Here is an 85,721-nt window from a genome sequence, read left to right as displayed (position 1 = left end):
CCCGCGGAGCGGGTCCCATCGCGCTGCGCGCGATGCAAGCGAACACCCGCGCTGCGCGCGGGTGTTGCGCTTCCGCTCCGCGGAAGCGTGAGCGGCTCGCTGCGCTCCCCGCACCAACTCCCGCTCTTCGCGTGGGAGTTGGTGCTCCTTGCGCTGCGCTTCAGGAGCGGGCCACTACGTGGCCGGCCCCGCGCTCCGCGCGGGGCTTGGGGCGGTTCTCCGCTGCGCTGCGAACCGCGTGCCTCGCACTGCGTGCGAGGCATCGGGCCACGCTCCGCGCGGCCCGGGCTGGCAGCGGTAAGGGGTGGGCCCTGCCGTGGAGCCGGGTGCCGTGCTGGCAGCCTCCCCCTTGGTCGCGCATCAGGGGGGAGTGCGGTGCGCGGGCCGGCCGAGTTGCCGCGCGGCCTGTTGGGGTTGCTATGCCGGCCCACGGTCGTTCCGAGGTCAGTTCTGCTGCTGTTCGGTGCGGCCTTCGAAGTCGCGCCGGACCGCGGCTCCCTGATCCTCGATCAGTCCGGCCTGGTCGGGGAGGTCGAGGACCGCACCGCAGTGGTTGCACAGCTTCCCGTCTTCGGCGGGCGTGCCGCAGGCCTTGCAGAACCGGTTGCCTCGAGTGTTGTCAGTGTTGTGGGTCATGGCTCTCCTGGTCGGGTGGGCGGCGATGAATGCGGAGTACCCGTAGCTTGGGTGCTGATTCTTCGGCTCGTCTGCTTCATTTTGTGATTAGGATAGAGTCTGGAATCGAGTGGCCGTGCCTCTGTGAGTGTCTGGCCTGCTGGAGGGAAGTCATTTTTGGCTCCAGGTCCGAGGACGCGGACCTGTGCTTTACGGATGGGCTGCTGACCAAGTCCCTTGGCAGCCAAGGCTAGTTGCCCGTATTGCGGGGTGAGGACTGTCGTCCGGCTTGCAGGAGGATTGGACCGTAGTGGCTGCGAAGGAACTCCGTCCGCATCAGCGGGAAGCCGTGGATGCAGTACTCCGGGTGCTTGAATTGCCTGCAAGATCGTCTGTGCCCGAGCGGGGCATGCGGACCCAGGTGATCATGGCCACCGGATCGGGCAAGACCCTCGTCGCCGTGCGCAGCGCGGAGGAGCTCCGGGCCGGCCGTGTGCTCGTACTCGTGCCCTCCCTGGACCTCCTCGCCCAGACCGAAGCCGCCTGGCGCGAGGCAGGGCGCACCGGGCCGATGATCGGGGTCTCCTCCCTGCGCGGGGAGGAGGCGTCCTTCCCGAACACCACGGACGTGGGCGAGCTGGTCGCCTGGGTGCGGCCGTTCGACAAGGTCACCGTGTTCGCCACATACGCCTCCCTCGGGCTCGGCACGCTGGAGCGCGCACACCAGGCCGGCCTTCCGGGCTGGGACCTGATCGTCGTGGACGAGGCGCACCGGGTTTCGGGCAGGATCGGCAGGCCGTGGGCGGTCGTCCACGACAACACCCGCATCCCCGCGCTGCGCCGGCTCTACATGACCGCCACCCCACGGTTGTGGCAACTCGACGAGGACACCGAGACCGCACCGGGCGCACCCGGTGAGCTGGTCGCGAGCATGGAGGACTCCCCCGACTCGCCCTTCGGCAGCCGGTGTTACACGCTGACGCTGTCCGAGGCGATCGACCGCGGGATCTGCGCGCCGTACCAGGTGGTGTGCCTGGACATCACCGACAGCCAGCTCCAGGCGGCGCAGCTGCTGGGTGTGGAGGCCCGCTCGGACGAGGTGCGGGGGGCACGGCTCGCTGCTCTGCAGACGGCGCTGGTGAAGGCCTCGGCCGAGGAAGGCTTTGGGCGAACGCTGGTCTTTCACCACCAGGTGAAGGAGGCCGAAGCGTTCGCGGCCGGTCTCCCCCGCGTGGCCGGCCGGCTGCACGCCGCGGATCCCGGGCTGTACCCGCGCGAGGTGTGGGCCGACTGGCTGTGCGGCGAGCACCGGGCTGGCCATCGGCGGCGGGTCCTGGACGAGTTCTCCCAAGGGATCGCCGCTGACGGCACGGTCGTGGAGAAGACGTTCCTCGGCTCCGTGAGGGTGCTCGGCGAAGGCATCGACACCTCCCGCTGCGACTCCGTGTACTTCGCGGACGTCCGCGGCTCCATGCCCGACCTCGTCCAGGCCGTCGGCCGCGCCCTGCGAGTGCGGCCGGGCGAGGGCAAGATCGCCTCACTCGTCGTACCCGTCCTGCTCGGGCCCGGCGAGACGGTGGACAGCATGCTCACCTCCCGGGCGTACGGAGGGCTCGCGAAGCTGCTCGAGGCGCTCCGGGCGCACGACGCCCGCGTTGTCGAGGCACTCGCCGAACCTCAGGCGCGAAGCCGCGTCAGAGGTGTCCATACTCGCTCCGGAGAAGGGAACGACGAGGCCGGAGAGGGCCCGGATGCCGACGAGCAGGCCCGGCTGTCGATGCCGGCCCGGGACCTGCTGAAGTTCTCCACCCCACGCGATCCCGCCCAGTTGGCCGCCTTCATCAACCTCCGCGTCCTCAACCCCGAACACGCTCACTGGCGGCGCGGCATCGAGGCCGCCACCCTCTACCACCGCCACCACGGCGACCTCCGCGTCCCCTTCACCTACCGCATCCCCGCCGGCAGCGACCAGGCGGCGGAGGACGAGGGGCGGCCAGCCACACCGGCCAAGGCGCCAGGCGAGGGCCAGCAGGCCCCTAGGCCCAAAGCGGAAAGTGAGACTTGGCCAGCCTCACTCGCCGACTTCCCCCTCGGGCAATGGATCGCCGACGCCAGAAGGTTCTACACCCGCGGCGACATGGACGAAGACCGCGCCGAGCAGCTAGAGAAGCTGGGCATGATCTGGAGCCACTTCGACGTCGCCTGGGAAGACGGACTCGCCGCCGCCCGCGGATGGGCACAGGAACACGGGCACCTCGCGGCACCGACCGATGCCACACACGCCGGCTACCGCGTAGGGCTATATCTGAAGAACGCGCGCGCCGCCGCCCGGCGAGCGGTGGTGGAGGAGCAGCGGCGGGCCACAGGGCTGCCCGGGGCGTCGGCGGCCGGTGTGCTGTCGCAGGAGCGGCGCGAGCAGCTCGAGGACATCGACCCCGCATGGTGTCCGGCCTGGTCGGTGGACTGGCAGCGCTGCTTCCACCTCGTCCGGCAGCACCTCGACACCGGCGGCACACTCCCCACCGAACCCGACACGGTCGTGCGCCAGGGCGAAGACCTCGGCCGATGGGTACGCACGCAGCGACTCGGCTTCGACAAGCTCACCGGCGCCCAACAGTGGCTGTGCGAGCACGTCCTCGGGATCACACCCGCAGCCGAGGACGAGAAACCCACGCCGCGACGCAGCCAAGCCGACAAATGGGCCCTCAACCACGCCGCCGCCACCCAGTACTACCAACGCGAAGGCCACCTCCGCGTACCCAGACACCACACCGAACGGATCGTCGTCGACGGCGCGGACGGCGGCCACGACGGCGAGAAGGCGGAGATGCAGGAACACCACCTGCGGCTAGGGGCATGGGTCAGCAATCAGCGCTCCAGAGCCGCGACCCTGTCACCGGAGCGCATCGAGCAACTGGCCGCCATCGGCATGCGATGGGCGTGACCGCCACCAAGCGCGACCGCCCAGGCGCAGCGGCCGCACCGCCTACCCGACTGTGAAGCGTACATATGGCGTACGGAGTGCGTACAGAGCGGGCGCTCTGGGGCGCTCAGCCTGTGTTCCACGGGGCTGGCGGATGCGGGGCAGGGAGGTACGGGGCGAGCTGGGCTTCGAGGTCCGCGGTGCGTTTGTCGAGGAAGCGGTTGTTCTGGCGTGCGCTGGCCAAGCACTCTTCTGCGTGCTGTTTGGCCTGGGTGAGCTCGCTGCTAGCAAGGCGGCGGCGCGCGGGCTGACGCCGAGGTGCTGCTGAACGCGGCCGGACGGCAGCTCCTGGTCGGCATGTGCGGCGGGGAGGAGGCCGTGGGGCTGTGGCGTGTCTCTTTACGCGCTAGGACTACCTACAACCCACCCGGGCCGCACCCCACACAGAGCAGCGGTTCTGCAGGGCCAGCCTGTCCTCGAAGCCTTTGGCATGCGCTGGTAGCTGCCGGGCCGGGTCGTCCGCAGGCCCGGTTCCCGCAGCATGAACCTCGGTGTGCGTCCGGTGCATTGCTGCTGCTCAGTGCGGCATTGCACCGACCGGCAGAAGCATTTGAGCCCGCACCAATTCACGTGCGGGATCAAATTTTTCGCCTCGTCCGAAAGTTTTTTGCTCGCTCGTGTGACGTTCGCACTTTCAGCCCGCATAGAAGCTAACGAGCGCGTACAACCAGATCTCTGTTTCTCGCGCGCGCGAGTTGAAACTGATGGCTCGGAGGGGCAGTTCAAGACGGGGAGGGCTGCATGACAAACGAGATATCAGCCGCTGAGGTCCTGGACGACATCCTTCCGGAACCGCGTACGGCGCGCATCGCGCGTGACGTCGCGGTGGTGGAAGGGCTGGCCGCACACGGCTTCGAGGGCCCGGTCTACAAGACGTTCGAGGACCGGCTGTGTCGTGAGGCCTGGCCAGCGCTGCGGGGCATGCTGCGCACGGGCCTGCTCATCCAGCTGTCCGTGAAGTGGTTCACCGACCGCCAGATCGTCTTCTTCGTGCCCCCTGACCACAGGGACCTGCTGCGCACCAGCGGCCTGGAGCGGGACGAGCTGCTCGTCGACATCGTGCTGCCGGCGCTGCGGAAGTTCCGCCTCAAGGCGCTGATGGGTGGCGGCTGGAACCCCGAGTATCGGGGGCCGAAGGGTCCCGGATGCCTGACGTCGTACTTCATCGGGCTGTGCATCTTGGAGTTCCGTCGCGCCTACCTGAAGTGGGCCAAGCAGCGGGCGCGGCTGGCGGAGCGGGAGGCCGCCCTGCTGGACCCGGAGGCGTTCTTCCGTCTGCGTCCCGCGCTGCCGCACCTCGCGGAGCCCGAGGTCGTGCTGTTCACGGGGCCGTTCATGGAGCTGCTCGACGCTCAGCCGGCCGAGACGCAGGCCGTGGTGCGCCTGACGTTCGAGGGCTACGCGGACAGCGAGATCGCCGAGAAGCTCAGGTCGACGGTCGGCGCCGTGCGCAACCGCCGGTCACGCTTCCGCACGGTCCTCTATGAGGCGGCCCGTGAGCGCCGGATATGGATCCCGACGCCGCTGCACGTCGACGGCGATCGCACGAGCCAGCGGAGTGCCGCGTGACCACGCATGACGTGTTGTTCCTGATGCTCACCGTGCTGGTCCTGGTACTGGCCTCGGTTCTCGTAAGCATCATCGGCTTCGGCCTGGCCCGGTGGACCGGCGCTGCGGTGCCCGACGCCGTCAGCCGTGCTGCCCTCGCCTTCGCGGGCACGCTGACGATCGGCGTGGCCCTCCTCGGCGTGCTGATCACTGCGGTCAAGTAGCGCAACAAGCTCCACGGCCGAGCGTCACAGACGCCCGGCATTACGACATACCCCATACGTCGGCGGAGGCCCAGGCTCTGGCCCGGGCCTCCGCGGGTTGCGCGGCTTGGGCGGTGGCGGTGTAACACACGGCCCATCTGCTGCTGTCGGGCATTCGACTCGCTCGACTCAGGGTGCGACGGCGGTCCGCTCCCCGTTTACAGCGGGCCTGCGCCACTAGCGACCGTGCTCGGCACAGTCCCGTCAATCACGCCGCACCGCCACGCCTCCTGCTGCCCGCCCCTGCTTGCCCACGCTCACCGCCTCGCCTCTTGGAGCCAGCCCATGACGACACCCCGCGTCCACGACGTTCTCACCATCGCCGCTGCCAGCCTGACAGCGCTGAGCAAGGCCCCTCTCTGGCTCGCGCTCACCATCGCGCTCCCCCCGGTGCTGTTCGCCCTGGCACGGATCTTCAACGAGGTACTTGCCGGGATCTCCCGCTACCGCACGGCTTCGATGAGATGCAGGCAGGAAGACAGACTCCTGAGCGGAGCCACCGACATCGGCACCGCGCTTGCCTACCTCGAGCGAGTACAGGCTTCGCCCCTTGCTCCGTCTGCAGTGGGCGAACCGACATCGACGCCCACGAACGTGGCCGACCCCCCACCCGCTACACCGCCATGACCCCCACAGCCGAATCCGGGGCGAGTGAGAGTGCCGCGGACGGACGACCATCGTCCTCGACGACCGTCCCCCAACCGCCGACCGCCGGCTCCTCGTCTTTCTCCGCGCCCCTCACTGGCGGTCGTTCCTATGCTGAGGCGCCCAGGCGGCTGAAGGCCCAGCGCAGCATCTCCTGGTCGACGCGGGTGCGGCCGGTGCGGGCAAGTGCGGTGCGGGTGTGGGCGGTCAGTCTCGCCCATGCGCGGAAGTTGCCGTGCGCGGCATGTTGGTCGGCGAAGGCGATGTCCTCGGGGTCGGCGTCGGCCCAGACCGGATGGAACAGCGGGATCACCTCGAGGACCTCATCACGGGTGAGGCGGGTGAACTGCTGCCAGATGAAGATGCGGGAGGACAGCATCGCCTCGCGGCGCAGCACGGTGTGGCAGCCCGCGCCGCCGACGAAGATGATCGCAAGCTGGGTGGAGGGCTCGTCCCAGAGGTAGCGGAAGTATTCGAACGCCTCCCCGTTGAGCCACTGGGCCTCATCGACGAGGAAGGTGCGGGGGCGTTCGGCCAGGGCCGTTTTCAGCAGGCGGTCGAACTCGCTGGGGTGGCGCGGTGGTTCGCCGGCCAGATCGAGGGCGGTGAACAGTTCGTAGCGCACCGCGCGGGCGGTGGGCCTGGCCCGGAAGGTGATCTTGCGGACGTCCTCGCCGGGTTCGAGTGCGCGCAGGCAGGTGTTGACGGCGAGGGTCTTGCCGAAGCCGGCGCCGCCGTGGATGCACATCATGGCGCGGGCGGCGACGGTGTCGGTGATGTTCTCCCGGGCAGTGAGCAGGGCGCGGGTGGTGACCACGTAGGCATCGGGCAGGTCGACGTACTGGTAGGTGGCCGCGGTCACGAGGCATCTCCTGCGGGCCGGGAGCCGGGCTTCGGCACAACGGCCGCCGACGGGTGGGCTGGAGTGGAGGCGGGCGGAGGCGGCGCTGCGCCGGCCGCGAGGGCGGGTGGGGTGCGCCAGTCGGCCGGGGGCGGGGCGGGCGGGATCAGGTCGGGCAGGGCCAGCCGTGCGGCGTCGGTGTAGTCGGCGGCGGCGAGTTCATGGTCGGCCTGGGCGGCCGTGATGGCTCCCAGCCGCTGGGCGGGCTCCGCGCTGGTGGTGGGGGCGAATCGCTGGCGGCGCAGGCGTTCGGCGGCCTTCGCGTCGGAGCGCAGGCGCCGGGCGCGCTCCGAGCGTGCCTCGCGTAGCGCCTGCAGCTGCTCGGGGGTGGCCGCGTCCGCGAGGTGCGCCGGGCCGAGGTGGCGGCCGCGGGCGTCGCAGACCTCGATCTCGTGGTCGTGGTGCGGCATGTAGCGCACGCGGACTTCGCGGCCGGCCTGACCGGTCATCCACGCGGCGACGTAGGTACGGCCGCGCCAGCTCACGCCGTGGCTGGTCAGCTTCCGGGGCCGGCCGTCGTCCTCGAGGGTGAAGGCCCACAGGTCAGCGGCAGAGATGTCGGTGACAGGCGTCGGATCGGCCTGCCACGCCTGAAGCGGTGTACGGCCTGACAGGGATTTCGGGCGGTGCGCGGTGTTCCACCAGTTCGTCCACTCCAGGACCTCCGCGGTGAAGTCCTGGAACGACAGGGCGGACACTGCTCCCGCGCTACGCCCGCGCCGGCGAGGCCCGGTGGGCCCGGCGCTGTAGCCGGGCAGGGCGGCGAACAGCATCCGGTCCGCGGCCCGGTTGAGGCTCTCCACCGTGCCCTTCAGATGCGGGCTGTAGGCGGGCAGGTCTTTGACCGTCACGCCCATCGCGCCGAGTGCGGTGGTGACGGTGGCCGACAGGAAGTCCCTGCCCCGGTCCATCCTCACCAGCTCCGGCACTCCCCCGGCCGGGCCGTAGGGCTCGTCCCGCACCACTGCGGCGCGCAAGGCGGCCAGTACCGACGCGCGGGAGGGATGGCCCGGGGTAACAGCGGTACCGGTGATGACCTTGGTGGCGGTGTCGATGAACCAGGTGATCCACGGGCGCACCAGGTCACCGTCGGTGTCGACCAGCAGCGGGGCCTGGACGTGGTCGGTCTCCCAGGCGTAGTTGCGCCAGGACGGTGGCCGCTTGCCGAACACGTCATGGGCGCGTGCTGCCTCCGGTCCGGTGGCGAGACCGGCGCGCTCCCCCGCTGTCAGGTCGCGGCGCAGCGCGCGCAGGAACGTCGACAGGGACGGGACCGGATCCAGCAGCGGCACCTGCGACAGAGCGGCCCCACCCGGAACAGCTAGCAGGTCCGGCGGGACGGACATGGAAGCGCCGGTCGTTTGCGCTGGTGGGCCCCCAACCTCGGCTGCGGCGCGTTCCATGAGCTGGCGGTGCACTGCGGAGGCGTTGCCGTGCCAGTACGCCAGCAGCACCCGGATCTCCGCGGTGATCTCAAATCTGCCGGTGTGGCGGGCTCCGGGGTGCGCAGCGGCCGCCGGGCTCTGGGATGCCTCGGCCAGCCACCGCCACACCGTGCGCTCCGATACCCCCAGACACTCCCCCGCCAGCCGCACGTGCTGCCGCGAAAGACCGCCCCGGGCCCGCAGCGCCAGCAGACGACGCACCGCAGGCGCCCGCAGCGCAACCAGCGACTGCTTTTCGAGCACACCGGCCGGATCCCCCGGTGGTGGCAGCCGCTGCCCTCCCCCGTCAAGGCCACGGCCGTCGTTGATGCCCTGCGCTCTGCTGTCCGTCATCGCGCCGTTTCTTCTCCTCGCCGAACGGGGTGAGGTTCTCTGCCGTCGGAACCGGTGTGCGCCGGGCACGTGAGAGGGGCCGGGGCCGTCATGAGTACGGGCCGAGCCGGGCGCATGCCCGGTCGATCGCGTCTCGCTCCACTCCCGCACCGGGGTCGCGGCCCCGGGCGGCGCAGACATGCGAGGTGATCTTCGCCCAGGTACGGAAGTTGCCGCGGGCGGTCTGCTCATCCGCCCGCCCAAGGTCGGCCGGATCCGCGTCCTCCCACACCGGGTGGAACAGACCCAACGTCCGCGGCACGTCCTCCGTGTCGAGGCGGCTGACCTGGTGCCAGGTCAGGACGCGGGAACGCATCGCCGCTGCCCGGGCCAGTGCCCGCTCGCTGCCCGCCCCGCACAGCACCAGGGCAGCCGTGCAACCCGGCGAGTCCCACAGCTGCCGCAGGTAGTCAAGCACCGGTGGCGACAAGCGCTGCGCGTCGTCGAGGAACAAAACACCCGGCTCGGTCAGCGCCTCCGCCAGCGCCTGGTCGGCCGGTCCGGCACGGTGGGTCAGGGACCCCGAGGGCAGCCCCAGTGCCTCGCACAACGCGGCCCGCATCTGCGGCAGCCCGGGTCTGACCCCCACCACGGCCCGCCACACCGGCACCCGGCCGGGCAGCAGATGCAGAGCCTGCTCGACCGCGACCGTCTTCCCCAGCCCCGTGTCCCCGTACACGCAGCCGATCCCCCGCGCGGCGACCGTGTGCCCCACCGCCTCCACCACGGCGGCCACCTGCCGCGTGGATACCAGCCGCGCCCCCGGCGCGTACAGGCGCACCCCACCGGACACCCGGGCACGCGCAGCAGTCTTCAACGCGCCGGCCCGTTCCTCACCACCCGTACCGGACGGCTCGGCATCCGGGCCGTCCACCACCGGCGGACCGTCCGCACCTTCTGCGAAACCGAGTTCGGCCAGTGCCCGGTCATACCGGCTCGGCTCCACCCGGCCCGACGCCGGGCGGGCGATCTGAAGCGCCCGGCCCGCCCTCAGTTCGTCCTTGATCGCGCGGTGCAGCGTCGCCGACGACGGCACGAACTCCGTCCCCCAGTGGTCCAGCACGCCCTCGTCCTGCGCCCGGAGCATCCTGCGGCGCAGCTCGGCGACGTTCCCGCCCACCTGGGTGAGTACCTCCCACAAGGCGTCGCCCACCGTGAACCCGCCCTGCCGCGGCCGGGCCTGCACCCGCCCCTCGCGTCCCTCGGCCAGCCACCGCCATACCGTCCGCTCCGTCACCCCCGCCAGCCCGGCCGCGATCCGCACGTGCAACGACGACAGGCCACCCTCACCCCGGTCCACTGCCAGCAGCCGCCGTACCACCACGGCCCGCTCCACCCGCCCAGCCACCGCCACAGCAGCCGGACCCGGCGCCGTCTTCCCCACTGGGGTTCCCGAACCCGTCACAAGGCCAACCCCACCGCCCCGGCCGCCCCTCCACAGGAAGACCGGCAAACCCAACACAGCCGGACCGCGATCTGCTAGCCACACCGTGACAGCCACCTAGTCACCCCATGACAGCAGCCGATCTGCACGTCGCTGCCGATCCCAGACCGGAGCAGCTGCGCTGTCGGGCAGGATGGGCCGATGCCCGGTGAGCGCTTCTTCAACGATGACCCCATCGACGGGAGCGCCGGCGCTCCTGACCTGCTGGGGCGCCGGCAGTACGCCCGGCATGCCGTCGGACTTCTCCACCAGGTGCGCGAGCAGAGCGAGTCCGGAGTCCTCGCGCTCATCGGTCCCTGGGGTTCCGGCAAGTCATCCGTACTGCAGATGGCGATCCAGCACCTCAAAAACACGGTCGCCAGCGCCGATACCAGCGTGTGGTCGGTCGCCGAGCTGAACCCGTGGATGTACTCGGACCTCGAATCACTCACGCTGGCGCTGTTCAGCGAGATCCGCGCCGCCCTCCCCGACGATGGCCAGTGGTCCGAACTACGCAGGAAGGTCGGAGCGTTCGGGCAGGCGGTCAGTCCGCTGGGAAAGCTCACGGGACTGCTCGGCCTGGACTCCTCGGAGCTGATCAAGCTCGTCGCCGAACGCGTAGCGGGGGACACCAGCGCCTCGGCCGCCAAACGCACCGCCGAGACGGCCCTGCGACAGGCGGGCCTGCCGGTTCTGGTGGTCATGGACGACCTTGACCGACTCGCCCCCGAGGAACTGCTGGTCGTCTTCAAGCTCATCCGCCTGGTTGGCCACCTGCCGAACGTGTACTACCTGATCAGCTTCGACGAGCAGACTCTTCTGGACGTCCTGCGGCGAACCGACCTCGTCGGCTCGAACGACCAGCGCGCCCAGGAATTCCTGGAAAAGCTCATCCAGGTCCGGCTCGACCTACCGGCTTTCCGTGACCGCGACATCGCCGCCATGACCACGCGTCTCCTCAACGCACTGCTGGACTCCCACGGGATGTCCATGACTCCGGACCAGGAGCGGCGCTTCTCCGAGGCGTATTTCCGCCACCTCCTAGACCGGCTGAGGACCCCGCGGGCCATCAAACGCTACTTCGGACAGGCCGGCGCGACGCTCGGCTCACTGGCCGGGGAGGTCGACATCGTCGACTTCCTGGTCGTCACCTTTCTGCGGACCAGCGAGCCAGGCGTCTACCGGATGCTGGGAAGGCACCGCGCCGAACTGACCGGCACCAGCATCGACCCGGCGCTGCACCGCGACTCCAGACCCGGTGAACACGCCGAGCGATGGAAGGAACGCCTGCGCCAGGCCGGCGTTGCCCAGGACAACCTCGACGGGGTGCTCGGGCTGCTTGGCCTGCTGTTCCCCGCAGTCCGGCAGGCCGTCGGCAACGGCGGCGACCCCCGCGCCGCGGCGCGCCGACGCGGGATCGGCAGCCAGGACTACTTTGACCGGTACGTCGTCTTCACCGTCCCCGCCGACGACCTCCCAGAAACGGTCTTCGAGCAGGCTCTGGCCCAGCTCGCAGCAGGAACTGACGGCGATGAGGCCGCACAGTTGCTGCTCCGGCTCAGAGACGACACCCACCGCATCGTCCGGCGCATCGACCAACTACGCGCCGACAACATCCCCGTACCCTCGGCCGCACTGCTCCGGGCCATGGCCGACAACTACGGCCAGCTGACCGCCGACCCGGAAGCCATGGGCCTGCTGGGCGCCGACAGCAGAGTACGCACCTTGGCCCCGAGCCTCCTCCTCGACCTGCCTCCCGACCAGCGTCCCGCCGTTGTGGCCGCCATGGCAGCCACACCCGATGGAGCAGTTCTGGCCGCCCGAACCCTCCACAGCGCCACCAACCCCGAGGGCACCGCCTCCGAACACGTCACGACCACTGAACCGTGGGCCGCCCAGGCCCGCGACGCCCTCACCGGCCGCCTGGCCGAACACCTCACACCAGCCGCCGCGGGACCCTCCACAGACCTCACCGACCAGGACGACACCCTGATCTGGATGTGGCGCCACACCGACCCCGCCAGCCTCCGCACCTGGCTACGCGCCCGCCTCGACCAAGGATGGGAACTCCTGCCGCTCCTGGCCGCACTCATCACGCCCCAGCAGTTCCCGTTTCCCCTCATCGACAACGACACCTGGGCCGGCCTCGACGCCATGTTCACCCACGACGACCTCTACAACCGCCTCACGCCCCACCTCAACCACTCCCCCGACACCCCACCCCCCATCGACCCACACCAGACCAACATCCTCCAAGCACTCCGCGACCGCCGACCCGACCCACACCAAACAACCCCCGACACCCCATAGGAACAGCCACCCCCACAACAGCCGACCCACCCCACACAGATCAGAAAACAGCAGCCGCTTGGTCACTCCATGACAGCGAACCCATCCCCACACAAAACCCCGGACCAGGCACCCAGCACCCAACCCCGCTGACACCCACCCAATGCCACCAACACGCCCACTCACAGCTTCAGGCGTCCCCGGCCCCCGCCGCCTCGGGCAGGACGAGGGTGCCCAGCAGGGCGCAGCAGGCCTTCCAACGCGGACTTGAGGCCCTGACGCAGTGGATCGACCACGAAGGCCCGGGTCGGCCGGTACCCCGCAAGGCGGTAGTGACCTTGCCCGACGGCACCGAAACGAAACTCGGCGTATGGATCTCCAACACCAAGGCCCGGCGGGACAAACTCGACGCCGAACAACTCGACGCCCTACACAAGCTGGGCATCGAATGGGCCTAGACCTGGACCATGAACCGGCGGCCCGAAGGCCTGCAGCGTGAAAAACCGGCGACCCGACACAGTCACGTGCATGCCCCGTACGGCATGCATACGTGAAGCGTATGCATGCCGTACCCGGACGCGTGCTCGGTCCGTGGGCGGGGCCCGCGCCGGCTCGGGGATCAGTGCGTTCGCGGGCCGCGCGTCCTGCCGGTGGTCTGGTAGGGCGGGGGAATGGTCAGGGCAGGATCGCGTCGACGTACCCGCCGTCGACGCGCAGCGCTCCCCCGGTGGTGGCCGAGGCCTGCTCGGAGCTGAGGTAGACGACCATGTTGGCGATCTCCTCCGGCTCGATCAGGCGTTGCAGCAGGGACTGCGGGCGGTGCTCGCGCATGAAGGCGCGCTGGGCCTCGTCCCAGGGCAGGGACCGGTCGACGAGTTCGTACACGAAGTCCTCGACCCCGCCGGTGTGGGTGGGCCCGGCGATGACGGAGTTCACCGTCACGCCGGTGCCCGCCGCCTTCTTGGCGAATCCGCGGCTCACCGCGAGCAGCGCGGTCTTGGACATCCCGTAGTGGATCATCTCGGCGGGGATGACGACGGCGGAGTCGCTGGCGATGTACTGGATCCGCCCCCAGCCGCGCTCGGTCATCCCGGGCAGGTAGGTCCGGGTCAGCCGTACGGCGGCCAGGACGTTGACCTCGAAGTACCGCCGCCACTCGGCGTCGGTGATCTTCAGCGGGTCGGCGGAGCCGAAGACGCCGAGGTTGTTGACGAGGATGTCGACCCGCGGCAGCACCTGGGCCACCCGGCCGGCCCCGTCCTCGCCCGCCACGTCCGCGGCCACCGGCACCAGGTCGGCGCCGGGGACCTCCCGGGCCAGCGCAGCGATCGCGGCCGACACGCTCTCCTCGCTGCGTCCGTTCACCGCCACCCGGGCGCCGGCACGGGCGAGACCGGCGGCGATGGCGGCACCGATGCCCTGCGTCGAACCGGTGACGAGGGCTGTACGTCCAGTCAGATCGATGTGCATGCGAGGACAGGTTCCCCGCACGCGGGCCGCCCTACCGGGTTGCGGCCCAGCACGCTCACGCGTCGCCCAGGGCGTACGTCCCCCGCGTCCCTGTGCGCGTGCCGCGCGCGGTTCGACCCACGTCCCCCGCGTCCCCCGCGCGCGTCTCGCACGGTTCGCGCGTGCCGCGCGCGGTTCGACCCACGTCCCCCGCGTCCCCCGCGCACGTCTCGCACGGTTCGCGCGTGTCGACGTACGGCTCCGCGTCCCGGCGGGTTCCCGCCGGCGACCGCCCGCCGGTGTGCGGTCTCCGCGTCGGCAGCAGGACGAGCGGGACGGCGGGAGCGACAGGGATGCGCAGGACCGTGTCACCGGCCGGGCGGCCGCGGGCGCTGCCCGCCGACGGAATGTTCTGCCGCAGGCTCGGCGAGCAGGTCGGCCGGCCATGGCTGGGGCCGCTGGCCGCGACGGGCCACGGCGGGCCGCTCATCACGTGGATGGGCAGCGTCATCCGCCTTCGCCGCGGCGCCGGCGGGCCGCCCGGCTACGACAACGACCCCTGGTGGCTGCGCAAGGAGCACCACGCCGCGACCATGGCCGGCCAGCTGCGGGTGCTCGGCAAGGAGAAGAAGGCCCCCGGTTCGGGGACGATGTGGCGGGCTGCGGTACCCGCAGAGCAGCGCATGCTGATCACCAGCACTGTCGACAGCGCCGAGGAGCAGCTGCTGCAGCTGCGCGGGGCGCACAGCGTGCCGACCGCCGAGGTCGCCCGGCGGCTGCTGCGCGGCCTCGGCCACAGCGCCGGCCTGATCAAGAACGCCTGGAAACGCACCGCGGCGGCGGTGAACGGCGGGGTGCCCCTGGAAGAGGTGGCCCGGTGGGTGGACATGCCCGTCGAGGTGCTCCGGAAGATGCTGACCACGGGCGGCCGGGAAGACAGCGGCTGAGCCCGCTGCGCCGGTGCCGAGTCGGCTGTTGGCTGATACGGCACTCGTTCGTGGCGGCGGCCTGGCTGGCGCGGGTGAGCAGCACAGGAGCAGCCCGGGGCAGAGGAGCAGCCCGGGGCAGGGCGAGCGGGCGTGGACCAGGCGGGCGGGACGACGTCCGGCAGCGCGAGCTGCGACAATCCGGCGTCGGCACTCTGAGCACGTTCGGCCTCCGCCTGCGCGGCGGTCAGCGCGCCGAGCTGCCGAGGGGGCTCGGCCTGGGTGACGGCGGCGTAGCGCTGTCGCTGGGATGCTTCGAGGTCCTTCTTCAGGCGGCGGCTGCGGGCGGCCCGCGCCCTTGGCCGCGGCCGGGCCGGGGGCACATCATGCTTGCGCGCCGCCCGCTCCCCACCCGTAAGTCCGGCCCGCTCTCCCGGGCTCAGATCACGGCGGATCGCCCGGTGCGGCGTCGTCAGCGACGGAGGCGGCTCCCCCTCGCCCCTGGCCGCACGAGCGTCAGCTCACGATGCACCGCCGCGGCGTTCCCCTCCCACAAGGCCAGCAGGCGGCGCACTTCCGGGGTGACAGAGAAGCGGTCTTTGCTCTGGCCCCGCGCCCCGCGCCCCGCGCCCCGGGCTCCGCGGCCGCGGACTCGTCACGCTCGGCGGCCGCCAGCCACCGCCAATACCGTGCGCTGCGGCACTCCTGGCGCGTCCGCGGCCACCCGTACATGGCCACCCTCCTCCAGCCCGACGGCCCGTTCCCGAAGCACCGGATCGACCCGGCTCCTCCCCCGGTACACCCCCGCTTCGAGGAATCACCGCGACCGCTGCCTTCCCCACCCCGACAGCATGCTCTCGTGAGGGCGGGGGCGTGGCGCTGGCGTGGGGGGACCGTTCGGTCCTGTCAGCGGGCCGGCGGGGTCAGGGCGGTGCGGTCGAACGGGCCGCCGTGCAAGGCGGCGTACGTGACGGCGTCGTTGACGGCGTCGAGGCCGAACGACCGGACCCGTTCGGGGGCGAGGTCCAGCGTGCCCGAGGCGAGGAGCCGGATGATGCCGGCGTTCGCTGTGCGCGGGTACATCCACTGGCCGCGCACGGTGATCGAGTTGCGCATGATCCATGGGTAGGGGAGAGCGAGGTCGTCGCCGCCGAGCATGCCGACGCCGCCCATGAGCACGACGCGGCCGTATTCGCGCACGGTCATGGCCGCCGTGCGCGCTGCCGAGCTGGGTGCGCTCGGCGGTAGCAGGTCGATCACCATGTCGATCGGGCCGCCGGCCGCCGCGGACACCGCCGCGCGGTCACGGGCCTCGTCCCCGGTGAGCGGGACCGGGCGCAGACGCGGACCGAACCGGTCGGCGAGGAGACCGAGCGCGGCCTGGTTGCGGCCCGGGGCGACCACGCGGCCCGCCCCCATGGCGAGCGCGACCGCGACCGCACTGCTGCCGAGGTTGCCGGTGGCCCCGTTGACGAGCAGCGTCTCACCGGCTGCGAGGCCGCCGGCCAGCAGCCCGCCGTAAGGGATGACGTGCACGCCGAGCGCGGCCCAGCGGGCCGGGTCGTCCCCCGCCGCTGCGGGGAGCGGGAAGACGTTCTCCGTCGGGACCCGCATGAACTCGGCGAACGATCCGTCGTGCAGGTACCGGGCCAGACGCGCGCCGCCCTCGCCGCGGGAACTCCAGCCCTGGAGCGTGATGTCGGGCGTCAGGGCGTCATCTCGTGAGCGCACCGTCGAGTCGCACCACACCAGGTCGCCGGGGCGCAGCCGGGTGGCGTCCGGGCCCACGTGGACGACCCGTCCCACGCCGCCGGTCCCGGGCACGACGGGAGGGACCAGGGGGTAGTTCCGCTCGCCGCTGAAGACCTCAGCCGCGTAGGGCGCCACGCTGGCGGCGAGGACCTCGACCACCACCTCGCCGCCGCCGGCCTGGGGGTCGGGAACCTCCCGCACCGTGAGCGGGGCACCGAACTGCGTCAGAACTGCTGCTCGCACGTGATGACCTCCGTGTTCGTCCGTGTTCGTCGGGACCGACACTAGGAATCCGGCGGGCATGCGGGAAGCGACGATCAAGCATGTGTGGTATGCGTATCCCGCATGGACATCTCCAGCACAGGCCTACGGGTCCTGCGGCAGATCGCCGAGTCCGGCAGCTTCACCGCGGCAGCCATCCGGCTCGGCTACACACAGTCGGCGGTCTCACGCCAGGCCGCCGCCCTCGAACGAAGCGCGGGCGCCGCCCTGTTCGAACGCCGCCCCGACGGAGTGCGGCTCACCCCCGCGGGGCTGACTCTGCTGCGCCACGCTCGCACGATCCTGGACTGTCTGACGGCGGCCGAGCGCGACCTCACCGGCACCCTCCCGCGTGGCGAACTGGTGCGGCTCGGACTGTTCCTGAGCGCGGGCACGGCCGTCCTGCCTCTCACACTCACCCGCCTGGCGGCGACCGACCCGCAGATCACGGTCACGACCACCGAGGGCACCACGCCCTCCCTGATCCGGGCACTGCGCGCGGGCTCGATCGACCTTGCCGTGCTGACGTCCCGCCCGCCCCACCGGCCTTTGGACGGCGAGTCGCCGCGCCTGCACGTCGAGACCGTCACGGACACCGAACTGGCCGTGGCGGTGTCTTCGACGGGAGAGTTCGCCGGCCGCAGCGCGGTGCACGTCGACGAACTGATCGACGCCCCGTGGATCGCCGCCCCGGCGACGAACACCGAGCCCCTGCTCGGCGTCTGGCCCGGCCTGCCCGGACGGCCGAACATCGTCCACCGCGCGCGTGACTGGCTCACCAAGCTCCAGCTGGTCGCCGGCGGCTTCGGAGTGACAACGGCGCCCTCACGGCTCTCACCGGTGCTGCCGCCCGGGGTGAGCCTGCTCCACGTCGAAGGCGCACCACGCGAGATCCGCCGGGTTCTCGTCGCACGGCTTGCCGGCCGCACCACCCCGGCGATCACGGCCGTCACCCGGGCAATCGCCTCGACCGCCTGACACATGCCGCCGGCCGCCGGCCGTGACGGCCGGCGGACCGGGCGCCGCAGCCCACCGAGGACACACACCATCACCTCCACCTCCACCTCCACCTCCACCTCCGCACCAGCCAAAACCCTCCCAGGCAGGAACACCCCGCTGCCGCCCGCGCCAACACCCCAGTGACACCGGACGAACGCCGGCACATCCTCCAGCGCTGCCTCACCGACGACACCCCGCCCCGGACGTCCGAACCGCGGCGCGATCACCCTGCTCCTCGGTCCGTCCACAACACGGCTTGGCAACCTGCCCCCCGACCCCCTCTGCGGCCCGGCAACAGACACACCCGCCTGAGACCCGACCCTCACCCCCACGACCGGCCCGGCTGCCACACCACCGGCGAAAGAGCCCCCGCCCGGCCCACGAGCCCTGCCCGCCCAGGCCACCCCGGCCCCCCGGACTGCCGTTCCCCGCACCCGCCCCCCGGCCCTCTCCGGTTCCCGGGCGGGCCTGGCCCCCCGGCCCTCTCCGGTTCCCGGGCGGGCCTGGCCCCCCGGTCCTCTCCGGAGGGAACAACCCCAACAGCCCCAGGACACCGGCCTACGCGACCGGCCGACGCGACGGCACCCCGCTCTGCTTCCACCTCTAAAACAGCTTCGCCCCGGGCCCGAGCCCGCCGTCAGCCTCCGCCCACGCCGATCCCGTCCGCCGTCAGCCTCCGTCCACGCCGATCCCGTCCTCCGGGCCCTTTCGGGACGGCGGCACCCTGTTCACGCACGGTTCCAACCCCAAAAGGATCCGCCCCGTCGGCGTGCGGGATGAAGTGCGGGCACCGGGGGGGCCGGGTCGCAAGGCAGCCAAAGCCGCGGTGGAATCCGGCGGGCCGCGCACCTGTCCGGGCGGGCAGAGATCGGTTCATGGACGAGACGACAGCGCTGGACAGCGTGCTGCAGCAGCCTCGCGCAGCCCAGGCGAGCGCGGTGAGCCAGTGCAAGGCGTTACAGGCGGAGCCGGCCCTGGAGCCTGCCGTTGGCCGATCGCGATCTGGCGGTGGCCGTGTACTACCGCGCGAACCTGACCATGCGGCAGCTCGGGCCACTGTTCGGCATCTCCTCCCCGACCGTGTGCCGGGTGATCCAGCGGCTTGGTCCCCTGTCGGCCCTGGAACCCGTCACCCGTCCAGCGGAGACGACCGACCGGGGGGATCCGGACAACATCCTGATCCCGGTCCGTGACCACAAGATCGGTGCGTCCAGCCGCAACTACCACTTCTCCGCGAACGTTCAGCTCGTCATCGACACGAACACGCGCCTCACGACCGCAGCGGCCCGGCCGGCACCGGGCACCATCGCCGACGCCCACGCCTGGCCCGCTGCTGGCCTGGACAGACACCGTCAGGGCGTGACCGTCCCCGCAGACGGCACCCACCTCGACTGCGGCATGGCCATCCCGCACCGGAACGCCCCCGACGCGAGCTGCTGCCGGGCGAGGAGGCGGACAACGCCGCGCACCGCAAAGCCCGCGCACACAGATGGAGCATGCGATCAGCCGTATGAAGAACCACAAGACCCTCCCCGACTGCCGACAGCACAGCGACGGCCTCCACCACGCCGTCCAAGCCGTCGACTGTCAGCAGTCACACACGATCTTCCAGTCCTTCAACCGCGACAGGGCGTGTTCCACGCGCACTCGCGCCCGGCAGCGGACGGCATCCACAGCCGCAGCAGAACACGCACCTCCTCAAAAGTGAACACGGCCGGCCACCGCACGGTGGCCGTGACCGACGCGAAGTCGAACTCCTGAAACGCGACAAGGGCCGCCCTCTCCCATAACCGGGCAACGAACCCGGACCACTCACAGTCACACACGCATAAGCCCCACGATCACCGGAAGGCCGATCACCCGGGCCACAAGCATGCAGACTGCCCCCCCCCCCCGGCTACCGGCATCGCGGTCGCCCCGGCGCTGTGCGCGGTCACCATCCCGACCGTCAACGACCTCATCTCCGACGCCGTCAACGCGATCGGCATCATCGTCGCGCTGTACTACGCGCTCACCGCCGTCGCCGCCGCCGTCCGCTTTCGTCACCTGCTGCGCACCAGCCTGCTGGAGGGCCTGCGCGCGGTGGTCGGTCCGCTGTTCGGCGCCGCGGCGCTGCTCGCCGTCGGCGGCTACCTCGCCTGGACCTTCTACGACTCCGCCGGCCGTTTCGAACTCGCCGCCGACAACAGCTGGCTCGAACTTGCCGTGGTGATCCTGATGATCGTCAGCGGCCTGCCGGCGGCAGCCCGGGCCCGCTGGCGGCGCCACTCACCGTACTTCCTCGACGAGATCCGCTAGTCGCCGGCGCCTCGCGCCACCCCGTTACCACCCGAGAACGGAGCACCACCCATGAGCAAGGCCGATCCGGTCTTCACCCGCGGCCCTGTGCACACCGGCGACGCCGCACGCACCCGTGCGAGCGCCTTGGCCGTGACCAGCGGCCGGATCACCGCCGTCGGCCACGACGAGGTCCGCGAACTGATCGAGCCGGGAACCGAGGTCGTCGACCTCGCCGGGAAGCTGCTGCTTCCCGCTTTCCAGGACGCGCACATCCACCCCGTGGGCGGCGGCATCGAGCCGGCCGCCTGCGACCTCACCGGCACCGCCGGCGCCGCCGACTGCCCGGCACGGATCCGCGCCTACACCGAGACCCACCCCGACCAGGAATGGATCACCCGCAACGGCTGGCCGATGGAAACCTCCGACGGCGGCCTGCCGACCCGGCAACTGCTCGACACCGCCGCCCTTCGACCCGGACAGCCACCACCGCCCCGGCCGACCGGCCGGGGGCTGCGTGGGTCCTGGAGGTTCACCGTGCCCACCTACGAGAGCCCGCCGCGCTTCACCACCGACCCTCGTCGCCTCACCCCCGCCCAGAGCCGCCGCTTCCGCCAAGCCGTCAACGCCTTCGTCGACTGCCTGCGCGCCGACCGCGAGTTCCGCCCGGGGCCACGGGACGCGCGAGGGTTCGGAGATTGCCGAACGTCAAACAGCGCGGACCCGTTCGTGCGACAGCCTCTGCGCACGTCGCACGAGCGGGTTCAGGGTGGCGCGTGCGGGTGCTACTCGTCGTGGAGTTCAGCACGTACGCGACGTGAGGGCTGGAAGGTGTACAGGTCGAGGATCCCGGGTGGTTCGGCGATGCCGGGGCCGCCGTCGCGGACCCAGGCGGTGATGTCGGCGGCGGCGCCCGGGTCGTTGACCTGACCGAGCCAGACCGGCCGGCCGCCGGCCTTGCGGCCTTCGGCAGAGGGCTGGATCACGATGACGTTCGCCCGCTCGCACGCATCGAGGCAGTCGGTGCGCCGGATGGCCGCGATGCCGGACAGGGAGGCGCGCAGGTCGGTGAGCTGGGCTTCGTGGTCGAGGCGGGGGACCTTGGCCGTGGTGCCGCAGCAGCATCCCCGGCAGACGGTGACGGTGCAGCGGGCGACACCATCTGCCCCGGGCGGGGCGGCCGTCCGTTCGCGCCGGGTGCGCCGACTCACCTGGTGCCCCTGGTGGCAGGGCTCGTCCAGGCGCGTTCGCGCAGGAGGCGTAGGCCGTTGAGGCCGACGATGACGGTGGATCCTTCGTGGCCGGCGACGCCGAGTGGCAGGGGGAGGGTGCCGATCAGGTCCCAGGCGACGAGGACGGTGATGAAGATGGCGGCGATGACCAGGTTCTGGACGACGAGGCGGCGGGCTCTGCGGGAGAGGTCTACGACGGCGGGGACGGTGGCAAGTTCGTCGCGGACGACGACGGCGTCGGCGGTCTCCAGTGCGAGGTCGGAGCCGGCCCTGCCCATGGCAAAGCCGGTGTGGGCGGCGGCCAGGGCGGGGGCGTCGTTGACGCCGTCGCCGACGACAAGCACCCGGCGCCCCTCGGCTTCCCAGCCCTGGACGGCGGTGACCTTGTCCTGCGGGAGGAGCCCGGCGCGGACGTCGGTGATGCCGACCTCGGCCGCCAGGCGGCGGGCCGCACGCTCGTTGTCGCCGGTCAGTAGGACCGGCGCGCGGCCGGTCAGGGCGGTGAGTGCGGCGACGGTGGCCTTTGCGTCCGGGCGGAGCCGGTCGGAGATGCCCAGCGCCCCGACCGGTGCACCGTCGCGCAGAACGAGGACGGCGGTACGGCCCTGTTCCTCGAGGGTCTGCACCAGGTTGCCGGTCGCCGCATCGCCGGTGGTGGCGAGCCGGGCAGGCGAGCCGACCTGGACGGTGCGGCCGCTCACGACGGCGGTGACGCTGGCGCCGGGCTCGGAGGTGAAGTCGGTGGCTTCGGCGAGGGTGAGGCCGCGTTCGCGGGCCGCAGCGACGACGGCGCGGGCCAGGGGGTGCTCGCTGGAGTGCTCGGCCGCCGCGGCCAGCGCCATAAGCGCGTCCTCGTCCAGGCCGCAAGCGGGCACGGGGCGGACGTCGGTGAGGCGGGGGGTGCCCTCGGTCAGGGTGCCGGTCTTGTCCAGGGCCACGGCGTCGACCTGGCCGAGGCGCTCCATGACGACGGCGGACTTGGCCAGGACGCCGTGACGGCCGGCGTTGGCGATCGCGGACAACAGCGGCGGCATCGTGGACAGCACGACGGCACACGGGGAGGCAACGATCATGAACGTCATCGCCCGCAGAAGAGCGGAGGCGAGCTCGTCGCCGAAAGCGAGCGGGATCGCGAAGACGGCGAGAGTGGCTATGACCATGCCGATCGCATACCGCTGCTCGATCTTCTCGATGAACAGCTGCGTGGGGGCCTTGGTCCCGGAGGCCTCCTCGACCATCCTCACGATCCGGGCGATCACCGAGTCGGACGGATTCCGCTCCACCCGCACGCGCAGAGCTCCGGTGGTGTTGACGGTGCCGGCGAACACCTCGTCCCCCGCCTGCTTGGCCACCGGAAGCGGCTCGCCCGTGACGGTGGCCTGATCGACATCCGAGGCCCCGTCGATCACCTGGCCGTCAGCGCCGATCCGCTCGCCAGGCCGGACCAGGACCGTGTCGCCCACGACGAGGGTGTCTGCGGGCACGCTCTCCTCGGCACCGCCGGGCAGGAGCCGGGTCGCGGTGGTGGGTGCGAGGTCGAGCAGGCCGCGCACCGAGTCGGCTGTGCGGGCGGTCGCGACGGCTTCCAGGGCTCCGGAGGTGGCGAAGATGACGATCAGCAGGGCGCCGTCGAGGACCTGGCCGACAGCCGCGGCGCCGAGCGCGGCGACCACCATCAGCAGATCCACGTCCAAAGTCTTGTCCTTCAGGGCCTTGAGACCCTCCCACCCCGGCTCCCAGCCGCCTGTGATGTACGTGGCGGCGAACAGCACACCCCACAACCAGGACGGGCCGCCCGCCAGGTGGACGGGCAGGGCGAGGAGGAACAGGACCAGCGAGGCGAGCGCCCACCGGGCCTCCGGCAGCGTCAGCACCCGCGTACGCCGCCGCGGTGCCGCTGGCCGTGGACAGGCGGCGGGCGGTGCGGGCCGCTGGTCGAGGACGGAAGACATGACAAAACAACCCTTCACGGGCGGACTGGGCAGCACCTCCACCATACAGGAACGATTGAATAGGTCTTCAGGTGTTATTGGTATGATGGCCTCATGGGCCATGGAATGGGCAGTGACCGGAACGCCACGACGCGCGAGCGCCTCGACGCGGTCGGGACCGCCGACGTCGCCGCCACCCTCCAGGCCCTCGCGACCCCCTCGCGGCTGCACATCCTGGCCCGGCTCCAGGAAGGCCCCTGTTCGGTGAGCGACCTCGCCAAGGCCGTCGGGATGGAAGCCTCCGCCTGCTCACACCAGCTGCGCCTGCTGCGCAACCTCGGCCTGGTCACCGGCGAACGCCACGGCCGCTCCATCGTCTACGCCCTCTACGACAACCACGTCGCCGAACTCCTCGACCAGGCCCTCTACCACGTCGAGCACCTGCGGATGGGCGTGCATGACCTTCCCGCCTCCGTGCCGGAGCCGGCTGTCGCCGACTGACCGGGCCAGGGTGCCGGGGAGACGGATCCCGACCTGACCTTCGAGTCGGGTCGAAGGTTCACCGTCGGCTGCGTGACGACCTACCGCATCTCACAGCCGGCCGACCGCTCCGGCGTTCCGGCGACGACGCTGCGCTTCTGCGAGGACGCCGGTCTCCGAGGAGTTCAAGCGGGACGCGATCGCGCTCATAGCTGTCGAGCAGCCCCTCGGGCGCCCGGCCGGCGAGCTCGGCGGCCAGTTTCCAGCCGAGGTTGAGTCCCTGTCCGCCCATCGGCGGGTGGGCGTGGGTGGCGTCGCCGGCCAGCAGGACGCGGCCGGCCCGGTAGCGCTCGGCCTCCGGGGCGCCGTGGCCGAAGCGGGAGAGCCAGCGCGGCGCGTGGATGCCGAAGTCGGTGCCGACGACGACCCGCAGCCGCTGTCGCACCTCGTCCAGGGTCGGCGGGGCCACGCGGTCCTCGGCCACGCCGTCGGCCGGTACGACGAAGCGGTACGCACCGTCCTCGAGCGGTCCGAGGCCGAACCGCAGCTGGGTCTTGCGGATCTCGGACACCACGGCCTCCACCTCCTGCGGCGAGGCGGTCACCCGTGCCTCGCCGAGCAGCGTGTCGACGCGGGAGGGCTCGCCGGGGAAGGCGATGCCGAGGAGCTTGCGCACCGTACTGCGGTCGCCGTCGCAGCCGACGAGGTAGCGCGAGCGGCAGCAGGGTGCCGTCCGCCAGTTCGGCGGTCACCGCGTCCTCGTCCCGGCTCAGGGCGACCAGTTCGCAGCCCCGGCGGAACTCGACGCCCAGTTCCGTGGCGCGCTCGGCCGGCAGGCGCTGGGTGATGGGCTGCGGGATGCCGAGAACGTACGGGTGCGCAGTGTCCAGTCCCGTCGGCGCCGGCTTGCGGATGCCCGCGAAGAAGCCGCCGAGCGGATGCTGCTTGCCCTGGGCGAGGAAGCGTTCCAGTAGACCGCGCTGGTCCATCACCTCGATGCTTCGCGCGTGCAGCCCGAGCGCCCGGACGATCCGGGTGGGCTCCACCTCCTTCTCCAGCACGCCGGTGCGGATGCCGTGCAGCCGCAGCTCGGCGGCCAGCATCAGACCGGTCGGTCCGCCGCCCGCGATTGATCACGTCGATCATGAAATTCCCTCACCCACGGCAGGCGTCCCACCTGCCATTCACTGTCCGGAGCGGAGATTGTGCGGCGTGGGAGGGGCCTTGCCGCAAGGCCCCCCACCCGCTATGAGTTGAGAGTGGCAAGGAGTACGCACTCCTTGCCTCTTCCGTTTCGCTACGCCGTACGGGGGACTGGCCCTTCGGGTGAATTCCGGGCGGTCGACGGGCCGACGGCACCACGCCCGATGTACTTCCCTCCCGAGTTCCGGCCTCGGTGGCATCGACGGATTGGATTGTCAAGGTCGCGGATCGTGACGAGGCGGGGGCGCGACGGGTGCGCGATAAACGGGGGCATGAGACCGTTCCGCATCCAGTCCTGGGCCGCCGTCGTGCTCCTCGCGGGCGCCTGCACCCTGGCCGGTCCAGCCAGCGCCCCCGCGGCACCGAACCGGGCGGCCTTGGACTACGTGGCACTCGGGGACTCCTACTCGGCCGGTGTCGGCGCCGGGAACTACCTGCCCGAGGGCGCGCGCTGTCTGCGCAGCAGCCGGGCCTACCCCGCCCTGTGGGCCGCGGCGCACGCCTCGTCCTTCGCCTTCGCCGCCTGCAACGGCGCCAGGACCGGGGATGTGCTGACGAAGCAGCTCGGGGCGCTGAGCGACCGTACCGATCTGGTCAGCGTCACCGTCGGCGGCAGTGACGCGAGCTGGGCCAAGGTGATGGGGATCTGCGCGCTGCCCGGCACCACCGCGTGCCTCAACGCCATCGACACCGCACGCGCCTACGTCGACAAGACGCTGTCCGGGAACCTGGACCGGCTCTACTCGGCGATCAGCGCCAAGGCGCCGTCCGCCCGTGTCGTGGTGCTCGGCTACCCGCACTTCTACCAGCTCCACGGCGCCTGCGCGCGGGGGCTGGAGGACAAGGAGCGAGCGGCGCTCAACGCAGCCATCGACCACCTCGACGGCGTGATCGCCCGGCATGCCACCGGCCACGGATTCTCGTTCGCGGACGCCCGGAGCGCCTTCGAGGGGCACGAGATCTGTTCCGCGGGGCCGTGGCTGCGCAGCATCGAGGTGCTGGATCTCACCGAGTCATACCACCCCAACGCCTCCGGGCAATCCCTCGGCTACCTGCCCCTCTTCAGCCGCGCGGCCTGATCCCTGCCGCCCCCGGCACAGATGTCAGCGGTCCTTTGCCGCCCGGTTCGGGCGGCCCCGGCTCGCGCCGAAGCCCGTCTCGTGATCCCAGACGTGGGTGCAGCTCGGACACTGGAGGTGGAGCGTGCTGCCGGTGTTCGACAGCAGATAGCGCCAGTGCCGCGTGCACCTGCGGCGTTCGGGCCAGGTAGTCGGCCTGTCCGGCAGCAGGTCCTGGCCACGCCACCCTGTGGTGCCACGGCCGGCCGCGCTGCACGTCACCGCCCGGGCGCCGCACCAACGCCACCAGCCTGGCGAACTGCGACTCGGCCAGCCCCGAGAACGGCTCGATCCACTTCGGATCATCCGCTGAGATCACCCCGCCCATGCCCAGCCAACGCACCAACCGCCCCACCGGTTACGGGACAACCTCTAGAGACCGCATACGGTGAGATCCGCGAGATCCGCAGGCTGCGCAGCGAACGCGGCGTCGTCGAGGCCGGCCAGCTGCCTCCCAGTAGCCGCGGAAAGGGCTGTTCTGTCGACCGCGGAGACGCAAGCCAGTAGCCTGATCGAGCGGAGTCTGTGAGACATGGGGGAGGTGGCGAGTGCAGGCGCCTGCGACCGTCGTGCAGCTCGCTCTACTCGTCCTTCTGGTGCTGCCCGGGGTCACCTATCAGTTCGTCCGGGAACGCCGCCGTGGGCCGGTGCCCGGTGAGCGTGATCTGGGTGAGCGGGTGCTGCGGGCGATCGTCGCGTCGATCGCGCTGGACGCCCTGTACGCAGTGGTGGCGGGGCCGGCGCTGGTTCGCCTGGCTCGAGGCGCCGACGGCGGCTGGGACGGCTTCGTGGAGCGGCCGCGAGTGGTCGGCTTCGTCGCCGTGGTGCTGTTCCTCGTCGTGCCGGCAATGGCGGCGGTCACCGTTTCCCTGGTGGATCGGCAGCGGCGCAAGGCTCGGTTCCTGCGCACGCCCAGCGCCTGGGACCACGCGTTCCGCGACCGCGAACCGTGCTTCGTGCGCGTGCGGCTCAAGGACGGCAACTGGGCGGGCGGCTGGTACGGCAACCGGTCGTACGCCTCCTCGTACCCCCATCCGCCCGAGCTGTACCTCGAATCGGCGCGCGTGATGGGTGCCGACGGGGCGTTCGGCGCGCGCGTGCGCGGGACGGCGGGCCTGCGGCTGCGGGCGGAAGACTTCGACGTGCTGGAGTTCGTCGAAGCCGGAGAACCGGCGGCCGTGCCGGAGGAGGAGCGATAATGGCGCACGAACCCGAACTCTCGCACGAACCCGAACTCTCGCACGAACTCGAGCTCACGCCCGAAGAGGCGGCGCTGCTGCAGGAGGCCGCGGAACGCGGCTACACCCCGAAACGCACGGTCGCCGAGCCGGACGACGCGCCCGACGGCCCAGCCGGCACCTCGAACGGCAACGAGGACTGACGCGTGGACGGCGGACCCGCGAACGCTCTGGCCGAGCGGTTCTGGGAGGCGTTCCGGGTGGCCCGACACAGCGCGGACCCCGCGTCGGTCGAGAAGGCGATCGACCTCGGCCATGCCGTGCTGGCCGCCGAGGACGTGGCCGAGCGCTGCTTGGTCCTGTCCAATCTCGGGGGCCTGCTGCAGACCCGCTACCACCAGACCGGAAACTTCGAGTTCCTGCGGGAAGCCGTCAGCAAAGTCATGGAGGCCTACGTCCGTGCGTACGAAAGCCCCGAGGACTCGGCCAACTATGCCAACAACATCGGCATGCTGCTGCACACCGCGTTCCAGCAGAACCAAGACCGTGGCACTCTGACCGACGCGCTGTACTGGAGCCGGACGGCCGTCGACGAGGCACCGTCCCCGAAGAAGGCGTACTACCTGGGCAACCTCGTTGTCGCGCTGCGGACGGCGTTCACCGTGACGAAGGACCTCGCCCCCCTGGCGGAGGCCGCCGAGCACGCGCGGGCCGCCGCCGAGTGCTCCCCCGATGACGTGACCACCGCCAGGAGTCTGCACTTCCTCGCCGTCGTCCTGCGCGACTGGTTCCGTGAGACCGGGGAGACCGGTGTCGTGGAGGAAGCCGTCAATGCCGCGCGGCGAGCGGTGGAGCTCACGCCGGCCGGGTCGTCCGACGTGCTCGAACGATTGAGAATCCTCGCGTACCTTCTCTACGACCGCTACCGGGCTCGTGGAGCGCGGGACGATCTGGCCGAAGTGCTTCGGGTCCGGCAGACGCTGGTGGCCCATACTCCGGTCACCAATCCGCGGCACTCGCAGAACCTCGTCGAGCTGACGACCACGGAACGAGAATGGGCCGCGCTCACCGGCGAGCGTCCGACATCGAGCAGTGGCTGGGAACGTGCCGACACCGAGGCCGAAGTGTGCGGCCGGTACGCCGCCGAGTTCGAGCAGACCCGGGACTCGGACCTGCTGGAGCGGGCCATCGAGCTCGGGCGTTCAGCGGCGGCGGCCACCCCCGCCGGGCACCCCCGTCGCGGCGTGCGGCTGGACCACTTCGCCACGGCGCTGGCCACCCGGGGGGAAGCCTTCGGGGACCACGCCGCGCTCGCGGAGGCCGTCACCATCGAGCGGGAGGCGGTCGCGTGCACGCCGGCGGACCATCCGCAGCGGGCACAGTTCATGGGCAACCTTGCCGCCAACCTGAAAGCATTGTTCCACGCGACCGGAGACCTGGCCCACGTCACGGACGCGATCGACGTCGCTCGCCGTGCCGCTGAGGCCACGGCCGGGCAGGGTGACCACCCGCGTTCACTCGGGATCCTCGCCGTCATGCTGCACGACCGGTACGAGGTGACCGGTGAACTGCAGGTGTTGTCGGAGGCGGTCGACCGTGCCCGGGAGTCCGTCCGCCTCGGCGCGAGCCTGGTCGCCGGGCAGGCCCAGCGGCTCTCCAACCTTGGCGCCATACTGTCCGACTGGTTCACCAGGACGGGCGAGGCGCGCGTGCTCGATGAAGCGATCGACGCACACCGCGCGGCCGCGGATGTCACTGCGGACGACGACCCGCACCGAGCAGTGCGGCTGGCCAATCTCGGCGGTGTGCTGGAGATGGCGTACACGAATTCCGGCGACAGGAACGCGTTGCGGGACGCAATCGCCGCGCGTCGCGCGTCCGTGGCCGCGACTCCGCAGGACAGCCCGGACTGGCCCAGGTACACCGCGAACCTGGCCGCCGCGCTCGGCGACTGGTGCACGAACCCCGCCGCACCCGCCCTCGCGCGACGGGAGGCGCCGGATCCGCAGGTCCTCGCCGAGGCGGTCGGCCTGGCCCGGAGTGCGGTGCGAAGGCCCGCGCAGGACGCCTATTTCCGGGCGGGTTTCCTGACCCACGTCGCCAACGTCCTGGCGCTCGGCTTCCGGCATCTCGGCGACGGCGAGGCGCTCACCGAAGCACTCGGCTGCTACCGGGAGGCCGCGGCGTCTGCCGGATCGCCGACGGAGAGCCGGGCGAAAGCGGCGGACCGGTGGGGAGATCTGGCCGCTGAGGCGGGGCAGTTCGACGTGGCTGCCGAAGGGTACGCCGCCGCGGTCCGGCTGCTGCCCCGGCTCGCCGGGCGCCGCCTCGGCCGCGATGACGCCCAGTACTGGCTCGGCCGGTTCGCCGGGGTCGCCGCCGACGCGGCAGCGTGCGCGCTGGCCGTCGGCGACGAGGTGAGCGCGGTGACCCTGCTCGAATCCGGACGCTGCGTGCTCGCCGCCCAGGCACTCGACAGCCGCGGTGACCTTTCCGACCTGCGCGAGCGGGCACCCGAGCTGGCCGACCGCTTCCGGACACTCACCGCGGAATTCGAGACCGACACCACGAGCGACCGAGTGGCGCTCGCCGACGAACTCGACGCGGTGACCGACCAAATCCGCGCGCTGCCCGGGATGGAGCGGTTCCTGCGACCCCCGCTGCTCACCGACCTCACCGCGCAGGCACACGAGGGCCCGATCGTGTATGTCAACGTCAGCCGGCACCGGTGTGACGCGCTGATCATCACTCCGGACGGGGTCCGGTCACGCGCGCTGGATCGGCTGAGCGAAGAGACCGTGAGCCAGCGCGTACGCGCTCTGCACACCGCGTTCACGCAGGAGCGGCTGGCCGCCGAGCAGGCGATCCATGACACGCTCGAGTGGCTGTGGGACACCGTCGTGGGCCCTGTGCTCGGCGAACTGGGGCTGACGGCGGAACCGGCGGCGGATGGTCCGTGGCCAAGGATCTGGTGGGCCCCGGTCGGGCCGCTCAGCCTGCTCCCCCTGCACGCGGCGGGCCACCACCGCGACGGCGGACCTGTGCTCCTCGACCGCGTCGTCTCCTCGACGACGCCGACGATCCGCGCCCTGGGCCACGCCCGCGCGGGCCGCCGCGACGACCGGAACGAACCGCGGCTGCTGGTGGTCGCGATGCCGCACACTCCCGGTGCCCCGGACCTGCCCGGCGCACAGGCCGAAGCCGACCACCTGGCCGCTCTCATACCCGGCGCCACGGTCCTGGTCGGTGCGGACGCGACTCGAGACGCCGTTCTCGACGCCTTGCCGGCCAGTGGCTGGGCGCACTTCGCCTGCCACGGGTACAGCGACCCGGACAACCCTTCGGACAGCCACCTCGCGCTGCACGACCACGACCGCGCGCCGCTTCGGGTGCTGGACCTTTCCCGGCTGCGTCTGCGCAACGCGGAGTTCGCGTTCCTGTCGGCCTGCGACACGGCCCGCACCCCTGCGCGCCTGTCCGACGAGGCGATCCACCCGTTGGCGGCTTTTCAGATAGCCGGTTTTTCCCAGGTGGTCGGCACTCTTTGGCGCGTCGACGACGTGGTAGCGCCAGCCTTCAGCCGGCAGCTCTACGGCGAGTTGATCGCGGACCGATCCGGTGCGCTGTGCGCGTCGGCGGCGGTCCATCACACGGTCAGGCAGCTCAGGGCGAAGTATCCGAACCTGCCGTCGGTATGGGCCGCACACGTCCACGCAGGCGCCTGATGACGCGCAAAGGCGAAGACTAGGGGCAAGGCGGAGGGGCGCCCGACACACCAGCACTGCCGGGCGACTTCGACGCGAGCGGCATGGACATCAGCCGCTCCCTCGTCGAGATGACCGGCTGCTGGAAGAAGGTCCACCGCATCGGCCTGGACGAGGGGCTGATCACCCGGTACGGGCTGCCGGTGCTGCGGGGCAAGTCCACCGACTCCAGGGCCGCTGACTTCATCGCCGCCCAACCGGAGATCCACGCCCGACACGGCTTCGGGGCGGACGAGAAGGACCGGCCGTACCCGGTGCAGGGGGAGCTGGACGCCGTGGACCCGAGTGAGCTGCGCGGCCTGTACCAGCGGGTGATCGACCGGTATTGGGACGCCGCCACCTTCCGGGCGGCGCTGGCGTCGGAGAAGCAGCACCGGACGGTTCTGCGGCGCCCCGCCGACTAGTGACCAGCGGTGCTGTTACTTACTGATGTTTCGGGTTGTCGTCGGTGGTGACGGTTCATGATCTCTGCGGTATGCCGGTGGGGTGAGGTATCCAGAGGGTGGGGGCCTGACCGCTGAGTGGCGGGCGTTTCGTGAGGGGATCCGGCTTCAGGCCGGCGAGCGGTTCGCGGCGGGTGAGAAGACCGCGGTGATCGCGAAGGATCTGCGGGTGAGCGTGCGGTCGGTGGAACGCTGGCGTGTGCCTGGCGCGAGGGCGGCCTGGAAGCCCTGCGCTCCACGGGTCCGGCGAACTCCCCGACCATCACCGATGCCCAGTTCGCGGAACTCGAAGAGGAACTCGGCAAGGGGCCGACAGCGCACGGGTTCGACGATCAGCGCTGGACCCTGGTCCGGGTCCAGACGGTGATCCGCCGGCGGCTGAGGGTGAGCCTGTCGGTGGTGACGGTGTGGCGGCTGCTGACACGGCACGGCTGGTCCTGGCAGGCACCCGCCCGCCGTGCCCTCGAACGCGACGACCACGCGGTGGAGCTGTGGAAGAGGAAGTGTGGCCGCGGGTAAAGGACTCGCGGCGGCGTCCGGCGCCTGGATCGTCTTCGAGGACGAGGCCGGGTTCTCGATGACTCCTCCCCGCGCCCACACCTGGGGCCGGCGTGGGCAGACCCCCGTCATTCGCGTCCGCGGCAGGTCGCATGCAAATCGTGCCGGATCAGCTTCAAACGCCATCCCGGCAACGCCGGACACACCTGCCCGCGCTGCGCCGGGCCGCTGCTGTGTGCCGGCCACGACTTCGCGGCACCCCGCCGCAGCGATCGGAAGGCATGGTCGGTCGTCGCCGTGGTCCTGGGCGCCGGGCTGCGCTACGAGGGCTTCGAGCCGTGCGGTTGCGGGCGGGATCCGAAGTTTCGCCCCCGTACCCGCGCCCAGCTGCGCGCCCGCCGCATCGTCGCCACTCGGACCGGCACGCCGCTCGCCGAGCTACTCGGGCAGGCGGACCCCTTGGAGAAACGCTGATCACGGCAGAGCTCGGCGCAGCTCACCGCCGCTACCGAGACGTGCAGCCGCTCCGCCGTGCGGCCGAAGCGCAGTTCCTCGGTCAGAGTCAGGAAGATTCTCGATGTCACGCGGCTCCACATGAGCCCCCTCTCCGTAGACGCTGGTGTCCTCCGTGGAGGGGCCGGCCACTGGGTCAGCCCGGCCGCCGTATCGAGGTACCGACCGACCCGGCCCGGTCGATGGGTCGGCCCAGGCTCGTACGTCGCCACGGCGGGCACGAGTCTGGGCGGCACCAGGTCGCGCTGGGTGAGGCCGCGACCGGTGGTCACGGTCACTGCGCCCGGGACGGGGAACGAAGGCCGACGGTCTCGAGGGCCACGGGGCGAATATTGTGCCGGTGATCGCCGTCGGACGCTGGGGGCGGAGGGTGTAGATCCAGTCGCCGAGGAAGCGATGGCGAGTGATGGGCAGGGCGGTGATCGCGCCGTCGCTCACGCGGATGCCGGTGGGGTGCCGGCCGCTGTCGACTTCGGCGTGGACGGCGATGCCGCTGCGGCTGGTGGTCGCTGCGATGGTTCGAAGCACCCGTTCGGCAGCGGCCTCCGCTCGGCGGCGAGCTCTGCCCGGACGACGTCGTCGGTGCCCGACGCAGCGGCGGCGAGCGACTGCCGCGGCGCTCCCACTCCGCGCGTTCCGCCCGGCCGCGGGTGTCGTCGGCCAGGTCCGTGTGTCAGGAATCCTGCCGGGAGTCCGGCCGGGCGGAAACCGGTGCGGTCAGCTCCAGATGGACAGGCGGCTGGCGTACGGCGTGACGTCACAGAAGTAACTGACCGCCAGGCCGCGGGCCACGTAGTCCTTGCCGGCCGCGTCGCAGGCGGCGGCGGTCGGGTACATGCCGACGTAGACGAGCCCAGCGGCCTGGGCGGACGGGGCGAGCAACAGGGCGGCCGCGGCCAGCAGTCCGGTCAAGCTCAGGGTCGAGATCGCTTTGCGCATGGGTGTGTTGCTGCCTTCCTGGTCCGGGGGCGAGCGGGCGGGCATTCCGGTCGTGATGATCCGGCGCTCGGTGAGCAGCTTCCCCCACACCGGCCCGGAGAGCAATGGTCCAGACCAAACCAATCCTCGAGGGCCGCCGCGATGGCACCGGCGTCCCTGCCCTGGCCCGGCGACGTACGGCGCGGCGGCCGACGCCAGCCCGAACGGCCGACTCGCGAGGCGCGACAACGCGCGCGGCGAGCGGCCGGCGGACGGTGCGCCGAGACGGCCAGAACCTGGCCATCGGCGGCCTCTTTCCCTTGCTGTGAATCGGGGAGCGGGTCCGCCGCCAGAACGCTGTGCGACGGACCGCCGGATCGAGCCGAAGCACGATAGGTGTCACCTGCCGCCTCGGTGACAACCTTCGTGCTTCGACCGGGCGAAGCACGAAGGTTGTCACCGAGGCGGAGCGCTGCCTGTCACCAGCAGCGCGCAACGCGAGATCGGTGTCACCGGCTCCTGAGCTCCGCCCATCGCCTGAGCTGCCCAGCAGCCCCGGCGGACGGAGGCTGTGTCAGAACCGTGCGCCAGGCCATGACGGACGCTTCAACCGGTCACAGACCTGCGACGTCCCCGGCCCTCCTTCGCACGGAGTCAAGCGCGTCCACCAGTGCGTTGCGCTGCCTCGCGCGCGCCGCCCGGTCTGCCGGCACCAGCCGCGCGGCGGCCTGCACGGCGTAGGCGTCCGGGTCGCCGAAGGCGGTCCGTGGGTGCTCTCCCGTATCCGCGCAGTGGGCCGTGACCTCCTTGACCGCCTGGAGCACGACCGCCCGGTCCACGCCCGGCTGCATGGCCAGCCGCACCTGGAAACGCGCCATCCACTTCTCGCGGTCCTTCTCCCCCGCCGTGTCCGTCCTCTGGTCCTTCTTCGCCACGTGCTCTCCCGGGTGATATCGGCAGCCGTCCTTCATGGAGCTGGACGCCGGGTCGTCGAAGCGGGTTGCGGAAGCGAGAATCTGATCTCCATCCACACCGGCACCCTCATCCGCGCCGCCGTCGACGCCCTCCCCGCCCACGTGACCCATCTTGCTGTGAGGGTGATCGCCTGCGTGCGCCGCCGACCGGACAGCGCGTTGGGGTTCATCGACAGCGACGCACCGTCGTGAGCGGCCATCCGGTCTTGAGTGTCATGCGGTGATCTGTGCGCGGGTCAGTGCTCCCCGGATGTGCGCAGGGCGCTGACGGCATCGTGGACGGTGGGCTGGAAGGTGAAGATCTGGTCGAGGCCGACGATCGGGGGCGGGTGTCGAGGACGTTGACGGTGGGCGGGCGTTGCTCGTCGGCGGTGGTGATGGAAGCGGCGGCGTAGAAGCGTGCGCCCAGGTCGCGTACGAGGGGTGGACGGCGATGGACGGGTCGGTGCGGGTGCCGGTGACGACGTGGGGGCCGTCGTGCGCGATGGCGGAGGCGCACGGGCCCGGCTCACGACCCGTCTGGACTGCTCGAAAGCCGTGAGCGGCTCTGAAGCACACGCGGTCGTCGTCGACGATCGTCACGGAGGCCATCGGGACATCGAAGGTCCGGGCTGCCGGCGAGGCGATCTCGTCGAAGGCGCCGTCGGAGGAACTGTCCTCCAGGCGGTAGCGGCGGACCGCGGCCAGCCGAAGCTGCTCGCCTGCCTCTTGAGAGCTCACGGTGCGCGAGGCGGAGTTCCGGATCGCCGTCATGGTGCCTTCCGCCCGGTGCCGACTTGTGCAAGTGCCACCGTCTGCGGCTGGCTTATCCTACGGATGCGTCAACGGTCACCCTGGGCGGGCGTACAGGCGGTCCCACAGTGCTCGGTTCACGGCGCACAACCGCTCGGCGGCACAATGGAGCGGCCCGCGGGCGGCTCGTCGCGCAAGGGCTGGGGCGAACGAAGGGGTGTTCAGTGACGCATGCGAACGACGGTGAGCTCACCATGCCGTCGGGGACCGGTGCCGGCGTGTTCACCGTGGAGGCGAGGGTCGGCGAGGACCTGGCCCGCGTGGACTGGGCGGCGACCACGCTGGGGGAGCCGGAGAGCTGGCCGCAGAGTCTGCAGACGGCCGTGAGCATTCTGCTGTCGTCGAAGTTCGCGATGTGGATGGCCTGGGGCCCTGAGCTGACCTTCTTCTGCAACGACGCCTACCGCCGTGACACCCTGGGCCAGAAGTACCCGTGGGCCTTGGGCCGGCCTTCCAGCGAGGTGTGGGCGGAGATCTGGGGCGACATCGGCCCCCGCATCGACCGGGTGCTGGCCACCGGGGAGGCGACCTGGGACGAAGGACTGCTGCTGTTCCTGGAGCGCTCCGGCTACACGGAGGAGAGCTACCACACCTTCTCCTACAGCCCGCTGCGCGACGACGACGGAGCAGTGGTCGGCATGCTGTGCGTGGTCAGTGAGGACACCGAACGCGTCGTCGGCGAACGGCGCATGGCCACGCTGAGGGATCTGGGTTCCGATCCGAGCGTGGTGCGCACCGAGCAGGAGATGCTCGACTTCGCCGGCGTGCAGTTCGCCCGCAACCTACGCGACCTGCCGTTCACGATGATGTATCTGTTCCAGGACGACGGCAGCGCCCGTCTCACCGCGTCCAGCGGCATGCCGGCCGGCCATCCGGCCGCCCTCGAAACCCTCCCGGCGGGCTCCGAGGCACTGTGGCCGACTGCCGCTGCGACACGGGGCGAGAGCGCTGAAGTGGACCTCGACCCAGCACTGTTCGGGCAGCTGCCGTCCGGAGCATGGGGGGATCCCCCCGTCCAGGCGCTCGTGGCGCCACTGTTGCAGCAGGGCGGGGCGCCGTACGGGTTCATGGTGGCCGGCCTGAACCGTTACCGGGCACTGGACGAGGACTACCGTGCCTTTGTGGAACTGGTCGCCGGGCATGTGGCCAACGGAGTGGCCAGTGCCCGCAGCTACCAGGCTCAGCAGCGCCGGGCCGAAGAGCTCGCGGAGTTGGACCGGGCGAAGACGGCGTTCTTCTCCAACATCAGCCACGAGTTCCGCACCCCGCTCACGCTGATCATGGGGCCGCTGCAAGAGCTTCAGGGCGAGCTCGCCGACGCGGCCCCACGCGTGCGTGAGGAACTGGAGGTCATCCACCGCAACGCGCTGCGGCTGGGCAAACTGGTCAACACCCTTCTGGACTTCTCCCGCATCGAGGCGGGCCGGATGCAGGCCACCTACGAGCCGGTCGACCTGACCACGGTCACCGGTGAGCTGGCCAGCGTGTTCCGTTCCGCTGTCGACAAGGCCGGCCTGCGTTTCCACGTGGAGTGCGCCCCGCTGCCCGAACCGGTCTACATCGACCGGGGCATGTGGGAGAAGGTCGTCCTCAACCTCCTCAGCAACGCGCTGAAATTCACCTTCGACGGCTCGATCCGCGTGGCCGTGCGCGCCGACGGCCCCGAGGCCGTGGTGGAGATCGCCGACACCGGGATCGGCGTGGCGGCCGAGGAGATGCCGCGGCTGTTCGAGCGGTTCCACCGCATCGAGAACGCCCGTTCGCGTTCCAACGAGGGCAGCGGCATCGGCCTGGCCCTGGTGAAGGAACTGGTCGGTCTGCACGGCGGCACCATCACCGCCGAAAGCGCCCAAGGCCAGGGCACGTGCTTCACCATCCGTCTGCCGTTCGGCTCCGCACACCTGCCCGACGACGCCCTCCGCCCGGCCGCGGGCGCGGATGCGGCGCACCTGGCTGTCGATCCGTTCGTACAGGAAGCCCTGCGCTGGCTCCCGGACGAGCAGGCCGGCGGGTCACCGTCAGAAGGCCCGGCTGATCACGGCGCACCCCAGGCGGCCACCGGCGGGCGGGTCGCCGCCCCCGCGAGGGTTCTGGTCGCCGACGACAACGCCGACATGCGCGAGTACCTCAGCCGGCTGCTGAGCGGCGCGGGCTACCGGGTCGACACCGTCATCGATGGCCGCCAGGCACTGGAGGCGATCCGGACGGATGCCCCCGACCTGGTGGTCAGCGATGTCATGATGCCCCACCTGGACGGTCTGGCCCTGGTCGGCGTACTGCGCAAAGATCCGCGCACCGCGTCGGTGCCGGTGCTGCTGCTGTCCGCCCGGGCCGGACAGGAGGCGTCCATCGAGGGCCTGCACGCCGGTGCCGACGACTACCTCGTCAAACCGTTCGCAGCCGCTGAGTTCCTCGCCCGCGTGCGCGCCAATGTGGAGCTGGCGCGGCTGCGCAACCACCACGCCCGCTGGCGTACCGCGCTGGTCGACTCCCTCCAGGAGGCCTTCTTCGTCTGCGACGAGGACGGCGCGGTCATCGAGATCAACACCGCGTTCACCACCACCCTCGGCTACGGCACCGAGGATCTGCCCTACCAGCCGATCCACCCCTGGTGGCCGGACGCCGCCACCGACCCCGAAGCCCACCAGCAGGTCGCCGACGCCTTCGGCACGCTGCTCGGCCAGAGCCAGGGCAGCTACACCATTCCCGTCACCCATCGCGACGGCCACCGTCTGTGGGTCACCGCCACGTTCAACCAGGTCCAGGACCCCGACACCGGACGCACCGTCGTTGTCGGCACCTTCCGGGACGTGACCGCTGAGCACTACGCCATCCAGCGCGAGAGCGCCTTGGCCGCCCTGGGCACATGTCTGTCCCGGGCCACCAGCCTGCCCGAGGCGGTAGCCGGCGCCCTCGAGGAACTGAAGAAGCTGTGGCGGGCCCGGCGTGTCGTCGCCGCGGTCTTCGACCACGGAGACGAGCCGTCCCTCACCGCCACCGTCCCCTCTCTCATCTGGCAGCAGCTGCCCGCAGACCGCCGACGCACGCTCGCCGACCTGCGCGAGCAGCCGCCCCTCACCCTCACCGCCGGCCAGGGCGGCGCGGGCATTGTGCTGGACTACCCCGACGGGCCCCTCGTGCTGTGGATCGACCTCGGCGAGCAGCGCCCCTTCACCGGCGAGGACCAGCTCCTGCTGTCCCTGCTGGCCGGCCACCTGGCCCAGGGTTTGACCCGTGCCCACCAGATCGACCAGCAGCGCGAGACGGCCATCGCCCTGCAGCGCGCCATTCTCGGCCCTTCCCACCTGCCCGACGGATTCGCCGTCCGCTACGAACCCGCCACCCAGCCCCTCGAGGTCGGCGGCGACTGGTACGACACCGTCCCCCTCCCCGACAGGCGGATCGGCATCGTCGTCGGCGACTGCGTCGGCCGCGGCTTGGAAGCCGCCAGCGTCATGGGGCAGCTGCGCAGCGCCTGCCGCGCCTTGCTGCTGCAGGACGCCAGTCCCGCCCAGACGCTGATGTCCCTGGACCAGTTCGCCGCCGGTGTGCCCGGCGCGATGTGCACCACCGTCTTCTGCGCCGTCCTCAATTCCGAAACCGGACAGCTCACTTACTCCAGCGCCGGCCACCCCCCGGGCATCCTCGTCCACCCCGAGGGCACCAAACAGCTCCTCGAGGACGGACGCTCCCTGCCCCTGGCCGTCCGGCCCGGCAACCCGCGCCCCGAAGGCACCTGCACCATCCCGGCCCGCTCCACCCTGCTCCTCTACACCGACGGACTCGTCGAACGCCGCCGCCGCCCGCTCAGCGCCGGCATCGACCAGGCAGGCGAAGCACTCCAGGACGGCCGCAACACCGCGGTCGACGACCTCGCCACCGACGTCATGTCCCGCCTGGCACCCGCCGACGGCTACGACGACGACGTGGCCCTCCTGCTGTACCGGCACCCCGCACCGCTGGAGATGTCCTTCCCCGCGGAGTCGTCCCAGCTCGCCCCCGTCCGCAAGGCGCTGCGCAGCTGGCTCGACCAGTGCGAACTTCCCCCGGGAACCGTCCAGAACATCCTGGTCGCGGCAGGCGAGGCATGTGCCAACGCCATCGAACACGGACACCGTGACACCCCCGGTGACACCGTCTACTTCCGCGCCGAGGCATACGTCGACAACCTGCACCTGACCATCGCCGACACCGGCCGCTGGAAGACCCCCCAGCCCGAACGCAACGCCCATCGGGGCCGGGGCATGGGATTGATGCATGCTCTGATGCATCAGGTCACCGTCACCCCCGGACCGGCCGGAACCACTGTCGACATGCACGCGAGGATCGCCTGATGACCACGCCCCTGACCCTCACCCCCGGCCGACGGCCCGACGGGACCGCCGTGCTGACCGCCGTCGGCGAGATCGACATGAGCAACACCGCCGACTTGGCCGCCGCGCTGGAGCGCACACCCGGCCCCCTCGTCCTCGACCTCAGCGGCGTCGAATACCTCGACAGCGCCGGCCTGAGCGTCCTCTTCGCCCACGCCGAGCGCCTCGAACTCGTCGCCGGCCCACTCCTGGCCCCGGTCCTGACGATCTCCGGCCTGGCCGACCTCACCACAACCGGCCGTTCGTGAGCCGAGCCGCTGGCTCCATCAAGCGCACCGGCCGTCTCGGCACGATCGAGCCGGGCCAGCCGCCATGGGAGCGCGGTGCCGGAATTCGGCAGTGCTGGGGAAGGCCACGGCGCGGCGAGCCGACGATAGACTATTGCGGGTTCCCCCGGGCCGGTCGGCCGAAGGGAACCCCCGGAGGGACGGTGCAGGCCGTGTGGCCGAGGTGATGGAACAAGCCGTCGGGGAACGCCAGGTCCACGACATGGACCACGGCGATCATCTGTGTCTGGCGTTCGCCGATGACGAGGAGCAGCGCCGTGTGGTGACTGCTTACCTTCGCGACGGGCTGCAGCGCGGAGAACGGGTGGTCTACTTCGCCGATCAGTGTGCTCCGGAGCAGGTGCTGGACTGGCTGCGCGTGGCGGGGACCGACCCCGGCACCGCGCTCGACAGCGGGCAGCTCCAGGTCACCACGGCCGATGACAGCTACCTGGCGGCCGGTTCCTTCGACGCCGATGCGATGGTCGCCACGCTGCGCCAGGAGGTCGCCGACTCCCTCGCCGCGGGCTACTCCGGCTTCCGAGTGAGCGGCGAGATGGGCTGGGCCCTGCGTGACGTGCCGGGGGCCGAACGGCTCGGCGAGTACGAGCGCAAGGTCAACGCGGTGTTCGCCGAGAACCGTGCGTCCGCGATCTGCCAGTACGACGCCCGCCGATTCGACGCAGCCGCCTTGCACGCCTTCGGCCAAAAGCACCCCGGCACGGTGGAAGCCGTCCCGTTGTACAGCGGCGCGACATTGCGGCTGGTGCCGTCGTTCCACGACGGCCGACGGTCGCTACGAGTGGTGGGCGACGTGGACTACCACACCGCCGAGGCTCTCGCCTCCGCGCTTCGGACCGCCGAGGGCTGGCCGGGAGACATCACGGTGGACGCCGGCGCTCTGCAGTTCCTCGACCTGGCCGGGATACGCGCGCTGGTCCGCACCGCCGAACGGCTGCCGGAAGGGCGACGGCTGCGCGTGATCGACCTCCACCCGATGCTGCGTCATGTCATCAGCGTGGTCGGATGGGACAGAGAGCCCGCGCTGGTCGTCACCGCGCGGGAGACGGCAGAATGACCACCCCCACGGTGCGGCACCGTCCGCTCCCCGACACCGCGCCCCACCTGACACACCAGGCGCTGATCTGTCGCAGCGACGAGGAGTTCCCGGCCGCCTCCGCGTTGATCTTCCGCGACGGAATCGATCAGGAAGACGCCGTTCTGGCAGTGACCACGAAGACCGACATCGGCCTGCTGCGCCAGGCACTGGACATCGGTGCCGTGGCCGGCCCTTCCGGCACGGTACTGGTAGGCAGCCGTACGTTGGGCTGATGGGCGGCACCCGGCGAGCGCAGTGCGCCGGTTTCCGTGACACGGCCGCGGGCAGCCGGTGAACGCGCACTCACCGTGTGTCCGTCACGGAAGTTGTGCCAGAACCACTTCTCGAAGGTTCCCCGACAGGCGGGCGGTCAGCTGCTGCTGACACACATCGACCACGGATGCGAGGCCACGCCGTCCGGACGCTGGAAGTCATCCAGCGGGGCTGAGCGAACGAAGGTCAGCGTCCAGCATGCGGAGCAACTCGCCGACCCGTCCGCCTCCACTCGGTGCCACCGGGAAGCGTTTGAGCACGTCGACGACGCCGGGTGTCACACGCTGCACCGCCTGCTCAATGTTCTCAGTACCCACGCTCCGATCGTCGTCGGCGACGAGTTCGGCCGCTCTGGCCGCGTAGGCGCCGGCTCCGAGAATGTGCTTGACCTGGGTGGCCTTGGCCAGCGGATGCAGGTAGGCAGCGCCTGCCGCAGACATCGCCGCCCACGCGGCTTCGCGCGCAGCTGCAGTGTCGGCGCTCTTGGCCGCTTTCAGGGCTGCCGACGCCGTGTCGCGCAGAGATTTCCCGCGTTCACCGCCTCGAGCGAACTCCCACGCGGCACTGACAGCCTCTCGAGGCCGCGAGTCGTCCGGCTGATCGGCCTCGAATATCTCGAGCACCGCCTCCGCACACGCCGCGGCGAACGCGGCGACCTCACGCAGGTCCTGCTTGCTCAGAACGATCTCGCTCGCGTCCCCCGTCATGGCTCCATCCTGCACGATGGCGCTGGACGACTGGGCGGTAGGGGCGGCTCCGAGCCGCCGCTTCGTCCACGGCGAGAACCTCGGCGCCCGGACCGCGGCACAGCGCGCCGGACAAGACCGGCTGACACCAGCGCAGCAGTACCTGCTGGAGACACTCAAGCCGGAGCCCGCCCCGGCCCCGGAGGCGGGGCCGGGGCCGGGGCCGGGGCCGGTGGAAGCAGGACCAGGCCCGCCCGCACGGTCAACCTCGCCGCCGCACGGCAGTGCCACATCGACGGCTCTCGATCGAACTTCCCCCGCCCCGCAGCGCGCGATGGGGGAAGTTGGCGCATGGCCGCAAGTCAGTTACCTGGAAGGTCAGAGTGTGAGCCTCCTCGCGTTCCCGCGGCCGGCCAAGGCAGCGGACACGGCCGGCCGGGCCTCAGTCGAACGCCGTCCGGTGATCGGCGGCCCAGATCGCATAGGTTCGGGCCCGGCGACCGAGAACGGCCGTCACGTCGTCGGTCAGCCGGGCGTTTCCTCCCTCTGCGATGAACCGCTGGCCGCGTATCGCGCCCTCGGCGAATTCCGGGTCCCGGCCGGCGGCGATCATCTGCTCCTTCGCCGCCTCCAGCGGCACGTCGACGATTCCGACCGGGCGGCCGAGCACCTTCCGCAAGATCTCCACCTGGTCGGGTGTGCTCAGCAACTCGGGACCGGTCAACGTGTAGGTCCTGCCCGCATGACCAGGCGTGGTCAGCGCTGCGACCGCCACCTCGGCGACGTCCCGGGGGTCGATCACGCCCTGAGCGCCGTCCCCGGTCAGGTTGGCGACGGGCCGCCCTGCTCGGATGTCGGAGGCCCAGTGCAGGGTGTTGGTGGCGAAGCTGCTCGGCCGAAGGATCGTCCAGGCCGTGCTTCCCTCTCGCAGTGCGCGTTCACCGGGGAGGTGCCAGGCGCTGGTCCTGAGTCCGGTGTTCTCGCCGGTTCCGATGGCCGACACCTTGACCACCCTTCCGATGCCGTGGGACCGCACGGCGTCGAGCATCGCCAGGTCGTGCCGCTCGATCCAGGACCCCGGCGCGTCCAGCAGGAATACAGCGTCAGCCCCGGCCAACGCGTCGTCGAGAGAATCACGGTCGTCGAAGTCGCCCCGTACGACCTCAGCCGGCAGACTCACGCCTTCCGGATTGCGTGTCATGGCCCGGACCCGCTCGCCCCGTTCGGCCAGGATCCGAACCACTTGCGTGCCTATGGTGCCCGTCGCACCCGCAACAAGAATCATGCCGAGCACCCTGCCGCTCCGCCGCCCAGCCGATATAGGAGAAATCGGCAGACCGTAGAGTGGCCGGCGTGGAGGCCATGATGCCGAGGTCCGCGCTCCGGCCCTTGATCGCAGATGTGACGCTGATGCGGCCCGACGGGCTCCTGCCGCTGGTGCACCTGCCCGACGTCGCCACCGCGTTGGTCTATCGCAGGACCGGCCCGCGGGACGGGGAGCTGCGTGTGGTGGGCCCGCGCAGCCGCGCCTCCTACCATCCGGGGAAGACACTGCCGATGTGCATCAGGGTTCGGCTGCGCCCCGGTGTGGCCAGGTCGATGTTCGGTGTTCCGGTCAGCGAACTGCGGGACCGGGCCGTACCGCTCACTGAACTGTGGGGTGACCGCGCCGCCCGCCTCGAACACCGACTCAACCGACTGTCCGGCACCGACTCGGTCCTGCGGCGGATCGAGGATGCCCTGCTCGCAGGCCCGCACCACGATGCAGACCTGCGCGACCCACTGCTCCGCGAGGCCGTCGAGTCGCTGTCGTCCACCGGTGACCGGGTCGCCGCACTGGCCCGGCGGCTGTCGGTCAGCGAACGCCACCTGCGCGACCTGTTCACCGACCGGGTCGGCCTGGCACCCAAGCGCTTCACCCGCATCCAGCGGGTCCGCACCGTCCTGGCCGGGGCGGGCTCGGCGAAGTGGGCGGGCCTTGCCGTCGACAGCGGCTACTACGACCAGTCCCACATGGCGGCTGATTTCCACGAGCTCATGGGGTGTCGCCAACTGCCTTTCGCGCAGGCCACCTTCCCACTACGACGCCGTGCGCCAGGTGACGTATGAGGGCGGACACCGACACGGTGAGCGGGTGACGGCCTCCAGCTTCAGCACCAGCCGGGCACAGGCTCGGCCGGTGGCGCCGCACGGTCGGGCCACGCGGGCCCGGGGGCTCGCGATCGCCGCCGCGCCCTTGGCCTCGGCCGGGCGCCGGCGTCGTCCCCAGGCGCCGACGGCCAAAGACGGGCGGATGTGCAGGCGCGGACCGCGGCTTCTTGAGCGGCCGCTCAGCTCCCAGTGACCGATCGGGCCTCGGGCCGGGCCGCCCAACCGCGCTCTTGGCCCTCAACTCCGGCTCATCACCTATAACGTTGGCCACAGCCCTGTTCCTTGACCACGATCGTGACTTATGGGGATAGTGTGAATCGTCGGAGATGCGTTCGATCGCATCTCCCCGAGACCGGGGGGTCATATGAAGGCAGTCATCGGCTCGCGGGGCGTCATGGTTGCACTGACGGCCACCCTGCTGCTCGGCGGAGCGACCGCCACGGCACAAGCCGAGCCCACTGACCCGCCGACGCCCGCGGCCTCCTGCCCGTATCCCTCCGTCTGCTTCGTCAAGGACGGCAAGGTGGTCTACGAGTACGACGAGGTGACCCCCTGGCAGTACCTGCCGGACCTCCTGCCCGCACCGCTCCAGGTCATCAACACCCGCCACGAGACCATATGGATCGGCGACACCAAGGGCGGGGCGCAGTGCATTCTGCCCGAGTCGGTCTTCGACAAGTGGCTGGGCGCCCCTCTCGAGTCCGTGCGGATCGACGACTCGACGGAGTGCGGACTCCTCTGACGTCGGCCGGGGCGCGAGCCCAACCGACACAGCGAACGTCCATCGTGCGTTGTCCGCGGCACGGGCGCCAGTCGAACGCGGCGTGGCACGGCTGGAGTCCTGGCGCATCCTCCGTGGGTCCCGGTGCAGCCCGACTCGAATGACGTCATTGGCCGCGGCCGTTCTCATCCCGGAGCGGCAACGCTGAAAGAGGTCACCGGTTCGAGTTCAGCCGGGTCCGGGGCTCTTCGTGCGCGCCCCTTTCCGCTGCACAGGACCAGGCGGCGGTGCCCCGCAGCATGTGGATCAGCATGAAGGGTCCGAAATCCGGCTCGGGCGCGCGGACGGGCCGCCGAGGCATCAAGGGCGTACCGGGCATGGAAGCCGGTGTCGGACCGGCCCAGGAACTCGACCCCCGCCTTCGGATGGGAGACGGCCTTCTTAGCGGCGTCGATCCCTGGAAGTGGACACATGACCATGGGCACGAACGTCACGAGCAGTGCGTCACCGGGGCCCGCGTCGCGCGCTGTGGGCGAGAAGCGGAACGGCCAGGAGGAACAGAGCGCCTTCGACGGCGAGGCTGGCCAGTCCGAGCGGCTCGGTCCAATTGCCGACGTCGTCCCGGTAATCGGGCAGGCCCGGCCCCCTGGAGAGGATGTAGCCCAGTACGGGACCGGCGGCGACCCCTGCTGCCAGCAGCCATCCGGCTCGGACACGACCGGCCAGGAGCAGTACCGCGGCGACGACGGCCGCGATCTCGAGGACGTGGTAGGCGATGCCGATGTAGTAGGGGTCCCTGGTGGCGGTGATGCCGCCCTGGTCCACGACATGGACCCCGGCCACCACGAGGCACAGCAGCGCTCCGGCCCACCTGGCCGCCCAACCGGCCCCGGGCTCTTCCACAGTGTGATCCGACATGCGGTAGTGTCCCCTTTTTTTCTGTCCACGCCGATGCGACATGTCGCGGTCAGGAGCCCTTGCCGAAGCGGCCCCTGAGGCGGCTCAAGTGATGCGACCGCGTCCATTCGGGGCGAGGTGACAGCTCTTTCCCGGGCGCACCAGGTGGGTCGAGGGCAGCGGAACCGCACTCTCGCTCATGCACCCACCTCTACACCTCGAGCCGTCACGCCGCTCGTCGAGCTGCTGCAGACGGACGGTCTGGTGCCGAGCCGACCGAGACGGACGACAGCGGTGGAACGGGTCGGGATGTGACGTGGATGCCGCTCGTCGCCGGCGCGCCGGGAGCGGCAGCGGCCTCGACGTCGTGGCTCCACAATGGGAAGGAGGCTTCGACGCGGGAGCGGGTGAGCTCTGGTAGGCCATTCGCGCACGGCCAGGGGCCGGCCGGTCCGCATGCGGTCAGTGAGGCGGTGGGCCATGAGGTCGGTCACGGCGAGGTGGATCATGGCGTCGGCGGAGCGGACGGGCGGAGTCTCACAGTCGCGGGCGAGGCGGCGGTGGAGCTTGAGCCAGCCGAAGGTCCCCTCGACCGCCCGCTGCTTCGGGATCGGGATGAATCCCCTGGTCCCGGGTGCGCTGAGCACCATGTCGATGCCGAGAACAGGAACGGCACGCCCGGCGCCGCCGGGACTCGGCAGTGGGGCCGCCCGTCTCGCAGACGCCGTCGGCTCGCCGTCACGCTCGCGGTGATCGTCCTCGGTACCGCCATTGCCGCGCTGCGTGAGCCGATCGAGGCCGGGTGGCTCCCCTCCCCCACTCTCTGGCGGGCCGGGTGAGAAAGGCGGCCGGGAAGGCACTTGCCCTGGCCAGGCCGTTGCGCCAGGGTGGCGGGGTATGCGCTCCTCGACGGGCCCCAGGAATGGGGCCGCTTTCCGTGGCTTCACCGGTCGCGCTGCTCACCCGGGTCGCGGCTCCACCGCGGTGGAAGGGGTCGAAGCGGGTTCCGGTCTGCCCTTCGACCGGCGGGTCCTCGTCCTGGTCGAGATCGCCGACGATCCCAACGAGACAGCCTTGGCCGAGGAGTTGTTCGCCGGTCGGGGCTGGCCGGTGCGTGCGGCCGCGGAGCACGAGCGGGCCGGCTGCCCGCCTGGCCGTGTGGCCCGGCTGGTCGAGGTACGGCTGGCCGGTGCGCGGGACGGCGTGGTCGAGCGCGCGTTGAGCGGGATCGACCGCCTTGCGGTGGCGGCGTCGCTGCGGATGTGGGCGCGCGATGCGGTGCTCCTGGAGCACCAGCCCGAGCAGTACACCGCCTGGCGGGTGCGGGCCGCACCGGGAGCCCCCCGGTCTCATCGGGTGACGCGGGTTGCCGAGCCGCGCGGCCACGCCGGGGCACTGGCGGACCTGCGGGCCAGGGCCCTGGCCGGACCCGCCCTCGGCGCCGACGCGGACGTGGACGTGTTGGAGACGTCCCTCGACGTCAAGGCCAACCTGTTCCTGGTGAACACCGGGAACGCGGTGGTCCTGGCGGCAGCCGTGCTCGCCCAGGCTGCCCACGGCGCCTGGCAGTTCACCGGCCGGTTCGTCACCGTGATGTTCGGCCTGGCCTTCCTCGCCTGGGGCGTGCGCCACGCCCTGCGCGACTCACCCACCCGCAAGGCCGCGGCCTGGGCCGTGCCGCTGGCCGCCCCTTTCCTGCTGCCGCTGGTCACCTGGCTGGGCACTCTGGTCCAGGAGCGCTACATCCGCGCCTTCGGCATCCCCGCGGACTCGGTGCACACCGGCGCGACGGAACGCCTGTGGGCGGGCATGCTGCCCGTCCTGGGCGTCTTGTACTGCACCGCGTTCGGGGTCGCCGCCTACGGCTGGAACCGCTGGGCGCACGCGGACACCGCGGGCATCGAGACCGCCAACGCGGCGTTCGGCGCGGGCCTGGGGCTTCTCCTCGGCATGGTCACGGTGCTCCTGCCCTTCGTCACCGACGCCTATACCCAGGACGCGGCGCACGCCCAGGTGGCGGCAGCGCAAGGCTGGCAGCCCGCCGCCTTCCACGGCCTGCACCCGGCCGTGGTGTGCGTGCACCCCCTCACGCGCGTACCCCACCCCGAGCGCGGCCTCCCCGGCGCCGCGTACGGGGGCGCCGTGCCCCTGACGCACCCGCTGCTGACCTTCGGCCCCGACGGGGACCGCATCTGGCTGTGGGATCCCGCGACACGGCGAGCGCTCGACATGGACCTCGCCGCCGCCACCATCACTCCCGCCGCCCCTGACGCTGCCTGCGGGTGACCGCCCCGGCCGCGGCGGCACTCGTCCGGGCAGGCCGCGACGCAGCGCTGAGCCGAGCCGGACACGGGGTGCTGACGTCGGCGGTAGCAGGGGGAGCCCACGGTGCGGTAGGACAGAAAGCCGCGTCTGCGCCACGCTTCGGCGCACTGATCGGCGACCACACCAGACCGGCACGAACATCACCATCGGGCCCGGCACAGCGATCGGCGTGATCACCTGGATGCGTGCGCTGTCGAGGGGACGAGCCTGAGCTCTTAGGTGCCGTCTCAGGCACGTATCGGATCGCGACCGGCCAGGACCTACGGAGGTACGCTCGGCCGGCTGTTGGCCGGAGGAGGACACGTCGACGAACCGACCTCGAACGGGCGGGCATCGACAACCTCGCCCGCCGCGACACTCGCATATCCCGCCTACCGCAGGCGCCGATGCCCACCCGGGTGCCCGACACGCCCGGAATCCTGGCCGCCCGCCTGGAAGTCCGGGCAGCGCAGAGCGCGCTCCAGAACTTCGCCCTGAAAGCCGAAATGTCGCGGGCCGCGAACAACATGACCCTCAGCATCATGGACGGCTGGGACTACGGTCAGGCCAGACGCGACGCCTGGAGCGCCGACGGCATGGAGGCGCAACTCCGCGACGCGAGCGCGGCCCGCGCCTATGTCGAGCCGCCCGGCCTGAGCCACGCCGTCGTGCACTGCCCGCCACTCGGAACGTGAGTTGTCGGTCCGGCCGGCAGCTGCAACGGCGAGCGTGACAGATCAGGCAGGTGTACCGGACGGGTCAGGAGGACCAACTCGGCACGCTCGGACTGGTCCTCCGTGCCGGCGCGCTCTGGACGACCCGCTGCCTCGCCGTCTCCGTCGCGCACTTGCGGGCGCTCCCCGCGGAGGAGCGGGAGCACGAGGTCCTGGACGAGGACGTCGCCCGCGGCGATCGTCCGCCTCGAGGACGACGGCACAGAGCGGTGAGCGACTGTGTGTCAGGCGGAGTCGAGTGGCAATGCGCCGAGGACGGCCGCGAGGCTGTGCGGGTCGCGGCGGGCGATGTTGTGGCCGACGGGGATCTCGTGAACCCGCCAGCCCGAGTCGTTGCGCAACCGTTCGGTCAGGGTCACGAACGGGCTGCCCGGCCATGCGCCGCCACTGATGAACGTCCGGCCGAGCGCGCGGCTTGGGGCGCCGCCGAGCCTGATCGACTGGACGAAGCTCGCCAGTGGGTGCGGTCGCGCGCGAGGGTCGAGTCCTTCGGGGACTGCGACCCATCGCCCGTCGCCGCGCGCGCCGGCCATGAACAGCTCCCGGAAGCTGTCGCTGGTCAAAGACCAACATGAATCCCCGTCGTCCGGGACGTAGGCGTCGATGAAGACGAGCTGATCGAGGCAGTCGCCGAGCCGATCCGCGACACCGGCGATCACCATCCCGCCGTAGCTGTGCCCGCACAGCGCGACGGGCGTTCCGTCGCCACGTTCGATGACCTCGGCCACCTGGTCGATATGGGTGTCGAGGTTCGGCGGACGGTCCACATCGACCGGGCCGTCCGACTCCAACCCCGACAAGGTCACCGCCTCGACGTGGTGACCGTCTCGGCGCAGCTCAGCAGCCACCGAGTCAAACACCCATCCACCTTGCCAGCCACCCGGCACCATCACGAACTTCACCGCGTCATCGTAGGTCGAGCGGCGGAACCGGACGAGTACAGCTGGTGATCGCGCGTCTCGGCAACGCTCGGACCGGCAGCGACGAACCGAAGGGCGAATCCGTACACACCGGCCGGATCCGGCGACGAAGCTCAACAGGCTCTCACCGCCACGCGGTGGCGGAGACCGCTTCCCGCCGGTCGTCTCCCGCAGAGGCGCCCCAGACATCGAGGGCCTGCCAAGCTCCGCCACGTCGTCGAGCAGGCCTCTGCGCTGCTCCGCTGCGCTGCTTCGCCACTTCACACGACTCGCCGTCCGAAGGGAACGCCCCACCGAACTTCACGATGCATGCGTCGCCCTCGCCCGCAGCCTCATCTGTCACCGACGGCTCAGGAGGGATGCCGCTCCGTGATCGAAAAGCTCTCATGGCGGCAATGTCCCTCGGAGAGGGTGGTGGGCGCCCCGGGGGACCCACCACTCGCCCGCTCGCTACTCACCCGTCTCGTGCTCCGAACCGTCCTTGGCGAGAGGCTCGTTGTAGGTGATCCGGACCGGCGCGTCCGCCTCCGCCCGTGCGCGGTCGGAAGCCGCCGCGATCTCCTCGTAGGTCCATTCCTTGTACAGACGCTCGCCATTGGCATCGGTGATGTCGATGACCAGACCGGTCCACTCCTCGGCAGGCCGTTCGGGGACGAGCCCCAGTTCGTACGTGGCGTCCTGAAGGAGGGATGCGGTGACGCGTATGCCGGTGAGTCTCTCGGCCAGGGCGAGGACCGCCGCCGTGTCCTCCCTCGGGAGTCAGCGGGAAGCCGACTTCCCGCAACACGGGAACCAGTTCATCGGGGCTGCTGCCCTGGCGCGCCGAGGGGCCCTCGAACGTCGAACGGAGCTCACCGTCCTCGAACCAGTGGAAGAGATGGATGGGCTTGCCCCCGTTGCTCGAGTGCGCCACTACCCGGCCGCCCTGCGACAGCGTCTCCGCACACTGCATCCCAAGGCCACCTTCGAAGCCGAGGACAACTGTCCAGTCGCCGTTCTCGCCCGGGACCTCGAAGGCGCCCGCGACGTAGGACTCATCCCAGTAGTCGTGATCCACCTCGGCGCGGTGAGCGTCATCCGCCTCGATCAGCCCGGCCGCGCCCTCCCCGGTGCCGCGCGGTCCCGCCTCCATCGCACGCAGCACCTCCTGCGGGCTCCGCCCTCGTACCAGTGTCAAGGTGTATCCGCTCTCCATCATGTGGCGGAACAGCGGCGAGGTGCGGATCCAGGCATAGTCGTGTGCGGTCACCGAGTTCATACGGCGCAGTGTGCCTGATCCCTCTGACAATGCCCGGTAAGCCGATTCTTACAGCAGCCAGACGATCCGCAAGCGGCCCTCGGCTCCCAGTGAAGGCAGGGACGGCCGGGGCAGCACCCCAGGTCACTCACCTACGTCCCGCACGCATCGCCGCCGTCAGCGTGCCGACGGTGACGTCGGGCCGCCACGGGTGTTCAGGACGACGGGCCCGGAAAGGAGGGTGTGCCAGGGTGTGCCCCGCACGATCGGGAGGCCCGCCGGCCTGTGAGACGCTACGCCGCCTGGTCCAAGAGGTCAGTGGCTGCCGTGGTGCTGGAGGTTCGTGTGGCAGACGCCGCCGCGGACCATGTTCAGGTGCATGGCCACCACGGGCCGCGCGGAGCGGGCTGCGGCCACTACGCTGCTGTTCTTCCCTTGAGCGATCTCCTTGTCGATGAGGGTCAGCGTCTTGCGGTGGGCCGTGTCCTGAACCTTCAGCCACGCCGTGTCGTAGGCGGATCCGCCCGCCTTGGCCTGGACGGCCTTCAGCTGCTGTCGCTGCGCCGCGGTCGGCGTGCTGGGCAGGGTGGTGTTCGTCTCGGCGGCCAGCTTGCGCACCGAGGCGTCCAGCTTGGTGTGGTCGCGCACCAGGGTCTTGCCGACGTTGATGACGCAGGTGGTGGTGGCGTGCCTCCCGGCGTCCTTGCCCGCGGCGATCTCGGCAAGGTTGCCCTGGTGGGCTTGCACCAAGAACGTCTGGTCCTGGGTCGCGCCGGAGGCGGCCGCGAAGACTTGGGGTGCGCACAGGCCGGTCAGGGACGCGGCCGCCGCCACGACGGCCACAGTGTATGAGCGCATGGAAATCGTGCTCCTTCGATTCCCGGGCGGCCCGCACGCGCGGGCGGTCCGGGAAGGGGGACGGACGCTGGTCCGCATGCGGACCGGGTGCCACATCCGACGCCACCCATCACAGCGATACGGAACCTTGTCATGTGCGACGGGTACGGGAAGCGCCCTCGTCGTTCGAGCGGGTGAGCGGAGATCACCGAGCGGTGGGTCTGGAGCACGGTGGGAAGTGGGCCGAGCAGGCCGGCATCGTCACGTTCCAGACCGCCGGTGACAAGCTCGGTTTCGTCAGGCGGCAGGCCAGTGGAGACCTGGAACGGTTGAAGGCGAATCCGTGCCGGACGCTCGCTGCCCGGGGCAGGTCAGGCGGGACGAATGGGCGGGGGTCGTTGCCGCGGGCGTGGTCGGCGACCAGCTGTACGGCCTTGCCGTCCGGGCGGCGCTGGACGGCGGCGGTGGGGACGGCGGCGAGCACGCCGACCGCGTGGGTGCCGTAGTCGTCCGGGGCTCCGGCCTGGCGCGGGCCGGTCCTGTGCGGGGCTCCACCGGCAGCGGGGCGAGCCACGCTCGACCTGGCCGGGGTCGATGGCGAGGGCCCGGAGCCAGGGCCGCCGACGGCGGCGCGGCGCGGGTCACCGAGGCGGGGCGAACGGCACGCGACGCCCGTCCGCGGCGACAGTCCGCCCCCACGACGGGGGCCCTGCCGCCGTCCCAGAGGGGCGCGACCTCAGTCGGTCACGGCGTCGCGCCGCCCGCCCCACTCAGCCAGGGCCTCGGCGGCCCGCCCCCGGTGGGTGCGGAACCGGCGCAGATACGACCGTGCCATGGGGCCCGGCGGGACGCCGCGGGCAAAAGCCCTCATGTTGCGTTCGCCCGTGTTGTAGCCCAGCGCGAGCAGCTCGTCGCGGGTGTAGCGGGGCACGTGCCGCCGCGGCAGGCTCCGGTCCAGATCCTTCAGGTGCAGGGCGGCCGCGTGGATGGCGGTGGCCGGGTCGTCGCGCAGATCCTGCCACCGACACGACAGACCGTGCGTTCGCCGTACCCGCTCGAACGTCGCGCGGTGCATGTTGACGACTCCGAAGGAGGCCCCGGGCTTCCACCACTGCCACAGCCGTTCCAGCAGCGGGTGGTGCGGCTTGTACGCCTCGTTGTGCAGCACGGTCATCACGAGCGTGGGCGACACCCCGGTCGCGTCGGCGCTGCGCACCACGTACGCCGCGTAGTCGGCCGGATCGTACTCGCCGGGCCGCAGCGGTGGCGTCCCGGCATCATGGCCGGCCGCCGACCGGACCCCCTGTCCCGACGCCTCCGTGGTCCACCCTGTCATACCCGTCCGCCTCTCTCCTGCCGGCCGCCTCACCGGACCGGCAGGCCGTCCACCGTCCTGAAGCCCCGCATGCCCCCAGGCCCCGGACTCAGTCACGGCTGGGAGGGCGTTCACTCCGGTGATCGTTCCTGAGGCGTTCGGTGGGGTCACCGAGACGGCAGCGCGGTCTTCGCGGTCGGCAGCGGCAGGTTCGACAGTCCGGCGTCGCTGATCGGGATGGCGTGGCCCTGCGACCACTGGCAGCACTTGCCGATCCTCGACTGCGCGCAACCCGGCAGTCTTCCACCTCGCAGGCCTTGCGGCCCGGACCGATCCATGTCCGACAGGTGATACAGCGTTCACCCAGTTGTCCGCCCCTGGACGTGCCGGCGGCGGGGAACACCGACGCCGTCAGGCTGAATTGCCTCCGAGGCGATAATGACACCGGCAGCCTTTTGCGGGACGGAACGATTCAGCGTTCCCGTTCGGGGGACAAAGCGCCTATCTCCTCTTCATCGGGGCATCGCTGCTACTGACCGCACCGATACCCCGGAAGAGAGAGCACCGTGACCGTTCGCTCCATGACGGCGGCCGCCGGCGCTGCCTGCAGCGCCTTCCTCCTGCTTCTTGCCGCACCCGGCACAGCCTCCGCGGCAACCGGGCAGTTCCGCTACACCTACACCACCGCCGAGGGTTACGAAGCCGTCGGCTTCCTCAACGACCCCGCCAGCGGCACGTGCATCGACCTCCCCGCACCGGGCTCCGCCCCCGGAGCAGCCTCCAGGGCGCCCCAGAACCGCACCGACGCCACCGCCACCGTCTTCCTCGACGCCGGCTGTGAAGGCGACACCTACTACACCCTGCGCCCCGGCTCGGGCGCGTCCAGCCGCCTGCTCCTGCGCTCCGTCGTGTTCTCCTGACCGACACGCGCCCCGCACCTCAGCTCTGATCCCGTCGGGAGCAGGCGCGAAGAGACGGCCCACGACACTCGGTCCGGCCCAGCGCTGCGCGGGAGCACCGGGCCGGCCCGCGGGACAAGGCGAGCGTCTCCCGGCCGAGGAACGCTCGCGGGGCCAGCCGTCTCCCCGTGCCAGGCCGCCTGCCCGGTGTGGCCCCGCGTGGCCCGGCCCCGGTCGAGGGGGCCCCGTCTGCGTCCGGCCCCAGAGGGTAGGCGGGCGTGGTGACATCTTCCACTCCTTCCACCCCCGCCACTCCTGCGACGAACGGCGCGCCGCAGAGCGGGGCACCCCTCAAGAGGGCGCTGACGACCCCCCTGTTGTACTTCTTCATCCTCGGCGACGTCCTGGGCGCCGGTGTGTACGTCCTGGTCGGCCAGATCGCCTCGGAGTCGGGCGGCGCCGTGTGGCTGCCCCTCCTCCTGGCCCTGCTGCTGTCGCTCCTGACGGCCGCCTCGTACGCCGAACTCGCCACGAAGTACCCGAGGGCGGGCGGCGCCTCCCACTACGCGGCCCTCGCCTACGGGCCGTTCACCGGCTTCCTCGCCGGATTCTGCATGCTCGCCGCGGGCATCGTCTCCGTCGCCGCCCTGGCGCGGGGCTTCGCCGGCGACTACCTGGCCGTGTTCGTCAGCCTTCCGGTCGTGCTGGTGGCGGCCGTCTTCCTGTGCGCCCTGGCCCTGCTGAACGCCCGTGGCATCAGCGAGTCCACCCGCGCCAACGTGGCGGCGACCGTCGTCGAGGTCGGCGGCCTCCTGCTCGTCGTCGGGCTCGGGATCTGGCTGTTCCTGCGCGGCGACGGCGACCCCGGCAGGCTCGTCCACCTCGGCACCACCCACACGGGAGCCGCCGCCGGTGTGCTGGGGGGAACGGTGCTCGCGTACTACTCCTTCGTCGGCTTCGAGACCTCCGTCAACGTCGCGGAGGAGACCCGCGACCCGCGTCGCTCCTACCCGCGCGCCCTCTTCGGCGCCCTGGTGACGGCGGGAGCCGTGTACGTGTCGGTCGGTGTCGTCGCCTCGGCCGCCGTGCCCACCGCGACGCTGGCCCGCTCCAGCGGTCCGCTGCTGGAGGTGGTGAAAGAGGCGGGCGGGGTACCGCCGAAGGTGTTCGGCGCCATCGCCCTCGTCGCCGTGGCCAACGGCGCGCTGCTCACCGGCATCATGAGTTCCCGCCTGGCCTACGGCATGGCGCGGGACGGCCTCCTCCCCCGCTTCCTGACCCGGGTGCTCCCGGGCCGCCGTACTCCGTGGGCCTCGATCGCGGTCACGACCGTACTGTCCTTCCTGCTGGCTCTCACCGGTGACGTGGCGAGCCTCGCCTCCACCCTCGTGCTGCTCCTCCTCGTGGTGTTCTTCATCGTCAACACCGCGGTGCTCGTCCAGCGGCGCGACCGCTGCGACCGGTCGCACTTCCGGGCGTACACCCCTGTCCCCGTGCTGGGGGCGGCCTCCTGCGTGGCGCTCGCCACGCAGATCGAGGCAGACGTCTGGGCGCGCGGGTCGATCGTCATCGCGGTCGGCGTGGTCCTGGGGGCCGTCGCCGCCCTGCACCGCCGCCAGGCCTCGTCCTGAGCGGTGCCGGGGCCCTCCGGCCGGGGCACTCGCCCCGGCCCGCCGCTGCCGCGCGGTAGCGGGCACGGGACCTCGCACCGCGGTCACGGACGGACGGACCGGCTCGACGGGGCACAGGGCGTGGAGCGCCGCCCGGAGGCCGCGCAGCGAGGGTCTCGCCCACGGGGGCGCCCTCCGCTCCGGAATCCGGCACCGAGACCCTCAGCCGGTCGGACGGCGACACTTGTGATGTCTTCGTACGCGGAGACGGCCGTGTACCCGTGCCCACCGACCGCCAGCGCGAGCACGGGGACACGTCGGTCAGGCCCAGGACGCACCGATGGCCGCGGTCGGGGTCGAGGGCGGCCCACCGAGGCTGGCGCCTGCGGCGCGGTCACGTGGAAGAGCCGGGCGGCGGGGGCACGGGGGAAGCCCGTCGTTCGTCACATGGGGAGACCGTCCTCGCCGTACCCGGCAGGGCGGCACACCTTGTCACCTCCGCCTCCCGCTCCGACGACGTCCGCGGTAAGCGGAACAGTCGATATCCCTTGTGTTGATCGGAACGGGCGGGGAGTACGCGAACGAACCGGGGGTATTCCGAGGCGGCCATGGACCGTGACACGGGCCGGCGCGTTGACCAGGGATGCCGCCCGTCGCCGAAAGGACACCGATGCGCAGACGATTTTTCCGTGCCCGCCTGATGCTGACGCTCTCGACCCTGCTGGGCCTGTCGCTCGGCGCCGCGCCCGCGACACAGGCGGCGCCGGCGAACGAGGGCACCGCACTGCCGATCGCCTACCACTGCGATCTCGCCGTGGACCCGCTGCACAAGCAGGTGTTCATCTCCGACTACACCACGGGCAGCGTCCTGGTGGCCGACTACCAGGGCCGTCTGGTCCGCACGATCGAGAATCTGCCGGGCGTGTGCGACCTGGAACTGTCCGCCGACTCCCGCACGCTGTACGCGCCGCTGGTGCTCGGCGACGCCATCAGCGTCATCGACACCGGTACTGCCAAGGAGCGAGCACGCTACGCCACCGGTGCCGGCACCGCGCCGCGCCACGCGGCGCTGATCGGCCGGACGCTGTTCTTCGGTTACGGAGAGCAGTGGGAGGCGAGCATCGGCTCGCTCGCACTCGGCGCCTCCGCCCCGCAGGTGCGTCTGGGGCTCATCCCCGAGGGCGCCTTCAGCGGGGCGCCGCTCCTGGTCAGCTCGCCGGCTGCACCGGGGACGCTCGTCGCCGGAGACGAGAACACCTCCCCGACCCAGCTCTCGGTGTACGACGTCTCCGCAGGCAGCCCGGTGCTGCGGACGACCGTGAACGATCCCGGCGGCGCCTCCAACCTCAGCGACCTGGCCATCACCCCGGACGGCAAGACGCTGCTGACCGCGTCCGGGGCGCCGTACCACCACCCGTCGTTCCGGCTGCCGGCCCTGACCGAGGGCCACACGTATCCCAGCACGTCGTACCCCGACGCCGTCGCGGTCTCCTCGCGCGGCGACGTCGCGGCCGGGGTGCAGAGCATCGAGCCCGACCCGGACGTGTACCTGTACCGGGCCGGCGCCGACTCCCCCTACCGCACGGTGTCCCTCGCCCCCGCGACCGGTTCTGACGCCGGGTACCTGCGGCCCCATGGCCTCGCATGGACTCCGGACGGAACCCGCCTGTTCGCGATCAGCGGGCACAACGACGAGGAGAACCTGCGTCTCGTGGTCATACCGGCCGCGAACGAGGCGACGGTCGGCCAGTAGTGGTGCGCCGGGTTCTGGGCCGGCCATTGCCGTAACGAGGTCTGGGCAGGGGGTGTCCGCAGGCGGTGCGCGTACCGGTCCAGCACCTCAGCAGGTCCTGGAGAGCGTCGGAGACCTGGTGGAGGGTCGGGCCGGTGTGCGGACTCCCGGGTCGTGTCGCCCGAGGCCGAGGAATGCCCGGACGAGGCCGAGCTGGAACGGGAGGTCACCGTCCGGCGGCCGCTCGGCCATCGGCCGGATCGACTCGCGTCGGCCGTCCAGTACGAGGCCCCGCCAGGTGACACGCGCCGCACCGCCGCTGATCCCGCAGCGGCGGTGCGGCGGACACATCGGCTACGAACTCCGCTGACTCACCCCGGAGCCGTTGCACCTCCCCCAGCCCCCTACCGGAGAAGACGCCCACCACCAGGCAAGGTCACCCGACATGACGAAGCACGCCGGCTGATGCGGGCCCTCGTCGTCGAGCCGTGGCTGGAACGGTTCAGCCTGACGATGGAGGCGTTCAGCGCTGTCGCGAAGGCGCACCACGCGGCATAGGGGGCCAGGGCCCATGCCGCGGTCTTGTCGGTACGGGCGATCTGGCTGATGAGCCGGGCGTTGCTGAGATCGAGCAGGACGGTGTCCGCCAGCGCCGCTGTGGGGCTTCTCCGGGCGAAGAACAGCCGGTTCCACCCCGCGTTGAGCGTCAGGTTCACGACGAGGCCGCTGATGAGCCGGGTGCGCTGCGAAGGGGTCGTGGTCGTCCCGAGCGCATGCCCGGCGGCGTAGGCGACCGTCGCGTACAGCGGAGTCCACACAGTCCCGAACGTCCATGACGGCGGTTGCCACGATGGTTTCCGCAAGGCCCTGTACCAGGCGCTCTCCGGTTCGACAGCCGTGGCACCCGCGACGGCCGCGGTCGCCGTGGCGATCGCGGCCGCCCCATAGCGCACCCAGGGCGCGGTCCGTCGGATGGTGCCGTCGCGTTCGCCGATCAGCCTCATACCCTCACTTGTGCCCCGGCCGCGCGCCGAGTCACACCACGGCGAACCGTCTGCCGGACACCACGCCTCTTCCGGAGCGCCCGGCAGGCCTCCGAGGCCGTCGGGCAAGGAGCGGCCGACCGAAAGTGATGCGCGGTCGGGATGCGTCCGCTAAGCCCCCAGGGTCCGCGCGCGATCCAGCACTTCAGCCGGCGCCTTCGCGACGGAGCCGGTCTCGTAAGGGGGTTGCGGATCGTACTCGGTGTAGAGCTGGATCGCCTGCGCGGTCAACTCGTCGGTGAGGAGGGCGGCAAGGTGCAGGGCCATGTCGATGCCGGACGAGACCCCGGCCGATGTGATCACCCGGCCCTGACGCACCACCCGCTCGGCGGTGTAGCAGGCGCCGAACGACTCCAGTTGTGCGGCCGCGTCCCAATGGGTCGTGGCGGTCAGGCCGTTGAGCAGGCCGGCCGCGCCGAGCACCAGGGAACCCGTACAGACCGAGGTGGTGAAGCGGGTGCCCGCGTGGATCCGCCGCACCCAGTCGAGGAAGTCGGCGTCGTCCATCATGGTCTGGAAGCTGCCCCCGCCCGGGATCAGCAGCACGTCGCAGCGCTCGACGTCGGCGTATCCGGTGGCTACGTGCACCGGCAGTGAACCCAGCACGTCCTGCACGAGACCGGGTCGGGCCGTGACGAACCGCACGGTGGCGCCCGGCAGATATGCGAGGATCTCGTACGGTCCGATCGCGTCGAGCGGCTCGAACCGGTCGAAGAGCGGGATCACCATGTCCATGTGCCGCAGCATAGCCACCTCGGCCGTGCCCCGAGGCCGCGGACGTGGGAGAGGCCCGGCGCCTTCCACGTGACGTCGCCCGAGCTGACGTCGGGCGCCACCCGCTGTCCGGGTCGGTGCGTTGAAGCACGGGGTCACCGTGCGTCAGGGCCGCGCGGTGACCCGGCTCGGGCGGGCGCATGTCGTCGATGCGCGTGTCGGCGGGCGGGGGAAGAGGCGACGGCGCCCTTGACCGGGCGAAGGGCCGTCACCGTCTCGACGTCCCGCACACCGGGCAGCTCTTCATTCGCACGGAGCGGCACGCTCTGCGTGCCGCTCCGTGACGTCCCGCTACGACCCCGGCGCCACCGCCGGCTGGATGCCGATCGCGGCGCCCGTGACGCGTACCCGTGGATCGCCGGTGACCAGATCGACCTCCAACAGTGACGGACGGCCCATGTCGTGGCCCTGGTGGAGGATGAGTTTCGCATCTGCCGGGACGAGGGCCAGGTCGCGGGCGTAGGCGCCGAAAGCCGCGGCCGCGGCGCCCGTCGCGGCGTCCTCCACCACGCCGCCGACCGGGAAGGGGTCCCGGACGTGGAAGACGGTCGCTGTCTCGCGCCAGACCAGTTGCACAGTCGTCAGGTCGAGCCGTCGCATCAGCTTCAGCAGTCGGTCGAAGTCGTAGTCGAGGTCGGCCAGTCGCTCGCGGGTCGCGGCCGCGAGGACCAGGTGGCGCACGCCCGCGAAGGCGATCCTCGCAGGCAGCGCGGTGTCGAGATCGCCGGCCTGCCAGCCGAGCGCCGCCAGGGCCTCCGTCACATCGGCCGAGTCGGTGTCGTACACGTGTGGCTCGACGCTGGTGAGGGTGGCCTTCAGTACGCCGTTCTCCTCGCGGACGGCGACAGGCACATGGCCTGCGGCGGTGTGGAAGTCGAAGTCGCCCTCGCCGACGCGCTCGCCGAGCGCGACCGCGGTCGCTACGGTGGCGTGGCCGCAGAAGCCCACTTCCGCCTTGGGGCTGAAGAACCGCAGAGTGAACGAGCGACCGTTGTCCGGATCGGGCCCAGGGGTGAGGAAGGCGGTCTCCGAGTAGCCGAGTTCGGCGGCGATCGTCACCATCTCGGCGTCGCGGAGAGAAGAGGCGTCGAGGACGACCCCGGCTTTGTTGCCGCCGGCCGGGCTGGTGGTGAAGGCGGTGTAATGCAGTACCTCGGCGGTCAGGGGGCGTGCCGGATCCGTCGGGGTGGTCTTCGTCGGCTTCGTCATGGTCGGTCAACCTCTCTGTGAGGGCTTCTTGCCGGGTCACCTCGCAGGCCTGCCAGGTGACACGGTGTGTCAGTCTCTCCCCTCGCGGCGGAAGTGTCGCCTCGGCGACGGGCGGGGAGTACGAAGCAGGACTCCTGTCGCGAAGGCCGCCGCGGCGAGGCGGGCCGACAACCGCAGCCCCTCGGTGAAGTCCGACGCCGGTGCGCCGGGCGCCGCATCGAGCGAACGCCGGCCTTCCGTCCCCACCGACCCCGCACCGGACGGAGCGGGGCCGACAGGGCACCCGGGTCCGGCGCTCAGCCGGTGGCCGCCCCGAACCACGTGGGCAGCCGCCCAACCAGGTCCTCCTGGTCCTCACCGGCCCAGGCCACATAGCCGTCCGGACGCACCAGTACGGCAGGTACGTCGAGTTCCTCACTGACGGCGACGACGTGGTCGACCCGGTCCGCCCAGCCCGTCACCGAGAGTCGGCCGGTCTGGTCGAGCAGCAGCCCGCGCCCGCCGTGCATGTGCTCGTACAGGCGCCCCTCCGCCAGCTCCACGTCCCGGATCCGCCTGCCGACCAGCGGGTGCCCTTCGCCGAAGTCGTAGCGGACGGCGATGCCGACGATCTTCTCGGTCAGGTACCGGTTCACCTCGTCGAAGTCCATCAGTTCCGTGAGCAGCCGGCGCACTGCCTGCGGGCCCGGTTCGGGAGCCATCAGCTCGCTCTGCGCGCGGGTGTTGTCCAGGACATCAGCGGCCACCGGGCGTCGCTCGGTCTCGTAGCTGTCCAGCAGCCCCGCCGGAGCCCAGCCGTTGATCCCGGCGGCCAGTTTCCAGCCCAGGTTGAAGGCGTCCTGGACACCGAGGTTCAGACCCTGCCCACCCATGGGAGGGTGGACGTGAGCGGCGTCGCCGGCCAGCAGCACCCGGCCGACCCGGTAACGGTCGGCGAGCCGGGTGGCGTCGCCGAATCGGGACAGGAAGCGCGGGGAGTGCACCCCGAAGTCCGTGTCCGCGAGCTGCCGCAGCCGGTGCGCGAACTGCTCGAGGGTCGGTGCGGCCCTGCGTCCCTCGGCCACGTCCTCGGTGCGGACGACGAAGCGGTACACCCCCTCCTCGTGCGGCGCGGGACCGAACCGGAGCACTGGTGAGCCCAGTTCGGCCGCCGCGGTGCTCATCGCCTCCGGTGTGATGCCCACTTCCGTCTCGGCCAGCAGCCACTCCTTACCGGCGGGCTCGCCGGGGAAACCGATCCCGAGGAGCTTGCGCACCGTACTGCGACCACCGTCGCAGCCGACGACGTAACGGGCCCGCAGCCGCGTGCCGTCCTCCAGTTCGACGGTCACCCCGTCCCCGTCCTGGGCCAGCCCGGCCAGCGCGCGACCGCGCCGCAGTTCGGCACCGAGCCCGGTGGCGTGCTCGGCCAGCAGACGTTCGGTGAAGGTCTGCGGGATGCCGAGGACGTACGCGTGGGCAGAGTCCAGCCGAATCGGCCGCGGTTTGGGAATGCCGGCGAAGAAGCCGCCGAGCTGATACTTCCTGCCCAGCACGAGAAACCGCTCCAGCAGACCACGCTGGTCCATCATCTCGATGCTCCGGACGTGCAGGCCGAGCGCGCGCACCTGCCTGGTCGGCTCGGCCTGCTTCTCCAGCACGATCACGCTCATGCCGTGCAGCCGCAGTTCAGCGGCCAGCATCAGGCCGGTCGGGCCGCTGCCGACCACGATGACGTCAATCAACGAAACCCCCATCGAACGAGATGACTCCCAGCCGGCCGCCGCTCGTCGTCCGGCGGCGGACTCCCCGCAGAACGCACACAGACGTATCAGGCGTACACCGCGAATCCACTCTTTCCGCAGGTTCCGGCTTCGAACGGGATTCTGCGGCACGACCGGGGCCTTGCCGCAAGGCCCCCCGTGCGCTATACGTTGAGAAGGGCGAGGAGAACTTCTCCATTTCCCTGCCCTCACGCATGTCGCGCGAAGCTCGTCGAGCACGCATGACCGCCGGTGACCCGGGATATCCCGAGACCTGCTCCGCGCTGCGAGAACCTCTCGTCCCTACGCGGACGGACCAGCCTGAGCAATGCCTGCAGCAGCCGAACTCGCGTCGGCGTACGCTGTGGACCCGGCGGCGTTCGTGCAACAGTCAGGCAATATGCCCGACAAGCTCGTGCGGGACGTCAAGCGTGGCGGGACGCGGAACCAACAGCGCCTTTCGACCGCCGGTGTGCTGAGTGGCATCACCCCGCCGGCGAAGAGGGGCCTGCCTCGTCACCACACCCGCTGACCGGCTCATCTCACCCGTCGGCACAGGACGAAAGAGCTCCGCTCACCGTGTGTCCGTCACATCGAGCCATGACCACTTCGGACGGCGGTGCCGCGATTCCTGGAGTTCGAACGCCAAGGTGCCGACGTGGCCTCTGGACGTCGCGGCAACCCCTTCACGAGCGGCCGAACCTGCCCTTCTTGACGGCCCGTTCAGGCTCCAGAGCGAGCCTCATGCTCGTACTTCAGCTCGGCGATCGAGATACGCAGGAGAGCCGTCCGAGTGGTGGGTAACCGGTAGCAGTCAGGCCAGAGGAGCGAACGGGAATCACCCCCGAAAAGCTTTTCGGGGCCCTCCACGAGAACGCAGTCCTGCCGCCATACCGCCGTGACACCGGAGAGCCGGTCGTATGCGGGACGGGCGAGGTCAACGGCCGCCTCCAGCTGTACGGCATCCGGCGCGACCGCCGTGAGGACCACGTGCACGTCGGGGCTGCCCAGTGGCGTGTCCCAGTGCATTGGGCTGCTCTCGCGCACATCACCCAGCGCTGTGGCGAGGGCCGCCATGCCCTGCCGGAACTCCCAGGCGAACGTGTCCAGTGAGACGGGTGGCGCCCCCAGCGCCCGCAGGCCGCGGCAGGTGAGGGCCACACTCACCCAGGTGCTGACCGAGTCCGCCGCGGAGGCTTCCCTCCGCCCCGGTCCTACTCGGAGACGACATTGCGCCAGAAGTCGCGCAGACCGTCGTCCCCGCCGAACAGGGAGCTGAAGATGGTGGAATCCGCCAGCAGCAGATCGGCCGCGCGGTCACCGCGGGGCAGCATCCACAGGAACATGTTGAACTCCGTGTTGCCGGCCTCGGTGAACGGGCGCGGCCGGGAGGTGTCGATCGGCTGCCTGGCCAGGACCCGGACGGCGTCCGGGTCGTCGGTCGTCACGTCCTAGTGCGGCAGGTGCAGGTGGAAGTTGAAGCTCGTCACTCCCTCCAGCCAGCCCTTCGTATCCAGGTCCCGGACCGTCGACAACGGGGCGATCCGGTCGCCCTCGCGCGTGGCCGGGCGCAGCCCGTACCGGTTCATGACCGGCACCCCGAGGCCCTTCATCAGGTCCCTGAGCGAGCCGCTTGGGGTGACTTGCTTGCCCCGCAGGGCGAACGAAGCCGCGCCGCTGGGGAAGGCGTGGGGCTGGTGTCGATCACCCAGGAGACCGGCCTCCGGCCGCGCGCCCTGGCATCACCACGGATGTCCGGCTGATCGTCGCTTCGGAAGCGACGACCGATGACGTCAGTGAGTCAGGGCAACCTTGAAGAGCACTATGGCCGAGCCAAGTACCAGGTTCGCCGCTCCAGCGGTGACCACCACGAGGGCTGTGGCGCCCGCGCGCAGGGCAGCGACCGAGGCCCAGCCGATCTGCCCCACCAGCGCGACGCCCAGGCCCAGCCACGCCGCCCCTTCCGGACCCAGGCCCAGCAGTGGCGTGGCGGCGACCGCCGCGGCCGGTGGAACGGCCGCCTTGACGATCGGCCACTCGGCCATGCACACCCGCCGGACCTCCCGTCTGTCCAAGGGCACATACATGATCCGCTCCCCGAGCAACCGGGTGAGCACGTGGGCGGCCCAGAACACCACCCCGGTGCACAGGAGCAGGAGGGCCAGTTCGATCCGGGGGAAATCACCCAGAGCCCCTGCCCCGACCACCACGGAGGCGGCAAGCAGCGAGCCGTACACGGCACCCGTGTAGTCAAGACGCTCCGCACCGTCGGCGTGCGTCACGATCGGCTCCGCTGAAGAAGGCACAACTTCACGAGTCCAGTGTGATGACGTCGCAAGCGTGCCGCACGGCCAGTGCGTGTGTGAGATCCCGCTGACTCGCCATGGACGACCGGTCGGCCCGCGGAGTACGCGGTCAGGCGGAAGCGCACCGCGTCCGTGCGGCGACATGCGGGCACGGCAGGCGTGAGGGAATGAGCCCCCTCCGTGGTGGGAGAGGCAAGCGGTCGCGTTGCGAGCGGTCAGACAGCGGGGGAAGCGGCCGGCAGACGCAGGTGCCGAGGACGGCCGTGCCGGGACGGCTGCGAAGTGCTGACTTGCGGAGTGATCGCCGAGGGGGCCGGTCAGTCGGGTGCCGCGTCGGGGGTGGGGTAGCTGTGCAGGACCTGGTCCGCGCCGGTCAGGGCCAGCATGTGGCGTACGCGTTCGCTGGGCGCGATCAGTGCCAGGCGGGCGCCGGTGGTTCTGGCGGTGCGGTAGGCCGTGATCAGGCAGGTCAGACCGGTGGAGTCCAGGAACGTGACGCCGGACAGGTCCAACAGCACGCTGTGTCCGCTGGTGAGCAGCAGTGGCTGCAGGGTGTCGGCGAGGCGGTGGGCGGTGTGCAGGTCGAGGTCGCCTCGGGCCGTCACCAGGTGGCGGTCGGCGCTCAGAGGACGGACATGCAGGTACGGGGTGTGATGGTGATCGTCGGGGGCGGGCGTCTGGTCGGTGCTCATCGCGTTTCCCTCCGCGCGAGCGGCGGCTTCACGGGGTCAGCTCGTGCTGGTGACCGCCGCGCCATTCGGTGAGCAGGACGGTGGCGTCGTCGTCGAGCTTGCCGTCGTGATGTTCCATGACGGCGGCCATCAGCCGACGAAGGGTCTCGTGCAGGGTGTGCCGGCCGGAGTGGTGGCGGCGGATGAAGTCGACGAACCGGTCGCGGCCGAACTCGTTCCCGTGTCTGTCGCGGGCTTCGACGACGCCGTCCGTGTAGAGCAGCAGGCGGTCGCCCGGTTCCAGTTGCTCGGTGGCCGTGGGAATGGGCAGACCGAGGTCGGCTCCCATGGGGCCGGCCGGGGGGCAGAACAGGTCGGTGGTCCAGCGGTTGTCGCGGATCAGGATCGGCAGATGGTGGCCACGGTTGATCCACGTCAGCCGGCCGCCTTCCATGTCCAGGTCGGCGAGGATCGCGGTGACGTAGCGGCGTCCGTCGAACTGCTCGAGCAGGGCCCGCTCCACTTCCCGGCTGGTCTCGGTCAGCGTGGCGCCCTGGCGGCGGGCGTTGCGGCAGGCGGCCACGGCGACGTTGGCGGTGATCCCGGCGGTGGTGTCATGACCCATGGCGTCGAAGACGCCCACATGCAGAGTGCTGCCGGCCACGGCGTAGTCGAAGGCGTCCCCGCCGACCTGGTAGGCGGGCTCCATCACCGCACCCACGGTGGCGTCGTGCCCGGCGTAGGCGGGCGGCGGGGTCAGATTCCACTGCATCTCCGCGGCCACGTTCATCGGCTCCGTGCGCGCCAGACGCGCATAGGAATCGCTGAAGGAGCGCTTGCTCAGCAGCATCAGAGCCGCCATCGACGCCAGGTCGCTCACGGCCCGACGCGCGAGCTCGGTGTCGGTGGCGGTGTCGGCCCGCAGCACCCCCAGCCGTTCCACACCGTCGGTGACGGCCACCCACCACCGCCGCCGCGCACCCTCGCCCGCCCGGCCTCCCGCGGGATCGGGGATCACCTCCACGCGCTGGTAGGCCTGGCCGGGCAGGCTTCCCGAAACGGTGAACTCCTGCCCGCCCTCCCCGGCGTCCAGTCCCCGCCCCGTGACCTGGCGCAGCACCGTCTCCCGGACGTCCACCAGAAACAGGGCCACATCCCGCAGGCCCACCGAGGCGGCATGATCAGCGATCAACTGCGGGAGCTGCTCGAACGTGGCGGTATGGCTGGCCTGCATCAACCCCACCAGCGACACCGCACTGCTCTCCGTCACCGTCATCCATCCATTCGCCGGGCAGCCACGTACCACCCGCGCACCACTTCGGAACTCCGTCCCAGCCGCAGGCAGGTGATACCGAGTGTCAGACACCACGAGTACCCGCTGCCGGACGGCACGCACGGCCTGGCAAGACTCGAATGCCCGCGCCAGACACGTGTCCCAAGGGCGCCGAGGTCGTCTTCGACGAGATCGGTCCCGCTCCGCCGGACTCCCCGACATGTCCGGGCCACCAGCAGACCCAGGCGGCGCCCACGGCGCGGCGGACGGGCGCCCGTGGCCTGGGCGACACCTTCGGCGCAGGCGTGCAACGAGCACGGGGCCCTGATACCGGACGCGGCCGACCCTTCGGTCGTCGCCGGACAGGTCGCCCGAATCCGCGGCCTGGACGGCGCCCGGATCGGGGTCTGGATCGGCATCCGGCCTGAGACGGTCGCGCGGTCGGCACTGCCCGCGCCTGGACTCGAGACGCACGTCACCGCCCGCGATCCCGCCCGGCAGGGCGCCTTGCACCGGGCGCTGGCGGAGTTGGCGGACATCGACCCGCTGATCGCCGTCCGCCCGGACCGGGGTGCGGCGCGCATCAGCGTCTACGGTGAAGTGCAGCGGCAGGTCCTCGCCCAGACGCTGGCGGCCGAGTACGGCATCGACGCCGATTTCGGCGAGGCCGCCGTTCTGTGTGTGGAAAGGCCGTGGGGCCCGGCGACCGTGGTGCTGCGTATGGGCCAGCCCGGACACCTGCACAACGTCACCCTCGGCGTCCGTGTCGAGCCTGCCCCGCCCGGCAGCGGCGTCCACCTCGTTGTCGCAGCGGAACGCTCCGGCCTGCCGTTGCACGTCTACTCCACCATCGGCGGATTCCGCGCGGCGATGCTGGACTACCTCGCCGAACCTCTCGCGTCGGGCCCGTACGGCTGGCCGGTGACCGACCTGCGGATCATGGTGACCAAGAGCGCCTACGCTCCGGCCGGCCCGCGCGCCGTGGACGTACGGCACACGGTCGCGGACGTGGTGCGGGAGGCCATCGGGCAGGCGGGTCCCACGGTCTGCGAACCCGTCGACCGCTTCACCGTCGAGGGGCCCGCGCACACCCTGTCCGCCGTCCTTGGCCTGCTGGTCCGCCACGGCGCGGTACCTGACGCCCCCCCGCTCCGACGACCGGGTCGCCGTGGTGACCGGCACGATGCGGACCGGCGCGATCAGCACTCTGCGTGCAGCCCTGCACGGTGCGCCGCACGGTCTGGGCGTGCTGGAGTCCCACCTCGCCCATCACGCGCCGGCTCGGCCGTCGTGCAGGAGCGTGGGTCGGTAATGGGCGTGGTCGGTCGTCGGGCGGTGCTGTTTCCTGCCGTGGGCATGGTGGTGATCTGTGTCTGCCGGTACGCACGGTGGGTGCCCTGGCCGCTGCGGGGGCCGCCAGCAGGATCTCCTGAACTGACCGTGACGATGACGCTCAGGACGCGATGTCCGATTCTCGCCGGCGTCCTTTCCGTCGGATCGTCACCATGGGCTGATGACCGCTGAAAACACGATGAATTCGGGCCCGATCGCGGTATCGGCGACCGGGCCGCGCACAGGCGTGCGCGCACGAGGCGACGCCTTGGCCGTACTGCGGGAGTTCTACGCGGCCGAAGCGGCCTACATTGCCGCCGGAGGTATGGGCAAGGCCAGTTTCGACGGACTCGCTGGGTGTCTCGATCCTGAGGTGGTGATGTACCAGGCACCTGGGTTGCCCTACGGGGGCACTTGGCGCGGGCCGCGCGGCATCGAGGAGTTCATGGCCGCGATGAGCGAGGCGTGGCAGTCGTTGGAATTCTTGGAGCAGCGATTCGTGGTCGATGGAGACGTCGTCGTTGTACTGAACCGGGGCCGCCTGCAGGCCCGCGCCACCGGTCGGATCCTGGACACCTCGGTCATGCAACTGATCACTGTCAAAGACGGACTCATCACCGAGATACACCCGTTCTACTGGGACACCATCGCGGTAGCCGAAGCCTTGCACCCACGGTAGGCGCTCCCAGTAGCAGGTAATCCGCCTGTGTCTCGAAATCTTTCGTGGGTGTGTCGTCCGTAGGATAAGCGGGGCAGTACGGGGTACAACGAGTGCGGCTCCTGTTGCCAGGGGCCGGAGCGGGCCCGGACGGCCGGGCTGCTCCCGGGTATGAACGAAGGATCGACAGTATGGCCAGCGGCACCGTGAAGTGGTTCAACTCCGAGAAGGGTTTCGGCTTCATCGCACAGGACGGCGGGGGTCCGGACGTCTTCGCGCACTACTCCGAGATTCAGGGCAGCGGGTACCGCGAGCTGACGGAGGGCGAGCACGTCACCTTCGACATCGGACAGGGCCAGAAGGGGCCGCAGGCCCAGAACATCGTCCGGGGCTGACCGGGCGGAGCAGGACGCCGAGGCGGTTGCCGGCCCGGCAGCCGCCTCGCGCCGCCGTACCCCGCCCGGGCGGGCGCGGACCGCTGGGTGAGAGTGGCGCCTGCGGCTCGCCCGCTGGGTAGCCAGGCCGGCCGGTGTCTCGACGAAGGCACGGTCACCGACGAACCGTACGGTGGGCGGGAACCAGCGGTGCACACTCGCGTCCCCGCGCCCTACGCTCCACCGCCGCCGCCGTCTCGCATGGCGCAAAGGGGCCAGCCAGGCCGTAAGGACGGGTCGCGGCTTCTTCAGCCACCCGGGTACGGAGGCATCCGGCGGGGCCTGAGAACGCGCGGCGGCCGGCTCACAGGGATAGCTCCTGCTCGACCCAGATGGTCTTGCCCGCCTGTCCGTACCCGCTCCCCCACCGGCGGCTGAGCTGAGCCACCAGGAACAGCCCTCGGCCTCCTTCGTCGCTGGGCGGGCGCGGCACATGCGAGGCTGGGTGTTGCTGGGATCGGTGACCTCGCAGACGAGGGCCTCGTCGCGGATCAGTCGCAGGCCCACGGGACCGCCCGCGTATCGCACGGCGTTGGTGACGAGCTCGCTGACGATCAGTTCGGTCACGAAGGCATTGCCCCCAAGACCCCATTCGGCGAGCTTGCCCGTCGCCGCCTCTCTCGCCGAGGCCACCGCCCGGGGGTCGGCCGGGAATGCCCAGTCGGCGACGGAGTCCGCCTCCAGTGCGGAGGTGCGCGCGACCAGGACGGCCGCGTCGTCGCGCCGAGGACGCGCTCCGCAGCCGGTCATGAGCGCCTGGGCGATTGCGGCGGCGTCGTCACCGGAGGATCTGAGCCGAGCCAGCCGGTCCGCCAGTTCACGGGTGGAGCCGTCGATGTCGGTGCCGTAGCGCTGGAGCAGGCCGTCGGTGTAGAGGGCGAGGGCGCTGTCCGGCGGAACGTCGACGGTTGTCGCTTCGAACGGCAGGCCGCCCACACACCGAGGGGAGGCCCCGGCCGCACGGTCATCGGAGCGACTCGGCCGTTCGGCAGGGCCAGCAGTGGCGGCGGATGTCCCGCCGCCGCCATCGTGCAGCGTCCGGCCACGGGATCGTGCACGACCCCCAAGCAGGTCGCGCCGACCATGTCACGCTGGGCGGGGCTCCTCGTCACCGCCTCCCGGTGGGCCGGTAAACCCATCATGTCCCGGCACCGGCACCCCCGCCTTCCCGGCGGGGACGGCACGCCGCGTCGAGGCCGGTACCCCTGACCGGGCAGGGGCCGCCGCTCGCCATGAGACCTCGCACCGCGAAACTCCAAGATCCTCGACGAAGTCAAGACGGGAGCCTGTGAACGATCCCCCTGCGAGTCGCGGCGTCCGGTGCGCCCGCCTCTCGGGCGGACGGCCGATTGTTCACCGGCTCTGAGCTGAACCGCTGGCGGAGTGGTTTCGCCGTACGCCGGAGCCCGCGTTCTGCCAGCGGCAGAACACCGGCCCGGCCAGGCTCGACGATCACTACAGTCCGGGTTCATGACGACGGTTGCAACGCGCACGATCGAATACACGGCCGACGGCCTGACGATGATCGGGCACCTCGCGCTCCCGGCTGGTGCCGACCGCCGGCCCGCGGTCCTGGTCGGGCCCGAGGGGATGGGCCTCAGCGACGTCGAGCGACACCGGGCCGACGCGCTCGCCGAATTGGGATACGTGGCCCTGGCCTTCGATCTCCACGGCGGACGCTACTTGGGCGACCCTGAGGAGATGCTGGCCCGTTGCATGCCGCTGCTCGCCGACCCCGACCGGATGCGGGACATCGGCCACGCGGCGCTCAACGTGCTCCGCGCCGAGCCGCGGACCGACCCCTACCGGATCGCGGCCGTCGGCTACGGCACCGGAGGCGCGATCGGGCTGGAACTCGGGCGCGACGGCGTCGACCTGCGTGCGATCGCGACGGTCAACGGACTGATCACGGGCCGGCCGGGCGAGGCAGCGCGCATTCACTGCCCGGTGTGGGCCGGGGTCGGGTCGGAAGACCCGATCATGCCGCCCGCGCAACGGGAGGCATTCACCACCGAGATGCAGGCTGCGGGCGTTGACTGGCGTCTCGTGGTCTACGGCGGCGCCTTGCACGCCTTCCATCACCCACCGGTCGACCACATCGTGCTCCCAGGCGTCGGCTACCACCCGCAGCACGCGCGGCGTGCTTGGCGGGATGTCCTCGACCTGCTCGCCGAGTGCCTGTCCATGACGGAGTGATCCGGTCGGCAACCACGATCCCGGACCGCGAACCGAGCCGGTCGACCGGGGCTCTTCGCCGTGCCCGGCGGACCGGCCGTTCTGCCATGTCCACAGCCGCGCGAAGACGTCTCGCAGTTCATTCCGGGCCGGCCGTACTCTTTCGCAGCCGTGCTGGAGCCGGGCGCCGCTGCCTGGGCCGCGGTCCCGGACCCAGCCCGGCTCGAACCAGCGGACGACGCGATCGCGATCACCGCAGCCCGGCTCCTAGGAGTGGTCGAACGGCTCGTCGCAGCGGTTCGACGGCGGGCCGGGGACCCGGCCATCGTCATCGTCAGCGATCCGGGTACGACGTCACCCGCCTGGCCTGGGGCCTGCGCGACCTGCCGGTCGAGCTGGTCGGCCGGATCCGCTCCGATCCCGTGCTGCGTCCGCCGAAGCCACCACGGATGCACGGGGTCGATGATCGCCCCCTCAATCACGGCCGGCAGCTCCGCTTCTCCAAGCCGGAGACCTGGCCCGCCCGCGATCACCACCGTCACGGACACCGCCGACTACGGCAAGGCCGAGACCCAGGCGTGGGCCCGGGTCCACCCAAGGCTCACCCACCGCTGCTCCTGGCACGAGGTCGTGGTCGTGTCCACGGATGCCGGAGCGCTCTGGGAGTCAGAGCCGACCCGCTCTGCCCCCACCCTCGGGCTTCAGACGGCGAAGCAACGAGGGAGAAGGCCCAGATCTTAAGTCAAGCTCTAAGAAAACTCGGTTCACCTTCTTGACGCTTGCATGACTCCCGGGCATGGTTCCGGAGAGCGCTCTCCCGATCCGACTCTTCCCCCCAGTCCTCGCCTCCAGGAAACGACTTCCGTGTACGCCGCCGACGTGATCACCACCTCGACCGCCATGTCGGCCGCCGTCTCCTCCCTCCTTTCCCGCACCCGGGCTTCTGCCGCCCCCGGCACCACCCGGGCCACGACTCCCCTCCGGACCGGAAGCCTGCCCCGCACCCCGGTCCGGAGGGGCCACGCCGCAAGGACCCGACCCATCAGGAGCACCTGTGTCCAGACCACCGTCAACGACCATCCCCGCCCCACGCCGTGCCGGCGTGTCCCTCGCCGTCGGCGCCCTGCTCGCCTCGTCGCTCACCGTCGCCCTCGCCCCGAGCGCCCACGCGGCCGACGCCCTGCTGTCGCAGGGCAAGACCGCGACCGCCTCCTCGCAGGAAGGGGACGGCTACTCGGCCGCCCTGGCGGTGGACGGGAACCTGACCGGGACCCGGTGGGCCAGCCAGTGGAGCGACCAGCAGTGGTTCCAGGTCGACCTGGGCCAGAAGTCGGACCTCAGCCGCGTCGTCCTGACCTGGGAGTCGGCCTACGGCAAGGACTACGAGATCCAGGCCTCCGACGACGGCTCCGACTGGCACACCCTCAAGACGGTGACCGGCGGCGACGGCGGCACCGACGACCTCACCGTGTCCGGAACCGGCCGCTACGTCCGCATGCAGGGCCTGGCACGCTCCGGCGGTTACGGCTACTCGCTGTGGGAGTTCCAGGTCTACGGCACTCCCGGCGGCGGCACCACCCCGCCGCCCACCACGGGCGGCGCCGTCAAGGTCGAGGGCACCCAGGGCAATTGGCGCCTGACCGTGGGCGGACAGCCGTACACCGTCAAGGGAGTCACCTGGGGGCCGGCCGTCACCGACGGCCCCAAGTACCTGCCGGACGTGAAGGCGATGGGCGCCAACACGATCCGCACCTGGGGCACCGACGCCTCCAGCAAGGCGCTCCTGGACTCCGCGGCGGCCAACGGCATCCGCGTGATCAACGGCTTCTGGCTCCAGCCGGGCGGCGGTCCGGGCGCGGGCGGCTGTGTCGACTACGTGACCGACACGGCGTACAAGAACAACTCGCTGACCGAGTTCGCCAAGTGGGTGGAGGCCTACAAGAGCCATCCGGCGACGCTGATGTGGAACGTCGGCAACGAGTCGGTGCTCGGCCTGCAGAACTGCTACAGCGGCAGCGCGTTGGAGGCGCAGCGCAACGCGTACACCAGCTTCGTCAACGACGTCGCCAAGAAGATCCACAGCATCGACCCCGACCACCCGGTCACCTCCACCGACGCGTGGACCGGCGCCTGGCCGTACTACAAGCGCAACGCGCCCGACCTCGACCTGTACGCGATGAACTCGTACAGCAACGTGTGCAAGGTCCGCCAGGACTGGATCGACGGCGGCTACACCAAGCCGTACATCATCACCGAGACCGGTCCGGCCGGCGAGTGGGAGGTGCCGAACGACGCCAACGGCATCCCGGACGAGCCGACCGACGTGCAGAAGGCGGACGGTTACACCAAGGCGTGGAACTGTGTGACGGGTCATCAGGGTGTGGCCCTGGGCGCCACTCTCTTCCACTACGGCACCGAACACGACTTCGGCGGCGTCTGGTTCAACCTGGTGCCCGACGGGCTGAAGCGGCTGTCGTACTACGCGGTGAAGAAGGCCTACACCGGGTCGACGGCCGGTGACGACACTCCCCCGGTGATCAGCGACATGGCCGTCGATCCGGCCTCCTCCGCCCCGGCCGGCGGCGAGTTCACCGTGCGCGCCGACGTCCGCGACCCCGACGGCGACCCGATCACCTACAAGGTGTTCCTCAGCGGCAACTACGCCAGTGGCGACAAGGGGCTCGTCGAGGCGAAGTGGCGCCGGACCGGGAACGGGACGTTCGCCGTCACCGCGCCGCAGAAGCTCGGTGTGTGGAAGGTCTACATCCAGGCCGAGGACGGGCACGGCAACGCCGGCATCGAGACCAAGTCCGTCAAGGTCGTCGCCCCGCCGGTCAGCGGCACCGACCTGGCGCTGAACCGCCCGGCGACCGCCTCCTCCTCCCAGCAGTCCTACGGCGACTGCCCCTGCACCCCGCAACTGGCCGTGGACGGCAACACCACCACCCGCTGGGCCAGCGACTGGAGCGACCCCCAGTGGTTCCAGGTGGACCTCGGCTCGTCCAAGGCCCTGCGCAGGCTCCAGCTGGTCTGGGACCCCGCCTACGCCAAGTCCTACGAGGTCCAGGTCTCCGACGACGGCACTACCTGGCGCTCGGTGTACTCCACCACGTCCGGCGACGGCGACGTGGACACCCTCGACGTCTCGGCCACCGGCCGCTACGTCCGCCTGCACCTGACGGCCCGCGGCACCGGCTGGGGCTACTCCCTCCACGAGCTGGGGATCTACAGCTGACCGCTGTGCCCCGCACGATCGCACCACCCGCGTCACACGTGTGCGCGGCACCTCTTCCCACCCCACGGGCAGGAGAATCCCATGAGATCGAGTCCCAGACGGCTCCCCGCACTCCTCCTCGGCACCGCCCTCCTCGCGAGCGTCCTCGGCGTCGGCACCATCGCCTCCGCCGCCACCGACACCGGCGGTGACACACCCGCCGCGGCGAGCGCCGTCCACACCGGGCACGCGATGGCCGTGTCCACCCAGGCGTCCGCCGACGACCCGGACGGCGACGGCTACATCCCCGCCGTCCCGCAGGTCACCGGGGTGACCCCGTCCACGGCCACCCCGCCCGCACGCTACTTCCACGAGTTCCAGGCCAACTGCTCGGTCACGCACACCGCCCCGGACGACCCGATCGTCTTCCCGGGCCAGCCGGGCAAGTCCCACGACCACACGTTCATGGGCAACACCTCCACCAACGCGAACAGCACCACCGCCTCCCTCGCCGGCGGCGCCACCACCTGCAAGGCGCCCGCCGACGCCTCGGCGTACTGGATGCCCTCGCTGTACAAGGGCGACCAGAAGATCCTGCCCGTCGGTCCGCAGACCATCTACTACAAGGCCGGCGTCACCGACTACACCAGCGTGCGGCCGTTCCCCAGGGGCCTGCGGTTCGTGGTGGGCAACCCGATGCAGAGCGCCGACGACTTCCGCCACCTCAAGGGCTTCGTCGAGGGCTGGGAGTGCGGTGACAGCTACTTCAACATCGACTTCCCGGCGAGCTGTCCCGACCGGGCCGACGTCCAGCTCAACATCCGTTTCCAGGCGCCCAGTTGCTGGGACGGCAAGTACCTCGACACCCCCGACCACCAGAGCCACATGGCCTACCCGGTCGTCAAGCCCGGCACCAACGACAACATCTGCCCCGCCGACCACCCGGTGGCCGTGCCGATGATCGAGTTCAAGATGGCGTTCCCGGTCAACGGCGACATGTCCCAGGTACGCCTGGCCAGCGGCCGCGGCTACTCCTTCCACTACGACTTCTTCAACGCCTGGGAGGACCGCACGCTCAAGGCGATGGTCGACCACTGCATCGTGGGCGGCCTGCAGTGCGACGCCCGCGGCTACGACCAGACGCACCCCGAGGCGGGCGCGGCTCTGAACGCGGACTACCGGCTGCCCTGACCGCCGGCTCGTTCCGCACGGCCCGGCCGGTCCCGCGCGCCTCGCGCGGCCCGGCCGGGCCCTCGGCCGTCCCCCGCCGCGGGGGACGGCCTTCACCGGCACACCATGGGGTGGGGATGAACGACGACACCGACGGCGGCATCGACGACGAGATGACCGACCGGCTGATCGACAAGCTGAGCCCGGAGCGCAAGACACGGCTGCTCACCGGCGCGACCACCTGGCGCACGGCGGCGGAGCCGGACATCGGGCTGGGGCAGCTGGTCCTGTCCGACGGCCCGGCCGGCGTGCGCGGGGAGAGCTGGGACGAACGGCGCACCTCCGCGCTGCTGCCCTCGGCCTCGGCTCTCGGCGCGCTGTGGGACGACGAACTACTGGAACGGCTCGGCGGACTGCTCGCCGCCGAGGCCGCCCGCAAGGGAGTGGACGTCGTCCTCGCGCCCACCCTCAATCTGCACCGCAGCCCGCTGGGCGGCCGGCACTTCGAGTGCTTCTCGGAGGACCCGGAACTGACCGGGCGCACCGGTGCCGCCCTGATCCGGGGCATCCAGGCGCACGGGATCGCGGCCACGGCCAAGCACTTCGTCGCCAACGACTCGGAGACCGACCGGCTCACGGTCGACGTCCGGGTCGCCGAGCGGGTTCTGCGCGAGGTGTATCTCGCCCCGTTCGAGGCGGCCGTCGAGGCCGGGGTGTGGCTCGTGATGGCCGCCTACAACAGCGTCAACGGCACCACCATGACCGCCAGCGGCCTGCTCGGGGACGTCCTCAAGGGCGAGTGGGGTTTCGACGGGGTCGCCGTCTCCGACTGGGCCGCCCTGCGGACGGCCGAGGAGCCGGCCCGCGCCGCGCTGGACCTCGCGATGCCCGGCCCGCACAGCCCGTGGGCCGAGTCCCTGGCCGACGCGGTCGCCGACGGGCGAGTGCCGCAGGAGGCCGTGGACGACAAGGTCCGGCGCCTGCTCCGCCTCGCCGACCGCGTCGGCGCCCTCGGTCCCCGCTCACCCCGCCCCTCCCCCGCGGTCTCCGTGCGCCACACCCGCGCGCTGCTGCGCCGTGCCGTCGCGGCCGGTTCCGTACTGGTCCGCAACAGCGGCGACGCGCTGCCGCTGAACCCGGCCGCGCTGTCGACGGTCGCCGTGATCGGAGCGCACGCGGCGACGCCCCGCGTCCAGGGCGGCGGCAGCGCCGGGGTCCACCCGTCGGGCGTGGTCACCCCGTTGGACGGCATCCGCACCCGGCTGCGCGGACGGGCCCGGGTGCTGCACGCACCCGGCCCCTCCCTCGGCCTCCCCCCGGCGCCCCTGGACGCCGACCGGTGCACGGACCCGAGAACGGGCACACCCGGGCTGCTGGTGCGGCTGCTGGACGAGCACGGTCGTGAACTGCACTCCGAACACCGCCTTTCCGGACGCCAGTTGGAACCCACTCTCGTCCCCGGCGCCCACACCGTGGAGATCAGTGCGGTGCTGCGGCCGAAGAACGGCGGCCTATGGACCTTCGGCGTCGGCGGGTTCGGCCGGATGACGATCGCCCTGGACGGACAGGTGCTGCTGGACGACGACTTCCCGTGCCGCACCGACGACCCGGCGGTCGTACACGTCACCCCGCCCCTGCACACCGTCAAGGCCGCCCTCGCCCCGAAACGGCCCGTGCTCCTCATGGCCCGGCGCGAACTGGCGGCCGGCACCGGCCGGGCCACGATCCTGGCCGCGGCACCTCCCGAGGATGACCCTGACGTGGCGCTGGCCGCCGCGGTCGACGCCGCCCGGCGGTCGGACGCGGCGGTGGTGTTCGTCGGCACCACCGAGCACAGCGAGACCGAGGGGTACGACCGCACCGGTCTGTCCCTCGGCGGCCGGCAGGACGCCCTCGTGCGCGCGGTGGCCGCGGTCAACCCGCGCACGGTCGTCGTCGTCAACAGCGGCGGCCCCGTCGAACTTCCCTGGCGCGAGGAGGTGGGCGCCGTTCTGCTGGCCTGGTTCCCCGGCCAGGAGGCGGGCGGGGGCATCGCCGACGTCCTCTTCGGCCACGCCGAGCCCGCGGGCCGGCTGCCCACCACCTGGGCGGCCTCCCTGACGGACGCCCCCGTCGCCGAGACCCGCCCGGCCGCCGACGGCACCCTGGAGTACACCGAGGGCCTGCACATCGGCCACCGGGCCTGGCTGCGCGCCGGGCACACCCCCGCGTACTGGTTCGGCCACGGACTCGGTTACACCACCTGGGCCTACGGGACCGTGGACGCACCCGGGCACGTCGCCGCGGGCTCGGGGTTCACGGTCCGGGTCGGGCTGCGCAACACCGGGCGGCGGGCGGGGCGCGAGGTGGTCCAGGTCTATCTGGCGTGCCCCGGTTCGGCCGTGGACCGGCCGGAGCGGTGGTTCGCCGGGTACGCCGCGGTACGCGCCGAGCCCGGCGGGACGGCGATCGCCGAGGTGGCCGTACCGGCCCGTGCCCTGCGGTACTGGTCGGAGGCGGACGGCGGCTGGCGCACGGAGCCCGGGACGTACCGGCTCCTGGTCGGACGCTCGGCGGGCGACACGCGCTGGGAAGGCTCGCTCACGGTCACCACGTGAGGTGAGCGCGGGGCCGGGCGTTGCGGGGGGGGCGCCCGGCCCCACCCGAACCGGTGATCGCGGGACCGGCGGCCGCTGGTGCGGGGCCGGTCCCGTGGGACGCGAGGCCGGTGGCCCGGTCCCGCTGGGCGAGGCACGGCCGCGGCCCCGTCCGCCGGTGGGGTCCGGTGGGCGGGGCCGCGGTGAGTACGAGGTGCGTACGGGTCCGTGCGGGCCGGTCAGGCCGTGGCGGCACCCTGGCGGTGGGCGCTGACGATCTCCGCGTAGCGCCGTCCGCTCGTCTTGACGGTGCGCTTCTGGGTGGCGTAGTCGACGTGGACGAGGCCGAAGCGCTTGTCGTAGCCGTACGCCCACTCGAAGTTGTCCAGCAGCGACCAGGCGAAGTAGCCGGCGAGCGGGGCGCCCTTACGGACGGCGCGGGCGCAGGCCGCGAGGTGCTGTTCCAGGTAGCGGGTCCGGCCGGCATCGTCCACGGCGCCGTCGGGGCCGACGGTGTCGGGGAAGGCGGAGCCGTTCTCGGTGACGTACAGGCGGCGGACGCCGTAGTCGTCGGTGAGCCGCATCAGCAGGCTCTCCAGGCCGTCGGCGTCGACCTGCCAGTCCATGCCGGTGCGCGGCACGTCGGGCAGCCGCACCTCGCGGGCGTACGGGACCGGGCCGGTGGGGTCGTTCTCGACCGTGACGGGGAAGTAGTAGTTCAGTCCGTGCCAGTCCAGCGGGGTGGCGATGGCCTCCGAGTCGCCCGCGCGCTCGGGGAGTTCGACGCCGTACAGCTCGCGCATGTCCGCGGGGAAGCCGCGGCCGTGGACCGGGTCCAGCCACCAGCGGTTGGTGTGGCCGTCCATGCGCGTGGCCGCGGCGATGTCCTCCGGGCGCGTGGAGGCGGCCGCGACGGTGGAGTGGTTGGTGACCAGGCCGACCCGCGCGTCCGGGACCGCGGCGCGGATGGCCTGGGTGGCCAGGCCATGGCCCAGCAGCAGGTGGTAGGAGGCGCGGACGGCGGTGGTCAGGTCGGTCAGGCCGGGCGCCATCCGGCCCTCCAGGTGGCCGATCCAGGCGGAGCAGAGCGGCTCGTTCAGGGTGGCCCACTGGGTGACGCGGTCGCCCAGGCGCTCGGCGACGATCGAGGCGTAGCGGGCCAGGTGCTCGGCGGTGGCGCGTTCGTTCCAGCCGCCGCGGTCCTGGAGCGTCTGCGGGAGGTCCCAGTGGTAGACGGTGACGTTCGGGGTGAGGCCGGCCTCCAGCAGACCGTCGACCAACTTGTCGTAGAAGGCGAGGCCCTTGGCGTTGACGGGACCGTCGCCGTCCGGCACCACCCTGGGCCAGGCGATGGACAGCCGGTAGGCGTCCGTGCCCAGCTCCTTCATGAGGGAGATGTCTTCGGGCCATCGGTGGTAGTGGTCGCAGGCGATGTCGCCGTGGTCGCCATTGTCGATCTTTTCGGGGGTGTGGGAGAAGGTGTCCCAGATGGACGGCGCACGGCCGTCCTCGGCCACGGCGCCTTCGATCTGGTAGGCCGAAGTGGCGGTGCCCCAGGCGAAGTCGTGGGGAAGGGCGGCGAGGTCGATCGAGTCGGACAACAAAGGACCTTTCACGAAGAGGGAAACGCGTTACTTGACCGCGCCGGCGGTGAGTCCGGTGACGAGGTAGCGCTGAAGGAGGAGGAAGCCGGCGACCACGGGGAGGCTGACGACGAGTGAGGCGGCCATGATCTGGTTCCAGTACACGTCGTTGAGCGTGGAGTAGCCCTGCAGGCCCACGGCGAGGGTACGGGTGGCGTCGTTGGTCATCACGGAGGCGAAGAGGACTTCTCCCCAGGCGGTCATGAAGGCGTAGACGGCGACGGCGACGATGCCGGGGACCGCCGCCGGCACGACCACCCGGAACAGCGTGCGAAGCGGGCCGCAGCCGTCGACCATGGCCGCCTCGTCCAGTTCGCGCGGCACCGAGTCGAAGTAGCCGATGAGCATCCAGATGGAGAACGGCAGCGTGAAGGTGAGGTACGTCAGGATGAGGCCGCCGCGGGAGCCGAACAGGGCGATGCCGGTGGCGTTGCCGATGTTGACGTAGAGGAGGAACAGCGGGAGGAGGAAGAGGATGCCGGGGAACATCTGCGTCGACAGGACGGTGACCGTGAAGACACGTTTGCCGCGGAAGGAGTAGCGGCTGACGGCGTACGCCGCGAACACCGCGATCACCACCGAGCCGGCGGTCGCCGCGCCCGCCACGATCAGCGAGTTCACGAAGTACCTGGCAAGCGGCACCGTCGACCAGATGTCGATGTACGGCCGGAAGGTCAGGCCGCTGGGCAGCCAGCGGAACTTGCCCGACACGTCCTGCAACGGCTTCAGCGAGCTGGAGACCATGACGTACACCGGCACCAGGACGAAGCTGGTGAGTGCGGTGAGGAAGAGGCGCCGGGACCACAGGAAGGAGCGAGGCGGGGCCATCGGGGAGCGGGCCGGCCGTGCGCCGCGCACGGTGCTGTCAGACATCGGCCGTCTTCCTTCCTCGGGAGGTCAGCAGCAGATAGACGCCCGTCACCACGAGCAGGAACAGCAGCAGCAGGACGGACATGGCCGAGCCGGTGCCGAAGTTCCAGGTGACGAACGAGGACTGATAGATGTGGATGGACACGAGGTCCGCGGCCTCGGGCGCCGCCTTGCCGAACAGGACGTAAGGGGTGTTGAAGTCGTTGAACGTCCACAGGAAGAGCACCAGGATCAGGACCTGGTTGACCGGGCGCAGGGAGGGCAGGGTGATGCGACGGATCTGCTGCCACATGCCCGCCCCGTCCAGGGCCGCGGCCTCGTACAGCTCCTTGGGGATGTTCTGGAGTCCGGCCATGACGATGAGGAAGGCGAACGGCCAGCCCTTCCACACCGACACGATGAGCAGGGTGTAGAAGCTGTTGTCGCCGATGAGCCAGAAGGAGGGTTTGTCGGTGAGATGGAGCTGGTCGTGCAGGACGTGGTTCACCAGGCCGTTGTCGTGCTGGAACATGAACGCCCAGGTGATCACGGCAGCGTAGACGGGCAGGGCGTAGGGGATGAGGAAGACGGTGCGCAGCAGGCCGCGGCCGCGGAAGGTGTCCTGCATGTAGATCGCGGCGCTGGTGCCGATGGCCCAGCACAGGCCCACCGACAGCAGCGTGAAACCGACCGTCACGAGGAAGGAGTGCAGCAGCGCTTCCCCGACCGGGCCGTTGAAGTCGACCGACAGCTTGTAGTTGTCGATTCCCGACCAGGGCGCGGCGCCCCAGTCGCGGATGTAGAACTGGGTCAGCTCCTTGAAGCTCATCACGATACCGATCACCATCGGCACCAGATGGACGAGGAGTTCGAGGATCAGCGCGGGCAGCAGGAGCAGGTAGGGCAGTCCGATGCGCTTGATCCGCCCGGGGCGGCGCGGGCCACGCGCCGCCCCGGGGGAGTTCTTGTGCACCGGCCGCGTTCCCGTCTCGGGGAGCGTGGTCGTCATGGGGGTGTCCGCGCTCACTTCGTCGGCATCTGCTGCTGGGCCTTGAGCAGCTTGGCCTTCACCGATTCGGTGGTCACCGCTCGGCCGGCCGCCGCTTCGGCGAACAGCTCCTTCACGGCCGTGCCCACGGCCGTCTCGAACTGCGACTCGTCGGCGACCTGCGGCAGCGCCTGCGCGCTGGCGGCCAGGGTCTGGCGGAGCACCGCGGTGCCCTGCGAGTTGAACGCCGGGTCCGACTGGGCCGACTTGACCGGCGGGATGGAGCCGTAGGCCCTGTTGAGGATCTTCTGCTCGTCGTCGCTGGTCATGAACTTCACGAACTTCGTCGCGCCGTCGAGGTTGTGGGTGTTGTCGAAGACGGCCATGTTGATGCCGGCCACCATCGAATTGGTCTGCGCTCCCGTGCCCGGAGTGCCCGACTGCACAGGTGCGGGGGCGGCAGCCCAGTCGGTGTCCTTCATACCGAGCGACTTGAAGGTGGCGGAGGCGGTCTGCCACAGCACCATCGCCGTCTTGCCCTTGGCGAAGTCGCTCAGGGACTGGTTCTGGGAGTACTCGGCGTTGCTGGCCGGGATGACCTTGTCCTTGGCCATCAGGTCGACGTACTGCTTGACCGCCGCGACCGCGCCGTCGTTGGCGAAGTCGGGCTTGCCGTCGGCGCTGAAGAAGTCGGCGCCGTGCTGCTTGGCGAGGACGAACACCTGGTGGATGTTCTCCGAGAGGTTGGACCCTTCGGTTCCGATGGCCTGCTTGCCCTTGGCCTGGATCTTCTTGCCGTCGGCGACCAGCTCGTCCCAGGTGGCGGGCGGCTTGGCGATGCCGGCGTCGGCGAAGATCTTCTTGTTGTAGTAGAGCGCGTACGCCATCGAGTACAGCGGTACGGCGGCCGGGTCCTTGCCCTGGACCCCGGTGGAGCCGAGGGCCGAGTCGACGAAGCGGTCCTTGCCGCCGATCTTGTCGAAGTTCTTCGCGTCCCACGGCAGCAGCGCCCCGGTGGCCTGGAGGGAGGCGCTCCAGGTGTTGCCGATGTTCAGCACGTCGGGGCCCTGACCCGACGTGGTCGCGGTCAGGATCCGGTTCAGCAGGTCGCCCCAGGGCACGACCTCCAGCTTGACCTTGATGCCCGTCTGCTTCTCGAACTTGTCGAGCTCGGGCTGGAGGACCTTCTTGTCGACCTCGATGCTGGCACCCTGGTTGGAGGCCCAGTAAGTGAGCGTCTTCGGCTTGTCGTTGGACCCGCCGCCGGTCGACGAACCGCCACCGCAGGCCGTGGCCGCCAGGGCGAGAGACATGGTGACGGCGCCTACGGCCGCGACTCGGATGCTGCGCATGACTCCTGGTGTCCCTTTCCGGGGTCGAAAGCCGTGGAAGCCTTCGGACGCCGCCGACGCGACGTCCGACTCCTGACCGGCTCCGGCTTAATTTAGGATGTGAGTTAAGACCCATGAGAAGTGCGGCGTCAAGAGGCTCGGCTCCGCGTCCGCCCCACCACGTCGGTGAACCAGGAGGCCAGGTGGCCGAACACAGTGGCCGCACAGTCCATGACCTGCGACGGGAGAGCCGGACGGCCGTTCTGCAACGGTTGTATTTCGACGGGCCCATGAGCCGCTACTCGCTCGTCCCGGCCACCGGACTGAGTTCCGGCTCGGTCAGCAAGGTGGTGACGGAACTGATCACCGACGGTCTGGTGGAGGAGGCCGGCAGCATCGACAGCCGCCGGGGACGCCCGCGCATACTCGTGCGCATCGCGCCCGGCGGTGGTCACCTGATCGGTGTGGATGTCGGCGAGACCCGAGTGCTGGTGGAACTGTTCGACCTGTGCCTGACCGAACTCGCCCGCGCGGAACGCCCGTTGGAACGCCGGAACGGGCGCCCCCACGACGTCGGCGTCATCGTGAGACACATCAACGACAGCATCGCCGAGGTGGTACGGTCATCCGGCGTCGACGGCGACACCCTGCTGGGCGTCGGAATCGGAGTGCCCGGCATCATCGACGGCGGCGCCGAAGGCGGTGTGGTCGTCCACAGTCAGACGATCGGCCGACAGGCCGTGCCTCTGGAGAAACTGCTGCGTGACACCGGTCGGCCGGCCCACCGTGTGCCGTACTTCATCGACAACGGGGCCAAAACCCTGGGCCAGGCCGAGATGTGGTTCGGAGCCGGACGCGGCGCGCGCTCCGCTGTGGTCGTGCTCTTCGGTTCCGGTGTCAGCGCTTGCGTGGTCACCGACGACGTGGAACGCGGCCGGGCCGTCGAATGGGGTCACCTCACCGTGCAGGTCCGCGGGCGGCGCTGCCGCTGCGGCGCGTCCGGCTGCCTGGAGGCATACGCGGGCGCCGACGCGCTCCTCGCCCGCTGGCGCGAGGCGGGCGGCAGGGCCTCGGCAGGCGCCGACGAGGAGAGTGCCCTCGTCGAACTGCTGTCTGGAGCCTATCCGAAGGACGGACGCGCCCCTGATCCCGTGGCGGCGACCGTCCTCGCTGAGACGGCCGAGTACCTGGGTGCGGGGCTTGCCGACCTGATCAACCTCTTCCAGCCGGAACGGATCCTCGTCGGCGGCTGGGCCGGTCTTCGACTTGGTCCGCCGTTTCTCCAGGCGGTGCGCACGCAGGCCCGTGCGCACGCGCTGCGGCACCCTGCCTCGAGCGTGAGCATCGAACTCGGCCGGCTCGGACCCGACGCGGTGACCGTCGGCGCGGCCACCCTGCCACTCGCCGACTTCTTCGCCCATGGCGGGCGCCGTCCGCACCCCACGGACCGGCCGACGCCGCTCCCGCCCTGGCAGGCATCCCTGAGCAGGCGGCTCGCTCACTGATCGGCAAGTCAACCCCGGCGGTCCGCGCCACCGGCATACCGACCACCCCGGCGGCCGCTTGGCCCGTCAGCCGCTTCCCACCCGCCGGGCATACGCGAGACGGCTCGCTGAGGGCTGTTCCGCAATGCCTTGCGGACAACGCTTCGGTCTTCGTACCTGGTTACGCGGTCTCTCTCACCACCAGTTCGGGCGCGAAGACGACGGATGCCGGATCGGCGCGCTGTCGGCGAACATGCTCGTCGAGGAGGCGGGCCATCTCAGCCGCCATGTGCTCGATCGGCTGGCGAACCGTGGTGAGGGCGGGAACCGAGGACCGAGCGATCCCGGCGTCGTCGAAACCGATCACCGCGACGTCCTCGGGAACTCGTCTGCCGCGCTCACGCAGCAGTTGGCAGGCGCCCTGAGCCATGAGGTCGTTGGCCGCGAAGACGGCATCCAGTCCTGGGTGTTCGTCGAGCAACTTCCCCATGGCGGCAATGCCGCTGTCGACCGTGAATCCGCCTTCGGCGACAGGCACATTCGTATGGCCGTCACGAGCCAATGTGTCGCGGAAGCCTGCGAGCCGTTCCCGGCTCGCGTACACGGCGAGCGGTCCGGCGATGGTCGCCGGCCTGCTGCAGCCACGCGCGAGGAGGTGTTCCGCCGCGAGCCGTCCGCCTTCCCGATGGTCCAGGTCCACGTAACTCAGCGGTACCGGACGGCCCGGGCGGGCGAACAGCACAGCGGGCAGCCTCGCGTCGGCCAGCGCTGCGGGCAGGGGGTCATCGGCGTGAGTCGAGACGACGAGCGCACCGTCGGCGCGGCCCTGCCGCAGATAGGCGAGCACTTCCTGCCGGTCCTCGGGCGACTCCGCGAACATCAGCACCGGATGCATGGAGCGTGGACGCAGAAAGCCGACGACTCCGGAGACCACTCGTCCGAAGAACGGGTCCGCGAGTGCCCGGGCGGCAAAGGCCTCCGGGGTGTCCTGCGGAGGGTCCCCCGCGCCGGAGACCACGAGCGCGACCGTCTCGGCGCGCCGGGTCATCAGCGACCGGGCGGCCCGGTTGGGGGCATAGCCGGATCGCTCGATCGCTCGGTGCACCAGTTCCTGAATCGCCGGATCCACGTTGCGGACACCGTTCACCACCCGGGAAACGGTCGCCCGGGACACGCCCGCCTCACGGGCAACGTCTTCCAAGGTCGGGGCCCGATCGCTCATGCCCGCACTCTAACTGCACACCGGAAGCCCCGGGAAGCGCGCTCTCGCCCGGGGACCTGCCCTTACTTCGCTCACCGCTTCGTGCCGTCCCACCGGATCCTGCGTCGCGCGGGACCGGGCCGTCGGTGCCGGCAAGGCGCTGCACCCGGTGCAGCGCCTGCTTCGTGACCTTGGCGGTAGCACTGCGTGAACCGGGTGGTTCCGAGAGCCCAACGAGATGCGTCGAGCAGGGTTCGCACCGGTAGGCCGCCTGCCGTGGGGGGGCCGCGGGGGGCCCCCCCCCCCCCGGCCCCGGCGGGGGGGCCCCCCCCCGGCCGCGGCCGCGACCCCACCGCTACCACACCACCCGGGGGGCGGCACCCACCCAACCGGCGCCGGCCG

70 protein-coding genes and 11 pseudogenes are annotated in these 85,721 nt (G+C 71.0%); 40 read left to right on the top strand and 41 right to left on the bottom strand.

Annotated features, from left to right (window positions below; genetic code table 11):
• Positions 1-444 precede the first annotated feature (444 nt).
• Complete coding sequence (locus ACH5A8_RS14150) at positions 445-636, bottom strand: hypothetical protein (RefSeq protein WP_396318600.1); 192 nt, start codon at positions 634-636, stop codon at positions 445-447.
• Positions 637-925: 289 nt separating this feature from the next.
• Between ACH5A8_RS14150 and ACH5A8_RS14145 the strand changes: the two genes are divergently transcribed.
• From ACH5A8_RS14145 to ACH5A8_RS14130, 4 genes are all read left to right on the top strand, one after another.
• Positions 926-3,559: a Helicase associated domain protein gene (locus ACH5A8_RS14145; protein WP_396318599.1), complete on the top strand. Its 2,634-nt coding sequence runs from the start codon at positions 926-928 to the stop codon at positions 3,557-3,559.
• A gap of 780 nt (positions 3,560-4,339) precedes the next feature.
• Positions 4,340-5,167, top strand: a complete 828-nt coding sequence (locus ACH5A8_RS14140) for an RNA polymerase sigma factor (RefSeq protein WP_396318598.1) — start codon at positions 4,340-4,342, stop codon at positions 5,165-5,167.
• Positions 5,164-5,370 (top strand): hypothetical protein, encoded by a 207-nt coding sequence (locus ACH5A8_RS14135; RefSeq protein WP_199208785.1) that lies wholly within the window; start codon positions 5,164-5,166, stop codon positions 5,368-5,370. Before ACH5A8_RS14140 ends, ACH5A8_RS14135 begins: the two co-directional genes overlap by 4 nt.
• 324 nt (positions 5,371-5,694) lie before the next feature.
• A complete protein-coding gene (locus ACH5A8_RS14130; protein WP_396318597.1) occupies positions 5,695-6,036 on the top strand; it encodes a hypothetical protein in 342 nt (113 codons plus the stop codon).
• 127 nt (positions 6,037-6,163) lie between these two features.
• On the opposite strand, the gene ACH5A8_RS14125 is transcribed toward ACH5A8_RS14130, so the two are convergent.
• The 3 genes from ACH5A8_RS14125 to ACH5A8_RS14115 all read right to left on the bottom strand — a co-directional run bounded on the left by ACH5A8_RS14125 (position 6,164) and on the right by ACH5A8_RS14115 (position 10,096).
• Positions 6,164-6,916 (bottom strand): AAA family ATPase, encoded by a 753-nt coding sequence (locus tag ACH5A8_RS14125; RefSeq protein ID WP_396318596.1) that lies wholly within the window; start codon positions 6,914-6,916, stop codon positions 6,164-6,166.
• Complete coding sequence (locus ACH5A8_RS14120; RefSeq protein WP_399001462.1) at positions 6,913-8,733, bottom strand: Mu transposase C-terminal domain-containing protein; 1,821 nt, start codon at positions 8,731-8,733, stop codon at positions 6,913-6,915. Before ACH5A8_RS14120 ends, ACH5A8_RS14125 begins: the two co-directional genes overlap by 4 nt.
• Before the next feature lie 88 nt (positions 8,734-8,821).
• Positions 8,822-10,096, bottom strand: coding sequence for an AAA family ATPase (locus tag ACH5A8_RS14115; RefSeq protein WP_399001461.1), 1,275 nt, complete (start codon positions 10,094-10,096; stop codon positions 8,822-8,824).
• A 261-nt stretch (positions 10,097-10,357) separates the two neighbouring features.
• Here ACH5A8_RS14115 and ACH5A8_RS14110 point away from each other — a divergent pair, with 261 nt between their 5' ends.
• Both ACH5A8_RS14110 and ACH5A8_RS14105 read left to right on the top strand, forming a co-directional pair.
• Entirely contained in the window at positions 10,358-12,505 is a 2,148-nt protein-coding gene (locus tag ACH5A8_RS14110; RefSeq protein WP_399001459.1) for a P-loop NTPase fold protein, read from the top strand.
• A 209-nt stretch (positions 12,506-12,714) separates the two neighbouring features.
• Positions 12,715-12,942, top strand: coding sequence for a helicase associated domain-containing protein (locus ACH5A8_RS14105; protein WP_399001456.1), 228 nt, complete (start codon positions 12,715-12,717; stop codon positions 12,940-12,942).
• Between the two features lie 217 nt (positions 12,943-13,159).
• Here ACH5A8_RS14105 and ACH5A8_RS14100 read toward each other — a convergent pair whose 3' ends face one another.
• The gene (locus tag ACH5A8_RS14100) at positions 13,160-13,954 is read right to left on the bottom strand and encodes an SDR family NAD(P)-dependent oxidoreductase (RefSeq protein WP_399001455.1); all 795 of its coding nucleotides are present in this window, start codon (positions 13,952-13,954) and stop codon (positions 13,160-13,162) included.
• 332 nt (positions 13,955-14,286) lie between these two features.
• On the opposite strand from ACH5A8_RS14100, the gene ACH5A8_RS14095 reads away from it, so the two are divergent.
• Entirely contained in the window at positions 14,287-14,880 is a 594-nt protein-coding gene (locus ACH5A8_RS14095) for a hypothetical protein (protein WP_399001453.1), read from the top strand.
• A gap of 885 nt (positions 14,881-15,765) precedes the next feature.
• Here ACH5A8_RS14095 and ACH5A8_RS14090 read toward each other — a convergent pair.
• On the bottom strand, positions 15,766-16,854 hold the full coding sequence (locus ACH5A8_RS14090) for an alcohol dehydrogenase catalytic domain-containing protein (RefSeq protein ID WP_399001451.1): 1,089 nt from the start codon (positions 16,852-16,854) through the stop codon (positions 15,766-15,768).
• Between the two features lie 102 nt (positions 16,855-16,956).
• Here ACH5A8_RS14090 and ACH5A8_RS14085 point away from each other — a divergent pair, with 102 nt between their 5' ends.
• Together ACH5A8_RS14085 and ACH5A8_RS14080 are read left to right on the top strand one after the other, a co-directional pair.
• A complete protein-coding gene (locus ACH5A8_RS14085) occupies positions 16,957-17,850 on the top strand; it encodes a LysR family transcriptional regulator (RefSeq protein WP_399001449.1) in 894 nt (297 codons plus the stop codon).
• A gap of 984 nt (positions 17,851-18,834) precedes the next feature.
• Positions 18,835-19,453: pseudogene (locus tag ACH5A8_RS14080) on the top strand (transposase family protein); the annotation flags it as partial.
• A gap of 8 nt (positions 19,454-19,461) precedes the next feature.
• On the opposite strand, the pseudogene ACH5A8_RS14075 reads toward ACH5A8_RS14080, so the two are convergent.
• Positions 19,462-19,557 (bottom strand): annotated as a pseudogene (locus tag ACH5A8_RS14075) (IS5/IS1182 family transposase); the annotation flags it as partial.
• Positions 19,558-19,953: 396 nt separating this feature from the next.
• Between ACH5A8_RS14075 and ACH5A8_RS14070 the strand changes: the two are divergent.
• Complete coding sequence (locus tag ACH5A8_RS14070) at positions 19,954-20,169, top strand: hypothetical protein (protein ID WP_399001447.1); 216 nt, start codon at positions 19,954-19,956, stop codon at positions 20,167-20,169.
• Between the two features lie 51 nt (positions 20,170-20,220).
• Positions 20,221-20,556 (top strand): annotated as a pseudogene (locus ACH5A8_RS14065) (amidohydrolase family protein); the annotation flags it as partial.
• A 377-nt stretch (positions 20,557-20,933) separates the two neighbouring features.
• Here the strand turns inward: ACH5A8_RS14065 and ACH5A8_RS14060 are convergent.
• Both ACH5A8_RS14060 and ACH5A8_RS14055 read right to left on the bottom strand, forming a co-directional pair.
• Positions 20,934-21,359: a (2Fe-2S) ferredoxin domain-containing protein gene (locus tag ACH5A8_RS14060; protein ID WP_399001445.1), complete on the bottom strand. Its 426-nt coding sequence runs from the start codon at positions 21,357-21,359 to the stop codon at positions 20,934-20,936.
• Positions 21,356-23,332 carry a heavy metal translocating P-type ATPase gene (locus ACH5A8_RS14055; protein ID WP_399001443.1) on the bottom strand — a complete coding sequence of 659 codons (1,977 nt, stop codon included), beginning with the start codon at positions 23,330-23,332 and terminating at the stop codon, positions 21,356-21,358. Before ACH5A8_RS14055 ends, ACH5A8_RS14060 begins: the two co-directional genes overlap by 4 nt.
• Positions 23,333-23,425: 93 nt before the next feature.
• Between ACH5A8_RS14055 and ACH5A8_RS14050 the strand changes: the two genes are divergently transcribed.
• A complete protein-coding gene (locus ACH5A8_RS14050) occupies positions 23,426-23,812 on the top strand; it encodes an ArsR/SmtB family transcription factor (protein WP_399001440.1) in 387 nt (128 codons plus the stop codon).
• Between the two features lie 166 nt (positions 23,813-23,978).
• Here the strand turns inward: ACH5A8_RS14050 and ACH5A8_RS14045 are convergent.
• Positions 23,979-24,937, bottom strand: a pseudogene (locus ACH5A8_RS14045) (FAD-dependent monooxygenase); the annotation flags it as partial.
• A gap of 329 nt (positions 24,938-25,266) precedes the next feature.
• Between ACH5A8_RS14045 and ACH5A8_RS14040 the strand changes: the two are divergent.
• Complete coding sequence (locus ACH5A8_RS14040; RefSeq protein WP_399001437.1) at positions 25,267-26,073, top strand: SGNH/GDSL hydrolase family protein; 807 nt, start codon at positions 25,267-25,269, stop codon at positions 26,071-26,073.
• Between the two features lie 24 nt (positions 26,074-26,097).
• Here ACH5A8_RS14040 and ACH5A8_RS14035 read toward each other — a convergent pair whose 3' ends face one another.
• Complete coding sequence (locus ACH5A8_RS14035; protein WP_399001525.1) at positions 26,098-26,283, bottom strand: hypothetical protein; 186 nt, start codon at positions 26,281-26,283, stop codon at positions 26,098-26,100.
• Between the two features lie 25 nt (positions 26,284-26,308).
• Positions 26,309-26,440: pseudogene (locus ACH5A8_RS14030) on the bottom strand (IS5/IS1182 family transposase); the annotation flags it as partial.
• A 220-nt stretch (positions 26,441-26,660) separates the two neighbouring features.
• Between ACH5A8_RS14030 and ACH5A8_RS14025 the strand changes: the two are divergent.
• From ACH5A8_RS14025 to ACH5A8_RS14000, 6 genes are all read left to right on the top strand, one after another.
• Positions 26,661-27,311, top strand: a complete 651-nt coding sequence (locus ACH5A8_RS14025; protein WP_399001435.1) for a DUF6338 family protein — start codon at positions 26,661-26,663, stop codon at positions 27,309-27,311.
• A complete protein-coding gene (locus ACH5A8_RS14020) occupies positions 27,311-27,493 on the top strand; it encodes a hypothetical protein (RefSeq protein WP_399001433.1) in 183 nt (60 codons plus the stop codon). The genes ACH5A8_RS14025 and ACH5A8_RS14020 overlap by 1 nt, the downstream gene beginning before the upstream one ends.
• Positions 27,494-27,610: 117 nt before the next feature.
• On the top strand, positions 27,611-31,015 hold the full coding sequence (locus tag ACH5A8_RS14015) for a CHAT domain-containing protein (RefSeq protein ID WP_399001431.1): 3,405 nt from the start codon (positions 27,611-27,613) through the stop codon (positions 31,013-31,015).
• Positions 31,016-31,098: 83 nt separating this feature from the next.
• The gene (locus tag ACH5A8_RS14010) at positions 31,099-31,458 is read left to right on the top strand and encodes a hypothetical protein (protein WP_399001429.1); all 360 of its coding nucleotides are present in this window, start codon (positions 31,099-31,101) and stop codon (positions 31,456-31,458) included.
• Between the two features lie 82 nt (positions 31,459-31,540).
• A complete protein-coding gene (locus ACH5A8_RS14005) occupies positions 31,541-31,864 on the top strand; it encodes a helix-turn-helix domain-containing protein (protein WP_399001427.1) in 324 nt (107 codons plus the stop codon).
• Positions 31,861-32,016 carry a winged helix-turn-helix domain-containing protein gene (locus ACH5A8_RS14000; protein WP_399001425.1) on the top strand — a complete coding sequence of 52 codons (156 nt, stop codon included), beginning with the start codon at positions 31,861-31,863 and terminating at the stop codon, positions 32,014-32,016. Before ACH5A8_RS14005 ends, ACH5A8_RS14000 begins: the two co-directional genes overlap by 4 nt.
• 473 nt (positions 32,017-32,489) lie before the next feature.
• On the opposite strand, the pseudogene ACH5A8_RS13995 reads toward ACH5A8_RS14000, so the two are convergent.
• From ACH5A8_RS13995 to ACH5A8_RS13980, 4 genes and pseudogenes are all read right to left on the bottom strand, one after another.
• Positions 32,490-32,589: pseudogene (locus ACH5A8_RS13995) on the bottom strand (LysR family transcriptional regulator); the annotation flags it as partial.
• A gap of 339 nt (positions 32,590-32,928) precedes the next feature.
• Positions 32,929-33,036 (bottom strand): annotated as a pseudogene (locus tag ACH5A8_RS13990) (hypothetical protein); the annotation flags it as partial.
• A gap of 189 nt (positions 33,037-33,225) precedes the next feature.
• Positions 33,226-33,552 (bottom strand): hypothetical protein, encoded by a 327-nt coding sequence (locus tag ACH5A8_RS13985; protein ID WP_399001423.1) that lies wholly within the window; start codon positions 33,550-33,552, stop codon positions 33,226-33,228.
• Between the two features lie 488 nt (positions 33,553-34,040).
• Positions 34,041-34,361 carry a hypothetical protein gene (locus ACH5A8_RS13980; RefSeq protein WP_399001421.1) on the bottom strand — a complete coding sequence of 107 codons (321 nt, stop codon included), beginning with the start codon at positions 34,359-34,361 and terminating at the stop codon, positions 34,041-34,043.
• A gap of 1,025 nt (positions 34,362-35,386) precedes the next feature.
• Here ACH5A8_RS13980 and ACH5A8_RS13975 point away from each other — a divergent pair.
• The 4 genes from ACH5A8_RS13975 (at position 35,387) to ACH5A8_RS13960 (ending at position 41,163) form a co-directional block, all read left to right on the top strand.
• Complete coding sequence (locus tag ACH5A8_RS13975) at positions 35,387-39,526, top strand: SpoIIE family protein phosphatase (RefSeq protein ID WP_399001523.1); 4,140 nt, start codon at positions 35,387-35,389, stop codon at positions 39,524-39,526.
• Positions 39,526-39,813, top strand: coding sequence for an STAS domain-containing protein (locus tag ACH5A8_RS13970; protein ID WP_399001419.1), 288 nt, complete (start codon positions 39,526-39,528; stop codon positions 39,811-39,813). Before ACH5A8_RS13975 ends, ACH5A8_RS13970 begins: the two co-directional genes overlap by 1 nt.
• Before the next feature lie 193 nt (positions 39,814-40,006).
• Positions 40,007-40,909, top strand: coding sequence for an MEDS domain-containing protein (locus ACH5A8_RS13965; RefSeq protein ID WP_399001417.1), 903 nt, complete (start codon positions 40,007-40,009; stop codon positions 40,907-40,909).
• On the top strand, positions 40,906-41,163 hold the full coding sequence (locus ACH5A8_RS13960) for a hypothetical protein (protein WP_399001415.1): 258 nt from the start codon (positions 40,906-40,908) through the stop codon (positions 41,161-41,163). The genes ACH5A8_RS13965 and ACH5A8_RS13960 overlap by 4 nt, the downstream gene beginning before the upstream one ends.
• 198 nt (positions 41,164-41,361) lie before the next feature.
• Here ACH5A8_RS13960 and ACH5A8_RS13955 read toward each other — a convergent pair whose 3' ends face one another.
• Together ACH5A8_RS13955 and ACH5A8_RS13950 are read right to left on the bottom strand one after the other, a co-directional pair.
• Complete coding sequence (locus ACH5A8_RS13955; RefSeq protein WP_399001413.1) at positions 41,362-41,910, bottom strand: putative immunity protein; 549 nt, start codon at positions 41,908-41,910, stop codon at positions 41,362-41,364.
• A gap of 421 nt (positions 41,911-42,331) precedes the next feature.
• Positions 42,332-43,174: an NAD(P)H-binding protein gene (locus ACH5A8_RS13950; RefSeq protein WP_399001521.1), complete on the bottom strand. Its 843-nt coding sequence runs from the start codon at positions 43,172-43,174 to the stop codon at positions 42,332-42,334.
• 104 nt (positions 43,175-43,278) lie between these two features.
• On the opposite strand from ACH5A8_RS13950, the gene ACH5A8_RS13945 reads away from it, so the two are divergent.
• From ACH5A8_RS13945 to ACH5A8_RS13935, 3 genes and pseudogenes are all read left to right on the top strand, one after another.
• On the top strand, positions 43,279-43,998 hold the full coding sequence (locus tag ACH5A8_RS13945; protein ID WP_399001412.1) for a helix-turn-helix domain-containing protein: 720 nt from the start codon (positions 43,279-43,281) through the stop codon (positions 43,996-43,998).
• A gap of 436 nt (positions 43,999-44,434) precedes the next feature.
• Entirely contained in the window at positions 44,435-44,782 is a 348-nt protein-coding gene (locus tag ACH5A8_RS13940) for a hypothetical protein (protein ID WP_399001411.1), read from the top strand.
• A gap of 46 nt (positions 44,783-44,828) precedes the next feature.
• A pseudogene (locus tag ACH5A8_RS13935) lies at positions 44,829-44,969 on the top strand (IS5/IS1182 family transposase); the annotation flags it as partial.
• A 296-nt stretch (positions 44,970-45,265) separates the two neighbouring features.
• Here the strand turns inward: ACH5A8_RS13935 and ACH5A8_RS13930 are convergent.
• Positions 45,266-45,679 carry a hypothetical protein gene (locus ACH5A8_RS13930; RefSeq protein ID WP_399001409.1) on the bottom strand — a complete coding sequence of 138 codons (414 nt, stop codon included), beginning with the start codon at positions 45,677-45,679 and terminating at the stop codon, positions 45,266-45,268.
• A 443-nt stretch (positions 45,680-46,122) separates the two neighbouring features.
• Positions 46,123-46,320: pseudogene (locus tag ACH5A8_RS13925) on the bottom strand (IS5/IS1182 family transposase); the annotation flags it as partial.
• Between the two features lie 322 nt (positions 46,321-46,642).
• On the opposite strand from ACH5A8_RS13925, the gene ACH5A8_RS13920 reads away from it, so the two are divergent.
• Both ACH5A8_RS13920 and ACH5A8_RS13915 read left to right on the top strand, forming a co-directional pair.
• A complete protein-coding gene (locus tag ACH5A8_RS13920) occupies positions 46,643-47,944 on the top strand; it encodes a hypothetical protein (RefSeq protein ID WP_399001407.1) in 1,302 nt (433 codons plus the stop codon).
• Between the two features lie 425 nt (positions 47,945-48,369).
• Entirely contained in the window at positions 48,370-48,657 is a 288-nt protein-coding gene (locus tag ACH5A8_RS13915) for a hypothetical protein (RefSeq protein ID WP_399001405.1), read from the top strand.
• Between the two features lie 263 nt (positions 48,658-48,920).
• Here the strand turns inward: ACH5A8_RS13915 and ACH5A8_RS13910 are convergent, their stop codons facing one another.
• From ACH5A8_RS13910 to ACH5A8_RS13890, 5 genes and pseudogenes are all read right to left on the bottom strand, one after another.
• Entirely contained in the window at positions 48,921-49,598 is a 678-nt protein-coding gene (locus ACH5A8_RS13910; RefSeq protein ID WP_399001403.1) for an alpha/beta fold hydrolase, read from the bottom strand.
• Positions 49,599-50,066: 468 nt separating this feature from the next.
• A pseudogene (locus tag ACH5A8_RS13905) lies at positions 50,067-50,874 on the bottom strand (DUF6461 domain-containing protein).
• 294 nt (positions 50,875-51,168) lie between these two features.
• The gene (locus ACH5A8_RS13900; protein ID WP_399001401.1) at positions 51,169-51,711 is read right to left on the bottom strand and encodes a DUF4142 domain-containing protein; all 543 of its coding nucleotides are present in this window, start codon (positions 51,709-51,711) and stop codon (positions 51,169-51,171) included.
• Between the two features lie 184 nt (positions 51,712-51,895).
• Entirely contained in the window at positions 51,896-52,264 is a 369-nt protein-coding gene (locus ACH5A8_RS13895) for a hypothetical protein (RefSeq protein ID WP_399001399.1), read from the bottom strand.
• 162 nt (positions 52,265-52,426) lie between these two features.
• On the bottom strand, positions 52,427-53,026 hold the full coding sequence (locus tag ACH5A8_RS13890) for a transglycosylase SLT domain-containing protein (protein ID WP_399001397.1): 600 nt from the start codon (positions 53,024-53,026) through the stop codon (positions 52,427-52,429).
• A gap of 545 nt (positions 53,027-53,571) precedes the next feature.
• On the opposite strand from ACH5A8_RS13890, the gene ACH5A8_RS13885 reads away from it, so the two are divergent.
• From ACH5A8_RS13885 to ACH5A8_RS13875, 3 genes are all read left to right on the top strand, one after another.
• Entirely contained in the window at positions 53,572-53,925 is a 354-nt protein-coding gene (locus ACH5A8_RS13885) for a hypothetical protein (protein WP_399001395.1), read from the top strand.
• Between the two features lie 260 nt (positions 53,926-54,185).
• Entirely contained in the window at positions 54,186-55,535 is a 1,350-nt protein-coding gene (locus tag ACH5A8_RS13880) for an APC family permease (protein WP_399001518.1), read from the top strand.
• Between the two features lie 649 nt (positions 55,536-56,184).
• Positions 56,185-57,267, top strand: a complete 1,083-nt coding sequence (locus ACH5A8_RS13875) for a hypothetical protein (protein ID WP_399001393.1) — start codon at positions 56,185-56,187, stop codon at positions 57,265-57,267.
• 383 nt (positions 57,268-57,650) lie between these two features.
• On the opposite strand, the gene ACH5A8_RS13870 is transcribed toward ACH5A8_RS13875, so the two are convergent.
• From ACH5A8_RS13870 to ACH5A8_RS13825, 10 genes are all read right to left on the bottom strand, one after another.
• A complete protein-coding gene (locus ACH5A8_RS13870) occupies positions 57,651-58,250 on the bottom strand; it encodes a TspO/MBR family protein (RefSeq protein WP_399001392.1) in 600 nt (199 codons plus the stop codon).
• Between the two features lie 150 nt (positions 58,251-58,400).
• Positions 58,401-59,024 carry a DJ-1/PfpI family protein gene (locus ACH5A8_RS13865; RefSeq protein ID WP_399001390.1) on the bottom strand — a complete coding sequence of 208 codons (624 nt, stop codon included), beginning with the start codon at positions 59,022-59,024 and terminating at the stop codon, positions 58,401-58,403.
• 330 nt (positions 59,025-59,354) lie between these two features.
• A complete protein-coding gene (locus ACH5A8_RS13860) occupies positions 59,355-60,272 on the bottom strand; it encodes a PhzF family phenazine biosynthesis protein (RefSeq protein ID WP_399001388.1) in 918 nt (305 codons plus the stop codon).
• 296 nt (positions 60,273-60,568) lie between these two features.
• Positions 60,569-61,996 carry a rifampin monooxygenase gene (gene rox, locus ACH5A8_RS13855; RefSeq protein WP_399001386.1) on the bottom strand — a complete coding sequence of 476 codons (1,428 nt, stop codon included), beginning with the start codon at positions 61,994-61,996 and terminating at the stop codon, positions 60,569-60,571.
• A 741-nt stretch (positions 61,997-62,737) separates the two neighbouring features.
• Positions 62,738-63,181: a hypothetical protein gene (locus tag ACH5A8_RS13850; RefSeq protein ID WP_399001384.1), complete on the bottom strand. Its 444-nt coding sequence runs from the start codon at positions 63,179-63,181 to the stop codon at positions 62,738-62,740.
• A 47-nt stretch (positions 63,182-63,228) separates the two neighbouring features.
• Positions 63,229-63,462 carry a hypothetical protein gene (locus ACH5A8_RS13845; protein ID WP_399001382.1) on the bottom strand — a complete coding sequence of 78 codons (234 nt, stop codon included), beginning with the start codon at positions 63,460-63,462 and terminating at the stop codon, positions 63,229-63,231.
• 3 nt (positions 63,463-63,465) lie between these two features.
• Positions 63,466-63,603 carry a hypothetical protein gene (locus ACH5A8_RS13840; protein ID WP_399001380.1) on the bottom strand — a complete coding sequence of 46 codons (138 nt, stop codon included), beginning with the start codon at positions 63,601-63,603 and terminating at the stop codon, positions 63,466-63,468.
• Positions 63,604-63,807: 204 nt separating this feature from the next.
• Positions 63,808-64,296: a hypothetical protein gene (locus tag ACH5A8_RS13835; RefSeq protein ID WP_399001378.1), complete on the bottom strand. Its 489-nt coding sequence runs from the start codon at positions 64,294-64,296 to the stop codon at positions 63,808-63,810.
• 341 nt (positions 64,297-64,637) lie between these two features.
• The gene (locus tag ACH5A8_RS13830; RefSeq protein WP_399001376.1) at positions 64,638-65,012 is read right to left on the bottom strand and encodes an STAS domain-containing protein; all 375 of its coding nucleotides are present in this window, start codon (positions 65,010-65,012) and stop codon (positions 64,638-64,640) included.
• A 28-nt stretch (positions 65,013-65,040) separates the two neighbouring features.
• Positions 65,041-66,267, bottom strand: coding sequence for a PP2C family protein-serine/threonine phosphatase (locus tag ACH5A8_RS13825; protein WP_399001374.1), 1,227 nt, complete (start codon positions 66,265-66,267; stop codon positions 65,041-65,043).
• A 525-nt stretch (positions 66,268-66,792) separates the two neighbouring features.
• On the opposite strand from ACH5A8_RS13825, the gene ACH5A8_RS13820 reads away from it, so the two are divergent.
• The 3 genes from ACH5A8_RS13820 (at position 66,793) to ACH5A8_RS13810 (ending at position 68,649) form a co-directional block, all read left to right on the top strand.
• Positions 66,793-67,788, top strand: a complete 996-nt coding sequence (locus ACH5A8_RS13820; protein ID WP_399001372.1) for a hypothetical protein — start codon at positions 66,793-66,795, stop codon at positions 67,786-67,788.
• A complete protein-coding gene (locus tag ACH5A8_RS13815) occupies positions 67,778-68,275 on the top strand; it encodes a nuclear transport factor 2 family protein (RefSeq protein ID WP_399001370.1) in 498 nt (165 codons plus the stop codon). The genes ACH5A8_RS13820 and ACH5A8_RS13815 overlap by 11 nt, the downstream gene beginning before the upstream one ends.
• Positions 68,276-68,445: 170 nt before the next feature.
• Positions 68,446-68,649, top strand: coding sequence for a cold-shock protein (locus ACH5A8_RS13810; RefSeq protein ID WP_399001368.1), 204 nt, complete (start codon positions 68,446-68,448; stop codon positions 68,647-68,649).
• Positions 68,650-69,102: 453 nt separating this feature from the next.
• Here ACH5A8_RS13810 and ACH5A8_RS13805 read toward each other — a convergent pair.
• Positions 69,103-69,716, bottom strand: a pseudogene (locus ACH5A8_RS13805) (SpoIIE family protein phosphatase); the annotation flags it as partial.
• 442 nt (positions 69,717-70,158) lie between these two features.
• Here ACH5A8_RS13805 and ACH5A8_RS13800 point away from each other — a divergent pair.
• From ACH5A8_RS13800 to ACH5A8_RS13780, 5 genes are all read left to right on the top strand, one after another.
• Positions 70,159-70,884: a dienelactone hydrolase family protein gene (locus ACH5A8_RS13800; protein ID WP_399001366.1), complete on the top strand. Its 726-nt coding sequence runs from the start codon at positions 70,159-70,161 to the stop codon at positions 70,882-70,884.
• Between the two features lie 86 nt (positions 70,885-70,970).
• Positions 70,971-71,639, top strand: a complete 669-nt coding sequence (locus ACH5A8_RS13795) for a transposase (protein ID WP_399001364.1) — start codon at positions 70,971-70,973, stop codon at positions 71,637-71,639.
• 278 nt (positions 71,640-71,917) lie between these two features.
• Entirely contained in the window at positions 71,918-74,098 is a 2,181-nt protein-coding gene (locus ACH5A8_RS13790; RefSeq protein WP_399001362.1) for a discoidin domain-containing protein, read from the top strand.
• A gap of 81 nt (positions 74,099-74,179) precedes the next feature.
• Positions 74,180-75,268 carry a DUF1996 domain-containing protein gene (locus ACH5A8_RS13785; protein ID WP_399001361.1) on the top strand — a complete coding sequence of 363 codons (1,089 nt, stop codon included), beginning with the start codon at positions 74,180-74,182 and terminating at the stop codon, positions 75,266-75,268.
• Between the two features lie 116 nt (positions 75,269-75,384).
• Positions 75,385-77,844 (top strand): beta-glucosidase H, encoded by a 2,460-nt coding sequence (locus ACH5A8_RS13780; RefSeq protein WP_399001359.1) that lies wholly within the window; start codon positions 75,385-75,387, stop codon positions 77,842-77,844.
• 218 nt (positions 77,845-78,062) lie between these two features.
• Here the strand turns inward: ACH5A8_RS13780 and ACH5A8_RS13775 are convergent, their stop codons facing one another.
• The 4 genes from ACH5A8_RS13775 to ACH5A8_RS13760 are packed head-to-tail and all read right to left on the bottom strand — an operon-like array spanning position 78,063 to position 82,655.
• On the bottom strand, positions 78,063-79,424 hold the full coding sequence (locus tag ACH5A8_RS13775; protein WP_399001358.1) for a GH1 family beta-glucosidase: 1,362 nt from the start codon (positions 79,422-79,424) through the stop codon (positions 78,063-78,065).
• A 30-nt stretch (positions 79,425-79,454) separates the two neighbouring features.
• Positions 79,455-80,339: a carbohydrate ABC transporter permease gene (locus tag ACH5A8_RS13770; RefSeq protein ID WP_399001356.1), complete on the bottom strand. Its 885-nt coding sequence runs from the start codon at positions 80,337-80,339 to the stop codon at positions 79,455-79,457.
• The gene (locus ACH5A8_RS13765) at positions 80,332-81,324 is read right to left on the bottom strand and encodes a carbohydrate ABC transporter permease (RefSeq protein ID WP_399001353.1); all 993 of its coding nucleotides are present in this window, start codon (positions 81,322-81,324) and stop codon (positions 80,332-80,334) included. Before ACH5A8_RS13765 ends, ACH5A8_RS13770 begins: the two co-directional genes overlap by 8 nt.
• A gap of 14 nt (positions 81,325-81,338) precedes the next feature.
• Positions 81,339-82,655 (bottom strand): ABC transporter substrate-binding protein, encoded by a 1,317-nt coding sequence (locus ACH5A8_RS13760; protein WP_399001351.1) that lies wholly within the window; start codon positions 82,653-82,655, stop codon positions 81,339-81,341.
• A 182-nt stretch (positions 82,656-82,837) separates the two neighbouring features.
• On the opposite strand from ACH5A8_RS13760, the gene ACH5A8_RS13755 reads away from it, so the two are divergent.
• Complete coding sequence (locus tag ACH5A8_RS13755) at positions 82,838-84,139, top strand: ROK family protein (RefSeq protein ID WP_399001349.1); 1,302 nt, start codon at positions 82,838-82,840, stop codon at positions 84,137-84,139.
• A 160-nt stretch (positions 84,140-84,299) separates the two neighbouring features.
• Here the strand turns inward: ACH5A8_RS13755 and ACH5A8_RS13750 are convergent, their stop codons facing one another.
• Positions 84,300-85,340, bottom strand: coding sequence for a LacI family DNA-binding transcriptional regulator (locus ACH5A8_RS13750; RefSeq protein WP_399001347.1), 1,041 nt, complete (start codon positions 85,338-85,340; stop codon positions 84,300-84,302).
• Positions 85,341-85,721 lie beyond the last annotated feature (381 nt).

It is taken from the genome of Streptomyces sp. NPDC018610 (genome assembly GCF_044391765.1).
GTDB lineage: Bacteria > Actinomycetota > Actinomycetes > Streptomycetales > Streptomycetaceae > Streptomyces.
The sequence above is the reverse complement of the archived record's forward strand: the minus strand, read 5'-3'. Positions and strand labels throughout refer to the sequence as shown.

Bases quoted from the DNA above. Each gene is read 5' to 3' on its own strand.
- ACH5A8_RS14150 (WP_396318600.1), bottom strand. From the start codon at position 636: ATGACCCACAACACTGACAACACTCGAGGCAACCGGTTCTGCAAGGCC.
- ACH5A8_RS14140 (WP_396318598.1), top strand. From the start codon at position 4,340: ATGACAAACGAGATATCAGCCGCTGAGGTCCTGGACGACATCCTTCCG.
- ACH5A8_RS14130 (WP_396318597.1), top strand. From the start codon at position 5,695: ATGACGACACCCCGCGTCCACGACGTTCTCACCATCGCCGCTGCCAGC.
- ACH5A8_RS14120 (WP_399001462.1), bottom strand. From the start codon at position 8,733: ATGACGGACAGCAGAGCGCAGGGCATCAACGACGGCCGTGGCCTTGAC.
- ACH5A8_RS14110 (WP_399001459.1), top strand. From the start codon at position 10,358: ATGCCCGGTGAGCGCTTCTTCAACGATGACCCCATCGACGGGAGCGCC.
- ACH5A8_RS14100 (WP_399001455.1), bottom strand. From the start codon at position 13,954: ATGCACATCGATCTGACTGGACGTACAGCCCTCGTCACCGGTTCGACG.
- ACH5A8_RS14095 (WP_399001453.1), top strand. From the start codon at position 14,287: ATGCGCAGGACCGTGTCACCGGCCGGGCGGCCGCGGGCGCTGCCCGCC.
- ACH5A8_RS14085 (WP_399001449.1), top strand. From the start codon at position 16,957: ATGGACATCTCCAGCACAGGCCTACGGGTCCTGCGGCAGATCGCCGAG.
- ACH5A8_RS14055 (WP_399001443.1), bottom strand. From the start codon at position 23,332: ATGTCTTCCGTCCTCGACCAGCGGCCCGCACCGCCCGCCGCCTGTCCA.
- ACH5A8_RS14050 (WP_399001440.1), top strand. From the start codon at position 23,426: ATGGGCCATGGAATGGGCAGTGACCGGAACGCCACGACGCGCGAGCGC.
- ACH5A8_RS14040 (WP_399001437.1), top strand. From the start codon at position 25,267: ATGAGACCGTTCCGCATCCAGTCCTGGGCCGCCGTCGTGCTCCTCGCG.
- ACH5A8_RS14020 (WP_399001433.1), top strand. From the start codon at position 27,311: ATGGCGCACGAACCCGAACTCTCGCACGAACCCGAACTCTCGCACGAA.
- ACH5A8_RS14010 (WP_399001429.1), top strand. From the start codon at position 31,099: ATGGACATCAGCCGCTCCCTCGTCGAGATGACCGGCTGCTGGAAGAAG.
- ACH5A8_RS13975 (WP_399001523.1), top strand. From the start codon at position 35,387: ATGCCGTCGGGGACCGGTGCCGGCGTGTTCACCGTGGAGGCGAGGGTC.
- ACH5A8_RS13970 (WP_399001419.1), top strand. From the start codon at position 39,526: ATGACCACGCCCCTGACCCTCACCCCCGGCCGACGGCCCGACGGGACC.
- ACH5A8_RS13960 (WP_399001415.1), top strand. From the start codon at position 40,906: ATGACCACCCCCACGGTGCGGCACCGTCCGCTCCCCGACACCGCGCCC.
- ACH5A8_RS13955 (WP_399001413.1), bottom strand. From the start codon at position 41,910: ATGACGGGGGACGCGAGCGAGATCGTTCTGAGCAAGCAGGACCTGCGT.
- ACH5A8_RS13950 (WP_399001521.1), bottom strand. From the start codon at position 43,174: ATGATTCTTGTTGCGGGTGCGACGGGCACCATAGGCACGCAAGTGGTT.
- ACH5A8_RS13940 (WP_399001411.1), top strand. From the start codon at position 44,435: ATGGTTGCACTGACGGCCACCCTGCTGCTCGGCGGAGCGACCGCCACG.
- ACH5A8_RS13930 (WP_399001409.1), bottom strand. From the start codon at position 45,679: ATGTCGGATCACACTGTGGAAGAGCCCGGGGCCGGTTGGGCGGCCAGG.
- ACH5A8_RS13915 (WP_399001405.1), top strand. From the start codon at position 48,370: ATGCCCACCCGGGTGCCCGACACGCCCGGAATCCTGGCCGCCCGCCTG.
- ACH5A8_RS13900 (WP_399001401.1), bottom strand. From the start codon at position 51,711: ATGCGCTCATACACTGTGGCCGTCGTGGCGGCGGCCGCGTCCCTGACC.
- ACH5A8_RS13890 (WP_399001397.1), bottom strand. From the start codon at position 53,026: ATGACAGGGTGGACCACGGAGGCGTCGGGACAGGGGGTCCGGTCGGCG.
- ACH5A8_RS13875 (WP_399001393.1), top strand. From the start codon at position 56,185: ATGCGCAGACGATTTTTCCGTGCCCGCCTGATGCTGACGCTCTCGACC.
- ACH5A8_RS13870 (WP_399001392.1), bottom strand. From the start codon at position 58,250: ATGAGGCTGATCGGCGAACGCGACGGCACCATCCGACGGACCGCGCCC.
- ACH5A8_RS13865 (WP_399001390.1), bottom strand. From the start codon at position 59,024: ATGGACATGGTGATCCCGCTCTTCGACCGGTTCGAGCCGCTCGACGCG.
- ACH5A8_RS13860 (WP_399001388.1), bottom strand. From the start codon at position 60,272: ATGACGAAGCCGACGAAGACCACCCCGACGGATCCGGCACGCCCCCTG.
- ACH5A8_RS13840 (WP_399001380.1), bottom strand. From the start codon at position 63,603: ATGAACCGGTACGGGCTGCGCCCGGCCACGCGCGAGGGCGACCGGATC.
- ACH5A8_RS13830 (WP_399001376.1), bottom strand. From the start codon at position 65,012: ATGAGCACCGACCAGACGCCCGCCCCCGACGATCACCATCACACCCCG.
- ACH5A8_RS13825 (WP_399001374.1), bottom strand. From the start codon at position 66,267: ATGACGGTGACGGAGAGCAGTGCGGTGTCGCTGGTGGGGTTGATGCAG.
- ACH5A8_RS13815 (WP_399001370.1), top strand. From the start codon at position 67,778: ATGACCGCTGAAAACACGATGAATTCGGGCCCGATCGCGGTATCGGCG.
- ACH5A8_RS13810 (WP_399001368.1), top strand. From the start codon at position 68,446: ATGGCCAGCGGCACCGTGAAGTGGTTCAACTCCGAGAAGGGTTTCGGC.
- ACH5A8_RS13800 (WP_399001366.1), top strand. From the start codon at position 70,159: ATGACGACGGTTGCAACGCGCACGATCGAATACACGGCCGACGGCCTG.
- ACH5A8_RS13795 (WP_399001364.1), top strand. From the start codon at position 70,971: ATGTCCACAGCCGCGCGAAGACGTCTCGCAGTTCATTCCGGGCCGGCC.
- ACH5A8_RS13785 (WP_399001361.1), top strand. From the start codon at position 74,180: ATGAGATCGAGTCCCAGACGGCTCCCCGCACTCCTCCTCGGCACCGCC.
- ACH5A8_RS13780 (WP_399001359.1), top strand. From the start codon at position 75,385: ATGAACGACGACACCGACGGCGGCATCGACGACGAGATGACCGACCGG.
- ACH5A8_RS13770 (WP_399001356.1), bottom strand. From the start codon at position 80,339: ATGTCTGACAGCACCGTGCGCGGCGCACGGCCGGCCCGCTCCCCGATG.
- ACH5A8_RS13765 (WP_399001353.1), bottom strand. From the start codon at position 81,324: ATGACGACCACGCTCCCCGAGACGGGAACGCGGCCGGTGCACAAGAAC.
- ACH5A8_RS13760 (WP_399001351.1), bottom strand. From the start codon at position 82,655: ATGCGCAGCATCCGAGTCGCGGCCGTAGGCGCCGTCACCATGTCTCTC.
- ACH5A8_RS13750 (WP_399001347.1), bottom strand. From the start codon at position 85,340: ATGAGCGATCGGGCCCCGACCTTGGAAGACGTTGCCCGTGAGGCGGGC.